Below are 112,342 nucleotides of genomic sequence, written 5' to 3'. Positions count from 1 at the left end.
CGCACGCCGGCTTCCTCGGCCGGACTCCAGAGACCGTCCATGGATTCCACCGGCGGCTTCATCCACAGGGGCTGGCCACGGAACAGCGCCAGGATCCGCTGGTAGCTGGTGGTGGTCAGGTGGTGGGCCTCATCCAGGGAATCGGCGGGGGCCGCCGGCAGGCACAGCATGGCGTGGGGGCGCTGCAGCTGTTCCGATGGTCGGAAGTGCTCCCGGTAGACCTTCAGGGCCTCCCGGTACAGGCGCGGTGCGAAATGCCCGGCGAAGGCGTAGGGCAGGCCGCGGAGGGCCGCCAGTTGGGCACTGAACAGGGATGACCCCAGCAGCCAGATAGGCACGTTGGTGCCGGCGCCGGGAATGGCTTTCACCTGCTGGCCGGGTTGGAGGGGACCCAGCAGTTCCTGCAGCCGCTCCACATCGTCGGGAAACTGCTCGGCACCAATGCCGTCCCGGCGCAAGGCCCGGCTGGTGATGGGGTCGGTGCCGGGGGCGCGGCCCAGACCCAGGTCAATTCGCCCCGGGTACAGACATTCGAGGGTGCCGAACTGCTCGGCAATCACCAGCGGCGGGTGGTTGGGCAGCATGACGCCGCCGGAACCGACGCGGATACGCTCCGTCTGGCCGGCGATATGGCCAATCAGCACGGAGGTGGCTGAACTGCTGATGCCTTCCATGTTGTGGTGTTCCGCCAGCCAGAAGCGGTTGAAAGCCAAGCTTTCGGCATGACGTGCGTAGGCTACACTGTTTGACAGTGTCTGCGATACGGAATCGCCTTCCCTGACGGATGCAAGCTCCAGTAAAGAAAACGGTTTCTTGGATGGCATGGCTGCTCCGGAGTTACGTGGTCGGTCGCTGGCAGCATACTTCATGGTGCCGTGACACAGGAAGCGGGCTCCTGCCAGGGGACATCAGGTTTTGTTGTCGGAGTTGCGGAGGTGCTCGTCGTGTCCTTACCAGACGCCAGGACATCACCACTGGGAATCGCCCTGATCTACCTGGCGCTGGGGAGCCTGTGGATTCTCTTCTCCGATGACCTGGTGGCCTGGCTGTTTGCCGATGCTGGCTATAATGTGCTGTCCAGGGCCCAGACTTTCAAGGACTGGTTCTTTGTGGCGGCCAGCGCCCTGGTGATCGGCTGGCTGTTCCATCGTTCCATTCGCCGGCTGGAGCATGCCTCCAGCTTCATGTCACTGCAGAGCTCGATGATCGAGCAGGCCCATACCGGCATCCTGGCGGCGGATGCGGACCACCGGGTCATCTATGCCAACCCGGCCGTTGAACGCATGGCCGGGAACAGACTGGACCGTATCCTGGGTCGGCAGCTCTCGGAATTTCGCTCAGGCGCCCACACCGAGGCGTTCTACGATGAACTCTGGCGTGAGGTGGACGAGATCGGCCTCTGGCAGGGTGAGGTGGTTGCCTGGCGCCGGGACGGTTCCCTCTACAACCAGTGGGTGACGGTAACACGGGTGAACGATCGTAAGAAGAACGTTGCCTACTACGTGCTGTTTGTCACCGATATTACCGAGGAAAAGGCCGACAAGGAGCGCCTGCGTTACCTGGCGTTCTATGACCCCCTGACCGACCTGCCCAACCGGGCGATGATGTCCGAACACATCCGTAATGCCCTGCGCCAGACCTCCGGGGAGGGTCGCAACCGGGTGGCGGTACTTTTCATCGACCTGGATGATTTCAAGACCATCAACGAATCCCACGGTCACCAGCTTGGTGACCGGCTGTTGCAGATGGCCGGCCAGCGCATCCTGCAGTGTCTGTCCGATGGCCATGAACTGGGCCGCTTCGGCGGCGATGAATTTGTGGTGATGGTACCCCATGTAACCGACCAGAAAGAGGTGGAACACCTGGCCACCCGGTTGCTGGATGCCCTGGGCGCCGGTTTCCGGCTGAATGACAGCACCCGGGTCATGGTCCGGGCCAGTATCGGTATCTGCCTGGCCGATGGTAACCGGGACAGTGACAGTCAGGATGTTTCCCGCCTGTTCAGCCAGGCTGACTCCGCCTTGTCGGAGGCCAAGCTGGCCGGTAAGAACACCTTCGCTTTCTATAACGCCGATATGACCCGTCTGGCCCGGCGTCGGCTGGAACTGGAGGAGGCCCTGACCACCGGTATGGCGCGCCGTGAGTTCGAACTGTTCTACCAGCCGGTCTACGCCGTCGCCTCGGGTGAACTGATCGGGTCAGAGGCCCTGCTGCGCTGGCGCCATCCCCAGTGGGGACTGGTCTCGCCCGGTGAATTCATCCCCCTGGCGGAGGAGACCGGCCTGATCGTCGACCTGGGCGGCTGGGTCGTGGAAGAGGCCGCCCGGCAGGTACGGGCATGGCTGGATGAGGGGCTGGAGCCGGGCTTCGTGGCGGTCAATGTCTCATCCCGCCAGTTGCAGCGTGGTCATTTTCCCGGCTTCCTGAAACGGGTCGTCAGCGAGGCCGGGGTGCCGCCCCACCAGCTGGAGGTGGAGCTTACCGAGAGCAGTCTTCTGACGCTGGGTGAGCGCACCGCGCAACTGCTGGGCGAGATCCGGAATACGGGGGTGCGGCTGGCGATCGACGACTTCGGCACCGGCTACTCCTCCCTCAGCTACCTCGGTCGTTTCAAGGTGGACAAACTCAAGATCGACCGCAGTTTCGTGAATGAACTCACCGCCGCCGGTGGTGGCGGGCAGGGCATCGTCAAGGCCATTGTCCGCATGGGGCAGGCCCTGGAACTGGAGGTTCAGGCCGAGGGCGTGGAGCAGGATCGCCAGCTAGGGATGTTGGCGGCGCTCGGCTGCGACAGCTTCCAGGGGTACCTGCGAGCGGCCCCCATGCCGACAGCGGATTTTCGTCAACTTCTGAAGGGCGCCGGGACATCCGCCCAGGGGTGACTATGCCGTCAGGACGCGGGGATCACCGTGACCTGTCACGGCCGCAATTTCCTCATCGGTGAGGAAGTCGCTGGCCGGCCGGCCCAACAGCTCGGCACCCCGGGCGAGGGCGTGGGCCCACGTGCAGTGGTTGGCGAACAGCATGCCCGCCTCGTTGAGGGTGCCGCCACGGTTGATATAGCCCAGTACCCGGGTGTGCCCGTTGCCACCGCAAATGCCTGTGGCATGGCCACGGAAGACTTCCGGGCGCATATGGGTCAGCACCACCCGGTGGGCGTAATCCCGGGGGAACAGCCGTTCCCGGTCCGCCTCTGGCAGGGTGCCGGTCGCCTCGAAACGGTCCCGGGGGTCACGAAAGCGGCCCGGTTCCTGGACGTATACCAGCCGGAACGGGGTATTGGCGTCCCGCAGGCGTTCACTGGCGCGGATCAGTTCGGAGAGCTGGTAGGCCCCATTGGCCACCAGCAACAGCGGGGTGCCCTGCGACAGGTCTTCGTCCACCATCTGGGCCCCGGTGCGGGCCAGTTGCCGGGCTTCCTCCCGGGTAAAGACGCAGGGCCGGTCGCGCTTGGGAATGACCATGCAGGCCAGTTGCCCACGGCTGGTGTAGATCTCCGGCAGCAGCGCCTGGGTACTGTTGTAGTCCGCCGGGAAGAGCACGCGGACCATGTCGTTCATTTCCCCCAGCAGGGCCTCGCAGAAGGTGGTGTCCTGGTGGGACTGTTCGTTCTTGCCGTTCTCCCAGCTATGGGAGGTGGCGATCACCGGGAACCCCAGCCATTGGGCGGGCCGGTCCAGCTCCTTCTGGTGACGGGCGAAGATCAGTTCCTGGCGAATGGCGCCCAGCATCTTGACGCAGAAGGCCTCGTAGCTGGCCACCAGGTTCAGGCCACCCTTGTTGGCCAGGCAGGCGGACACCACAGCTTCCTCGTTCAGGGCCGTGATGACCATGCCGTGGACCGATTCCTGGTCATTCTCCGGGTCGTCCACCCGATGTCGCAGGGCGCTGAGGACACCGGACAGCCGGTTGCTGGCCAGTTCATCCGGATTCCCGACCCGGGGGCGCAGTCGCGGGTTGCAGGCCACCAGGGCCTGGAAGAAATCGTCCACCGCCAGCATCGGCGAGCAGGTATCGTTCCGGGCTGGTAATTCCGGAACGGCCGGCGTGTCCGGGGCCCTTACCGCAAGGGGATGGTCCTTCTCCCGTGGCCTCTGCTGGCGCCGGTGATTACGCAGCAGCCCGACGGCGTCCCTCAGGTCGGTCTCAGGCACATGGAGGATACCGGTGTGGTGGTTGAACAGCTCCCGGGCCCTGTCGTCATGGCGGGGGCTGCCAGGTAGCGGCAGGTTATGGGCGGCGTTGCTGCCGGCCCCGTAAAAACCATGGCCCTTGACGGTTTCAGCGATGCCGTAGGGAACCGGCAGGGGGTAGCGGCGCAGGCCCTGGCTATACTCCCGGGCGGCGGTCCTGAGGCATCGTTCCATGGTGAACAGCGTACAGACGAAGGCGGCGGGATCCCGGCCATCGAAACGAATGGCATCGAAACCGGCACGCTTGAGGTGGGTGATGAAACCATCCAGCCCCTCGCGGGTGCCCAGTTCCGTGCGCTGCTCGATACGCCGGCCATTGGCGATCATCACCGGCAAGGGCAGGCCACAGTCCTCGCTTCGCCACCAGCGGGGCGCCCAGTCACTGCCCCGCTGCTCCTCCGCCGCACCGTCGGACAGGAAGGCCACCAGGGTTTCTCCGGGCAGGGGCATGTGCACATACTGGAGTTCCGCGAACCCGAGGTAGCCCCCTTCCAGGATGCCGCCAGCGGTATGGGGGTTCACGTGACTGCCCAGGGGCGCCTCGTTGCGGCCGTCCGCCCGCTGGCGGTAGCTGTAGAAGTCGGTGACCAGCCGGTCGAGGCCACCAACGCCGCCATAGCGGACGGCCTGCTCCGGGTTCAGGTTGTCCAGCAGCACATTGATGGACTCGATGGCCGCCACGCAATGTCCCTGGCCCATCAGCCAGCTACGGGTCTCACCGGTGAGAGCGTTGAGGGCCATGTAGGCGGCGTAGCCCGGCACCATGTTCAGGGCGCCCCCGGTATGGCCCTCCGGGTTGCTCTTGAAGTCTGCGGATTGCAGGGCCGTGCCATCGGGGCGTACCCGCAGTGCATAGGTCATGTGCACCACCAGCCAGAGGCCGGCACTGGTCAGCCGGTCCAGGGCCGCCAGGACGCGGAACACCGTGGCGGTATCCGGTTGCAGGCCGTCGGACACCAGTTGCTCCGCCAGTTTCAGGGCCTGGTGCTGGGTGTCGGGCAGGTGTCGGATAACACCATAGCCCTTGCGCCAGCGGGCAAATTCCGTGTCCTGGCCGGCCATCCGGTCCAGCATCTGCAGATCGGCAAAAGGTGTGCTCATGGTAAGCCTCCGGTGTGTCCAGTATGGCTCAGGGTAGACCGTATACCACAGGTCGGTGTTGATTTGGGTCAGTCCGGTGTGAGCGGGCGTATCGGTTATCATGGCAGTCTGGGCGTCCGGGGAGGTCCCGTATTCCGTCATTTCACAGGAGAACCGCCATGATCCATCTGTTCACCACCGGTGGCACCATCGACAAGATCTACCACGACGCCAACAGCGAGTTTGCGGTCGGTGACAGCCTGCTCCCCGAACTGCTGGAGGAGGCGAACGTCACCGTGCCCTGGTGCATGACCGGGCTGCTCCGCAAGGACAGCCTGGAGATGACCGATGCCGACCGGCGGCGGGTACGGGACGCGGTGGAGGCCTGCCCGGAGCAGCGGATCATTGTTACCCACGGTACCGACACCATGGCCAGTACGGCGGCGGTGCTGTCTGGCATGGCCGACAAGACCATTGTGCTTTTTGGCGCGATGCAGCCGGCCAGGATGCGCCGCAGCGATGCGGTGTTTAACCTCGGCTTTGCGGTGGCGGCAGTGGGCCTGTTGCCCCCGGGGGTGTATGTGGCCATGAACGGGGAGGTGTTCGAGGCCGGCAGGGTCAGGAAGAACCTGGAGGCGGGGCGTTTCGAGCGCGGCTGATAGCGTTACCCGGGGAGCGCCAACCGGCGGATCTCATCCTCGGTCATGTTCCGGAACTCGCCGGGTGCCAGGGTGTCATCCAGTGTCACGGAGCCGATCCGGTGGCGGTGCAGGGTCTCCACATGGTTGCCGATGGCGGCCATCATCCGTTTGACCTGGTGATAGCGCCCTTCCGTGATGGTCAGGTCGACCACGGTGTCGGACTGTCGCTCCACCACCGCGGGCCGGGTGGTGCGGTCTTCATGGCGCAGATAGACCCCGCTTTCCAGTTGCCGGCAGCCATCGTCCGTCAGCGGTTCCGTCAGGGTCACCCGGTAGGTCTTGGGGCACTGGTGTCGGGGGGAGGTGATCCGGTGGGACCACTGACCGTCGGAGGTCAGCAACAGCAGGCCGGTGGTGTCCAGGTCCAGTCGACCCACCGGGTGCACACGGGTCGCCAGTTCCTCCGGCAACAGGTCGGTCACCACCGGCTGGCTGGCATCGGTGGTGGCGCTCAGCAGGCCCGCCGGCTTGTGGAGCATCAGGTACCGGTGCCCGGGCAGCGACAGCGGTTCGCCGTCCAGGGTAACGGCCGCCGGGTCCGGTATCGGGGCTGATGCCTTGCTGACCGGATCACCATCCACCAGTACCCGGCCGGCCTTGATGGCGCGGCGGGCGTCCTTGCGGGACAGGCTGGTGCAGCGGGAAAGGTAGGCGTCCAGTCGCATGGTCAGGAGCAAGTCTCGCCGGCGGGCAGCGCTTCGGAAGTGGCCATGCAGAGGACATCGGCCTCACCGGTGAGTCGGGACCAGAAGGCCCGCAGGGCGTCGTCACGCATGGCGGGGCGTGGCTCCTGGGTGCTGTTGGTGGCGGTCCACTGGTCCTGGCTGTTTCGGCGGGCGATGACGAAGGTGAACGGATGGGCGCCGGGTACGCCCAGCCGGATGTCGGTGGCCAGCAACCGGTCATCGCGCTCGAACACGTCGAGGAAACTTCCGGTAAACCAGATCAGTCGCTGACCTTCCGGGAATGAGGCAACGCGGTCGATGAGGACCGGGTTTCTCGGAAAGCGTTCGATGGTTAGTGGCTGGTCACCCTCCAGTGGCCCGGTGACGATTTCCAGCCGTTCATCCTCCCCCAGTACCGTAACCCGCCACAACAGCGTGGTGAAGGGCATGGGCTGGACCATGCGTGGTGCCTCCGACAGTCCCTGGGTGGCCAGCTCATTGCCAACCCGCCCGTCCACCAGGGCCTGGGCGCCCAGGGCCCAGACCAGGTAGAGGGACGATAGCGTCAGCGCCGCTCCCTGGGCCCGGGGGGTGGAGGGCTTCCACACGCCATAAACCACAGCCGCCAGCAGCGGCAGCGTATAGAGCGGGTCGATGATGAATATGCTGGTGGTGGCCACGGGCGGGCCGAAGGGCCAAAACAGCTGGGTGCCGTAGGTGGTCAGGCAGTCCAGCAGCGGATGGGTCACCAGGATCAGCAGGGTGAAGGCCAGCCAGCGGGCCAGGGAGAGCTGGGGTTTCCAGCGATGGAAGGTCAGGGCCAGGGCTATGCCCAACGGCACCAGCACCAGCAGGGAATGGCTGAACCCCCGGTGCTGGGTGAAATTGGCGATGGCGCTGCCGTAGTCGATGATCACGTCCATGTCTGGCAGCGTGCCCAGCAGGGCACCACCGACGAACGCTACCCGGCCAAGGGTGCGTCCGGCCACGGCTCCGCCGATGGAGGCGCCCAGGACCGCCTGGGTTATGGAATCCATAGCGTCATATCCTGGTGCTGTCCGTTCATGACGATGTCGGTTGGACTCCCAGGCTTTCCAGCAGTTCCGGCCCCGGGAAACCATCGGCGATCAGACCCTCGCTGGACTGGAAGCGTCGAATGGCGGAGCGGGTGTTGGGGCCGAGGATGCCGTCCGGGTGGCCCGAGTCAAACCCCCGGGCATTGAGGGCGGACTGCAGTTTCTGCACATCGTCCCGGGACAGGGCCGGAACGTCCTCCGGTGGCGGGTTTTTCAGCCCGTCAGCGCCGGCGATGCGATCCGCCAGGTGACCCACGGCAATGGCGTAGTACTCGGACCGGTTCCAGCCCATGATGACCCGGAAGTTGTCATAGGCCAGGAAGGCGGGGCCCCGGTGGCCGGCGGGAACCACCAGCTTGGCTTTGATGGGCTCTTCCGCCAGTGGATTGCCGTGTATATCGGTGACGCCCAGCGCATTCCACTGGGCCAGGGTCCGTTTGCCGGCCCCGGTCATGGAATAGTCGAATCCTTCGGGCAGCAGTACCTCGCGTCCCCAGCGGTAGTCCGGGTCCCATCCCATGCTCTGGAGGAACCGGCCGGCGGACATCATGGCATCGGGTACGCTGTTCCAGAGGTCCCGGCGGCCATCACCGTCGGCATCGGTGGCGTAGCGGAGGAACACCGACGGCATGAATTGCACGTGGCCCATGGCGCCGGCCCAGGAACCTTCCATGCGGTCCGGTTCGATGGCGCCCTCGTCGAGGATCTTCAGGGCGGACACCAGTTCCCCGGAGAAATAGTCACCCCGTCGCTTGTCGCAGGCCAGGGTGGCGAGGGCGCTGGGAACAGGCATTTTTCCGAAATAGCTGCCATAGTTGGTTTCAAGGCCCCAGAATGACACCAGGTAGGCGGGGGGCACGCCGGTTTCTTCGCTGACCCGGTTCAGCAGCTCACGGTGTTGCTCCAGCATTTCGCGGCCACGCTCGATGCGGGTCTCGCTGACCCGCCGGCCAAGGTAGTCGGCAAAGGTGGTGGTGAACTCCGGCTGATGGCGGTCAAGCTCGATCACCCGCGGCAGGAATTCCGCCCGGGCCAGGACAACATCGGCGGTATCCCGGGAGACTCCCTCGGCTACCGCCTGTTGCCCGATACGGGTGAGGCACTGTTGGAAATCGGCGGGTTCCCGCGGCTGGTCGGCACTGTCGTCGGCGAGGGTGGCCGGGGACAGACCCGTCAGGGCCAGGCTGCCGGTTACCATCAGGGCGGTGAACAAACGTTGTTGGGTGAAGGGATATGACATCCGCTGTCGGTATTTCAGGGTCTTGACCACGTAAACCTCTCAGTCCTGTTGAACAGGCTCTATAGTAGCGTGTTTGGGATCACGGTAAACAGTCCATGCCAGCGCCATTAAGGGACGGTGTGAACGGCGGGCGAATCGAGGATGGCAGAGTTATGGCAGTACTGAAAGCGCTGGTGGTTGATGACGCCAGTTTTGTACGGGATCTGGTGAAACGCACCCTGCGCCAGCGTTTCCCGGTGATCGAGGTGACTGAGGCACAGAACGGTCGCCGGGCCCAGTCGCTGATGTCCCGTGCCCGGTTTGACCTGATCCTCTGTGACTGGGAGATGCCGGAGATGTCCGGGCTGGAGCTGTTGCAGTGGGTGCGTGCCGAAGAGCACTACCGCCAGGTGCCGTTCATCATGATCACCAGTCGGGGCGACAAGAGCCACGTGGTGGAGGCGGTGCAGGAGGGGGTCTCGGAATACCTGGGCAAGCCGTTCAGCCCCGAGGGACTGAGCCGGAAGGTCATGAAGGTGATGGGCAAGACCCTGCAACGGGCGATGGCCGAGGGCGGGCGCAAACCGCCGGCCCAGGGTGACGCCTTCCGGGATTCCGCCGATCTGCTTACCGGCGCCAAATCCATCGTTGCCGACAGCGCGCCGGAAATCGCTCCCCGGAAGTCGGCCAGCAACGGTCGCCTGGTGGTGGCGGCTATCCGCTTTGCCGACAGTACCCTCAAGTGTGTGATCAAGGACATTACCCTGTCGGAGGTCCGGGTCATTGCCCGGCGGGACCAGGCCTTTCCGGGTATTCTCGACCAGGCGGTGGTGGACCTGGAGGTGGCGGACGGCCAGATGGCCCGGCTCAATGGCTATGTGCACCAGCTACAGGCCGTGGACAAGCGTCGGGATACGGATTTTGTCAGCGTGACCGTACGCTTCGTGGACGATGACCCGAAGAAGCTGGAAGACCTGTCACACTTCATTGCTGGTTTCAGGCGCTGATTCGTCTTCCGGGTCTGGTTCCGCCAGCCGTTCCCGGGGGAAGTGGCAGATGAACTCGCTGCCGTCGCCAATCTCGCTGAGGATCTCCAGTTCACCATCGTGGTTCAGCAGTACATGCTTGACGATGGCCAGGCCCAGGCCGGTACCGCCAGTTTCCTTGTGGCGGCTGGGGTCGGCCCGGTAGAAACGCTCGGTGAGCCGGGGAATATGGATGGGGTCGATGCCGATGCCGGTGTCCTTCACTGACAGGTGGGCACCGTCGCGGTTGGTAAACCAGGTCACGTAGATGCTGCCCCTGGCGGGGGTGTACTTGACCGCATTGAAGATCAGGTTGGAAAAGGCGCTGCGCAACTGGTCCTCGTCGCCCCGCAGGTGATGGCGGTCGCCGATATCCAGGTGGAATTCGTGGCCGGAGTCGCCACTGAGGGCCCGGGCGTCCTGACAGATCTGCTCGCACATGGTGCGGATATCCACCGCCGCTTCGGCGCCGTGCTGCTCCCCGGTTTCCAGTTTCGACAGCAGCAACAGGTCAGTGATCAGTGCTTCCATGCGGGTGGACTGCTGGGCCATGGTCTCGATGGCCCGCTTCCACCGGGCCGGCAGTTCGTCGGAATAGTCCACCATGGTTTCCAGGTACCCACTGATCACCGTCAGCGGCGTACGCATCTCATGGGACACGTTGCTGACAAAATCCCGGCGCATCTGCTCAAGCTGGAACAGGCGGGTGACATCCTTGACCACAATCAGGCGGTCATCCTCTCCGAACAGGCTGATCTGGATCTGCAGGTGCAGGTGGGATCGGGCGGGGGAATTCAGTTCCAGGGGCTCGCGGTAGTCGCGCTTTTCGAAGTAGGCCTGGAAGGCGGGCGCGCGCAGCAGGTTCTGGATGGGCTGGCCACGGTCGGTCTGGCGCTGGAGACCCAGCAGGTAGGACGCGGAACCGTTCCACCACACCAGCACGCCGTTGGCATCGGTCATCACCACACCGTCACGCATGGCATTGGTGGATTCCTGCAGGCGGTTGAACTGGGCGAGCAATCGGTCCTGGGTGGCCAGGTGACCCTGGTGCAGCTTGTGTAGCCCGTCGAAGATGTCACCCCACAGACCGATGCTGGCCGGGGCTTCCTGGCCGGCGCCGGGATGGCTCAGCCACTGGTAGAGCTTGCGGGCCTGGGCGAGGGTCCAGCCCAGGTACAGCAGCAGACCGGCAAGCAGGCCTTGCATGGGGTACCCGAAGATGGCTCCAACCCCGGTGGCCAGGGCCAGGATGACCAGGATCAGTCTCAGATATCGGGACCACTTGTAATTCATGGAAACCTGACCTGCTGCTCTCGTTGTACGGGCAGACTGCGATATTGCCGACGATGCGAAACCGACCGTCAGGCAGCCCTGGTCGAGAAGCGGTAGCCGGTACCGCGCACCGTCTGGATCAGGTGATCATATTGGTCGCCCAGGGCCTTGCGCAAGCGCCGGATGTGGACATCCACCGTGCGTTCCTCCACATAGACGTTGCCACCCCAGACCTGGTCCAGCAGTTGTGAGCGGGTGTAGACCCGTTCCTGATGGGTCATGAAGAACTGCAACAGGCGGTATTCCGTGGGCCCCATGCTGATGGCGCCTTCCGGTGCGGTTACCCGGTGGCCCACCGGGTCCAGGGTCAACCCATCCACTTCGATGGGGGACTCAACGCCCGCTGGCGTGGTCCGCCGTAGCACCGCCTTCAGCCGTGCCACCAGTTCCCGGGGGGAGAAGGGTTTGGTGATGTAATCATCCGCGCCTACTTCCAGGCCCTGGATCTTGTTGTCTTCCTCCACCTTGGCGGTAAGCATGATGATGGGGATTTCCGCCGTGGTTTCGTCCTTCTTGAGACGGCGGGCCAGCTCGACGCCACTGGTGCCGGGCAGCATCCAGTCCAGCAGGACCAGATCCGGCTGTTTGTCCACGATCAGGGCGTGGGCTTCGCGGGCGTCTGCAGCCTCCAGATAGTTGTAATCTGCCATCTCCAGGGCAACGGCGATCATCTCGCGGATCGGCGCTTCATCGTCAACGATCAGAACGGTCTTGGACATTGCGCTTATACCTGTAGTCCTTTAGTTGTTGCTGCCTCATTACAACGGGGAACTGTTACAAGTTTATGACAAAGGCGGCGTCCCATCCGAAAAAATACGGATTCCGTCGACGATCTGGCCGGCACCCGCAAACCGGCTCAGAAAAGCTTGTCCAACGCCAGGCCGGCAAACACCACGAAGCCGGCCCAGTTGTTGTTCAGGAAAGCCTCGAAACAGCCCTCGCGGCTCCGGTTCCGGGCCAGGTACTGGTGCCAGCCAAACAGCGCCGCCATCAGGGCCACACCCAGGTACCAGAAGAAGCCCAGCTCCGCCTGGGTACCCACCATCACCAGGGTGAGCACCACCATGGCCTGGAGGCAGCCGACAATCACCCGGTCCGCATCCCCGAACAGGATGGCGGTGGACTTGATGCCGATCTTGAGGTCGTCGTCCCGGTCCACCATGGCGTAGAGGGTGTCGTAGGCCACGGTCCACAATACGTTGGCGGTGAACAGCAGCCAGGTCAGGCGGCTCAGTTCACCGGCCTCCGCCGCCCAGGCCATGGGGATGGCCCAGGAAAAGGCGGCGCCAAGGAACAGTTGCGGCAGGTGGGTGTACCGCTTCATAAAGGGATAGATGAAGGCCAGCACCAGCCCGCCGAAGGAGAGGTAGAACGTCAGCGTATTGGTGAACAGCACCACCAGCAGGAAGGACGCCAGCACCAGCCCCAGGAACAGGGCGATGGCTTCCTTCGGCTGGATACGGCCGGAGGTGAGCGGGCGATCTTTGGTGCGCCGGACGTGCCGGTCCACCTTGCGGTCGGCGAAATCGTTGATGGCGCAGCCCGCCGCCCGCATGAAGAATACGCCGAGGGTAAACACCACAATATTGCCGATGGCGGGATAACTGCCGTCCGCCGCCAGCCACAGGGCCCACCAGGTGGGCCAGAGCAGCAACAGCGAGCCGATGGGGCGGTTGATGCGCAGCAGTTGCGCATAGTCCATCAGACGGTTGCGAAGGCTGGGTGAGAGGGTGGCCTGGGCCATCGGGTTACTCCATCGGCTGGTGATCGGACGACGGCAGTTTAGCATTATCGGGCCGTGTCGTAAGACTGGGCGATGGGTGACAGGCGTCGGGTCGTTTACCGGGGCTGGTCGAGCAGCGCGGGCAGGAAGTACTCGCCCACCAGCAGTCGGTGGTTGTCGCTGGAGAACACCGAGCGCCGGGCGCAACGGGGGGCGTCGGGGTCAACGCCGTGGCAGAGGCCCGCCTGCAAGGGGCCACGGCTCCATTCCCGGTGGCTGAACAGCCAGGCACCCAGGGGAATCCGGCCCAGATGGCGAAGGCGGCGGCCTCGGCCATTGAGGGTATCCAGGGGAATAATGGTGCGGGCCAGCACCCAGGGCCTGCCGTCGCCACAGAGCCGGACCTCGCGGATCCAGGCCCTCTGGCGGTGGGGGATGCCCAGGGTCAGGGCCTCTTCCCGGCTGGGGAGGGAGAAGCCTTCGTTGGCCACTTCCACATGGAAGCTTTCCCGGCAACGCAGTTGCAGGTGGCGGGTGAGGGAGCCCTCAACCTGAAGCCAGAAGGCGGCATTGCCCTGCAGGTCGGGCTGATGCAGCCGGACCTGCCGGAACGAGCGACACCAGCGTACAGCGGGAACGATGGAGTGTGCGTCGGGCTCGATCACTGCCGGGTCACAGTCCCTTGACCGCATAGATGCCCGGGGCGTTGCGCCAGTAGCCTTTATAATCCATGCCGAAACCGAACAGGAAGCGGTCTTCCACCTCCAGGCCGGTGAAGTCTGCCTTCAGGTCCGGGCGGGCCTTGCGGTCATGTTGCTTGTCCACCAGTACCGCCGTCAGTACCTCGCTGGCGCCATGGGCACGGCAGTAGTCGGCGATGGCGGTCAGGGTGGTGCCTTCGTCGAGGATGTCGTCCACGATCAGCACAGTGCGGCCGTCCATGTCGGCGTCCGGGCGCAGTTTCCATTCCAGGATGCCGCCGGTGGTTTCCTGGCGGTAGCGGGTGGCGTGGAGGTACTCGGCCTGCACCGGAAACTTCAGGCGCGGCAGCAACTGCCCGGTCAGGATCAGACCACCATTCATGACACAGAACAGCAGGGGGTTACGGTCTTCCAGGGCGGCGGTGATGTCCCGGGCCATGGTGTCGATGGCCTCGTAGACCTGCTGATCGGGGACCAGGCAGTCAGCTTCCGCCATTACCTGGTTCAGCTCGTCGACGGTGTTGGTCATAGTCGTCGGATCCTGTCGTAAAACGCGCAAGTATAGCGAAAATAAAAACGGTAAGGGAGTATCGGTGCCTGGCGGCGGGTACGCAAAAACAACGATTGCCATGGCGTTGGGCATGGGGAACGGGCATGGATTACGGAATCGTCCTTTAGCGGTTTCCCGGGTATGCGTATTATGGGCCTGAATTCATGCGCCCCGGCCAGACCAGACGTCAGGGGCGCGGACCGTTTTGTTTCAGGAGGACAGGCGTGAGGAAATGGCAGTGTGTGGTATGCGGCTTTATCTACGATGAGGCCGAAGGCTGGCCGGAAGATGGTATTGAGCCCGGGACCGCCTGGGAAGACGTGCCGGAGGACTGGGAGTGCCCGGACTGCGGCGTTGGCAAGGAAGACTTCGAAATGATCGAGATCGGTTGAGGAACGGAACCATGACAGCCACCCAGGGTAACCAGGCTCCCATCGTGATTATCGGCAGCGGCCTGTCGGGCTATTCCCTGGCCCGGGAGCTGCGCAAGCGTGACCGGGACCTGCCGCTGATGATGATCACCGCCGATGATGGTGCCAGCTATTCCAAGCCCATGCTTTCCACCGGGTTCACCAAGGCCAAGACCGCCGATGAGTTGGCCCAGGCGGAAGCGGGGGCCATGGCGGAACAGCTCAATATGGAGCTGCGCACCCACACCCGGGTAACCGGCATTGATCCGGAGGCCCATGAGGTGCTGATCGGCGATGAACGTCTGGCCTATGGCAAACTGGTGCTGGCCTGGGGTGCGGATGTTATCCGTCTGCCGGAGGCTGTCAGTGGTTGCGACCGGGTCTGCTCCATCAATGACCTGGAGGACTACCGGCATTTCCGCACGCTGGTAGAGGGCCATCGCCGGGTGATCCTGCTCGGGGCGGGCCTGATCGGCTGTGAGTACGCCAACGACCTGCGCAACGGCGGTTACGAGGTGACCGTTGTGGCGCCGTCCACCCAGGTCATGCCGGGGCTGTTGCCGGAACCGGCGGCGGACGCGGTCCGGCAGGCCCTGGAGGCTGAGGGGGTGAGGTTCCATCTCGGTGTGGCCGCCGAATCGGTGTCGGAGGAAAACGGCCAGGCCCGGGTGCAACTCAGCGATGGTGCTATGCTGCAGGGAGATGTGGTGGTCTCCGCAGTGGGCCTTCGACCGCGCACGGAGCTGGCGGCAGCCGGAGGCCTGAAGGTGGGGCATGGCATCCGTACCGACCGGTGGCTGGCCACCAGCGCACCGGATATCTACGCCCTGGGCGACTGCGCGGAAGTGGAGGGGCATGTGCTGATGTACGTGATGCCGCTGATGGCCGGGGCCCGGGCCCTGGCGGCGACGCTCACCGGAGAGCCGACGCCGGTGAAATGGGGCGCCATGCCGGTCATGGTCAAGACGCCCTGCTGCCCGACGGCGGTCTGCCCACCGGCCCAGAGCAGCGATGGCCACTGGGATGTCCAGCGCGAGGGCAACAGTGTGAAGGCCCTTTACCGTGACGCCCGGGGCGGGTTGCTGGGCTTCGCGGTAACCGGTGACCATGTGATAGAAAAGCAGGCGTTGTCGAAGGAGGTACCACCGGTACTGGCCCCGGCGCCGGAAGTCGCCGGGTAGTCCCGGCATTTCCCGCCTTGCGCTGAGATCCGGTATCCGGTAGAAATTACCGCTTCGTAACCTACCGACCCTCAGGGTCGTCCCGACGAACCGGCGTGCTGCCGGGTCAGTGTTTTTCAGGAGCAGGCATGCAGGACATTACCAGAGAACTGGTTGAATTGATGGATCTCGCCCCGATCGGCGATGACCACTTCCAGGGCCAGAGCGAAGACCTTGGTTTCCCCAACCTTTTCGGGGGGCACGTGCTGGGGCAGGCACTGATGGCCTCCACCCGCACCATCGAGGGCCGCATGCCCCACTCCATGCACGCCTATTTCCTGCGCCCCGGCAACGCCCGCGCGCCCATCGACTACGAAGTCCAGCGGGTGCGGGACGGAGGCAGCTTTTCGGTGCGGAGGGTGATCGCCCGGCAGGACGGCAAGGAAATTCTCACTGGTTCGGTGTCCTTCCAGGTGGAGGAAGAGGGTTTCGAGCACCAGATGGACATGCCGGAGGCACCGGCCCCGGAATCCCTGAGCACGGAGCAGGAGCTCAACCAGGACCTGCTGGACAAGGTGCCGGAGAAGTTCCACGACCAACTGACCCGCAACCGCCCCATCGAGATACGCCCGGTGGATCCGGTCAATCCGCTGGCACCGGAAATCAAGCCGCCGCAGAAACAGAGCTGGTTCCGCGCCCAGGGCGAGCTGCCGGACGATCCCATTCTGCATCGCTGCCTGCTGGCCTATGCGTCGGATTTCGCCTTCCTGGGCACGTCCCTCAATCCCCACGGTGTGGCATTCATGACCCCGAATATGCAGGTGGCCAGCCTGGATCACGCCATCTGGTTCCACCGGGATCTGCGCATGGATGACTGGCTGCTTTATCACAAGGACAGCCCCAGTGCCTCTGAGGGCCGGGGCTTCAACCGGGGCAGTGTCTATAACCGGGAGGGGGTGCTGGTGGCCTCCACGGCCCAGGAAGCCCTGATCCGGCGTCGCAAGTCCGGCAAGTAGTCAACGGCCTGGCTTGGTCGGGGTATCGCGACCGTTAGCGATGCCCCGACCGCATTGAGCGGACATCCTCCGACCGGAGCTGTCCGATAAGGTCCGCCAGCGGTTGTGGCCTGGCCAGGACGTAGCCCTGGACCATGTCGCAGTTCATCTCCAGCAGCATTGCTGCGGTTTCCCCGTCTTCCACCCCTTCCGCCACCACCCGATAGCCCAGGTTGTGGCACATGTCGATGGTGGTCTTGACGATGATCCGGTCGTCGGTGTGGGTGAGCAGGTCGGTGATCAGTGAGCGGTCGATCTTCACTTCGCAGGCCGGTAGCTGCTTGATGTAGGACAGGGAGGAGTAGCCGGAGCCGAAATCATCGATGGCCAGGGGGATGCCGGCGTAGTCCAGGGAGCGTAGAGTGCGCATGGAGTTGTCCGGGTCCTGCATCATCGAGGTTTCGGTGACCTCCAGGATCAGCCGGCCCTGGTGCTGGTGATGGCTGGCCATCAGCCGCTGGACGAACAGCGGGAAGTCCCGTTCCCGCAGATTGTTGGGGGATATGTTGATGGAGACGGTCAGGTCCAGCCCGGCTTCCAGCAGTACCTTCCGAGCCTCCAGGGCCTGCTCCATGACCCAGCGGGTCAGCGGGCGGATCAATCCGCTCTGTTCCGCCAGGGCAATCAACTGGTCGGCATGCACCGGGGGCTGTCGCCCGGGCCAGCGGATCAGGGCCTCCACCCCCACGATTTCCTTCCGTCTCAGGCACTGCTTGGGCTGGTACCAGAGGGCCAGTTCATTGTTCTCCAGGGCGTTGCGCAATTCCGTCACCAGGGTCAGCCGTTCCGGGCTGTAGGGGTCCCGGGCCGGATCATAGTAGGCCAGGCCCTTCTCGATGGCGATGGCGGACTCCTGGGCGACATAGGCCTGTCGCACCAGGGTATTCAGGTCCTGGCCATGGGTCGGGAACAGGGCTACGCCGATACAGCTGTCCAGGGGGAGTTGCATGCCCAGGTAGTCGATGGGCTCGCGGAGTTGTTCCATGCCCTGGGCCACGCGTCGGGGGTTGCTGTTGGCGGCGCCGGCATCCAGCAGGTAGGCGAAGGTGGCCGGCTCCAGCACGGCGAGGCAGTCCTCGTCCCGGGGACCGATGACCTGGATGCCGGGCAGGTCCCGGGCAATCCGGTGCAGTCGCAGGGCCACCAGTTCCATCAGGCGATCGGAGTTACGGTGCCCCAGGGTCTTGGTGATGGCCGCGAGGTTGTTGAGCCTGAGTACACAGACAGCCCAGCGTTTGCCGGGTTTCAGGTTGAGGGCCTCGCTGGCGTTCATCTCGAAGCAGGTGCGGTTTGGCAGGTGAGTCAGGGGCTCCCTCATGGCCTGGTCCAGAGACCGCTGTTCCGCCCGGCGCTGGGCGGACAGGGCCGCAAGTTCCGCTTCCCGGGAACGGGTACGGGATTCCCGTTCCCGGTAGATCCGGTGTGCGAGGGCGGCCGTCAGCACCAGCGCCTGGAAGGTCGAACCAAGCTGGACGCCATAGGTGGTGATGAAGCTGTTGGGCAGCAGGCCGTAGAAGTTGGCACTGGTGATCAGGCTGCCAATGGTGAGGGCGCCCCAGGCGAGGGTGTAGATGCCGGCCTGGGGGTGGCCCCGCACCCAGAGGATGGGACCGATCAGCGCCAGCAACATGCAGGTGGGCAGGGCGATGGACACCGACAGCCAGATGGACAGGTTGTAGTCGAAGATCGCCACGCCCAGCAGGGCGAACAGGTTCAACACGGTGGCCGCCTGCACCGAGTGCTGGATCCAGCCCCCGATGCGGTTGAGCCCCAGAAACTTCCGGGAGAACAGGACGATGGAAATGGCCGCCAGGGGGAGGGCCAGCAGGATACTGTAGTTCTGCAGTGTCGGGCTGTCGGGCCACAGTACCGGGTAGGTGATGCCCCGAAGTGACGCCAGTAGCAACAGGAAGCTGGCAGTGGTGGCCAGGTAGTACAGGTAGATCTTCTCCCGGAGGCCGGCAAACACCATCAGGCTGAACAGGATGATGGTCATCAGGGTGCCGTAGTACAGGGAGTGGAGCTGATCCTCCTTGGATAACCGCGCGTAGAGCGCTTCTGGCTCCCATAGTTCCATTGGCACATGGTGGGCGCCCTGGGTCTGTACGCGCAGCAGGATGCCGTTGTCCGCACCGGCGTCCCGCTCCGCCGGAAACAGGAAGTTGGGATGGTCCAGCGGTCGCTGGTCGTAGGGGAGCCTGTCCCCGGTACGAACGATCTCCCCCGGCCGGCCGTTGGTGAGTGGCCAGAAGCGGATGTCATCCAGGTGGGGGTAGCGGATCAGCAGAATTAAAGGGGATGTCCCGGCGGGGAGGGACAGGCGATACCAGAAGATATCTTCCTGGTATCCGAAATTCGGTGTCTGTCCGGCCAGGGGCTGCCAGTCGTCCCTGGCCAGCGCCTGTTGGGCCGTGAGGCCGGCTTCTTCCGGGGCGAGCCGCAGGTACTCGATGTCGTCCAGCGTGTCCGCGCCAAGGGTATCCGCCAGCCCGGTCGCCGGAGTGGCCAGGGTCAGGATGCTCAGCAGGATTGTCAGAACCGCCGTTCGATGCACAGAAAGCCTGTCTTGTTATCGTTATGCCGTGGATGTTGAATGCACTTGTACTAACGAGCCTCTGATCAACATTAAAAGCATGTTACCCAAGTGTCATGCTGGCACAGCATCATTCCCGACAAACCCGACAGATAACAGTACAGGATGTGAATTTCGTCCCGGTTTGGGTGTGACCGGCTCGTCAGCCAGCCAGAAGGACATTACGAGCCCTCAGCTTACCTGGTCGATCCAGTCCTTCACCCAGGGCAGGGCTTCCTCCTCCGGCTCCATGGTTTCCATGGCATCGATTCTCAGGGTCTCCCCCACCTTGCGGGCGGCCACTTCCTGGAAGGCTTCCTCCATCAGTTCACCTGCGCCACAATAGGTGTCGCCGTAGGAGCTGTCACCCAGCACGATGATGCCGAATGGCCGGCCTTCCTGCATGGGCAGTTTGTCGCGAAGCTCGACATAAAAAGGTAGCAGGTTCTCGGGGATTTCGCCCTGGCCGGTGGTGGAGGTGCATACCAGGACCGGGCCGGAGGTCTCTGACAGATTCTCAAGTGTGGGCTTCTCATGGACGGTAATGGACACCTGATCTGACGCCAGCTCCTCCCTGATCCTGCGGGCGGTCATCAGAGCCCCGCCAAAAACGCTGCCTACGAGAATCTGGATATCGGTCATGGTGCCCTTGCCTCCGGGGAAGTGGTCGAAAGGCCGCTATGGTAGCGATGGCGCCCTGTACCCTCAACCGGTGGTTGTCCGGTCCGGGAAGCAGGCGGCGCCAACCGCGTCGTGGACTATACTCCCGGGCGTATCCCGGCAGAAATATTTCAATTCCGTGTCAGAAATTTTATAGTGCCGTCCACCAATCAATTCGCTGCATTGAGAAACCCGATATGGCGCAATCAACCGGTTTTACGGATCAGGTCCTCACCAGCCCGTCGACGGAACGATATCGCATCGGCATCAGCCTGTTTTTCCTGGTCATTGTTGGTCTGGTGGTTGGCCAGATCGGCGGTGATATCCCCAACAAGTCCCTGCTGATTGCCGCGTCGGTCATCGCCGGCTACATGGCAATCAACATTGGCGCCAACGATGTTGCCAACAACGTGGGGCCGGCGGTGGGTTCCGGGGCCATTTCGCTGTTTGCCGCAGTGATGCTGGCGGCGGTGTTCGAAGCCGCCGGGGCGCTCATCGCCGGTGGGGACGTGGTGTCCACCATCAAGGGCGGAATCATCGCGCCAGAGCGCCTGGACGATGTATCCAGCTTCGTCTGGCTGATGACGGCGGCGCTCCTGGCAGGGGCGCTGTGGTTGAACGTGGCCACCTGGATGGGGGCGCCGGTCTCCACCACCCATTCCATCGTGGGCGGCGTCCTCGGTGCTGGTATCGCCGCTGGCGGCTGGGGCATCGCCGACTGGTCGGTGATGGCCAAGATCGCCGCCAGTTGGGTGATTTCCCCGGCCCTGGGCGGTCTGATTGCGGCCCTGTTCCTCTACGCGATCAAGAAGACCATCCTCTACCAGGGGGACCTGGTGGCCAGCGCCCGCCGCTTTGTGCCTCTGCTGGTGGCCATCATGGCCTGGGCCTTTGGCACCTACCTGATGATCAAGGGCGTGAAGAAGGTTATCAGCGTGGATTTCATGGGGGCCGCGCTGGTGGGGCTGGCGGTGGCCGTTGCGGTGTTCCTGCTGGTCCGCGCCCGGGTCAGTCGCCGTGCGGCCACCATGGAGAATAATGCCGACGGTGTGAATGCGCTGTTCGTGTGGCCGCTGATCTTCGCCGCCGGCCTGCTCAGCTTTGCCCACGGCGCCAACGATGTGGCCAATGCCATCGGTCCGCTTGCTGCCATCAACGATGCCCTGGCGGCGTCCAGTATCGTCTCTGACGCCAGTATTCCCCTGTGGGTGATGATGGTAGGGGCCCTGGGCCTGTCCGTGGGTCTGTTGCTGTTCGGTCCTCGGGTGATCAAGGTGGTGGGTTCCGAAATCACCGAGCTGGACAAGACCCGGGCCTTCTGTGTGGCCCTGTCCGCGGCCCTGACGGTGATCCTGGCCTCCCAGCTCGGGCTGCCGGTCAGCTCCACCCATATCGCCATCGGCGGTGTGTTCGGGGTGGGTTTCCTGCGGGAATACCTGAAACGCAGCTACGCCAGTCAGATCCACTCCATCCTGGAGAAGCATGACGATGTGGAGCGGGAGCGGCTGCAGCCGTTCCTGGATGATTTCCGCAACGCCAGTGTGGAGGAAATGGAGGCGCTGCTGAAGGAGGCCCGCAAGCACAAGCAGGAGATTCCGCTGTCCAAGAAGGAGCGCAAGCGCCTGAAGAAGATCTACCGGGAGGAACTGGTCAAGCGCTCCCACCTGATCCGGATTGCCGCGGCCTGGGTCATTACCGTCCCGGTATCCGCGATACTGGCGGCCATTCTCTACTTCACCGTTCGCGGTGTCATGGTCTGATACGCCCGTATCGATCCTGAGCGCCCTCCCTTCCGTCGAGACCGGCAGGAAGGAGGGCCGGGTTTATGCTTTCCCATTAACGACTGGTCGCCGGTGTGGGGTATCCTGCATACTCTTGGTGATACCTTTCCCTGAACCTGTCCGGAGATGTCTATGAGTACAGCAACTGAGAGCCGTCAGGCGAAAGTGATTGATGAGATGCGGGTCTTCATCAAGAAGGTTCTGAGTGATCCCACGGTGGCCGTCAAGTGTGTGGAGGTGGCCCGCAAGCACCGGGGCAAGCCGGATGCCCATCAGCTGATGGCGGATGAGATCAGTGCCTCGACGACGGTCCGTATTCCCGAGAACTGGAGTGAGGCGGACAAGATCTTCCTCGAAATCCTGGATGATGTGCTGGATGACGAGGAAGCGCTTTACTGATTCTTTGTCAGGGTCAGCCTGAGGGTTTTGGTGCAGGGCCGGGCAGGTGAGGGGCGGTTTTTCCGCCGCAATTCACGGCCCATCCCTGGACCGGCCTTGCTCCGGGCCATCCATGGCCCTGCTCCAAAACCACCCCTCACCTACCCGACCTTACGAAGTCCGCGTTAGCGCTGGCTGATCAGCTCGCATCAAATTGGGTTTGCGCCAGCCTGCAATCAGGCCCTCTTCGCCACCGGTCCCGCCAGCACAGCTTCTGTGTGCTGGTGCAGAATATCCATCTCATCCTTCAGCCCCGGCTCGCCGGCCAGCACCTTCTGCTCGTCCAGGATGTCATTGAGGATCTCTTTGGTGGTCAGCGGGTTGGCCAGCACCACCCGGAAGACGATGCAGGGGAACTTGCTGTAGCGGGCCGGCTCCAGCCGCGTCCGTGACACAAACGCCTTGCCCCGTTCCCGCTGGGTCTTCTGGATGTACTTGGTGACCCGGTTCAGGCTCATGTTGATGCGCTCCGCCTGGATCGGATCGGCGGCGGCCAGGGCCTGCTGGACCCGGGCCGGGCAGTAGCGGTAGGTGAGGATGTTCAGCTCCGGCGCGGTCACCAGCTCGAAATCCGGATGCTCGGTGATCATCTCCGCGAAGGTGCGGGCCTTGTCGATGCCCTGGTTGATCAGGATCTCATAGCCTTCCCGGGCCAGGATTTTGAGGCCCGAGTGGATCAGCATGGACATGCCCGGTCGAGAGCCTTCCAGGGTGTTGCTGCCCAGGTCCCGGGAGCCCTTGCGGATAATGTACTGGGCATGGTGCTCCACGGCGCTGGCCATGGTGGGATCGCGGAAGACCACCAGGCCCACGCCCATGGGCACGTAGAGCTGCTTGTGGGCGTCGAAGGTCACGGAATCCGCCTTCTCGATGCCCCGCAGCAGGGGGGCATGTTGCCGCGAGAACAGGGTGGGACCTCCCCAGGCGGCGTCCACGTGGAAGTGGGCACCGAATTCCCGGGCCACGTCCGCCATGGCATCCAGCGGGTCTATGTTGCCGGTCTCGGTAGTGCCGGCAATGCCGCAGATGGCCATGATCTTCACTTTCTGGCGCTGCAACTCCAGGCACTTGTCTCGCAGGTCGTCGATCTGGATGCGGTTATCGTCGTCCGTATCGACAGGTATCAGCGCGTCCCGGCCCAGGCCCAGCACGTCGGCGGCCTTGCGCAGGGAATAGTGACCACGGCGAGAGACCAGGATGGCCGCCCCATCGTGGCCATAGTACTTCAGCGCCCGGAACAGGCCTTCCTGGTGCAGGCCGCGGAAGCTGCCCTCCGCCGGGAAGGCCCGGTTGCGGGCTACCCACAGGGCGGTCAGGTTGGCAACGGTGCCGCCGGAGCACATGGCCCCCAGGGCGTGGCGGGGGTCGTGCATCCACTTGCGGTAGTAGGCGCCGTCCTGCTGATACACCAGCCGGTGGATCATGCCCAGTACCTGACGTTCCATGGGCGTGAACGCCTTGGAGGTTTCCGTTTTCACCAGGTTCTGGTTCAGGGCAATCATGATCTTGGACAGCGGCAGCATGAAGTAGGGCAGTGCCGAGGTCATGTGCCCGATAAAGCTGGGGGAGGCCGTGTGCACGGAGTTGGCCACCAGCTTGTCCAGCAGGAACTGGGCCTGCTCGGATACGAAGATGGGCTTTTCCGGAATGGCGGAGTCGGAGAAGTTCTTCTCCACCTCGCTGAGGTCACGCTCCACCGCAACAATATGCTCCTGCAGGAAACCGGCAAGGTTACCCGAGATATTCTGGTCAATCCGGCTCAGGGTGGATTCGGGGGCCTCGGGTACGGTAAATACCCGATACATCGCCTCTACCGACGCCTGGGCTGACTTTTTCTTACCGGTCATACGCGCCACGCAGTCTGTGGTATCCCCGGGCGTATCTTCCTGTCGCCCGGAGACTCTACGGAACTTTTATCAGGGGCGTCGTATCCTCGCCCCAGCACGGGTCCGTGGTCAGGGCCGCGTAGTATACGGCGTCATGCCATTGGTTGCCAAGCGAACAGTCATATCCGCACTGGCCCTTATAGCAGCTCCCGGTGTACCTCGAGTACCGGCGCGTCGATGCGTTGCTCGATCGCCTTCTCCACCTGGTCGAGCCGGGCGGTGAGCTGCTGTGAGGTGCCGCCGATGGCAACAATGCTCCACACGGCACTGTCCAGTGTCTCATAGTCTCCGGTTTCTGCCACGGCCAGGTCCGGCTCCCGGCCCCAGATCGCCCGCATGGGCGTGAAGACCTTGCGTTTGGCCTTCAGGTCCTCGACGCCGTAAAGCTGAAAGTGCAGCGTGACGATGCCGATATGGGGTGTAATGCTGGCGGGAGCGGCTTCCCGCTCTGCCAGCAGTTTTCGAAATGCATCAGACATGGGGGGTTGCCCGGTCCACGATGGCTTTCGCGTCCACGCCGCTGGGCAGGGCGCCGATGTTGTGGATGCCCCGGCTGTCGATGCGGGACGCGCAGTAGGCATCGGACACGGCCGCCGGTGCGTTGCGGATCAGCAGTGAGGCCTGCAGCGAGACCGCCAGGCGGTCCACCAGATCCCGGGCCTGGAAGGCGATCTGTTCCGGGTTGCCCATGGCGCCGCTGAAATCCTTCGCCAGCCGGTCCACGAATCCATCGAAACGGCGGTCGCTGCCCCGGGCCTGGTTCACCTCTGCCAGGAAAGCATCCAGGCTCTCCGGCGACTTCTGCAAGGCCCGCAGGGTATCCAGGCACTGCACATTGCCGGAGCCTTCCCAGATGGCGTTCACCGGGGATTCCCGGAACAGTCGCGGCATGATGCAGTCTTCCATCACCCCGCTGCCGCCAATGCATTCCATGGCCTCGTAGGCATGGTTGGGAGTGCGCTTGCAGATCCAGTACTTGCCCACCGGGGTGGCCAGTCTCAGGAACAGTTGTTCCTGCTCGTCGTTGCCGGCGTCCAGGGCCCGGGCGACGCGCATGGTGTAGCTCATGGCCGCCTCGTTCTCCAGCGCCAGGTCCGCCAGTACGTTCTGCATCAGCGGCTGGTCGCTGAGCCGGGCACCGAAGGCGCTGCGGTGATGGCAGTGGTGCAGGGCCTGGGCGGCGGCCTGACGCATGCCCGAGGAGCTGCCGATCATGCAGTCGAAGCGGGTCATGGCCACCATTTCGATGATGGTGGGCACGCCACGGCCTTCCTCGCCGATCATCCAGCCCAGGGCGCCCCGCAGTTCCGCCTCGCTGGAGGCGTTGGCGACGTTGCCCATTTTGTTCTTCAGACGCTGGATCTGCCACGGGTTCTTGGTGCCGTCAGGACGCCAGCGGGGCATCAGGAAACACGACAGACCACCCGGGGCCTGGGCCAGCACCAGGAAGGCGTCGCCCATGGGCGCGGAGACGAACCACTTGTGCCCCACCAGTTCATAGGCCTGGCCGGAGCCTTCCCTGCCGGTGGGAATTGCCCGGGTGGTATTGGCGCGTACGTCACTGCCGCCCTGTTTCTCGGTCATGGCCATGCCGATGGTCACGGAGCGCTTCTCGGAATCCGGCACGTTACGGGGATCGTAGCTGCAGTCCAGGATCTTGGGGGCCCAGGTTTCCGCCAGTTCCGGCTGCTTCATGATGGACGGCATGGAGGCAAAGGTCATGGTAATCGGGCAGCCGTGGGATGCCTCCACCTGGGTGTGCAGATAGTACTTGGCCGCCCTCGCCACATGGGCGCCGGGACCGGGCTTCTGCCAGGGGCTGCTGTGCAGGCCGTGCTCGGTGGCCAGTCGCATCAGCTCGTGATAGGCAGGATGGAAGCGGACTTCGTCGATACGGTGACCGAAGCGGTCATGGGTCTGGAACGTGGGCTTGTTGTCATTGGCCTGGAAACCCAGTTCGATGATATCGGGGCGGCCGGCCAGGGCGCCAAAGTCCGTCAGTTCCTGCCGGGCCCAGCTTGCGCCCTCGCGCTCAATGGCTTCCTGGAGGGCCCTGTCCTGCAGGAACAGGTTGTAGTTTTCCAGTGCCGGAGGCTGGTTGAAGACCTCGTGGGTCTGGGCCAGCCACTGGTCGGGAGTGAATCCGGACTTGGCGGGGGTTGGCTGTTTGGCGTTCATGTTAATGCCTCTCGGGGGTAACCAATTGTCTTTATTATAAAAATTTAAGGGAGCAGGCTTTCGTTCCGGCTGGTTACAAAAAGTTACAAAAAGATTTTGCGACATGATAGCGCTGTCATCTTTTACTGATTATAAAGACGCCAAGACGCTCATGCACGCCGTGCTTGTGATCAGCATGGTCAAGAGGTGTCGAACAGGAAACGGCCATCGGACTGCCTGGCTTTTCGGGGCGCGTTTCATTGAGCACGGGGGGCAGTGACGGGCTCCCGATTTTCGCTGATGGAGGCTAGCCATGAGTGAATTGGATGAAAACAGCCTGGAGCCGGCGGGCGGCTGGAACGAGATGGAAGACGATCATTCCATCGCCGGTCGTGCACGGATCCGGGCCCAGCTTGAAGCGGATATCCAGGCGTTCCTGAACGGGGGAGGCCGGATCCAGCAGGTCGACACCAGTTTCCGTAACGACGCCCCCCGCAAGGTCGAGGTGGGTTTCAACAACCGCAGTTTCTGATCAGGTCCGGGCGTTGCTGGCGATTGTCGGCAACGCCCCGCCCGCTGTTTTCCACGTCCGGCCGCTCCTGTGTCGCGGGGGACGATCCGCACTCTTATGTTTCAGGTCATGCCCCAGTAACATCGTGATGTGTATGATAGTCCGTTAAACAGTCCAGTTACGGAGGCTTTCGTGTTCTCACTTCCCAATCGAGGTTATCCCGGCACCCGTCTGCGCAGGAACCGGGTGGACGACTTTTCCCGCCGGCTGGTCAGGGAGAACCAGCTCAGCGTGGATAACCTGATCTATCCGGTATTTGTGCTGGAGGGTAAAGGGCAGCGGGAGGCCGTGCCGTCGATGCCCGGCGTGGAACGCCTGAGCGTCGACCTGCTGCTGGAGCATGCCCGCGAGGTGCATGACCTGGGCATTCCCGCCATTGCCCTGTTCCCGGTGGTGCCGCCGGAAAAAAAGGACCTGGATGGTTCCGGAGCCTGGGATACCGACGGCCTGGCCCAGCGTGCCACCCGCGCGCTCAAGGAACAGTTTCCGGCACTGGGCGTGATTACCGACGTCGCGCTGGATCCGTTCACCACCCATGGCCAGGACGGCATCCTTGATGACAACGGCTACGTGCTGAACGACCGCACCGTGGAAGCCCTGGTGAAACAGGCCCTGTCCCATGCCGAGGCGGGCGCCGACGTGGTGGCACCGTCGGACATGATGGATGGCCGGATTGGCGAGATTCGCCAGGCCCTCGAGCAGGCCGACCGGGTGAACACGCGGATCCTGGCCTATTCCGCCAAGTACGCCTCTTCCTACTATGGCCCGTTCCGGGATGCGGTGGGCTCGGCCGGCAACCTGGGCAAGGGCAGCAAGGAAACCTACCAGATGGACCCGGCCAACAGCGACGAGGCCCTGCATGAGGTGGCCATGGACCTGGCCGAAGGTGCCGACATGGTGATGATCAAGCCCGGCATGCCCTACCTGGACATCGTCCATCGGGTGAAGACCGAGCTGAAAGTACCCACCTTTGTCTACCAGGTCAGCGGCGAGTACGCCATGCACATGGCCGCCGCCCAGAATGGCTGGCTGGATGGCGACAAGGTAATGATGGAAAGTCTCATGGCCATGCGCCGGGCTGGTGCCGACGGCATCCTGACCTACTTTGCGGTGCGGGCGGCACGCCTGCTCAAGGGAGGTTGATATGAGTATGGAACAGGTACCGGAGGTCGGGAAGGTGGGCGAAGTGGCTGCGGTACCTGAACCGGTGGAGGTGCCGGAGCAGGTGCTGGACCTTACCGCCCGGGAAAACTATTTCAACCGCGAACTGAGTCATCTGCAGTTCAACTACCGGGTGCTCAAGCAGGCTCTGGATGAACATCATCCGCTGCTCAACCGCCTGATCTTCTGCTGTATTTTCAGCAGCAACATGGACGAGTTCTTCGAGATCCGCGCGGCCGGCCTGCGTCAACAGATGAAATATGGCCGCGAGATGGTGGGGCCGGACGGTATGCTGCCGGAGCAGGTGCTGCAGGAAATCAGCCAGGTGGCCCACGAATACATTTCAGAACAGTACGATATCCTCAACAAGGTCCTGATTCCGGAAATGGAGCGGGAGGGTATCCACTTCGTGCGTCGCCGCGACTGGACCCCGGCCCAGGCGGAGTGGGTGCGCCAGTACTTCGAGGATGAGATCCTGCCGGTGGTCAATCCCATCGGGCTGGATCCTTCCCACCCGTTCCCGCGACTGGTCAACAAGAGCCTCAACTTCATTGTCGAGCTGGACGGCAAGGATGCGTTCGGCCGGGAGACCGGCATGGCCATCGTACCGGCGCCCCGGTCATTGCCCCGCCTGGTGCGCCTGCCCGATGACGTCTGTGATGGCGGTGATAATCTGGTGTTCCTGTCGTCCATGATCCACGCCCACGCCGATGAGCTGTTCCCGGGCATGGAGATCAAGGGCTGTTACCAGTTCCGCCTGACCCGCAACGCCGACCTGGAACTGGAGGACGACCTGGAAGACCTGGCCTCGGCGCTGCGCGGCGAACTGCTGAGCCGCCGCTTCGGCGACGGGGTGCGGCTGGAGGTGGCTGACAACTGCCCCGAGGAACTGATCCAGTTCCTGTTGCGGCAGTTTGGTCTTACCGAACGGGATCTGTACAAGGTTCATGGCCCGGTCAACCTGACCCGGCTGATGGCCGTCAGTGGGCTGGTCAACCGGCCGGATCTCACCTATCCGGGGTTCTCGCCGGCGGTGCCCAAGCCGATCCGCAACAACGAGGTGATTTTCGACGCCATCCGCAAGCAGCCGATCCTGCTGCTGCATCCCTACGAGAGCTTCACGCCGGTGGTGGATTTCCTGCGCCAGGCCGCCAAGGATCCCCAGGTGCTGGCCATTCGCCAGACCCTGTACCGCACCGGGGCCGACTCGGAGATCGTCGAGGCGCTGATGGATGCGGCCCGTCGCGGCAAGGAAGTGACCGCGGTGATCGAGTTGCGCGCCCGTTTCGACGAGGCGGAGAACCTGGAGCTGGCCAGTCGCCTGCAGGAATCCGGGGTGGTCGTGGTGTACGGCGTGGTGGGGTACAAGACCCACGCCAAGATGATCCTCATTGTGCGTCGCGAGGAAGGTCGCCTGAAGCGCTACGTCCACCTGGGGACCGGCAACTACCACGCCGGTAACGCCAGGCTCTATACCGACTACAGCTACCTGTCCGCCGATGATGCCCTGTGCGACGACGTCAACAAGCTGTTCCAGCAGCTTACCGGTATGGGCAAGGCCCTCAAGATCAAGAAACTGTTCCACGCGCCTTTCACCCTGCACCGGCGGCTGATCGAGATGATTGACCGGGAAGCCGGCTTCGGCAGCGACGGTCGCATCATCTTCAAGTTCAACGCCCTGACCGATCCGGAAGTGATGCTCGCCCTGTACCGGGCCTCACAGGCCGGTGTGAAGATCGACCTGATCATCCGTGGTATCTGCTGCCTGCGTCCGGGGGTGCCGGGGCTGTCGGAGAACATCCAGGTGCGCTCCATTATCGGGCGCTTCCTGGAGCACACCCGTGTCTACTGGTTCGGCCACAATGGCAAGCCGGAGGTGTACTGCTCCAGCGCTGACGGCATGGTCCGTAACCTGGTAAACCGGGTCGAGGTGGCCTTCCCGGTGGAGGAGCGCAGCCTGGTCAACCGCCTTGAGGAAGACCTGGATGCCTGTTTACGTGACAACTGTCAGAGTTGGGTCTTGCAGCCTGATGGACGTTACCTGCAAAATCAGCCCTCACCGGAGGAGGAGCGCTTTGCGTCCCAGTCGGTCCTGCTGGACCGGCTAAGTGCCAAGTGATCCGGCGCCGGTTTCGCAGCCCGTTCACGAGGAAACGGGCGGGACCAGTAAACAGGGAGGTTTGAACGGTGCCACCGCGCCCGGGCTGACTCCCTGAATTGGAGTACAGGACATGAAAAAAACATGGATCATCGCCGGCGGCGTGGTCGTGGCGGCAGCGGCGGCTGCCCCATGGGCCGTGGGAATGCTGACGGAACAGCAATGGCAGGCAGCGACCGGGGACTTCAACCAGGCCCAACCCCTCTTTATCATGGAAACGGCGGAGTATGACCGGGGTTACCTGGAGTCCACCATCACGGGCCAGCTCTATGTGGTGGACCCGGATACCGGAGAGCGGCATGCCATCGGCTGGACGGGCGATGTCTCCCACGGCATCACCAGCAGCACCATCCTGTTCAACTTCGACCTGCCCGAGGACGAGGAGTTCGAGAAGGTCTTCCCGGACGAGAAGCCAACCCTGACCGTCACCACCAGCGCCTGGGGTTCCTCCCTGGTGGAACTGGATGTGCCGGCCATTGATTACATGGACGAGGGAGCCGGTGAATCCCTGAATGTTTCCCGGAGCTATTCCACCCTGGAGTTCAGCGCTGGTGGCGAGCAGATGAATCTCGACATGCAGTGGCCCGGGCTGGTGCTGCGGACCCCGGATATGCGCTTGTCCATGGAAAACCTGGACATGGAACAGCAGGCCACTCTGTTGACGGGGCAGTTGTGGACCGGTGAAGGCAGCATGACCGTGGCCAAGGTGTCCGTCGCCGCCCGGGATGAGCCGGAGGTCGTGCTGGAAGGCCTGGAGGTTGTCTCCGATACTGAGGCGGTGAATGATGACCAGTCATTCGACCTCGACAGCACCATGACCCTAGACAAGGTCAGCTACGGCGATGAGGGCTATGGTCCCCACAGCTTTGATTTCCGGATGCAGGAGGTGGATGTCGCCGCCTGGAACGAACTGATGGAAGCGGCCCAGGCGATGCAGGAGCTCAGCATGGCCTCCGGTGACGATCCCCAGAAGGCTTTCCAGCAGCAGATGCAGGCCACCATGGCCATGACGGGCGGGTTGGAGAAGCTGATGGCCCGGGGTCTGACGGTGGTCACCGATATGGATATTTCATCGCCGGAGGGACCGGTGACCGGTCACCTGAAAGTCGCCCATCCGGAGCAGCCGGACAAGGACCGGGTGCCGTTCATGCTGATCGCCCAGACCATCGAGGGCGAGATGAACCTGAAGATCCCCGTGGCACTGGGAGAGCGCTATCCGGAGCTGGGAGATCAACTGATGCCCATGGTGATCCAGGGCGCCCTGGTGGAAGAGGGGGACTTCTACGTGATGGATGCCTCTTTGAAGGACATGACAGTCAACCTCAACGGTCAGGAGATGCCCATCCCCATGCCGGGAACCTCGCCGATGCTGCAGTAAGGTATCACCGGTCACAAAAAACCGGAGCCCGCGGGCTCCGGTTTTTTTATGCCTGACAGGCCGCGGTCAGGCTATTCGCCGGTAATGATCAGGGCCATGGGTGGTTACCTGATGGAAGGCTCACAGCTTACTTGGCGAACTTCGCCCTGAGAGCCTCGTGCACCACCGGTGACACGAATTCCGCCACGTCACCGTCCAGGGAGGCAATCTCCCGGATCAGCGACGAGGAAATGTACGACAGGTGGTTGGACGGTGTCAGGAACACGCTCTCCACTTCCGGGGCCAGGTGACGGTTCATGTCCGCGAGCTGGAACTCGTACTCGAAATCGGACACCGCCCGCAGGCCGCGCAGCAGCACAGTACCGTTCTGCTCGCGGACAAAATCCGCCAGCAGGTTGTTGAAACCCACCACCCGGATGTTATCCAGATGAGCGGTGGACTCTTCCGCCAGACGAACCCGTTCCTCCAGGGTGAACAGCGGGTTCTTCTTGGAGCTGTGGGCAACGGCGATCACCACCTCGTCAAACAGCCGCCTGGCCCGCTCCACCAGATCGGTGTGGCCGTTGGTGATGGGGTCAAAGGTTCCCGGGTAGATAACCGTTGTCATGGCGTACTCCTTCTGGTTTCAGAGGCCCGAGATACTAGCGAATAAAGAACCGATAGACCAGTTTGTGCAGGGGGCCGCCGTGGGGCGGATACACCAGCTTGCCGCTGTTGAGCTTCTGCTTGGCGAACACCGCGCGGCTGTGGGAGAAGGTCAGGAAGCCTTCCTTGCCGTGGTAGTGCCCCATGCCGGAGTCCCCGATGCCACCAAAGGGCAGGTCATCCTGGGCCACGTGCAGCAGCGAGTCGTTGATGCAGACGCCGCCGGAATGGGTGCCCGCCAGCAGGCGCTTCTGTTCGTCCCGCTCGTAACCGAAATAGTACAGGGCCAGTGGCCGCGGACGGCTGTTGATGTAGGCCATGGCGTCTTCCAGTCCCTTGCTGGGCACCACCGGCAGGATCGGGCCGAAGATTTCGTCCTGCATCACCTTCATGTCGTCGGTGGGGTTGAGCACCAGGGTGATCGGGATCTTGTGGCAACCGTCCTCGAAGGACTCCCCGGCCGGGTTTACCTCCACCAGTTGTGCGCCCTTGCTGCGGGCGTCCGCCAGCAGTTCCCGGAGGCGCTGGTACTGACGCTCGTTGATGATGCTGGTGAAGTCCGGGTTGTCCCGCAGGGTGGGATACATGCGGCCCAGGGCATCCTGGACGGCGTCCACGAAGGCGTTGACCCGGTCCGAGGGGCACAGCACATAGTCCGGCGCCACGCAGGTCTGGCCGGCATTGAACGCCTTGCCGAAGGCGATGCGTTCGGCGGCATCCTCCATGGGCACGTCATTGGAGATCACTGCCGGGGACTTGCCGCCCAGTTCCAGGGTGACCGGCGTCAGGTTCTCGGCCGCTGCTTTCATCACCAGTCGGCCCACGGTGGTGGAGCCGGTGAACAGCAGGTGATCGAAGGGGCGACCGGAAAAGTCGGCGGCGACGTCGGCCTCGCCATTGACTACTGCAACCAGGTCCCGGGGGAAGGTGGTCTCCACCAGGTTGGCCAGCAGGGCAGAGGTGTGGGGAGTGAATTCCGACATCTTGATCATGGCCCGGTTGCCCGCCGCCAATGCTGCCACCAGTGGCCCTATGGCCAGGTACAGGGGGTAGTTCCAGGGTACGATAATGCCCACCACGCCCTTGGGCTGGTAGAAGACCTTGTTGCTCGCCGGCTGGAACAGCACCGAGACATGCCGGCGGTCCGGCTGCATCCAGTCCTTGAGGTGCTCCATGGCGTAGTTGATGCCCTGAATGGACGGCATGATCTCCGCAATCAGGGTTTCATCCTGGGAGCGGCCATTGAAGTCCTTGTCGATCGCCTCGCAGAACTGCTCCTGATGGGCGATCAGGGCCTTCTTGAGGCGCAACAGGTTGTCCTTGCGCTCACTAAGGGTCGGTAACGGGTTGCGGCTGAAGGCCTGTTTCTGTTCGGCCAGTATCCTGGCGGTGAGCTGGATCTGTTTCTTGCTCTCGTTCATCGGGACGACGGTGGCGCTCATGATAGGATCCTCGGCGAGATGGTTCGACGCGGGCAGTCCACCTTCAGACAACCACGGTACCCTTGAAAGGTCTGAGAAAGGTCTGCGACTGATTAGAGTTTATACTCCAATTCGTACCGGAATAAATCCGGGATTGCCAGTGGTCCCCTGAAAAATCATTTGCGCCGGAAATCAGACCAGACAATGTCAGCATCCTCGCCGAAAAATACCGGGAATACCCGGGACCGGATTCTCCAGGTGGCCCTGGACAGCTTCAACTGCCAGGGTGAACGCAATGTGTCCACCAACCATATAGCGGCCGACCTGGGTATCTCCCCGGGCAATCTCTATTACCACTTTCGTAACAAGGCCGACATCGTCTACCAGCTATTCCGGCAGTATGAGTCCCTGGTGGATAGCTATCTGAAGGTACGGAGTGGCAACGCCCTGACAATCGATGACCTGGTGTTCTACCTGGAGTCGGTGGTGGATGGCCTCTGGCGGTTCCGCTTCCTGCATCGGGAGCTGGCGTTCCTGCTGGAGAACGACGACCGTCTGCGACGTGAGTACCGGGCCTTTACCGCACGCTGCCTGGTGGCCATTGAAAACATCCTGCACGGCCTGATCCGGGGTCGGGTGCTGCAGTCGCTGTCCGATGAATTGCGCCAGGCCCTGGCCCTGAACATCTGGCTGGTGATCACCAACTGGATGGAGTTCCTCAAGACCACCAATGAAAGCCGGGAACTGGTGCTGGCGGAGGTGCGCCAGGGCATCTATCAGGTGTTGACCCTGCACCTGCCCTACCTGGATCCGGCCCACCGGGACGAGGTGCTGATCCTGAGGGACCGATATCGGCCGGATATGCCCTGGGCCATGTCCGGAGAGTGATGTGACAGGAACTTTACGGCGACAGGGCGGTCATACTCCATACCGGCAACCACGGACGTGCCGGTAAGAGACTCAGGTCTCAGTACGTCGCAAACCCTGACGATTCCCGACCGGGACTTCCGGTCGGGTTTTTTATGGCGGGTTACCCCTCCAGCCAGCCGGTCAGGCCATTACGGCACTCTTCCAGGCCGGTTTTGGTGGTTGCCGAGAACATGATCAGGTGGTGCAGACACTGCACATCTTTCAGCGCCTGCCGGATACCCAGCATGGCGGTCTTTGCCTGGCCGAACTTCAGTTTGTCCGCCTTGGTGGCCAGGATCATCAGCGGCAGATTGTTATGTTCGCACCATTCCACCATCATCTGGTCAAAGTCGGTCAGTGGGTGCCGGATATCCATCACCAGGACCAGTCCCGCCAGGCTGCGCCGGTCAGTCAGGTAGTGGCTCAGGTGCTGCTGCCAGTCGTCCTTCATGTCCCGGGACACCTTGGCGTAGCCGTAGCCGGGCAGGTCCACCAGCCGGCAGTCGGCCCGGTTCAGCGAGAAGAAGTTGATCAGCCGGGTGCGGCCGGGCGTTTTGCTGGTGCGGGCCAGCTTGCCATTGGCGGTGATGCAGTTAATGGCGCTGGACTTGCCGGCGTTGGAACGACCGGCGAAGGCGACCTCGCGACCGCTGTCCGGTGGGCAGTCCGTTAATTGCGCGGCGCTGACCAGGAAGCGGGCACTGTTGTAGGAAATCGGCTTGGGTGTTTCAGTGGTCACGAATACGTCCTGAATGACACGGGTAAAGGGCGGGTGGCTGCAAACAGGGCCATGGCATTTATTCATGGGCTCCTTAATGTATAATGCTACACCAATTTCCGGACGGTGCGCAGGGTACCACGGCCAATGGCCCACCAGTCGGGGCTTTGCCCGGCTCTGCCGGCGGCACGAAGAATAATGTTTCTGATGAGAGATAGCGGAGCGAGCATGAAAAAACTGATCGCAGGTGTGGTTCTCGGCCTGGGCCTCTCCATGACAGCCCATGGCGCGGGAGATCCTGAAGCAGGTGAGGCAAATGCTGGTGTTTGTGCGGGCTGTCACGGGCAGAATGGCGCGGCTCCGGTTATGGCGGTGTATCCGAAACTGGCGGGGCTGGGGGAAACCTACCTGGTCCAGCAGTTGCGTGCCATTCGCGACGGTGATCGCGAGATCGCTGAAATGACCGGCATGCTGGACGATATGAGCGACGAGGACCTGCAGGATCTGGCGGCTTACTTCGACCAGACCGAGATGCCCGTCAGTCAGGCCAGCGAGGAAAACCTGGAGCAGGGGCGTAGCCTCTACAAGGGGGGCAACCTGGCCTCCGGTGTGGCCGCCTGTGCCGCCTGTCACAATCCCGAGGGCAAGGGCAACGGCCCTGCCGGCTACCCCCACCTGGGTGGCCAGGGTGCCGAGTACGTGATCAAATCACTGAAGGCGTACCGGAACGGTGAGCGGAACGGGGCGCCCCAGTCGCAGATCATGGTGGACATTGCCTCCCGTCTGACGGATACCGAGATCGAGGCCGTGGCCAACTACATTTCCGGTTTGCACTGATCGTTTTCCGATCAACGGTTGCCCGGAACAAAGCCCGCCTTGTGCGGGCTTTTGCGTTTCTGACATCCTGTCGGTGCTGTAAGGGTCACTGGCTGGACCTGAAGGGGCAGCATGGCATAATCCGTGGCAGATGAACCTTTTGCCGGTGAGCCTGTCTCACGCAAGTCCATGAAACAACCAAAAAACCAATCCAGAGGTGCTTGATGGGTATTTTCCGATCTCTTGCCGCCGGCGTTATCGCCGCGACCGTCGCTTTCTCCGCTTCAGCCCAGGATCAATGGGTGGAAGGCGAGCACTATGAACGCCTGTCCACGGAGGTATCCGCCTCTTCTGGAGAGGGGATCGAGGTGGTTGAGGTGTTCTGGTACGGCTGCGGTCACTGCAACGACTTTGAACCCTTCATGCAGGCCTGGAAGAAAGACATCGGCGACGACGTCAACCTGGTTCTGCTGCCCGCACCGATGAACAAGGCGGCTGTCCAGCATGCCTACGCGTATTACGCCACCGAGGCGATTGGTGCCACCGACAAGACCCACGAGGCCTTTTATACAGCGCTGGCCGAAGAGCGTCAGGATCTGACCAGTGCGTCCGCCCTCGCGGATTTTGTTGAGACCCAGGGGGTTGACCGGGAAGCCTTCCTCAAGGCCTTTAACAGTTTCGGGGTCAAGGCCCAGGTGCAGCGGGGTATGTCGGTACTGCGGGGCGCCCAGGTACGCGGTACCCCCACCATGCTGGTGGCGGGGAAGTACAAGACCGGACCCGGCATGACCGGTGGTCATGCGGAAACCCTGGAAGTCGTGGACTACCTTATTGAGAAGGAGCGTAGCGAAAGCACCGACTAACGACGACCTGGCCGAGCGTGGACGCCTGGCCCGGTGTCAGACTGTTTCCGGAGCCTGATCAATGTATCGTAGGTTGAAACATGGGTTCAGTAACATCTCTGGCCGCGCCTCGCCCTCGGGCGGGGCCTGCTCGGGTATGGATCATGTGCCGGATTTCGAGCCCCATCGCCATATCCGCCTGCTGACCTTCAATATCCAGGTGGGGATCAACACCGCCTCCTACCATCACTACGTGACCCGTAGCTGGCAGCATGTGCTGCCCCACCGGGGGCGTATCGATAACCTGGACCGTATTGCCAGCCTGCTGCGCAGCTATGACGTGGTGGCCCTGCAGGAGTGTGACGGCGGCAGCCTGCGTAGTGGCTACATCAACCAGGTCCAGTACCTGGCCGAGGCCAGTGGCATCCCCTACTGGCGCCAGCAACTGAACCGTAACCTGGGGCCGGTGGCTCAGCACAGCAATGGCCTGCTCAGCCGTTTCCGTCCGCTGGATGTGACCGAGCACCGCCTGCCCGGGCTGCTGCCTGGGCGGGGGGCCATTATCGCCCGTTTCGGCGATATCGACGATCCGCTGGTGCTGGTGATCATGCACCTGTCCCTCAGCAAGGCCGGCCAGGCCCGGCAACTGGCCTATGTCCACGAGCTGATCGCGGACTATCGGCACGTGGTGCTGATGGGAGACCTGAACAACCATGCCGAGGAGCTGCTGACCAACACCCCCCTCAAGCATGCCAACCTGATTCCCCTGCCGGATACCGCCCACAGCTTCCCAAGCTGGCGACCGGAGCGGGCGCTGGACCATATCCTGGTAAGCCCAAGCCTGGAAATCCGCAACTCCGAGGTGGTGAGCTATCCGGTGTCCGACCACCTGCCCATTGCCATGGATATCGCCCTGCCCAAGGGCTATCTGAAGACCTTCTGAGTTTACAGGGAGGGTGCTCGGGGCGATTCCTGACATCACTTCAAATGCCGGGCACAAAAAAACCCGGCCGGGGCCGGGTTTTTCCTGAAAGCAAAGACCTTACTTGATCTTGGCTTCCTTGTACTCAACGTGCTTACGTACCACCGGATCGTACTTTTTCATAGCGATCTTTTCCGGGGTGTTACGCTTGTTCTTCTTGGTCGTGTAGTAGTGACCAGTACCTGCTGATGAAACCAGCTTGATTTTCTCGCGCATGATGCGGCTCCTTATACTTTCTCGCCGCGGGCACGAAGGTCGGCCAGCACAGCGTCAATGCCTTTCTTGTCGATAACACGCATACCCTTGGTGGATACACGCAGCTTTACGAAGCGCTTCTCAGACTCGACCCAGAAGCGGTGGTTCTGCAGGTTGGGCAGAAAACGACGCTTGTTGTGGTTCATCGCGTGAGAAACGTTGTTACCGGTTACCGGTCGCTTACCGGTTACCTGACAGACTCTGGACATGTTTGCCTCCGACCTGAGCGTTGGTCCTGAATACGAAATCGTTTGTAAAGGAGCCTCTGAAAAAGGGCCTGATCTCCCTTTTCAGAGACTCCGGTATCGGGTCTCTGGTTGCGGTACGTGCCTGCATATTGCACGGTGCTCGCCAGACGCCGCCAGAAAGGGACGCTTTTATACCAGATGAGCACCCCTAACGCAAAAAATTGTTGGGAAATTGTGCAGCTTCCCGGCGGATCACATCAGCCCCCGTTCCGCCAGGGAGATCACCTCGCCATGGCCCACAACCATATGATCCAGAACCCGAATGTCCACCAGACCCAGGGCGTCCTTCAGCCGTCGGGTCAGGGAAATATCCGACTGACTGGGTTCGGCAATCCCTGACGGGTGGTTATGGGCGAAGATCACCGCCGCCGCATTGAAGTCCAGGGCGTGGCGAACCACCTCCCGGGGATAGACCGCGGCACCGTCAATGGTGCCACGGAACAGCTCCTGATAGCGGATCACCCGGTGCCGGTTATCCAGGAACAGGCCAGCGAACACTTCATGGGGCTGGGTACCCAGCCGGCTACGCAGGTAGCGGCGGGTATCCTCCGGTGACGTCAGCGGATCCCCCTGGCGCACTGGTTCGTCCATGACCCGCCGGGCCATCTCCATGGCCGCCTGTACCTGGGCGTACTTGGCGGTGCCCAGCCCCTTGACCCGACAGAAGCCTGTATGGGAGGTGGTCATCAGGCCTCGCAGGCTGCCGAATTCATCCAGCAGGTGACGAGCCATGGCCATCACCGGCATGCCGGCAGTGCCGGTGCGCAGGAAAATGGCCAGCAGTTCCGTGTCAGAGAGGGTTTCCGGGCCGTGGGCCAGCAGCCGTTCCCGGGGGCGTTCATCCCGGGGCCATTGAGTTGTTGTCATGACGTTCCCTGTGTGATGTCGATGCGTCCTGGTCGATGCGTCCTGCATGGGCAGTGAGTTTAACATGTCCGTCGCACTGTCGGGGAGATTCCGGCAATGCTATCTTAGGGACCGTTTCAGCGGACAGTGGTAGACGACGGAGATCACATGGCCAATCCAAACATCCTGCTTGGCATTACCGGCGGTATTGCGGCGTACAAGAGTGCGGAGCTGGTCCGGCTGCTGAAGAAAGCCGGCTACCAGGTCCGGGTCGTCATGACCCGGGGCGCCGAGGCCTTTATCACGCCCATGACCTTCCAGGCCCTCAGCGGCGAGCCGGTACGCACGTCACTGCTGGATCCGGAGGCGGAGGCCGGCATGGGGCACATCGAGCTCGCCAAGTGGGCGGACCGGGTCGTGGTGGCGCCGGCATCGGCGGACTTCATGGCCCGGCTGGCCCAGGGTATGGCGGACGACCTGCTGGCCACCGTCTGCAGTGCCACCGAGGCACCGATTGCCCTGGCGCCGGCAATGAACCAGGCCATGTGGGGTAATCACCGTACCCAGCGCAATGTCGGCCTGCTCCGGGACGACCCCCAGGTTACCCTGTGGGGGCCGGATCAGGGCAGCCAGGCCTGTGGTGATGTCGGCCCCGGTCGGATGCTGGAGCCGGAAACCCTGCTCGGTCTGATCGAGCAGACCGTCAGGAGCAGCGGGCAGGGTGGGCCGCTGTCGGGCCGCCGCGTGGTGATCACCGCCGGCCCCACCCGGGAACCCATAGACCCGGTGCGCTATATCACCAACCACAGCTCCGGCAAGATGGGCTATGCCATTGCCGAGGCCGCAAGGGCGGCCGGTGCGACGGTCACCCTGGTCAGCGGCCCGGTCGCCCTTGCTGCCCCCGCTGGTGTGGAAGTGGTGCCGGTGGAGACCGCCGAGGACATGTTGCAGGCAGCCTCCGCGGAAGTGGACCGGGGGGCCGACCTGTTTATCGCTACCGCCGCCGTGGCGGATTACCGTCCCGCCGACCGGGCCGGGCAGAAGGTGAAGAAATCCCATGAAACCATCGCCCTGGAACTGGTCCGCAACCCGGATACCCTGGCCACCATCGCGGCCAGACCGGACGCCCCGTTTACCGTGGGGTTCGCCGCGGAAACCAACGATGTCGAGCAATACGCCACCGACAAGATGAAGCGCAAGAAGCTGGGCATGATCGTCGCCAATGACGTGTCCGTACCGGGCATGGGGTTCAACAGCGACCAGAATGCGGTCACCGTGTTCTGGCCCGGTGGCCAGCAAAGCATCGGCCCCACCAGCAAGCACGAGATTGCCAGGACGCTGGTCGCGCTGATTGCCGACCGACTGGCCTGACCGAAAACCTGAACACCATCCGGGTGCCGGGGCGCCCGGCCATCCAGCCACCAGACCGCCCAATTGAGGAAGCAGTATGAGCCAGCAGCCGGTTCAGATGAGAATCCTGGACAAACGAATCGGGGATGAAATCCCCATGCCTGCCTATGCCACCGACGGGTCCGCCGGCCTTGACCTGCGGGCCTGCCTGAAGGCATCCCTGACGTTGGCCCCCGGGGAATCCGCACTGATCCCCACCGGCCTGTCCATCTACATCGAGGATGCCTCCCTGGCCGCGATGATCCTGCCCCGCAGCGGGCTGGGGCACAAACACGGCATCGTCCTGGGGAACCTGGTAGGGCTGATTGATTCTGATTACCAGGGAGAGCTGATGGTGTCCTGCTGGAACCGGGGGAATACCACGTTCACCGTCAACGTTGGCGAGCGTATTGCGCAACTGGTGCTGGTGCCGGTGGTTCAGGCGCGTTTCGATGTGGTGGACGAATTCCAGGCGACCGGGCGGGGTGATGGTGGCTTTGGTTCCACCGGGCGACATTGAAGAAACTTTTCCAATACGCCAAATGTGTCATTAACCAATTCATGTAAACAACTATACTAACAGCAAATTAATGTGCCTGGTGTCTGGGTAGGTAAAGAAGCAGGCGTCAATACGGAGCCGACTATGAAACTTGGCAAGAAAAAGGGGACCCCGGAGGCTGACAGTACACCAGCCGGCCAGGACGCCCCGGATAACAAGAAAGCCGCCAAACCCGCAAAGGGAAAGGCCTCCAGGGGGGGCGGCGCAAAGGTGCGCAAGCTCTCCTCGGTCGCCGTGACCCAGGCGCTGGTGGTCGTTCTGGTGGGCGTCGTGGTCGCCGCCGCCCTTTACCTTGGGTTGCTGCAGCCAGCCGAGGACCAACGCCGGCAACAGGTGGCCGAGAACCGGGCCGAGCTCATCGCTGACCGGCTGGAGGATCGAATCCGGCTGATGCAGCGGCTGACGGATGGTCTGGGGACCCAGGTCTCCGTGCGCGAGGCCCTGGACGAGGTTGGCGGTGCGCGGGAACTGGCGAACGAATTGCAGACCCTGATGCCCGGCATTGAGCGGGTGTTCCTGTTCCCGTACCGGGCTATCCCGCGTCGGTCCGACGACGAGGCGGGCCTCGGCTTCGCCACCCTGGACCTGGCCCGCCGGGCGGAATCCGGGCGTGAGGTTGCCCCCGATGCCTTTCCCCGCAATGACCAGTGGCTGATCCAGACCGCTGCGCCTGTAACCAACCCCTCCAATCAGGCGGTTATCGGGACGCTGGTCATCCAGTTTGACGCCGGCACCCTGTCGGAGGTCCTGGGCGGGCCCGGTGGCCAGGGCTCCCTGGTACAGACCGTGGATGGCCAGTCCCGTGATGTGATTGGCGCCGGGCAGGGCGATGGGCCGGAAGTGACCCGATCATTGTCGGTTCCCGGCTGGAGCCTGAACTACCGCCCACAGGTACCGCCTGCCAGCCTGAATCCCGTGGTTATAGCGGGTCTGGTGGTGGCCGGCTTCCTGGTCGCGGCGGTGATCGCCTGGCTGATGCTGTCGTCGGCCCAGAGCGCCCTGCGCAAGGAAACCACCCGCATGGTGCAGTGGGCCCACAAGGTGTTTGCCGGTGACCGGTCGGCGCCGCCGCAGATGCGGTGGGAAATCACCTCGGTGATTGCCGAGGTACTTCACCGCATCAGCAAGGCGGTGGAAAAACGGGTGGAAGACACTCCCCGCAAGGCGCCCGCCGCGAAGGCGAGCAAGGCTCGACCGGAACCGGAGCCGGATGAACCCCTGTTCCAGGACCGGGACATGCCGGACATCGATATGCTCGATGGTGACGAGGACGTGCTCGGTTTTGGCGAGAGCCCGGCGGGAGCCACACCCGAGGTGGCGGAGACCCGGGCCCCCGCGGCCGACATTTCTCCATCCATTTTCCGGGCCTACGACATTCGCGGCATTGTCGGTGACACCCTGACGCCGGAGATCGTGGGGGTCATTGGCCGGGCCATCGGTTCCGAGGCCATGGACCGCAGCCAGGATACGCTCTGTATCGGCTACGACGGTCGCCATTCCAGCCCGGAACTGGCGGAGGCCCTGGCTCGGGGCATCATGTCCACTGGCTGCAACGTCATTACCCTTGGCGCCGTGCCCACGCCAGTACTCTATTTTGCCACCCATCACATCGGCACCGGCTCCGGGGTCATGGTGACCGGCAGCCATAACCCGTCCAACTACAACGGCCTGAAAATCATGCTGGGGGGCGAGACCCTGTCGGAAGACAGCATCCAGAAGCTGTACCAGCGTATCCAGACCGGCGACCTGCACCAGGGGCAGGGCAGTTCCACCAGCCAGGACGTCCGCCGGGACTACCTGGACCGTATTGTCAGCGATATCGCGGTAGCGGCGCCGCTGAAAGTGGTGGTGGATGCCGGCAATGGCATCGCCGGTGAACTGGGTCCGCTGCTGCTGGAGGAACTGGGCTGCGAGGTGATCCCGCTGTACTGTGATATTGACGGCAGCTTCCCCAACCATCACCCGGACCCGGGCAAGCCGGAGAACCTGCAGGACCTGATTGACCGGGTTCAGCAGGAAGGGGCCGACGTGGGTATCGCCTTTGACGGCGATGGCGACCGCCTGGGTGTGGTCACCAACGACGGCAAGATCATCTGGCCGGACCGGCTGATGATGCTGTTTGCCCGGGATGTGGTGTCCCGCAACCCGGGGGCGGATGTGCTGTTCGATGTAAAATGCAGCCGGCGCCTGAGCGGTGTGATTTCCTCGGCGGGCGGCCGTCCGGTGATGTGGAAGACCGGACACTCGCTGATGAAAGCGAAGATGAAGGAAACCGGCGCGCTGCTGGCTGGTGAGATGAGCGGCCATGTCTTCTTTGGTGAGCGCTGGTATGGCTTTGACGATGGCCTGTACGCCGCCGCCCGCCTGCTGGAGATCCTCGGCATCGAGGACCGCCAGAGCAGTGACGTGTTCGCCGAGTTCCCGGAAGACATCAGCACGCCGGAACTGAACCTGGAGGTGACGGACGAAGGCAAGTTCCGCATCATCCAGCGTCTGGCAGACCTGGCGGATTTCGGGGAGGCCAATATCACCACCATCGACGGGGTGCGGGTGGACTACCCGGACGGCTGGGGCCTGTGCCGGGCGTCCAACACCACGCCGATGCTGGTGCTGCGTTTCGAGGCCGAGAGTGACGCGGCCCTGGAGCGCATCAAGCAGATATTCCGGGGGCAGCTCAAGGCGCTGGCCCCGGATGTGACCATCACTTTTTGAACCTGGCCCGGCGCTCCCGGGCGTAACACCCTGAAGGCGGATTGAATGGCACTGGATCGTGAAACAGCAATGCACGTGGCGGATGTACTGAGCAAGGGTCTGCCCTATATCCAGCGGTTTACCGGCAAGACCGTGGTCATCAAGTACGGCGGTAACGCCATGGAGAACGAGGAGCTCAAGAGCAGCTTCGCCCGGGACATGGTGCTGATGAAACTGGTGGGCATCAATCCCATCGTGGTCCATGGCGGCGGCCCCCAGATCGGCGAACTGCTCGACCGGCTGAACATCAAGTCCCACTTCGTCAATGGCATGCGGGTCACCGACTCGGAAACCATGGACGTGGTGGAAATGGTGCTCGGTGGCCAGGTAAACAAGGAGATCGTCTCCCTGATCAATGCCCAGGGCGGCACCGCCGTGGGCCTGACCGGCAAGGACGGCAACCTGATCCGCGCCCGTAAGCTGGAAGTGATGGGAAAGACCGATGAGGTCAGCCGGCCGGAAATCATCGATATCGGCCATGTGGGCGAGGTGGCGTCGGTCAACACCAAGGTCATCGACATGCTGACCCACAGCGACGTGATCCCGGTGATCGCCCCCATCGGGGTCGGGCCCGACGGCGCGTCCTACAACATCAACGCCGACCTGGTAGCGGGCAAGGTGGCCGAGGCGGTCAACGCCGAAAAACTGATCCTGCTGACCAATGTCTCCGGGCTCAAGAGCCGGGATGACAAGGTGCTCACCGGCCTGACCGCGGCCCAGGTCAATGACCTGATCGAGGATGGCACCATCCACGGCGGCATGCTGCCGAAGATCCGTTGTGCGCTGAGTGCGGTGGAGAACGGCGTCAGGACCGCCCACATCATTGACGGCAGGGTTGCCCATGCCACCCTTCTGGAGATCTTCACCGACGAAGGCGTTGGCACACTGATCTCCCGTAACTGATGGGCCTGACGGGCACCGGTGCGGGGACTGATGAGCAGGGAGAGATGGAACCTTGAAAAAACTGTTGTCGCTTATCGTGATCCTGGCCCTGGTGGCCTGGGGAAGCTACAAGGGTGCGGTCTGGTGGCTGGCCGACCAGACCCTGAACGAACTGCGCCGGTCCCTATCGGACCACGGGGCGCTGGAGCGGGGGGATATCGCGTCCGCCGTTGGTGGGGAGCTGGTGCTCACCGGCACTCGCTTCCAGTCCTTCCAGTTGACTCAGCCGCTGGAGATCCAGCGGCTGACCTATCGTGCCGGCTCTCCCCTGGCGCTGTTGGCCAGCCTGTACGGCCAGCACGACCTGCCCCGGAGCTGGCGCCTGGACGTGGCCGGCTGGCGGCTGCCGCTGGATGCGGCCATGCTGCGCAACTGGGTCACGGATACCGACGAACAGGCGCCACAGCCGCTGTTTGCCCCGGTGTGCGGGCCCGATGCCCGTCAGCAACTGGGTAGCGGTGACCTGATCCGCATGGGCGTCACTGAACTGGCCGGCGATGCCCAGCTCAGGCAGACCTCCGGCAGCGTTCGCCTGGAGCTCTTCACCCGGGAATCCGGCAGCCTGGAACTGACCTGGGATAATGCCCGCCTGCGCCTCGACAGCGACGGCGTGAACCTGAACCCGGGCGCCGACAGCGTTGAGGTCATCCTGCGTGATGGCGGTCTGATGCGCCGGGTGACCGCCTACTGTGCCCGGGAAACCGGCATGTCGGAATCGGACTGGGCCGACCGGGTGATGGATGCCTTCCGCGAGGGGCTGGCCAGCCGGGGCCTTGAGGCCTCGCCCCAGTTACTGGCCCTGTACCGGCAATGGCTGACGGAAGGCGGGGAACTGGCCCTGACCCTTGACCCATCCGCCGGCTGGCAGGGACTGCCGGTCCGGGAGGCCGGGACCGGAGAAGCAGGTGAAGGGAAAGGCACTGAAGAGGGCGATGCCACCGCTGACGGCCCCTCAATGATTGTCTCCTACAATGGTTCCTCAGTACCGGATGTGTACCTGAGTCCGGTGGCGCCGGTGACTCCGGCGGTACCGGAACAGGCCATGGAACCCGTGGTGGACCCGGACCTTACGGAAGTGGTTGCCGGCTGGCAACGGGTGGTCCTGGATGAGGCGGAAGGCTGGCTTGGCTATACTGTACGGGTCACCCTGAGCAATGGCCGCACCGTGGAAGGCCGCCTGACCCGTGTGGATGAACGCGAGGTGGAGGTAGCCCGTCCCGTGGACGGTGGTGAAGTGGCCTACCCCATGGTCAGGCGTGCCGTCGAGCGGCTGGAGGTGTGGCGCCGGGGTGGCCAGTCTGGGGAATGACCACAAACAGCCGCGCTATCGTTCACCCGTTTCCAGCAGGAGCCTGACACCATGACAGATCCACAAGGCAAGGCCGCCGGCGTCGGGCAGGGCCCGCCGGATGTTCGCACCATGCTGGAACAGCTGGTGGCCATCCCTTCCATCAGCAGTGCGTCTGCGGAATGGGACCACAGTAATGAGGCCGTCGTGAACCGGCTGGCGGAGTGGCTGGCCCCCCTGGGGTTCCGCAACGAGATCCTGCCGGTACCGGGCATGCCCGGCAAGTTCAACCTGGTGGCCACCCTCGGGGCCGGCCCCGGCGGTCTGGTCCTGTCCGGCCACACCGATACCGTACCCTATGACGACAAACGCTGGCAGAGCGATCCTTTCACCCTGACCGAACGGGACGACCGTCTCTACGGTCTTGGCACCTGCGACATGAAGGGCTTCTTTGCCCTGGCCATCGAGGCGGCCCGGCAGGCGGCGCAACAGCCCCTGAAGCAGCCTCTGATCATCCTTGCCACCGCCGATGAGGAAAGCTCCATGAACGGTGCCCGGGCGCTGGCGGAGGCGGGCTACCCGAAGGCACGGTATGCCGTGATCGGGGAGCCCACCACCCTCAGGCCCATCCGCATGCACAAGGGCATCATGATGGAGCGGCTGGTGTTCGAGGGACAGTCAGGGCACTCCTCTGATCCGTCCCTGGGGCGCAACGCCCTGGAGGGCATGAACGAGGCCATGAATGAACTGCTGGCCCTGCGGACCGGCTGGCAGGAAAAACACCGCAACCCTCATTTCCGGGTCCAGTACCCCACCATGAACCTGGGGTGCATCCATGGCGGTGATAACCCTAACCGCATCTGTGCCCGCTGCGAGCTGCATTTCGACCTGAGGCCGTTGCCCGGCATGGACATGGCGGAACTGCGCCAGACGATCCTGGACCGGCTGCAGCCGCTGGCCAGCCGCCGTGACCTGTCCCTGGCCTTTGAGCCGCTGTTCGATGGTGTGCCTCCGTTCGAAACACCAGCGGAAGCGGAGCTGGTGCGGGTCTGCGAGAAGCTGACCGGCCACCAGGCTGATGCCGTGGCCTTTGCCACCGAGGCTCCCTGGCTACAGAAGCTTGGCCTGGAAACCCTGGTGATGGGGCCGGGCTCCATTGACCAGGCCCACCAGCCGGACGAGTTCCTGGCCCTGTCCCAGCTCGACCCCACCATCTCCCTGCTGAAACAACTGATCAGGCACTTCTGTCTATGAGCGTTTCCGACTGGCTGCACAGCTTCCGTCACTCGTCACCCTACATCAACGCCCATCGGGGCAGCACCGTGGTGCTGGTGCTGGGGGGCGAGGCGCTGGCTGGCGACAACCTGCTGAATATCATCCACGACATTACCCTGCTCAGCAGCCTGGGTATCCGCCTGGTGGTCACCTTCGGTGCCCGCCCGCAGATCCAGCAACGGCTGGACCAGGCCGGCCATGATTCCCGGTTTGAGGGCGGGCTGCGTATCACCCGGGAACAGGACCTGCCGCTGATCATGGAAGCTGTGGGCGGCGTCCGTTCCTGGCTGGAGAGCCGTCTGTCCATGGGGCTGGTGAACTCCCCCATGCACGGGGCGAAAATCCGGGTCAGCAGCGGCAACTTCCTGGCCGCGCGGCCGGTGGGGGTGCTGGATGGCGTGGATTTCGGTTACACCGGCCGGGTGCGGCGGGTGGACACGGTCGGCATCGAACGCCTGCTGGAACTGGGCCATATCGTGCTGGTGCCGCCCCAGGGCTATTCGCCCACCGGCGACATCTTTAACCTGTCCTACGAGGATGTTGGCAGCCAGGTGGCCTCTGCCCTGAAGGCCGACAAACTGATCGTGTTCACCGACGACCAGGGCGTGCTGGACGAAGATGGCTCCCTGATCCGCGAGCTGACGGTGCGCCAGGCCCTGCAGAAGGTCTCGGACCATGTGGTGTCCGGCCATGACGCAGACCTGCTGCGGGCCGCCTGCGACGCCTGCACCAGGGGCGTCAGACGGGCCCATATCATCAGTTACCTGCGGGATGGAGCCATCCTGGAGGAACTGTTCACCCGCGATGGCTTTGGCACCCTGGTCAGCGACGATAACTACGAACAGATCCGCCGGGCCCGGGTGGAGGATATTGGCGGCATCCTGGAACTGATCCAGCCCATGGAGGAGCAGGGCATCCTGGTGCGCCGGTCACGGGACATGCTCGAGACCGAGATCGACCAGTTCGTGGTAGCGGAGCGGGACGGCATGATCATCGGCTGTGCCGCCCTGTATGGCTACCCGGACGAACAGGCCGGGGAGCTGTCCTGCTTTGCGGTCAATCCCGATTACCGTCGCGGTGGTCGCGGGGACAATATCCTCGCCATGGTGGAGCGTACGGCTCGTGCCCAGGGGCTTGCGCGCCTGTTTGTGCTGACCACACAAACCGAACACTGGTTCCGGGAACGGGGGTTCGAACCGTCGTCCGTGCAGTCATTGCCCGGCCCGAAGCTGGCCTCCTACAACACCCGTCGCAACTCCAAGGTATTCGTGAAAACCCTGTTGTGAGGGGTGGCCGGGGTTGCACTGGGCCGGTATGGTTACGCGAGACGCTATTTTGCGAACAACCGTTCGGATTTGTCTTGACGGACCGTCGCCAGAATAGTCATATTGAGCAACCGTCTCGTGAATGGGCCCGTCCGCTGCGCCGGTTTTTCACGTTTCTTGACATTGTTTTCGCCGCATCGTGGCTATACTGCTGGGTACATGAAATCTCCCCGGTCGTTGCCGGCTGTCTACTGATGCGTTGCGGGAGCCGCCGGTAACCCGCAGGAAAGGAAACGACCCGCCGCCCCGACCGGGCGCGGGCTTTACCATCGATCAGGTAGTCAATGGATCCGAAGGAACGACGCTCCAGTCCCCGCCGCCCCATCAAGCTGGCTGCCCAGGTCGATCTGGGTGAGTTCGGGGTGTGGCCATGCCAGATCGCCGACTTCTGTGCGGAAGGCCTGTTTGTCCGCTATTCCGGCGATACCTCCGAGAAAATCCGGGGCTACCTGCAGGATCGTCCCGGGCAGGACCTGGGCATCTACTTCCGCACCGAGGACAGCCGCGAGCGCCATGAGCTCAAGGCCCGCCCGGTGCGCCTTATCGACGGGGCCATGGGGGTCGAGTTCACCGGTGCCAGCCCCCAGGCCGTGGACGCCATGCTCAACCAGTGCGGCGCGGACAGCGGAACTCAGGAACGCTCGGCCCTGAAACCACCCAGCGAACGGGTCCAATTCATCCTTCACCAGTGCGCCAGGGCGGTGTCCCAGCATATAGAGCCGCTGATGGCTGACTGCTTCGCGGGTATGACCGAGAATCTCCGCCAGGCGGCGCTGAAGGCCCATAATGATCAGCAGGCCAACGAGTACATGGATGCTGCCGCCCAGGTGGAAAGCCGTCAGCGTTCTATCTGGCTACTCATGTCCCGTTCCCTGGAATCGCCCCTGAAGCCGGCCCGGGAAAACCAGAATGCCGCCAGCCTGTCGCTGGTGGACAAGGGCGAATTCGAGGACTGGCTGGCCATCAAGGTCATGGTCACCAAGGCGGACACCCAGTATCGGGCGGAACTGTTGCAGCTACGCATGCGCCTGGACCGGCTGGGCGTAACCAACGCCACTGGCCACCAGAATCCGCTGGGACCGTCCCTGGTCTGCGAAGCCTTCCACTCCGGCCTGGAGAGTCTGAGGGCCAGCCGGGCCGTGGAAAAGGTATGCCTGAAGACCTTCGAAACCCTGGTGCTCCAGAAGATCGGGCCGCTCTACGAGGAACTTAACCGGATCCTTATCCGCCACGGCATCCTGCCGGACCTGGACCTGGGCCGCTACCTGAGCGAGCGACAGCCCCGACCGGCGGAGAAGCCGCCAACGCCGAAACCGGACGACGCGAAAGCGGAGAAGCCCGCCAAACCCTCGCCTCCCCAGGACTCCCGGGGTGTCAGCCCGGCCACCGCGGGTCCGTTTTCGTCCCGCTCCCCGGATGCCCGCAGTCAGGGGTTCCTGGAGCAGATGACCCTGGCCCGGTCCGCGTTTGCCACTGTGCGGAACCTGATCGGCACCCTGAAATCCGCGGGCGTGGTCAGTGACCAGCCCGTACCCTTTGCTGAGGGCGCCCGGCCCCTGTCCCAGGGGGAATTCCAGAAGGAACTGCATACCCTGCAGGTAGCGCCAGTAGCCGAGGATGAGCCCGGAACCCCGCTCAGGGACCGGGTTATCGAGCAGGTAAAGACCTCCGGCAACCACGGTCTGGACGAGGAGCAGCAGGCCACCCTGGATGTGGTGGACCGTTTCTTCCGCAGCGTGGTGGAGAGCCCCAAGATTTCGGAGCGCACCCAGCGCCAGATGCGGCAGCTTGAGGTGCCGGTGCTGAAAGTGGTGCTGCGGGACCCCGCCTTCTTCGATGATATTGAAAGCCCGGTCCGGGGTGTGATGAACCGCCTGGCCCAGCTTGGTATCCGTGGCAGTCGTACCAATCCCGCGGTTCAGCGCCGGGTGGACGACCTGGTCAACCGCATTGCCTCAGAGTTTGAGCAGGATACCCGGGTCTTCGACGGCGCCATGGATGAGCTGGACACCCTGATCGATCGCCAGAACCTGATCTACCGCCGCAACGTGGAACGGGTGACCGCGGCTGCCGAAGGCGCCCAGAAGGTGGCCGAATCCAAGTCGGCGCTAACCCGGGCGCTGGACGAGCGTCTCGGGGGGCGGGAGGTGCCCCGGGCCATTGTCAGCCTGCTGAATGCCGGCTGGCGTGACCTGCTGTCCCTGACCTGGATTCGCCAGGGGCCGGACAGCCAGTTGTGGCAGGACTATCTCTCCGTGCTTGATACCCTGATGGCCTTCGCGGATGATCCGGACATCGAAGTCAATCTGTCGGAATTGCTGCGCCTTATCCAGGAGGGGCTGAGCTCCATCTCCAGCAATCATCTGCCGGCTTCCCAGGTGCGTGAGGAACTCAAGCAGTTCCTGGTGCGCAAGCCTGATCATCCGGTGGAGCGGGTACCGGTGCCCAGGGCGGAACCGGAGGAGGGCGACAGGCGCAAGCAGGAGGAACGTCTGCAGAAACGCCTGCAACGCTGGATTGCCCGGGCCCAGAAACTGCGCACGGGGGACTGGCTGCGGGACCAGACCAACCCGGACCAGCCCCAGTACGTCCGTCTGGTATGGATTGCCCGGGGCTTCAACCGGTTTGTGTTTGTCAACCACCAGGGTATGCGGGTGGTGGAACTCGACCTCGCGGAGCTGGCGGAACGCATGCAGAAGGGCATTATCGTACCGGACAGCCAGTACGAGCGCCCGCTGGTGGACGAGAGCATCGACCGGATGGTGCGCAAAGTGTACGACCAGTTGTCCTGGGCCTCCACCCACGACGAGCTCACCGGCCTGCTGGAGCGCCGGGAATTCGAGCGGGTGCTGGAACAGCAGCTCAGCCGCCATGAGGATGAGCGTACCCTGGTCCGGCTCGACCTGAGGCAGTTCCGGCTGCTCAATGACACCGCGGGCCGCCCCGCCGGCGATGAGGCCCTGCGCCGTGTGGCGGATATCCTCAGGGGACAGGTTGGGGAAGGCATGCCCCTGGCCCGCCTGGATGGTAACGAATTCGCCTTCCTGCTGCCTTCGGAAGAAGCCGGCGGTAACGTGCTTGGTATTATCCGCGCGGTGGAAGCCCTGGACCTGAACTGGAAGGGGCGTCGCTACCAGCTGTCGGCCAGTGCCGGCCTGGCCCCCCAGCTACCGGCCCTGACCACTGCCGAGCGCTGGCTTCGGGCTACCGAGGAAGCCTGCAAGGTGGCCAAGACCCGGGGGCCCGGCAAGTACGTGGTTTACAACCTGGAGCAGGCACATTACGACCAGCAGGAACAGATTGCCGCCAAGGTGGCCGCCCTGGGCGACCTGGACGAGGAGCGCATGCTGCTGCGCTGCCAGAAGATCATTCCCCTGCACAAGCATACCCGGCTGACGACCCAGTTCGAGGTGCTGATCAGCATGTACGACGACCAGGGTAATCTGATCACGGCGGCGGATTTCGTGCGCATGGCGGAACGCTACAACCGCATGCAGTCGGTGGACCGCTGGGTGGTGGGCTATATGCTGGACTGGCTGCGGGAGAATGGCCCACGCCCGGGCGCGTCGGCGAACGACAGCCAGCCGGGCTACTGCATCAACCTCTCGGGCTATTCCCTGAATGACGAAAGCCTGCTGGAATTCATCTACGGCAAGCTGAGCGAGAAGGATGCGCCCATTGAGCAACTGTGGTTCGAGATCACCGAGGCGGCGGCCATCCGCGACGTGCATTCGGTGGCGGAGTTCATCGGTGAGATGAAGGAGCTGGGCTGCCGTTTCTGTCTGGGTAATTTCGGTGCCGGCCCCACGTCCTACCAGTACATGCGTAGCCTGCCGGTGGACATGATCAAGCTGGACGGTGCCTTCGTGGGCGAGATCAGCGACAGTGAAACCGATCAGGCCCTGGTCCGCTCCATGGTGGAGATGGCCCATTACCTTAACCGTGAGGTGATCGCCACCCATATCGAGAGCCGGGAGGTCCTCGATATGCTTCGCAAGCTGGGTGTCGATTATGGCCAGGGGTACGTGATCGAGAAGCCCAGGCTGCTGGAGAGCCTGGGCATTCCCTAGGCCTGAGCGTCACTTCAGGCCGTCAGTTGGCCACTCTGATAGTCCCGCAGGGTCTGTTCGATCTCCTCGCGGGAATTCATCACGAACGGACCGTACTGAACCACGGGTTCCCCCAGCGGTTTCCCGGCAATCAGCAGCACCCGGGCGCCGTTCGCTCCGGCGCTGAGGGTCACTTCATCCCCCTCATCAAGGACCGTGGCTGCACTGGCCGGAAGGGCCTGCTCCCCGATGTTCACCTCCCCCTGGTACAGGTAGGCGAAAGCATTCAGGTGGGCGCCCACAGGCAGGGTGACCTGGCTGCCCGGTTCAAGCTGCACATCGGCGTATAACGGCTCGGTGGTACCGCCGCTCACCGCTCCCCGGTGGGTCTGTCCGTCCAGCTCGAGGGTGCCGGCGATCAGCAGGATCTCCGCCCCCGCCTGAGTGATCCGTGGGATCTCCTCCGGCTGGATGTCGCGGTAGCCCGCCGCCTTCATCTTCTCCGCCGCCGGCAGGTTGAGCCAGAGCTGGAAGCCCCGCATCATGCCCTGCTCCTGCTGGGGCATTTCCGAGTGGATGATGCCACGGCCGGCGGTCATCCACTGCACGCCGCCGTTACGCAGGTCACCCCGGTTACCCAGGTGATCCTCGTGGAGCATGTGCCCCTCGATCATGTAGGTCACCGTCTCGAAGCCCCGATGGGGATGGGATGGAAAACCCGCCAGGTAGTCCTGGGGCTGGTCGGAGCCGAATTCATCCAGCATCAGGAACGGGTCCAGGCGGACCATCTGTGTCTGGCCCAGGGAACGACGAATGCGCACGCCCGCGCCATCCGAGGTTTCCTGAGAAGGAATAACGCGCTTGATGAGTCGTTGGGTCATGATAGCCTCCGTCGTCCGGTTGGTGTTGTCCCTATTAGATGACGACGGGGCTGGAGAAGAAACCGGAAAATTCCGGCGACACCATTCAGAAAAACTGAACAATCTCCAGGTGGGGCGCCGATCCCTCCCTGGATCGGTGAGGGATTACTCCACGTTGCGGGAGTAGAATATTTCCAGCATTTCCCGCTTCAGGCGTTCCTCAATGGAGGATGCTTCCGCCTCACCCAGGTCCCGGGCATTGACGCCAAACACGTAATTATCCAGATCGAAATTCTTGAGCATCATCTTGGTGTGGAACAGATTTTCCTGGTACACATTGACGTCGATCATCTGGTAGGCGTTGCGGGTATCCTCGGTCAGGTAGTTCTGGATCGAGTTGATGTCGTGGTCGATGTAGTGTTTGGTGCCGTCCACATCACGGGTGAAGCCCCGCACCCGGTAATCCACGGTGACCACATCGGAATCGAAACTGTGGATCAGGTAGTTCAGCACCTTCAGCGGTGAGATCAGGCCACAGGTGGAGACATCTATGTCCGCCCGGAAGGTGCTGATGCCCTCGTACGGATGGCTCTCCGGATAGGTATGTACGGTGACATGGCTCTTGTCCAGGTGCGCGACAATGGAATCCGGCAGCGGGCCCGGGGATTCCTCGTTGTCCGCCTGGTCACCGGTCAGTTCGTGCTCGGCAATCAGCATGGTCACCGAGGCGCCATGGGGCTCATAGTCCTGGCGGGCGATGTTAAGCACGTTGGCGCCGATGATCTTCACCACATCCGTAAGAATCTGGGTCAGCCGCTCGGCATTGTACATCTCGTCGATGTAGTCGATGTACGCCATCCGCTGCTCTTCCGTCTGTGCGTAACAGATGTCGTAGATGTTGAAGCTCAGGGATTTGGTCAGGTTGTTGAAACCGTGCAGCTGGAGTTTCGGTTCCATGTTCAGCCCCTCCGGATGATGGAGTTGAATAGGTGCAGACACGTCAACACGTCACGGTCCGGTCTGCCGAGGCCGCCACCGAATGCAGGGCTGGTTGTACAGCGTGTGTGCAGACCGGCGGAGAAGGGTGCGTATTATGCACACCGCTCCGTCGATTGAATAGCGGTTTTGTCACCATTCTAGCAGCGGCGTGCCGACTGTCAGGCGAATGCCGTCAAAGCCAGGGGTGGCCGAACCCCGTCAGGCGTATCAGGCTTCACGGATCTCGTGGCTGTGGGTGATCTCGACGCCGGCCTGCTCAAGCATGATGGAGGCTGAGCAGTACTTCTCCGCCGACAGGCTGACCGCCCGTTTCACCAGATTTTCCTTGAGGTGGCGGCCGGTCACCACGAAATGCAGGTGGATCTTCGTGAACACGGCGGGAACAGCGTCGGCCCGTTCTGCCTCCAGCTCGGCGTGGCAGGCGGTGACGTCCTGACGGCTCTTCTGCAGAATGCTCATGACATCGAAGGAGGAGCAGCCCCCGAGGCCCATCAGCAGCATTTCCATGGGCCGTGGGCCACGATCCTCGCCGCCATGGTCGGGAGGGCCGTCCATCTGTACCTGATGGCCACTGCCGCTGGTGGCCTTGAAGCTGGCTTTGCCGGTCCAGTCAATGGTTGCTTTCATGCTGTTGTTCCGTTGTGTAAATTAGGGGAGCTACTAAATAGTTGCCAAGGGCAAGCATGCTAGCATAAAGCATCAATAAGCTGTGAAATGGGTCTCTATTGAGACTTGAGTTATAGACGATTTTACGGGCACGGCTTAAGATCGTGAGTCGTAGTATTATTTCGTCTAAAAAAACGACATACCTGAAGCCGGGTATGCGGGCGGGAAGCCCCTGCGCACCCGTCACAACAAGAAAACCCTGCCGGAAAGCAGGTCACCTATCAAAAAAATGTCCATGGATGGCGACAGTTGAGGAGGCACGACACTTACCATGGCTACTATCGTCCGGCCTGTTGAGCAGAAAACCAAGCATCTGGACTATTTCCTGTCCCAATGCCACCGCCGTCGCTATCCGGCCAAGAGCACCATTATCTATGCCGGTGACAAGAGCGACTCCCTGTTCTTTATTGTCAAGGGTTCCGTCACCGTTATCATTGAGGATGAAGACGGTCGCGAGATGATCATGGCCTACCTGAACGCCGGGGACTTCTTCGGGGAAATGGGGCTGTTTGACAACATGGACTCCCGCAGTGCCTGGGTGAAGGCGAAAACGGAATGCGAGGTGGCGGAGATCAGCTACACCAAATTCCGCGAGATCGCCCAGCAGGATCCCCGGGTGCTCTACTTTATCGGTGAGCAGATGGCCACCCGCCTGCGCCAGACCACCCGCAAGGTGGGGGACCTGGCCTTTCTGGATGTCACCGGCCGTGTTGCCCGTACCCTGCTGGACCTGTGCAAGGAACCGGACGCCATGACCCATCCCGACGGCATGCAGATCAAGATCACCCGCCAGGAAATCGGCCGCATCGTCGGCTGTTCCCGGGAAATGGTCGGCCGCGTGCTCAAGACCCTGGAGGAACAGGGCCTGGTGCAGGTGAAGGGCAAGACCATGGTGGTCTACGGTACACGCTAGCCTGCCCACTGCCGGGATGACCAGGCTGGCCGGAGTCAGAGGATGATATGAAAAAGGGCCACCTGGCCTGGCCAGTCTTGCTGCTTGCGCTGCTGCTGGCCAGCTGTTCCCGCTATGACCTGTATAACTGGATCATCCATCATGAGCGTGATCAGGCCGGCCTTGAGCCGGCGGAGCTTGAACTGGATGATCTCTCCATTGCCTACCTTCGCAACCAGTCGCCGGTGAGCGGACGCCCCCTGCTGATGGTCCACGGCTTTGGCGGCAACAAGGACAACTGGACACGGATGGCCGCCCACCTTCCAGAGGACTACCGGCTGCTGATTCCCGATTTGCCCGGCCATGGTGACAGCAGCGTCGCCTCCCCGGACGACTACACCGTGGAGGCCCAGACCGCTACCCTGGTGGCCTTCCTCGATGAGCTGGGCGTTGACAAGGTGGACATGGCCGGCAATTCCATGGGCGGGGGCATTACGGTCTACTTTGCCAGCCGCTACCCGGAACGGGTCAATTCCATTGCCCTGTTCGACCCCGCCGGCTCCGACCGGTACCCATCGCAACTGGACGAGGCCCTGGCTGATGGCGACAACCCGCTGGTGGTGAAGGAGTCCGGTGATATGGATAACCTGCTGGATTTCGTCCTGGAAAAGCGACCGTTCATACCCTGGCCGCTGACGTCGGTGATGGAGGAAAAGGCCATTGCCCGGCAGCAGACCAACGAGGCCATCTTCCAGGCCATCCTGTCATCCAGCGAGCACATTGCCCTGGACCGGATCCTGCCCGCTATCAAGGCCCCCGCGCTGATCGTCTGGGGCCAGCAGGACCGGGTGCTGGCGCCGGAGAATGCCGAGGTGTTCGCGCAGGGCATTCCCGATGCCAGGGTGGAACTGCTGGAGGGGGTCGGGCATGTGCCGATGGTGGAAGTGCCGGAACGCTCCGCCGAATTATGGCATGGCTTTCTACAGCAGATTCCTACCGATTAGCCTGGTATAGCTCTGCCATGGGCGTCAGCAGGGCTTTGTTGTGCTGGTTCCAGGCCCGCAAGTCGGGGGGCAGGCGTTGTGGCTTGGGCCAGGGCACGGGATACCGGGAGGGCATGAACAACGGGGAGAACAGGGCGCCGGCAGTCAGGTCCGCCCGGCTGAAGGTTTCCCCGGCCAGGAATCGACCGTCCCGGTAGATGGCCGTGATCTCCGCCAGCAGCGTCTCAATGACCTCCCGGGACCGGTCCGCGGTCTTTTCATTGATGGCCAGTCTCTCCCGCATGATTTCCTCCACCCGGCTGAAGCCCAGCCGCAGCAGGTACTGGTTCCAGAACGGCGTGCCGGCGGCCAGGAGGGGAGCCACCACCTTGGGGCGTTGCAGCAGGTGGTGGTAGGCAAAGGTCCGCACCGCCGGGCCGGCCTCGTCGTCCAGCCGCTTCTCCCAGGCCAGGGCTGAGGCCCGGGCATTGGGGGCCTCCGGCAGCAGCGGGTTGTCCGGAAAGGTGGCATCCAGGTGGTCCAGGATGGCTCCCGAACCCTGCACCACCCGGCCATTGTCCACCAGTACCGGCACCGAGGTTGTTTTCTGGCCGGTCAGGCCGCGGATGGTCTTGACGTGCATGCCCGGCAGCAGGAACACCGGCTGGCAGGATACGCCCTTGTAGTCCAGCGCCCAGCGCACCTTCTCGGAAAAGTGGGAAATGGCAAACTGGTAGAGCTGTACGGGCATGGTCCGGGTTACTCCTGCCGGGGGGTGTGGGCCTGGGTGGTGGCGTTTTCATCATAGCAGCCCTCCGGCGACCATCCGAATGCCTGGCAGACCTGCCGCCAGCCGTCCGGCAGCGGCGCCTGGAGGTTCAGGTATCCGCCGCTGACCGGGTGCGGCATGGTCAGGCGGCTGGCGTGGAGGTACAGCCGGCTCTCGCCAAACCGGTCGGCAAAGGCCCGGTTGTGGGGGCCCTTGCCATAGCTGCTGTCCCCGATGATGGGATGGCTGATGTGCTTCAGGTGCCGACGAAGCTGGTGGCGGCGCCCCGTGGCCGGTCGGCAGTGGACCAGGGCATAGCGGCTGGTGGGGTAGCGCTGGTCCACCGGCCAGTCCACGATCACCGTGGCCAGGCGATGGTACAGGGTCAGGGCGGACTGGGCCTCACCGTCCAGGGTGCGTCGTGAACGGCGGTCATCTTTCAGGGTCAGGGGGTGGCGGATGATGCCCCCCAATGGTGGATGGCCCCGCACGATGGCCAGGTAGTCCTTGCTCACGCGCCGCTCCTCGAAGGCCGTGGCCAGGGTGCGGGCGATGTCCGGCGACAGGGCGAACGCCAGCAGGCCGGAGGTGGGCCGGTCCAGCCGATGCACCGGATACACCCATTGTCCGAGCTGGTCCCGCAGTATCATCATGGCGGAGCGGGTTTCACGGCGGTCGATCTCACTGGGGTGTACCAGCAGGTTGGCGGGTTTATTCACCACCACAAGGTGTTCATCCTGGTAAACGATTGGCAGGGTTTCCTGGGGCATGACGCCATGATACCGGCACCCGCCCCATTCGCCTATCCAGAGGCGCGTGAATCCACTAGCTGCTGACGCAATCCGTTTGCCGGTGGGCGCCGGTTTGGGTATGGTTCAGCTTTCTTTAATGACCTCTTCCCGGAATGACGCAATCACCATGAGCAAGACACGAGTACTGACGGGTATCACCACCACGGGCATCCCCCACCTGGGCAACTACGCCGGGGCCATCCGGCCGGCTATCCGCGCCAGCCAGGACCCGGACACCGAATCCTTCCTGTTCCTGGCGGACTACCACGCCCTGATCAAGTGCCAGGAGCCGGCCCGGGTGCAGGAATCCGTGCGTGCCATTGCCGCCACCTGGCTGGCCTGTGGTCTGGATCCGGAGCGGGTCACCTTCTATCGTCAGACCGATGTGCCGGAGATCACTGAGCTGAGCTGGGTGCTCACCACCGTTACCGCCAAGGGCCTGATGAACCGGGCTCATGCCTATAAGGCGGCGGTGCAGGAGAACGAGGAGGCCGAGGGTGCCGACCCGGACCGGGGCATCACCATGGGCCTGTTCTGCTACCCCATCCTGATGGCGGCGGACATCCTCATGTTCAACGGCGAGAAGATCCCGGTGGGCCGGGACCAGACCCAGCACATCGAAATGGCCCGGGATATCGGCCAGCGCTTCAACTACCTGTTCGGCGACACCTTCACCCTGCCGGAGGCGGTGATCGAGGAATCCGGCATGGTGTTGCCGGGGCTGGACGGTCGCAAGATGTCCAAGAGCTACAACAACACCATCCCCCTGTTTGAGGGCGAGAAGAAGTTCCGCAAGCTGATCAACAAGATCAAGACCAACCTGCTGGAGCCGGGTGAGCCCAAGGACCCGGATGATTCCGCCCTGTTCGACATCTATTCCGCTTTTGCCACCCCGGCCCAGGTGGAGGCCATGCGCCAGGAGTACGCCAACGGCATCGCCTGGGGCGAGATGAAAAAGCGGCTGTTCGAATTCCTGAACGAGGAACTGGCCCCGATGCGGGAGGAATACAACACCCTGATGGACGATCCGGCCCAGCTCGACCGTATCCTCCAGCAAGGCGCCGAAAAGGCCCGGGACTATGCCACGCCGCTGATGGCGGATGTGCGTCGCAAGGTGGGCATTGGTCCCATCGCTGGTTGAGCCAGGGCTTCATCAAACTGTCGTAAACATCGGTCAGGCTGGAGCTATGCGACACCGACGGACTCCGCCATGGCCGAACTCAAGAGCATCACGCCTCACATCTCCGTAGCGGCGGAGCAAGCCAGCCGCGACAGTGGCCAGCGCCGCCAGCTACGCACCTTCATCCCCGAGATGGTCCAGCTCGAACGGCTGTTGGCAGACGCGCCGGAATCCGTCCAGAGCCGGGTGCTGACGCGAATCCCGGTCAGGGGCATGTCGGTGCCTATCTACCGTACGGACATCGGCTCACGGGCCAGCGATGCCCCGGTAGTGCTGCTGGTAGGCGGCGTCCACGGCCTGGAGCGGATCGGTGCCCAGGTGGTGATTGCCTGGCTGGCCAGCCTGATCTCCCGGTTGCGCTGGGACGACCACCTGAACGAGTTGCTGGAAAAAGTCCGCATTGTTGCGCTACCGATCATGAACCCCGGTGGTATGTTCCTGAACCAGCGGGCCAACCCCGCCGGTGTCGACCTGATGCGCAACGCCCCGATCCTGGCCCAGGGGGACAGCACCTTCATGCTCGGCGGGCAGAGGCTTTCCCCCAGGCTGCCCTGGTACACCGGCGAGCCGGAGCAGGGCATGGAGCCGGAAAACGTGGCGCTGAAATCGGTGATCGACGAGCTGCTGCCAGGCAGCCGTTTCAGCCTGGCCCTGGACTGCCACTCCGGGTTCGGCTGGCAGGACCAGATCTGGTTCCCCTACGCCTACCGCCGCCGGCCCATGCGGCGCATCGACTCGGTGATGGCCCTCAAGCTGCTCTGGGAGCAGGCCTATCCCAATCACAACTATGTATTCGAACCGCAATCCGCCCATTACCTGACCCATGGCGACCTGTGGGACTACTTCTACAAGCAGGTCAACAAGGCCGGCAAGGGCACCTTTATACCCCTGACCCTGGAGATGGGATCCTGGCGCTGGCTCAGGAAGCGTCCCCGGCAACTGTTCCGCCTGGATGGATTCTTCAACCCCCTGGCGCCCCACCGACACCAGCGGGTGTTGCGTACCCACCTGCTGCTGATGGACTTCCTGGTGCAGGCGGCGGTCAGCCACGAGAACTGGCTGCCGGCCGGTGACCAGGCCCGCATGCTGCGGGAGGCCGCCCTTATGCACTGGTACCGGGAGGTGTGATGGCCGGGACATCGTGGCTACCGTTATGAACTGGATACTGCTCCGAGGCCTGACCCGGGAGCGGTCCCATTGGGGGGACCTGGATCGCCGGTTGGCCCTGGGCTTTCCCCAACACCGTTTCCACTGCATCGACCTGCCTGGGACCGGAACCCGTTTCCGGGACGCCTCTCCGGCCTCCATCAGCGGCATACGTGAGCGGGTACAGCAGTACGCGGCTCATATCCCCGGGCCGGTGGGGCTGTTGGGTCTGTCCATGGGTGGTATGGTGGCCCTGGACTGGGCCCAGGCGGAGCCGGAGCGTGTGGCCGCCCTGCTGCTGATCAACACCAGCAGCGGCTTCAGCCCTCCCTGGCATCGCATGCGGCCAGCCGCCTTCAGCCGGGCCCTGGCGGTGGCGTTGAAACCGGATATGGAGGGCCGGGAGCGCCGGATCCTGCAACTGACCTCCAACCGTCCGGTACCGCCGGCCCTGGAAGCCCGATGGCTCCTGATCCAGCGACAGCGACCGGTTACCCGTCGCACCGCCCTGGCCCAGTGGAAGGCGGCCGCGGCGTACCGGCCACACCCCGGGGCGCCGCCGGCCCGGGCGCTGCTGCTGGCCAGTACCGGCGACCGGATCGTGCACTGGCATTGCAGCCGCACGCTGGCCCGGCGCTGGCACTGGCCGCTGCGGGTCCATCCGGACGCCGGCCATGACCTGCCCATGGACGCTACGGACTGGGTACTGGCCCAGTTCGAAGCGGTTGCTTGACGCAACCATCGTTGCGCGCCAGTCTGTTGTCCTGCGATTGACCCCAACAAGGTGTACAACAATGAAAATCTACGAAACCAGTACCGCGCCCAACCCCCGCCGTGTCCGTATGTTCCTGGCCGAGAAAGGCCTGTTGGACAAGGTGGAGTTCGTGCAGGTGGACCTCCAGAAGGGTGAGAACCTGACCCCCGAGTACCAGGCCATGAACCCTATGAAGAAGGTGCCGGTGATGCAGTTGGACGACGGCAACTGCGTGGCGGAAACCATGGCCATCTGCCTGTACTTCGAACAGATGTATCCGGAGAAACCGTTGATGGGAACCACGCCCCTGGAGAAGGCCCAGTTGGAGCAGTGGCAACGGTGGCTGGACTATTATTTCTTCATGCCCACCGGCATGTGCTTCCAGCACACCACCGGCTACTTCAAGGATCGCATGAATCCCATCAAGGAGTGGGGTGAGGAGGCCGGGCGCCAGGTGGCGGAATTTTTGGCCTTCCTGGACAAGCACCTGGAAGGCCGGGAATTCATCTATGGCGACGACGTCACCGCCGCCGACATCACCGCGTTCTGTACCGTGGATTTCGCCCGGGTGGTGAAGATCCGCATTGCCCCCGAGCAGACGAACCTGCAGGCCTGGTACGATCGTATGAAAGAACGCCCCTCGGCAAAAGCCTGAAAAGGATAGACAGCACCATGAGCAACGGGCAACAACTCGGATGTGCACTGGACGCCATCGACGCGGCCAACCGCCAGGACCCCAACGTGGAGGTGGTGGACGACCAGTCGCTGCCCCGTGAGTACGCCTACAGCCTGCATATGACCCGCTGGCTGCTGGCACTGGAGGCGGAGCCCTCCGACCGCATGCAGATCGCCTGCCGGGCCCAGCACATCGAGCGCTGGATCCGGCCACGGACTGACTACCCCGAGGGCCGCAAGGGCTACTACCAGTGGCGCCAGGATTGCGGAAAATTCCATGGTGAGCGTGCCGCTCAGATCATGGCGGACTGTGGCTTCCCGGAACAGGAATGCCAACGAGTGGCCACCATCCTAACCAAGCGGGAACTGCGCCAGGACCCGGACACCCAGTTACTGGAAGACGTGGCCTGCATGGTGTTCCTGGAGCGCTACTTCGCGGATTTCTACGAAGAGAAGACCGACTACGACAAGGACAAGTGGCTGCGCATCGTGCGACGCACCTGGGGCAAGATGACCCCCCGGGGCCACGAGGCGGCCCTGCAACTGGCTGGCAGCATGCCCGCCCATCTCCAGGCCCTGTTGCAGGAAGCCCTGTCGGAATAGGCCCGGCCCAGTCGTTCCCACTTTCTATTCCCTGATCCGACAGGAGAGTCTTACATGCCAGCCATGAACGCTTCCGTTACCACGACCGACCCCAGCCGACTGATCAATCGTCTGTGCAAGCACTTCCAGCATAAAGTGCATGCCCAGTGGACGGAGGAGGCCGGTGAGCTTCGCTTCGTTGTCGGTGACTGTCATCTGAAAGCCGCTGATGGCGCCCTGCTGATGACCTGTGAAGCAGAGAACGAGGAGAAACTGGAACAGGTGGGCGAGGTGGTTTCCTCCCACCTGGTGCGCTTTGCCGGTGGCGAGGTGGAATCCGTTCAGTGGCAGCCGTCCGCCGCCTGAGCGGGAGCCGCCATGCCCGCCTGACCTGGTGATGGAATCAGCCGATGGGGTCGGGCCTGGAGGAATAGCGCCAGGGCCAGTCCGAAGGTCAGCCATTCCGCCAGGGGAAGGGCCACCAGTAGCGGCCACTCCGGCGCCAGGGTGGCGATCAGCACCAGCAGCAGGCCCGGCAGCACCAGGCTGCGGGACAGGGCCACCATCGCCGACGGCAATGGCCGGTGCATCGCCGTCAGGTACACCGACAGCAGCACGTTCACACCGTTGATCAGGAACAGCGGCCAGAGGATACCCAGGAACCGGTCCGCCAGCAGGGCCGTGGTGGAGTCGGCCGAGGTGTCCAGGAACGCCTGCACCAGCGCACTGCCCTGGAGCCAGACCCCCAGCACCAGCACCACGCCCAGCCCGAGGATCACCGTCAGCGCGCAGCCCATGAACCGGCGGATGCGCTCCGGGTTGCCGGCCCCCAGGTTGTGGCTGAGCAGCACGTGCATGGCATCGGAAATGCCGTAGAACACCATCAGGCTCAGGAAGATCAGGTAGTTGACCACGGTAAACGCGGCCACGCCATCCACCCCCTGCTCGCGCATCAGCAGCCAGTTGATCAGCAGCATCACCAGCCCCACGGACACCTCGTTGATCCACTCGGAGACACCATTGGCCAGGGCCTTGAACACTTCGCCCCAATGGGTCTGGCGCAGGCCAAACACCAGTCGACGACCGGGCCGGGTCAGGTAGAATAACTGCACGCCAAGCTGCAACACCTGCGCCATGCCGGTGGCCAGCGCCGCCCCGCGCAGGCCCTGGTCCAGGTAGCCCACCAGCACCGCATCCAGCAAGATGTTGGTGCCCGCCCCAACAATCAGCGCGGTGGTGGCCAGTAGCGGGAAGCCGTCCACCCGGATGAAGTAGTAGAACACCATGGTCACCAGTTGCATCACCATCACCCCGGCGATCACCTGGAAATACTCCGCCATGAGCGGGAACAGCGATGGTGAGGCCCCCAGCAGCCGGTACAGGGGCTCCTGGAACAACAGGCTGGTGACCGTGATCACCAGGGAGATGACGAGGGTGGCCATCAGGCACTTGCTGTAGATGGCCGAGGCAGCGCCGATGTTGCCTTCCCCCAGGTAACGCCCCGCCCGCACGGTGCCGCCAATGGCCATGGCCAGGGCGATGCCGAACAGGAAGGTGAACCAGGGGATCAGCAGGGTAATGGCCGCCAGGGCATCGGCGCCGACGTAGTTGCCGATAAAGAAGCCGTCGACAATGACGGCGGTGGTGATCGCCAGCAAGCCCGCCACCGAGGGCAGGGCGTAGCGGAAGAAGACCGGCCACAGCGGGCCGGTCAGTATTGGATCGTCTGGGGTGTCAGCGGCGGCTTCCATACCGGTCGCCACTAACCGAAGAATTCCCGCAGTTTCTCGCCGGGCTCCTCCGCCCGCATAAAGGACTCGCCCACCAGGAAACCGTAAATGCCCCGGTCGGTCATGGCCGCCACATCATCCCGGGTCAGGATGCCGCTTTCGGTGACGGTCAGCCGGTCCGACGGAATGCGCTCGTGCAGGTCAAAGGTGGTGTCCAGCGATACCTCGAAGGTATGCAGGTTGCGGTTGTTGATGCCCACCAGCGGTGTGGTCAGGGTCAGTGCGTCGTCCATTTCCTCGCCGTCATGCACTTCCACCAGTACATCCAGGCCGATTTCGTGGGCGATGCCTTCCAGCTCCTGCATCTGATCCCGGGTCAGGCAGGCGGCGATCAGCAGGATGCAGTCGGCGCCGATGGCCCGGCTCTCATAGACCTGATAGGGCGACACCATGAAATCCTTGCGGATCACCGGCAGACCGCAGGCGCTCCTCGCCTCCTTGAGGTAATCCTCATGGCCCTGGAAGAAATCCTGGTCAGTGAGCACTGACAGGCACGCCGCACCGCCCTGCTCATAGCTGTCAGCAATGGCGCCCGGGTGGAAGGGATCCCGCAGCACGCCCTTGCTGGGGGAGGCCTTCTTGATTTCGGCAATCACCGCCGGCTGTCGTGCCCCGATGCGATCGGCCATGGCCCGGGTAAAGCCCCGGGCAGGCGGCTGGTCGCCGGCCATGGCCTTCAGGTCGGCCTCGGTGGTGCGGCGCTTGCGCTGGTCGATCTCTTCCCACTTGCGGTCCACAATCTTGCGGAGGATCGTGGGGGTGCGGTCAATGTGTCGGTCGGTCATCGTTATGCTTGCTCAGTCGAAACAGTGGGAGAAGTCGGCCAGTTCGGACATCTTGCCGGCGGCCAGGCCGCTGCCCATGGCATCCAGGGCCATTTCCACGCCCATTTGTGGTGTTGTGGCAAGCCCTGCTACGTAGATGGCAGCGCCGGCATTCAGGGCAATCATGTCCCGGGCCTTCTCGGCCATTTCGTCGTGGCCCCGGCCGAAGGCGGCGCGGATCAGGTTGAGGGAATCCTCGGAGGTATCCACGGAGAGGCCCATCAGCGACTGGCTCTTGATGCCCAGGTCTTCGGGGGTTATCTCGTATTCGGTGATCTTGCCGTCTTTCAGTTCGGCGACGTGGGTGGCGCTGGCCAGGCTGATTTCGTCCAGGCCATCCTTGGAGCACACGACCATGATGTGTTCGCTGCCGAGCTTGTGGAGCACTTCCGCCATGGGTCGGCACAGGGCCGGGGTGAACACACCCAGCAACTGGCGTTTGACTCCGGCGGGGTTGGTCATGGGGCCGAGGATGTTGAAAATGGTGCGGCAGCCCAGTTCTTTCCTGGGGCCGATGGCGTGTTTCATGGCACCGTGATGGGCCGGGGCGAACATGAAGCCGACGCCGATCTGCTCCACGCAGCGTGCGACATGCTCCGGTGTCAGGTCGAGGTTGACGCCGGCCTTTTCCAGCAGGTCGGCGCTGCCGCTCTTGGAGGACACGGCCCGGTTGCCATGTTTGGCCACGAAGCCGCCGGCTGCTGCCACTACGAAGGCGGACGCGGAAGACACGTTGAAAAGGTTGGCGCCGTCGCCGCCGGTGCCGACGATGTCCACCAGTGGGTCGGCGTTGATGGTGACGTTGGTGGCCAGTTCCCGCATGACTTCGGTGGCGCCTGTAATCTCTTCGATGGTTTCGCTCTTGATGCGCAGGCCCATCAGGAAGGCGCCGACCTGGGCATCGGTGGCCTCACCGCCCATGACGATGCGCATGACCTCTTTCATTTCTTCCCGGCTCAGGTCCAGGTTGGAGGCGATTCGGTTCAGGGCTTCTTTCATGTCCATGTTTGGTGGGCCTCTCGGTTTAGTTCTTCAACATTTGTATTCGAGTTTGGGTGCCTGGCCGGGGGGTGACGGGGCCTTTTCTCCGCCGCAATTCAGGGGCCATCCCTGGCGCCCGCCTTGCTCCGCGCCATCCATGGCGCTGCTGCGAAAAGGCCCCATCACCCCCCGTCCGATAAGCGACGGAGTTAATGCGGTCCTGATCCAAGATCGAAATGAGTGCCTTTATGACGAGGGCACACGTTGGAGGACCGCACTGAGGACGGGGTGGGGGATTGCTTTCCCAGACCGTCGGCAGCCAGGGACGGCTGCCGACGAGCCCTACAGGGACGTACTTGCGGGCGTGTCTGGGCAAGCGATACCGCTCCCCGGCCGGTCTTTCTCTCTGGCACTGACTTTAAAGGCAATCAGTACCGCAAAAAGTTACGAAGAAGCTCATGCCCCTCCTCAGTCATAATAGACTCAGGATGGAACTGCACCCCCTCGATGGGCAATGTCTTGTGCCGGACACCCATGATTTCCTCCATGGAGCCGTCATCGTTCCGGGTCCAGGCGGTCACCTCCAGGCAGTCCGGCAGACTCTCCTTCTCGATCACCAGACTGTGGTAGCGGGTGGCCTGCAACGGATTGTTCAGGCCCCGGAACACTCCGGTATCGGAGTGGTACACCGGCGACACCTTACCGTGCATCACCTGCCCGGCACGGATCACATTGCCGCCATACACCTGCCCGATGGACTGATGGCCCAGGCAGATGCCCAGGATCGGCAGCTTGCCCGCAAAGTGGCGGATCGCCGCCATGGAGATGCCCGCCTCATTGGGCGTACAGGGCCCCGGTGAAATCACCAGGCGTTCCGGCTTCAGGGCCTCAATTTCCTCCACCGTGATCTCATCGTTACGGTGAACGTGCACATCCGCACCCAACTCTGCCAGATACTGGACCACGTTGTAGGTGAAGGAGTCGTAGTTATCGATCATCAACAGCATTGTCTTATCCCCCGCCTCAGTGGTCGAAATCGTTGTAGGTCATGGCAACGGCCCGGAAGATCGCCCGGCCCTTGTTCATGGTTTCCTTCCACTCAAGGCGCGGTATCGAATCGGCGACAATGCCGCCCCCGGCCTGGATATGCAGGGTGTTGTCCTTGATCACGGCGGTGCGGATGGCAATGGCCGTGTCCATATTGCCGTTGAATGACAGGTAGCCCACGGCGCCACCGTAGACGCCACGTTTCACAGGTTCCAGCTCGTCGATGATCTCCATGGCGCGGATCTTCGGGGCGCCGCTCAGGGTGCCGGCGGGCAGGGTGGCCCGCAGGACATCCAGGCAGGAAGTCCCTTCCTTCAGGCGCCCGGTGACGTTGGAGACAATGTGCATAACGTGGGAATAGCGTTCCACGATCATCCTGTCGCTCAGTTTCACGGTGCCGGTTTCCGACACGCGCCCGGCGTCGTTGCGGCCCAGGTCGATGAGCATCAGGTGCTCGGCGATTTCCTTGGGGTCGGCCAGCAGCTCCTTCTCCAGGGCCTTGTCCTCGGCCTCGGTGGCGCCGCGCTTGCGGGTACCGGCGATGGGGCGCACGGTGACTTCCTCGTCTTCCACCCGGGCCAGAATTTCCGGGGAGGAGCCGACAATGTGGAAGTCGTCCAGGTCCAGGAAGTACATGTACGGCGACGGGTTGAGCACCCGCAGAGACCGGTACAGGTTCAGGGGCGGCGCCTCGAACGGGATCGACATGCGCTGGGAGATCACCGTCTGCATGACGTCACCATCCAGCACATAGCCCTTGATGCGTTCCACCGCCTTTTCATGGAGGGGCTGGCTGAAGCCGGAGACAAAGTCGCTCTCGTCTACGGTCTTGCCGCGCAGGTGCTCCGGCGTTCGCGGGGCGTCGGCGGTCTGCCGGTGCAGGCGGGCCTCCAGCTCATTGAGGCGGGCCATGGCCTGTTCGTAGGCACCTTCCATGGCCGGATCCGCGTGGACGATCAGGTGCAGTTTGCCCCGCAGGTTGTCGAACACCACGATTTCGTCGGACACCATCAGCAGGATGTCCGGGGTACCGATCTGGTCCGGCGGGCAGGTTTCGCGCAGGCGCTTCTCGATGTAGCGCACGGTGTCGTAGCCGAAATAGCCCACCAGGCCGCCGTTGAAGCGGGGCAGGTCGTCCAGGTCCGGGGCGTTGAAGCGGGCCTGGTATTCCTCGACGAAGGTGAGCGGGTCGTCGCGCTCGGCCTCCTCGATCACCTGGCCGTCCCGGGTGATGGTGATCTTATCGCCATACACCTTCAGCACTTCTCGACTGGGCAGGCCGATGATGGAGTAGCGGCCCCATTTCTCGCCGCCCTGGACGGATTCAAACAGGTAGGAGTAAGGCCCGCTGGCGAGCTTGAGGTAGGTGCTCAGGGGCGTATCAAGATCCGCGAGCACTTCGCGGTACACGGGAATGCGGTTGTAGCCGGCGTCGGCCAGCCCGGAAAACTGTTCGGGTGTCATGACATCATCCTGAAATCTGATCTGCTGTTGCCGCCGGAGCCTGTCGGGCAGCGTTCAATGTGGCGTGCAGGCCTTACCGCACGACCGGGGCACGTCTCAGCCGGTCCGCCATCGCCACCATCGTGTTGCGCGGGTGGTGAGGACGCCGCGCGATGCAGTCAGATTCAGTCCCTGCACGGCAGGAATCTCCCGAAATGAAGGTTTGTGTTCACGTTATCCCTGTGAGGTTACAAAAGCTCGGTCAGCGAATCAACAACCACGTCCGCCCCCAGGTCGTCCACAGACGGGCCATAGTGGTAACCATAGCGTACCAGCACCGATGGCAGGCCGGCGTTGTGGGCGGCTTCGGCATCGGCGGCGGAGTCGCCGATCATCACAGTGGTGCCGGGGCTGCCGCCCAGGGTGCGCATGGCCAGCAACAGGGGCTCGGCATCCGGCTTCTTCACGGTCAGGGTGTCGCCGCCAACAACCATCTCGAACCAGTGATCCAGCCCCATGCGCTCCAGCAGCGGCTGCACGAACCGCTCCGGCTTGTTGGTCACCACCGCCAGCCGGCAGTCGTTGTCGTGGAGGCGTTGCAGGCAGGCTTCGACGCCGTCGAACACGGTGGATCGGTCGCCGTTGAGTTCCTCGTAGGACAGGTAGAACTGGGTGATGGCGTCGTTGAACAGGGCGTCGTCCAGGGGCGCCGCAGCCTCCCAGTCCACCTGGCCGGTGAGGGCCCGGCGGACCAGTACCTGGGCGCCGTTGCCCACCCACTGGCGTACCCGTTCCTGGCCTGCCGGCGGTCGTCCCAGGCTTTCCAGCATATGATCCACGGCGGCGGCCAGGTCCGGTGCGCTGTCCACCAGGGTGCCGTCCAGGTCAAACAGGGCCACGCCGGGCCAGAGGGAGGTGAAGGTTCGCTTGTCCACGGTATCCGTTATCCTGCCTTGGCAATCTCGGCGCGCATGGCGTCGATGGTGGCCTTGTAGTCGTCGGTGTTGAAGATGGCGGAGCCGGCCACGAAGGTGTCGGCGCCGGCGGCGGCGATTTCGCGGATGTTGTCGGTCTTCACGCCACCGTCGATCTCCAGGCGGATGTCCAGGCCGCTGTCATCAATCAGTCTGCGGGCCTGCCGCAGCTTGTCGAGGGTGCCGGGGATGAACTTCTGGCCACCAAAGCCGGGATTGACTGACATCAGCAGGATCATGTCCACCTTGTCCATGACATGGTCCAGGTAGCTCAGCGGTGTGGCGGGGTTGAACACCAGCCCGGCCTTGCAACCGCCGTCGCGGATCAACTGTAGTGAGCGGTCGATGTGGTTGGAGGCTTCCGGGTGGAAGGTGATGTAACTGGCACCGGCGTCAATGAACATGCGGATCAGGTCGTCCACCGGGGACACCATCAGGTGCACATCGATGGGGGCGGTCACGCCGTGCTTGCGCAGGGCCTCGCAGACCATGGGGCCGATGGTGAGGTTGGGCACGTAGTGGTTGTCCATGACATCGAAATGGACGACATCGGCGCCTGCCGCCAGCACATTGTCGACTTCCTCGCCCAGGCGGGCAAAATCGGCGGACAGGATCGAGGGGGCGATCAGTTCAGGCTGTTTCATGATGGTCTCTTCATACGGCTGTGTTCTGCGTCAGGGAGGGGGTGGGCTCCCTGTGTTAAGATTCCTGACGCGGTCCGGGAAGCCCTCTTCGGAATCGCGCCATTCTAACAGTCTGAACGGGAATTGTCCGTGGCGATTCAGCAACATTATTCCGCCCTGCTGGTGTTACTGGCCCTACTGGTGACTACGCCGGTGACGGCCCAGGACGGTGAGCTGGCCGACAACGGTAACCAGAATCAGGAAGACGGGGCCGCCGCTGCCGAAGAGGGAGAAACCCCGCCAGCGGAACCCTTGCAACGGATCTTCATCCGGTCGTCCGGCGATGCTGGTGCCCTGGCCCAACAATACCCACATCTGGCGGTGTGGCTGGAACCCGAGGACGAACCCCGCGTGCTGGCCCTGGTGGAGCGGGAGGTCACCGCCCGACCGTCGGGGGGCGTGGTGATTCTGGCCGGGGAAGGGCAGTCCGCCAATGACAGTCTGCTCAAAGGCCTGCGTTCACGGCTGAGCGAGGCGGGCTGGGCGGCCATGACCCTGGGGCTGGAGCAGCCGTCCCCGTCCCTGGAGATGGCCCGTGAACGCCTGGCGGACAACGCGCCCTCCGGTGATGGGGATGGCGACGCGGAGGCGGATTCGGTGATGATCGACGTCAACGACGAAGCCGCCCGTGACCTGTTGGAAGCCCATCGGAAAACCATCGGGGCCCGGCTGACAGCCGCGGTGGCCTGGTTTACCGGGAAGCAGTACCAGCGCGTGATCCTGGTGGGGGTGGGGCGTGGTGCCGATGAGGTGCGTGCCTTCCTGCCGGAGGCCCCCGCCGGGGTCAGTCAGGCAGTCTGGGTGGCGGCGGATTTTGGCGGCCAGTCCCCGGCCACGATCAGTGACGCGCTCAGTGGGGAAACCACACCTATCCTGGATCTCTACCCGTCCCGCAATGGGGATGTTGCCGGGCGACAGGCAGCCTTCCGGCGCGCGGGAATCGCTTCCTATCAGGCGATGTCAGCGCCGGTTCCCATGCGGCCCGCCGGCCGCGATGCGGGGGTGATCGCCAACCGCCTGCTGGGATGGCTGGGAAAAGAGTAGTCTCCTTAGGGGGGCTAGCGAGTCACCCGTTCCCGACGCTTGATCACTTCCCAGGCCTGCTGGAGCCTCAGCAACTGGTCACGGGCCCGGGCCTGTTCCGCCGGGCTCAGGCTGTCGCCCAGCTTGTCCGGGTGATAGCGGGCCACCTCGCGGCGGTAGGTGCGCTTCATGTCGGTGAAACTGATGGACGCATCCACTCCCAGGATGCGGTAGGCATCCTGCAGGCTTTCCGGCTTGGGCGGCGGTTCCGCCATCCACACCTCCTCCCGATAGACCCGGTGAATCCGGTCGATGGCGGCCAGGGGCAGCCCGAGGCGGCAGAAGGCATCCTCGCAGCGATAACGTCTGGGCCTCTCCGGCGTGCCATGCAACTGGGCCCCGTGGCACAGGCACAGGCCAACCAGCAGGTTGGTGCGTTGTCGCCAGGGGGCGAACAGCCTGAACCAGGCCATCCTGAGGGGCGAGAGGTCGGTGCTGTCACGGCCCTGGTGGAAGCGCCGGATGGCCTTGCGGCGGGCCCTGGGCGACAGCGCCAGGCTTTCCATCAGGTTCTCCGCGTAGCGGATGTCGTGCTCGGTGACCCGGCCATCGGCCTTGGCAATGTATCCCAGGCAGTAGAACAGGGCCTGCCGGGCACCGCGACCCAGGGTATAGCGGGCCATCATGCGGGTGGGCTGGTGGTTGCCGGCAATAAAGTCGGACAGCAGTTCTTCCAGGAGGGCCCGGGTGTGGGCTGGCAGGCTTTGCTGATCACTTCCGCTCATGTTAGTGCCAGGGTCAGGGGTGCCGGGGTTGAGTCAGGAGTCGGTCCAGGGCTGCCAGGCGCTCCGGGGTGCCGATATCCATCCACTGTCCACGGTGGTGCAGGCCGGTCACCTCGCCCCGGGTCATGGCCTCGCGCAGGATCGGGGCCAGCTTGCGGGCGCCGGGCAGCAGGCCGTCAAACAGCGACCGGTGCAGCAGGCTGATGCCGGTGAAGGTCAGGCGCGGTTCGTCGTCGCTGGTGACCCGGCCATCCGCCCCCAGGGCAAAGTCGCCCTCCGTATGGTGTGCCGGGTTGTCGGTCAGCACCAGCCGGGCCTTGCCGGACGCTGGCGGCTCGAGTGTCGACAGATCGAAATCATGCCAGATGTCACCGTTGATGACTGCGAACCAGCCTGAATCCCCCTCCAGCAATGGCAGCGCCTGGATGATGCCACCGGCGGTTTCCAGTGGTTCCCCTTCCCGGGAATAGTTGATGGTGACGTCGTAGGTTCCGCCGTTGCCCAGCGCCTGTTCGATCTGCTCTCCCAGCCAGGCGTGGTTGATCACCAGGTCGTTGAACCCCGCCGCCCGCAGCTTGCGGATATGGTGGACAATCAGCGGCGCACCGCCGGCCTCCAGCAGCGGCTTGGGGGTGTTCAGGGTGAGCGGACGCATGCGCTCGCCCTTGCCGGCGGCGAGGATCATGGCCTTCACGGGTGCGGGCCTCCGGTGGTGTCGTCCGGGGGCGTGCCCAGCTTGTGGTGGATGGCGGGCACTACCTGCTCCCGCAGCCACTGGTTGAAATGGCGCAGGGCGGGCAGGGGCTGGCTGGCCTCCACCAGGTAGTTGACGGTGCGGGGGATGTCCGCCAGGTAGCCGCTCTTGCCGTCCCGCAGGTAGAGCCGGGCAAAGATGCCCGACGCCTTCAGGTGTCGCTGCATGCCCATCAACTCGAACCATTGGTGGAAGGTGTCGCTGTCGGCCTGGTGCAGGCCGGCCTCGCGGCCCATGACCCGGAAATCCTCCAGCCAGGTGTTGCGGCGGGCGGCGGGCCAGTCGATGTAGCAGTCCTTGAGCAGTGACACGATGTCATAGGTGATCGGGCCGTTCACCGCGTCCTGGAAGTCGATAACCCCGGGCACGGGGGTGTCCGGGCGCACCAGCAGGTTGCGGGAATGGTAGTCCCGGTGCACGGTCACCCGGGGCTGCGCCAGGGCGCTCTCCCGGAGGAAGGCAAAGGTGGTGTCCAGCATGCAGCGCTCGCGGTCGCCCAGTTCCATCTGCAGCAGGCCTTCCAGGAGCCAGTCGGGGAACAGGTCCATCTCCCGGTTCAGCAGGGCCTCGTCATAGGGGGGCAGCGGGTAATCGTCAGTGTCCGGTGCCTGCTGGATGCGGATCAGTTCGGCCATGGCCTCGTCGTACAGGTCATCGGCGGTGACCCCGTTCAGGCGCCCGAGCATCAGTCGGTCGCCGAAGTCCTCCAGCAGCAGGAACCCCTGTTCCAGGTCGTCAGCCAGGATCTGCGGTACCGCAATGCCATGCTGACGCCAGTGGCGGGCCAGGGCCACGAAGGGGTGGCAGTTTTCCTTCTCCGGCGGCGCGTCCATGGCGATGGCGGTAATGGACTTGCCCAGGCGGTCTTTGCCGGTGGCCCGGAAATAGCGTCGGAAACTGGCGTCGCCGCTGACCGGCGTCAGATGGGCGCGGTCGAAGCCGGAGTGTTGGTGAACCCAGTAGGTGAGTTTTTCCAGGCGCTTGTCCATGTTGTCGGTGCCCTTGTGTTCAGGTTCAGCGGAGTGAATCCCGCAGCGTGGCCGGGGCGGATCTCCAAAATTTACTGGAGGCAGAGTATACCGTTGCTGAATGGCTAGTGTCCCGTCTGGGTAATTCGTTAACCGACTGAGCTACTGAGGGCGCGACGAATTACCCAGACGGGACACTAACGCCTCCCCAGCCATGGAAGCATCGGAGAAGCGCGTTAACAAGCCCGCTTGTCCCGTGTAAACTAGCCCACCAAATCTTCACCAACCGGCCTTGCGTGCAGGGCTCTTGGGGACTCAGAACCGTAACGAATCACCCAGGCGGGAGACTCTGGGCATACTGCCCGCCACGCCGACCACCAACAGGATCCGGAACCGGTGCCACTTGAGTACTACGTGAGGCCAGCAGGCCGCCAACAGTCTGTCGTCGAGGCACAACGCTCCCGGGTTGCCGCCCTGCTGGCCGGCGTCTGCCTCTTGTCCACGGCCATAACTGCAGCAGCGGACTCGCCCACGGCGGCCAGTATGGACTGGCGCCCCCGGTCGGAACTGCCGCCGGAACAGCAGGCACGGTTGCCGCTGTTCTGCCGCGGTGGCTATGTGGCGCCGGAATCGTCAGCCGGCGACGTCGCGGTAGAGGAGGGCGCCCCGGTGAATGCCAGTGCCCTGTCGGCCCGCTACGAGATGGATACCCGGTTACACCTGGAAGGGGATGTGCGACTGTCCCAGGCGGGCATGGCCATGACCGGCGACCGGGCGGTCTATGACCAGGCCAGCGGCGAGGTGTCGGTTACCGGGCCCATGACCAGCCGCAGTCCCGGCATGCTGCTGACCGGTGACAGCGCCCGTTACGATGTCAATTCCGGTTTCTTCACCATCGATGATGCCAGATTCCTGTTCCATCAGACGGAGATGCGGGGCCAGGCCTCGCGGATCACCCGGCCGGAGGAACAGATCATCACCATCGACCAGGGGTACCTGACCACCTGTGCCCCGGACCGCAACGACTGGTCGCTGGTGGCGTCGGACATCCGTCTCAACCAGGCGGAAGGGTTCGGTACCGCCAGGCACGTCCGCCTGCAGGTGAAGGACGTGCCGGTGTTCTACTGGCCCTGGGCCAGCTTCCCCATCGATGACCGCCGCAAGACAGGCTTCCTGTATCCCACTGCGGGCACGTCCAACACCGGTAGCGGCCTGTACCTGTCCACGCCCTATTACCTGAACCTGGCGCCCCATTACGATGCCACCCTCACACCCCAGTATATCCATGGTCGCGGCCTGCTGACCGAAGTGGAGGGGCGTTACCTGAGCCGCTTAGGGGAATCCGTGCTGCAGGTGGGGTATATCGACGATGACCGATACTACCGGGATGAGTTTCCTGGCGAGTCCGGCAAGCGCTGGGGCCTGGATTTCCACAGCCGGGCGAATTTCGGCAGTGGCTGGCGGGGATACGCTGACTACTCGGTGGTGTCTGACAACGACTACCTCAGCGACCTGAACCAGACCCTGGACATCGGCAATGCCACCCACCTGCTGCGCCGGGGTGGCGTGCGCTACCAGGACCAATGGCAACTGTTCGAAGCCTATGTGGCCGGCTACCAGACCATCACCGACACCGTGGCCGACCGCAACAAGCCCTACGATCAACTCCCCGAGGTGATCTACGGCGCCAATGTACCCCTGGGGATCTTCGAGGTGGGACTGGAGAGTCAGTACACCAACTTTGACCGTGACAACGAGGGCCTGACCGGCCTTGACCGGGCGGTGGGTCAGCGGGCCCGGGCCATCCCGGAGCTGGCCCTGCCCCTGCGGACCATCTGGGGCTACACGCGGCCCTCCGTCAGCCTGGACCAGACCTGGTACGACCTGGACGACTACGACCTGGGCGACCCCACTTTCGACCGCTCGGTGCCGGTGGCGGAACTGGACAGCGGTATCTACCTGGACCGCAAGACCACTCTGTTTGGCGATGAGTACAACCAGTCCCTGGAGCCACGGGTGTACTATGTCTACGCCGATGCGGACGATGACCAGGACGACATCCCCAACTTTGATGCCGGCCTGCGTTCCTTCCGTTTCGACAACCTGTTCCAGCCCAACCGCTTCGTGGGTGGCGACCGTGTCGGTGACGCCAACCAGACCACGGTGGCACTGACCAGCCGTTTCAATGACATGGCGGCCGGGGTGGAGACCGCCCGTTTCAGCCTGGGCCAGGTGTTCTACCACGAAGACCGGGAGGTTACCCTCAATGGCCGTGGTGGTGGTACCGAGAGCGATTCCCCCTATGCCGGGGAGATGGTGCTCCGGCCCCTGGATACGCTGGATATCCGGGTATCCGGCCTCTGGGACCCGCGGGAGAAACATACCGAGGAGGGCCGCAGCGTGCTGGCCTACCACTCGCCGGACTACCGCTACCTGGTCAGCATGGGCCACAGCTACAGCCGAGGCACCAATCCCAATAACCGGTTCGAGCAGATGGACGTGGGTGGTATTGTGCCCATTACCGACAACCTCAGCCTGATTGCCCGCTGGGTCTTCGATTCACAGCTGGACGAAACGGTCGGTACACTGGCGGGGCTGGAGTACAACAACTGTTGCTGGAGTTTCCAACTGGTGCAACAACGTGTGACCGAGTACGACGCGGTTGACGATCGGGAGGTCGACCACCGGGTGGTGTTCCAGATCCAGCTCAAGGGGCTGGGTGGCTCCGGTGGCACGGAGAATACGCTCTCCGACGCTTTCTACGGTTACGAGGAACGCGAGCGCAGGCGCTTCGGCGCGCGCCCCTGACACATCGACTGAACCATGAACGAGGTAAGTATGCAGGCAAAAAGCCTGACGGGTATCAAGACATTGCTGGTGGCCCTGATGATGGCAGTGGCCTCCGTTGCCCAGGCGGACCGACAGCCGCTGGACCGGGTGGTGGCCATTGTGGATGACGGCGTCATCCTGCAGTCGGAGCTGGACGCCAGGGTCAACACCATCCGTTCGCGGTTGCAGGGCCAGGGTACCGGCCTGCCACCCCGGCAGGTGCTGGAAGAGCGGGTGCTGGATCAGTTGATCACCGAGAACATCCAGCTCCAGATGGCGGACCAGATGGGCATGCGGGTCAGTGACAACGAGCTCAACGAAACCATCGACCGCATTGCCCGTGGCAATAACATGACCCTCCAGCAGTTCGAGGAGCAACTGGCGGCGGAAGGGGTGACCTACCAGGAAGCCCGTGAACAGATCCGCCGGGAAATGCTGGTCAGCCGTGTGCAGCAGCGTCAGGTGGACAGCCGGGTACGGGTGACCGACCGGGAAGTGGAAAACTACCTGGAGCAGACCAACGGCCAGACCCAGACCACCACCGAATACCAGCTGGCCCATATCCTGGTGGCGGTGGATAACTTCTCCGACCAGGAGGCGGTTGCCCAGGCCCGGCAGAAGGCCCGGCGCCTGCAGCAGGAAATTGCCGGCGGTCGTGACTTCCAGTCGGCCGCGGTGGCGGAGTCCGATGCCAGCAATGCCCTGGAAGGGGGCGTGATGGGCTGGCGGAGCCGGGCGGACCTGCCGTCCCTGGTGACCGACATTGTGCCGGAACTGCCTCTGAATCAGCCCTCCGAGGTGCTCCAGAGCGGCAGCGGGTTCCATATCGTCCAGGTCCTCGACCGTCGTGGCGGTGAGACCCGGAACATGGTGGAACAGGCTCGAGTGCGCCATATCCTGGTTCGCCCCACCGAGGTGGTGTCCGATGCCAAGGCTGAGCTGCGGATCAACGATATCTACCAGCAGCTGGTGAATGGTGGTGACTTCGGCGAGCTGGCCCGGGAATACTCCGACGACCCGGGGTCCGGTTCCGCCGGTGGTGACTTGGGCTGGGTCAGTCCGGGCCAGATGGTGCCCGCCTTTGAAGAGGCCATGATGAACGCGCCGGTGGGCGAGTACACCCGGCCGTTCCGTTCCCGTTTCGGCTGGCATATCCTGGAGGTACAGGAACGTCGCAACCAGGACATCAGCGAGCAGGTGCGCGCCTCTGAGGCCCGTCAGGCCCTGTACCGCCGCAAGTACGAAACGGAACTGCAGAACTGGCTCCAGGAAATCCGCGACGAGGCCTACGTGGAGATCAAGAACTCATGACCGAACCGGTCACCCTGGCACTGACCGCGGGGGAGCCCGCGGGCATTGGTCCCGAACTGTGCCTGCAACTGGCCACCGAGGAACGCGCCCAGCGCGTGGTAGTCGTTGCCAGCCGGGAGTTGCTGGAGGCCCGCCAGGCCCTGCTGGGGCTGCATGTGAAGCTACAGCCCTGGCAGCCGGGGGAGGCCGTGGCCACCAGCGCCGGCGAGCTGTCGGTGCTGGATGTACCGGGGATCGCCGACACCAAAGCCGGTACCACCCACACCGGCAACAGCCAGTATGTGCTGGACGCCCTCACCATCGCCGCCCGGGATTGCCTGGACGGTACCTTTGACGGCATGGTCACCGCACCGGTGCACAAGGGGGTGATCAACGAGGCCGGCATTGCCTTCAGCGGTCATACCGAATTCCTGCAGGAGCTTTGCGGTGTCGAGCGGGTGGTGATGATGCTGGCCACCGAGGACCTGCGGGTGGCCCTGGCCACCACGCACCTGCCCCTGAAGGACGTGCCGGCCGCTATCACCCCGGAACGACTGAGGCAGGTGACGCGCATCCTCAACCAGGACCTCAAGACCTACTTCGGCATTCGTCATCCCCGTATCCTGGTGGCGGGGCTGAACCCCCATGCCGGTGAGGGCGGCCACCTGGGGCGGGAGGAGATCGAGGTCATCGAACCCACCCTGGAACAGCTCCGGCAGGAAGGCATCACCCTGACCGGCCCATTGCCGGCGGACACCCTGTTCACGCCCCACTGGCTGGACGATGCCGACGCCGTCCTGGCCATGTACCACGACCAGGGTCTGCCGGTGCTCAAGTTCCAGGGCTTTGGCCGCGCCGTGAACATCACCCTGGGGTTGCCCATCGTGCGCACCTCCGTGGACCATGGCACCGCCCTGGACCTGGCCGGCACCGGCAAGGCGGACGCGGGCAGCCTGCATACGGCGATCCGCGTGGGCGAGCAGATGGCCCGGTACCGTCGTGAACACGCCCAACAGACAGGGGCATCGTCTTGAGTAAAAGTGCCGGTCATCAGGCCCGCAAGCGGTTCGGGCAGAACTTTCTCCACGATCCGGGGGTGATCGAGCGGATCGTGCGGTCCATCCATCCGCAACCGGACGACAACCTGGTGGAGATCGGCCCGGGGCTTGGCGCCCTGACCGAGGAACTGCTGGCGGTGAACCCGCGGCTGCAGGTGGTCGAGCTGGACCGGGACCTGATCCCGATATTGCGCACCAAGTTCTTCAACTACCCGGAGTTCCGTATCCGCGAGGCGGATGCCCTGAAGTTCGATTTCAGCGAGCTGGCGGGCAACGGCCCCCTGCGCATCGTGGGCAACCTGCCCTACAATATTTCCACGCCCCTGATCTTCCATCTGCTGGAACAGGCGGGGGTGGTGAAGGACATGCACTTCATGCTGCAGAAGGAAGTGGTGCAGCGACTGGCGGCGGGCCCGGGGGACAACAATTACGGCCGGCTGGGTATCATGGCCCAGTATTTCTGCCGGGTGCAGCCATTGTTCGAGGTGGGGCCAGGGGCCTTCAAACCCGCGCCCAAAGTGGATTCCGCCATTGTCCGCCTGGTGCCCCATGAGACATTGCCTCACCCGGCGCGAGACCTGGCCATGTTGCAGCAGGTGGTGCGCACCGCCTTCAACGCCCGCCGCAAGACCCTGCGCAAGTCCCTGGGTAACCTGGTGAGTGCGGAGGAGCTGCAGAACCTGGGCATCAACGACGGCCTGCGCCCGGAGAACCTGGGGCTGCCGGAGTACGTGGCCATTGCCGACTACCTGACCGGGAACCGGCCACAGGCGGATGCCACAAACGAGGCTGACCATGACTGACTACGCCATTGGAGATATCCAGGGCTGTTACGACCGGTTGCTGGATGTGCTGGACAAGGTGGATTTCTCTCCTTCCCGGGATCGTCTGTGGGTGGCCGGCGACATCATCAACCGGGGGCCGTCCTCCCTGGAAAGCCTGCGTTATGTGAAGAACCTGGGCAGCTCCGCCGTAGTGGTGCTGGGCAACCACGACCTGCACCTGCTGGCAGTGGCGCTCGGCGGCCACAGCATCAAGAAGAAGGATACCCTGCAGGATATCCTGGACGCACCGGATCACGATGAGTTGCTGCAGTGGCTGTTGCAGCAGAACATCTGCATCCATGACCCCCGGCGCAACCTGGTGATGTCCCATGCCGGCCTGCCCCATATCTGGAGTGCGGAAAAGGCCGCAGCCCTGGCCGGGGAACTGGAAGCGGTGCTTCGCGGTCCTGATGTGGAAACGTACTTCCGCCAGATGTACGGCAACTACCCGGAATGCTGGCGGGACGACCTACAGGGAATGGATCGCTGGCGCATGATCACCAATTATTTCACCCGCATGCGATTTATTGCCGAGGACGGCACCCTGGAGCTGGCCACCAAGGAGTCCGCCGGTCATTCGCCGGAGGGCTACGCCCCCTGGTTCAGCTTCCCGAGGGCGGATGATGTGCGGGTGCTGTTCGGTCACTGGGCCGCCCTGGAAGGGGAGACCGGCAGTGACCGGTATATCGCCCTGGATACCGGCTGCGTGTGGGGTGGCCGCCTGACCCTGATGAACCTGGATACCGACGAGAAGATCCACTGTGAATGCTGAACACGCCCAGCCATCCCTGAGCCGCTACTGGCTGGCGGTGGGCGCCCTGATTGCTCTGCTGGCGGTCATGGCCGGGGCCTTTGGCGCCCACGGCCTGCGGGGCATGGTGGGCGAACGGGGCCTTGAAGTTTTCCAGACCGCCGTCACCTATCAGATGTACCATGCCATCGCGCTGGTACTGGTAGCGCTGCTGTCTGCCACCGGCCTTTCGCGCCGGTTGCTGGGTGTCGCCGGTGGCTTCTTCCTGGCCGGTATCCTGCTGTTCAGCGGCAGCCTGTACCTGCTGGTGCTGACCGATATCCGCTGGGTGGGGCCAGTCACGCCGATCGGTGGCGTCTGCTTCATGGTGGGATGGGCCTTGCTGGTGATAGCGGCCTTGCGTCGGCCCGCGTGAATAAGAGGTCAATATGAACGTAGTACTCAACGGTGATGCCCGGGAACTCCCCGATCAGGCCACGCTGCAATGGCTGATCGACGACCTCGGCCTTACCGGCAAACGGCTGGCGGTGGAGGTGAACGAAGATATCGTACCCCGTAGCCAGCATGGCGACTTTCGCCTGAACGACGGTGACCGCGTTGAGGTGGTCCACGCCATTGGCGGCGGCTGATCCGCCACCTTGTTCCCGCGCCTGTTTACTGACCAAGACCCCCAAGGAATCCCATGACTGACCAGAGCCAGATACCGTTGCCGGAAGACAAACCCCTTGAGATCGCGGGCCGGGTATATCGGTCCCGCCTGCTGGTGGGCACCGGCAAGTACCGGGACCTGACGGAGACCGGCCACGCCATCGAAACCAGCGGCGCCGAGATTGTCACCGTGGCGGTACGCCGCACCAACCTGGGCCAGAACCCGGACGAGCCCAACCTGCTGGACGTGGTGTCGCCGGAGAAGTACACCATCCTGCCCAACACCGCCGGCTGCTTCACCGCGAAGGATGCGGTACGCACCTGCAAACTGGCCCGGGAACTGCTGGATGGCCATGACCTGGTGAAACTGGAAGTGCTGGGCGAAGAGAAAACCCTCTACCCGAACATGACCGAAACCCTGGTGGCTGCCGAGGAACTGATCAACGACGGCTTCCAGGTGATGGTCTACTGCTCCGACGACCCGCTGCTGGCCAAACGCCTGGAAGAGATGGGCTGCATCGCCATCATGCCCCTGGGCGCCCCCATCGGCTCCGGTCTGGGTATCCAGAACCGTTACAACATCCGCCTGATCGTCGAGAACGCCAACGTGCCCGTGCTGGTGGATGCCGGTGTCGGCACCGCGTCGGATGCCACCATCGCCATGGAACTGGGCTGTGACGGCGTACTCATGAACACCGCCATCGCTTCCGCCCGGGACCCCATCCGCATGGCCCACGCCATGAAGCTGGCCATCGAATCCGGCCGCGAGGCGTACCTGTCCGGCCGCATGCCGAAGAAGGCCTATGCCAGCGCGTCCTCGCCCATTGATGGTACTTTCTTCTAGCTGGCTACACCCTTGGTTTACGCCTGAAATCCCCTCTCCCTTCAGTGGAGAGGGAGCTAAAACACCCCATTTTCCTGCCCGCCTTCAAACAAAATCCCCACCGATCCCTGTAGAATCCCCTCATCACCGAAACATTACCAATCAATAATCAAATCAGAGCGCTGTAGTCCTGTCATGACCAACCAGAAACCCAGTCGTCGCGACGCCATCCTCCAGGCCCTGGTGGAGATCCTGGAAACGGACCCCGGAGCCCGCATCACCACTGCCGGCCTGGCCAGGGCCGTGGGCGTTACCGAGGCCGCCCTGTACCGTCACTTTCCCAGCAAACGCAAGATGTTCGAGGCGCTGATCGAGTTTGCCGAGGACACCGTGTTTGCCCGCTGCCAGCGCATCCTGCAGGAGCAGGAAGATGCACAGGTACGCCTGCAACAGGTCACCCAACTGGTTCTGGTGTTCGCCGAGCGCAACCCGGGCCTGTGCCGCGTGCTTACCGGCGAAGCCCTCAGCGGCGAAAACGAAGCCCTGCGCAAACGCGCCAGCCAGTTCTTCGACCGCCTGGAAACCCAGGTCCGCCAGATCCTCAAGGAAGGCGACATCCGCCAGGGCCTGCGCCCCCAGCCCACTGCCAACCGGGCGGCGGACTGGGTGATGACCTTTGTGGAGGGCAAGATCCAGCGCTACATCCGCTCCGGCTTCAGCCGGTTGCCTTCGGCGGAGTTTGAGGAGCAGTGGGGGAGGGTCGCAGAGGTGGTTTGGTCAAGGTGAGGACTGGATCAAGTTATCGCCACTACGGTTTCTTTTCTAGGGGCAACTGGCTTACTCTACCTGTCTGGGCGAACGGTCGTAGCATGGGATTGCAGGGCTTGTTCGCTTGCTACATCAATAGGATTTATTGGCCAAGGAGAGGTTTGCAGGATGTCGTTAAATATTGATTACTCTTTCATTAGTGATCTTGAAGGTGGGCGTGTATTAAGGGCCTATGTTCCAAATCCCGGTGGTAGTAACAGTGGTGTTACCGTCGCGACGGGATTTGATCTTGGCCAAAGGAATGAAGCTGACCTTCAACGCCTTGGACTGTCCCAGTCTTTGATCACGAAGCTCAAACCCTACCTTTCGATAAAAAGTGTTCAAGCAGGCAGATTTCTGGCGAATAATCCTCTGACCATCACACCGATGGAGTCGGAGGTTATCGACAGAGCCGTAAAGGCTGGTCAAGTCCGTCAATTGCAGAGCTTGTACGCTGGAGCGCCAAACAACAAGAATAAAGTTGCATTTTCTACTCTTCCCGAAGAGGCTCAAACGGTAATCGCTTCGGTGGCTTTCCAATATGGGACTGGGTTGAATATTAAAACACCGGGTTTTTGGGATGCGGTGACTTCTCAGGATTGGAAGCGCACCGTAGAAGAACTCCGGGACTTCAAGGATGCCTATCCGACCAGGCGGAATAAGGAAGCAGATCTACTGGAAAGGATTTTGCCATGAGGACAAGTGTCGTTGGTTTAACAACCCTGTTATTGGTATCAGCATGCTCAGCAAGCGGAACAGATACTGGCGGAGATGACTTTGGAGCGTTTACCCGAGAGCTGCACAACTATGACGAAGTCATGACGGAGCCTCGCCCTGAGCTCCAGTTTAGCGATGGGGCAACTGCGCACAGCTGCCGGGAGTATTTGGAACTCCGGGGAAAAGCCGATGTTTTGGAAGGTGTTGAGAATCGCAGTCAGTTGGCGAACTACAGAGTCTGCGATACCTTGCAAGCCCTAAAGTCTGCTGAGCCGGTGCAGCAGAAGTACCGTCCTGATGTCCCAGCAGGAGAGGTGCTACGCAATAGGCTTGATCTGCGCAGCTTCCGATCATCACTGGGGCCAGCGTCCAATCATTATCATACGCTTGCCGAGATATCGGGCGAGTTACCTGTCCAGGTGGACGACAACACTGTCACGTTGGAATCTGATGACTGGTACATCCAGCTTGAGGTGGTGGCCAGGGCAGACGTAGACAATGATGGCCATGAGGACTGGCTCATCTGGCTGACTGACGAGGCCAGAGACGGAAACTACCGTGGCTATGACTCTCTCGTGATCCATAATGTTGCTGGCAATGGATTGCTTGAAGCGAGGCCTATCGGCCCGTGATCTCTTTTGCTTTGTGTCGGATCGATCGCGTTCCCTCACTAGCCAGTTATCACAAGAGCTGTCAGAGCAGACCCTGTTATTCTGGAGTCTGGTCCATATAGCGGAGTCCTTTCCATGCCCGAGCAACCGCCCATCTCCCGATTTCCGATCCCCGATCTTTCCACTTTGCCGGAGGATCTTCGAACACGCATCGAAACCCTGCAGGAAAAGATGGGCTTCATTCCCAATGTCTTCCTGGGCCATGCCCATCGTCCCAACCAGTTGCGGGCCTTCCTGGCCATGCACGATGACCTGATGGAGTCCGATGAGGGGTTGAGTCGCGTGGAGCGGGAGATGATTGTGGTGGCGACCAGCAGCGCCAACCAGTGCCTCTACTGCATGGTGTCCCATGGGGCTTTCCTGCGTATCCGCTCGAAGCAGCCCTGGCTGTCGGATCAGATCGGTGCCAATTACCGGGAAGCGGAGATCAGTGAGCGACAGCGGGCGATGCTGGACTACGCGGTCAAACTGGCCGAGACGCCCTGGCTGGTAGGGGAAGGGGATATCCGAACGCTGGAGCAGGCCGGCTTCAGCCAGGATGAGATCTGGGATATCGGGGCGATTACCGGGCTGTTTGCCATGTCTAACCGGCTGGCAGCCCATACGGCCATGCGCCCCAATGCCGAATTCTATGGTATGGCGCGCTAGGTAACGTCACCCCCGGGAGATATCTCCCGGGGGCACCTGCCCTCAGGAGAAGAAATCCTCCATCCCCTTGCGGATCACATGCTTCTGGATCTTGCCGGTGCCGGTGCGGGGAAACTCGTCCACGATCACGATGGCCTTGGGCACCTTGAACCCGGCCAGGTGTTCCCGGCAGTGGTCGATCAGTTCCTGTTCGGTAGCCTCGGCGTCCGGCATCAGGATCACGCTGGCGGTGATGGCCTCGCCCCAGCGTTCGTGGGGGACGCCGATCACCGCCGCTTCCGCCACTTTCGGGTGACCCATCAGGCAGCGTTCCACATCCAGTGAGGCCACGTTCTCGCCCCCGGTCTTGATCAGATCCTTCTTACGGTCGGTGAACCAGATGGCGCCGTCCTCGTCGATGGAGGCAATATCGCCACTGTGGAACCAGCCGTACTTGAAGGATTCTTCGGTCTTCTCCGGCTGGTTCAGGTACTCCGTCATCACCTGCGGACCCCGATAGACGATCTCGCCGGTTTCCCCCGGTGGCAGCAGGCGGCCATGGTCATCCATGATCGCCACCCGGGTCAGCGGGGTGGCGGTGCCCCAGGAGCCGGCCTTGCTCCACTGGTGCTCGGGGCGGATCAGACAGGTGGCCGGGGTGAATTCGGTCTGGCCGGAACCCAGGATCACGTCAGCGTTGGGGAAGGCATCGTGGATGCCCTGCAGCTTGTTTTCGGCAATGGGCGCCATGGCGTAGAGGGCGCGGCGCACCGACGAAAAGTCCCGCTGGCTGGCTTCCGGGTCCGACAGCACTTCGTTGAACATCATGGGCAGGAACACCAGCATGTAGATCCGGTGCTCCTCAATCAGCCGCGCGCATTCCCGGGCGTCGAAGCCTTTGGCCATCACCAGCTTGCCACCCATCATGAAGGTGGGCAGCGCCAGGCAGTTGACCGCCGTGCAGTGAAACAGCGGCAACTGGCAGAGCATGGCCTGCTCGGGGGGCAGGCGGTTGGCGATGATATTGGCCATGGCAGCCATGGTGACGGCCAGGTGACTGGTCACCACGCCCTTGGGATTGGCGGTGGTGCCGCTGGTGTAGAGCAACTGGACCGGGTCGCGGTCGCCCACCACCACTTCCACCGGCTGGTCGCTGGCACTGTCGATCAGGGCCTGGAACGGCTGCCAGGTCTGACCACCGGCTTCATGGGGGCTGGTTCCTGTCCAGTACAGACATTCGAGTGCCGGCAACTGCTCCGGCAATAACTGACCGGCTTCCATCAGGGCCTCCTCCACAATCAGGACTCGGGTGTTGCAGTCCTTCAGGCAGTAGGCGATCTCATGGGGTTTCAGGCCCAGGTTGACCGGTGCGAACACCAGGTTGGCCCTGGCGCAGGCGATGTAGGTCACCATCAGCTCCAGGCAGTTACGGGCCAGCACGCCCACCGGCTCGCCGGCTTGCAGACCCAGGCCAAGGAGGCTGTGGGCTACGCGGTTGGCCTGATCCTCGAACTCCCGGTAGGTCAGGGTGCGGCCGTCGTCCACCATAGCGATGTTGTCCGGGTACAGGTCGGCGGCACGGGTGAGGATGTCGCCGGCGCAGACCCGGTCGATCATGTTCATTTCAGGGGTTGGGGCAGGGTGTTGTTCTGGCATGGAAGTGCTCCGCTGGTCCTTGGCTGTTGTTCTTGTTTTGATCAATCTAGCGGACGTCCGGGATTTGAGCAAGCGTTTGGTCTACACTCTTGGTAAGGCATACCGGTGCTGACTGATTGCCGCACTCCGGTGGCCCGAAACGCGGGACATGCTATAGAATGCGACCCGATCCCCACAGTCTCAGAGAGAGCCGGACCCTTGGTATTCAGTGAAGAAATCCGCAACGAGCTGATAGAAAACGGCAGCATCACCGATCCCAAAAGCCCCCGGGGTGTCGTGCTCAATACCGCGGCCAGTCTGTTCCGGCACAAGGGTTACCTGCAGACCACGGTCCGCGACATCGGCCGCGAGACTGGCATACTGCCCGGCAGCATCTTCCATCATTACCGCAGCAAGGATGAGATCCTGCGCACGGTGATGGAGGAGAGCATCATCCTCAACCTGACTCGCATGAAACGGGCGCTGGAGCAGAGTGATAGCCTGGAAGCCAAACTGCGCACCCTGATTGCGGTGGAACTTTACGCCACCAACGGCGAAACCGGCGAGGCCTGGAGCGTGATGGTGGGGGAGTGGCGCAACCTGTCCGACGATGCCAAGGCGGATATCCTCAAACTGCGGGAAGAATACGAGGGCATCTGGCTGGGCGTGCTTCAAGAGGCCCGGGCCGAGGGCATGCTGACCATGGAGCCGGATATCCTGCGCAAGCTGCTGGCCGGTGCCATGCACTGGACGCCCACCTGGTTCCGGGCCGGCGGAGGCCTGTCGCTGGACGACCTGACGGATCGGGTTATGATCCTAGCCACCGGGGGCCGGGGCTGACCCCGGCGCTACCAGCGGCCTACTGGTCGCCCGGATGGGTGCCCATGAACTTGCTGAGGATGCCCAGCATCACCTCGTCGGCACCCCCGCCGATGGACACCAACCGCAGGTCCCGGTAGAGCCGGGTGATCAGGGTTTCATTCATGAAGCCCATGCCGCCGTAGTATTGCAGGCAGGCATCGGTGACCTCCCGGCACAGCCGTCCGGCCTTCAGCTTGGCCATGGAGGCCAGGCGGGTCATGTCCTCGCCGTTGATGTAGCCCTCCGTGGTCCGGTACACCAGTGAACGCAGCAGTTCCACCTCGGTCTGCAGCTCGGCCAGGCGGAAGTGGATGGTCTGGTTGTGCAGCAGCGGTTTGCCGAAGGCAATGCGCTGGCGGGTGTACTCGGCCACGTCCTCGATGCAGCGCTCCAGAGTCCGCAGGGTGCTGGCAGAGCCCCACAGCCGCTCCTCCTGGAACTGCTGCATCTGATAGATAAACCCGAGGCCTTCCTCGCCGATGCGATAGCGCTGGGGCACCCGCACATCCTCGAAGAAAATCTGCGCGGTATCGGAGCTGCGCATGCCCAGTTTATCCAGCTTGCGGGCGACGGTAATGCCCGGCGTGTCCATGGGCAGCACGATCAGCGACTTGTTCTTGTGCACCGGGCCATCACCGGTGTTGGCCAGCAGGCACATGAAATCCGCCTGGGTGCCGTTGGTGATCCACATCTTGCCGCCATTGATGATGTAGTCGTCGCCGTCCTTGCGGGCGATGGTCCTGATGGAGGCCACATCGGAGCCGGCGCCGGGTTCGGAAACACCGATACAGGCCACGTAGTCGCCGGCAATGGCCGGTGCCAGGAACTCCCGCCGCAGCTCATCGGAGCCAACCTTGGCCAGGGCCGGTGTGGCCATATTGGTCTGTACACCCACCGCCATGGGAATGGAGCCGCAGTTTACCTCGCCCATGGCTTCGCAGAAGGCCAGGTCGTAGCTCCAGTCGAGCCCCATGCCACCAAACGCCTCGGGCTTGGTAATGCCCAGGAAGCCCTTGGCACCCATCTTCCGGAACAGCTCACGGGCGGGGAAGATGCCTTCCTCCTCCCACTGGTCCACATAGGGGTTGATCTCGTCCGCCACGAACTTGCTGACGGAATCGTAAAGGCTCTTGTGTTCGGTGGTGTAACGCATGCTGCCCTCCATTGGGGGAAACCGGGCCCGTTTTCCCGGTTGATTGTTGTTGGTTTATTGCCTTCCGTACGCTGTCTTGAGGGGGCGTCGGGGCAGGTTTCCGGGCTTGGTCTGGGATCTATTCAGGCATGAGACCAATCATTCGGTCAAATTATTCTAGCGGTGAATCTTGAATTTGACCAAGTGTTAGGTCTAGTCTTTGGAAAACAACAGACAGGAGGGTAACGCAATGAGTTTTACCCCCGCCCGGACCACGGAATCCCGACTGGGTGACTCGCCCCGGGTGATGCTGATCAGCGATCACCGGGTGTTTTATTTCGGCCTGTTGGGCAGACCCGGGCTGCGCAACTTCGGTTGCGCGACCCTTTACGTGGCCGAGCAGACCCCGATGGAGGTGGACCTCGGGAATGGGTGGCAGCGACACCTGGTCTGCTGGGTGCCTCCCTATACGCCCCACAGGGTCCGCACCCGGGACCGACAGCTGGCCATCATCATGGTGGAGCCGGAATACACCGACATTGATGCCGTCGGCTCCCATATCCGTCAGCGCCTGAAGGAAGACGCGACGGCCTTGCGTAACCGTATCCTGCAAGGGGTCAGGCATTTTCGCCGGCTTTCACCCGATACCCGGCTGGGGGATGGGGCGTTCGATAATCTGCTGTTCGGTCGGCGCCTGCCTCCCGGTGACCTGGACCCGCGGGTCGGCCGGGTAGTGGACCACTTGTGCCACCACAGCGACGATAGCCGCAGTGCCGCGGCCCTGGCCAGGGAAGAGGGGCTGTCCCAGTCCCGCTTCCTGCACCTGTTCAAGGAACAGACCGGTATCTGCCTGCGCAAGTACCGGGCCTGGCGCCGGGCCCGCCGTCTGCTCTACCACGTACGGTCTTCCGCCACGCTGACCGATATCGCCCTGGAAACCGGCTACCCGGATTCGACCCATTTCAGCCATTCCATCCGCAGGATCTATGGGTTGCCGCCCCGGGAAATCGTCAGTGGTTCCCGCCGGCTTCAAATCCATGTCCAGGAGCCGGCCTCTGCCGCCAGCGCCTGCCGGACACTGGCAGCCAGTTCACACAAGAGGCCATGGCAGACGACTGCTATGGTCTGACGGCACACCCCGGCTGCTCACACGACGATCAGAGGTGCACCATGAGTTCACAACAAGACCAACAGAACGACCCCAGCCTCACCTCCCACTACCTGGGTGGCATTGGTGACTGGCTGCGCTACCACGCCTGGTACCGCCCCGACACCGAAGCCCTGATCTATGGCGACGACCGGGTCACCTATGCCGATCTCGATGTGCGGGTGAACCGTGCCGCCAACCTGCTGTCGGCAAAGGGCGTCACCAAGGGCAGCCGGGTGGCGCTGCTGATGATCAACAGCACGGCCTTCCTGGAAGTCTTCTTTGCCTGCGCCAAGCTGGGGGCCATTGCGGTACCGCTGAACTTCCGGCTCAGTCCGAAGGAACTGGAATTCATCATCAACGATGCCGAGGCGTCGGTGATTGTCTACCACGCCCGCCTGCTGCCGCTGCTGGAGCCGATCCGCGGCACCACCACCCTGAAGCATGCCATTGCCGTTAACGGCGAGTGCGGTGACGGCGTGACGGGTGCCGATGGTGATCCCGATTACCGAGAGAGCCTGGCGGCCGCGGACACCACCGACCCGGATGCCCTGGTGGGCCAGGACGACCCGCTGATGATGATGTACACCTCCGGCACCACCGGGAAACCCAAGGGCGCCCTGCTGACCCACGCCAATCCCACCTGGATTGCCATCAACACTCAGATGAGCCCGTTGGCCTTCAATACCGACGACAGCACCCTGACCGTGGCGCCGCTGTTCCATATCGGCGGGCTGGCCATTTACACGCTGCCAATGCTGTATTGCGGGGCCCGCATCGTGTTGCAGCCCCAGTTTGAGCCGGACACCCTGCTCAAGGCACTGGAGCGTGAGCGCATCACCACCCTGTTCGTGCTGCCGGCCATGTGGCTGATGCTCAGCCAGCACAAGGCTTTCGACGACTACGACCTTTCACACCTCAAGGTGCTGCTGTCCGGCGGTGCGCCCTGTCCCATCCCGGTGATCGAGTTCTTCCAGAAGCGGGGCTTCCAGTTCCTGGAAGGTTTTGGCATGACCGAGACCTGCGCCTCCGCCTGTGTGCTCAACAATGAAAACGCCGTACGCAAGAACGGCTCCGTGGGCAAACCGCTGATCCATGTGCAGATGCGCATCGTGGACGAGAACGACAACGACGTGGCGCCGGGGGAAACCGGCGAACTGGTGCTGCGTGGACCCAGCATGTTCCGGGAATACTGGAACCGTCCCGACGCCACCGCCGAGGACTGGCGCAACGGCTGGTTCCACAGTGGTGACCTGGCCCGCCAGGACGACGAGGGCTTCTACTACATCGTCGACCGCAAGAAGGACATGCTCATCTCCGGCGGCGAGAACGTCTATCCCACCCAGGTGGAGCAGGTGCTCTATCGCCACCCGAAAGTACGGGACGTGGCGGTGATCGGTGTGCCGGATGAGAAATGGGGCGAGGTGCCCATGGCACTGATCGTGCCGGAGGAGGGCGACGATCCCACCCTGGAGGAGATCCAGTCCTACTGCGGCGAACACCTGGCCCGCTTCAAGGTCCCGAAACACCTGGTGGTGCTGGACGAACTGCCCCGTACCGCCACCGGCAAGGTGCTCAAGCGGGAACTGCGCAAACAGTATCAGTAACCACCCGAACCGCGACAACCGAGGAAGATCCATGTCCAACAGCAGTCCGTTTTACACCGCCGAGCACGAGGCCTTCCGGGACTCGGTCCGTGCCTTTGTCCGCAACGAGATCGAGCCCTGGGTGACTGAATGGGATGAGGCCGGCACCTTTCCCAGGGAACTCTACAAAAAGGCCGCGGACATCGGCCTGATCCCCCTGGGCTATCCGGAGGAATACGGTGGTGTCGAGGCGGACCTGTTCTACATGATCATTGCCGCCCAGGAACTGGCGCGAGCCGGTTGTGGGGGGCTGTCCGCCAGCCTGATGAGCCACGGTATCGGCACGCCCCCGATCGTGAAGTACGGCTCCGAAGACCTCAAGCAGCGGGTGCTGCCGCCCATCTACGCCGGCGAGGCCATCAGCGCCTTGGCCATCACAGAGCCCGGCGGCGGTTCCGATGTGGCGGCCCTGAAGACCACGGCGAAACGGGACGGTGACCATTACGTCGTCAACGGCTCCAAGACCTTTATCACCTCCGGCATGCGGGCGGACACCTACACGGTGGCGGTGCGCACCGGCGAGGCGGGCCACAAGGGCATCTCCCTGCTGGTCATCGACCGGGACACCCCGGGCTTCACCCGTACCCCCCTGGACCGCAAGATGGGCTGGTGGTGTTCGGATACGGCCACCCTCTACTTCGACGACTGTCGGGTACCGGCAGGCAACCTGCTGGGGGAGGAGAATCAGGGCTCGAAGATGATCATGAACAACTTCAACTTCGAGCGCATCTTCATGGCCGCCGGCTGCATCGGGTTTGCCCGGGCCTGCTATGACGAGGTGGTGGAATACGCCCGCCAGCGCCAGACCTTCGGCCAGGCACTGATCGAACACCAGGTGGTGCGCCACAAGCTGGCGGATATGGTCATGAAGATCGAGGCCAGCCAGGCCTACCTGGAAAAGCTGGCCTGGCGCATCGAGCAGGGGGATAACCCGGTGGCGGATGTCTGCCTGCTCAAGAACCAGAGCACCCTTACCATGGAGTACTGTGCCCGGGAAGCGGTGCAGACCCTGGGCGGTGCCGGTTACCTGCGTGGCCCCAAATCCGAGCGCATCTACCGGGAAGTGCGGGTCAATGCCATTGGCGGCGGTGCCGAGGAAATCATGCGCGACCTGGCCACGCGGCAGCTTGGCCTGTAGCAGAATCGAATCATCCAGCGGAGTCTTTCATGACGGACAAGGTTATAAAAATCGGCGGTGCCTCGGGCTACTGGGGCGATACCGCCCTGGGGCCGAAGCAACTGATCCAGCACGGTGATATCGACTACCTGATGCTCGACTATCTTGCCGAGATCACCATGTCGATTCTCGCCAAGGCCCGTTCCAAGGACCCGGAGGGGGGCTATGCCACCGACTTCATCGACCGGGTCATGAAACCCTGGATGAAGGACATTGCCGACAAGCGCATCAAGGTCATCGCCAATGCCGGAGGGGTTAACCTGGAGGCCTGTCGCAAAGCGCTGGAAGCGGTGGCGGAAGAGGCCGGCGTCACCCTGAAGATTGGTACGGTGGAGGGGGATAACCTGCTCGACCGGGCCGAGGAACTGCGGGAGAAAGACCTACGGGAAATGGAAACCGGTGCCGCCATGCCCGACAAGGTCATGAGCGTCAATGCCTATCTGGGAGCCTTCCCCATTGCCGCGGCGCTGGATGCCGGTGCCGATATCGTGGTGACTGGTCGCTGTGTGGACAGCGCCCTGGCGGTAGGGCCGCTGATCCATGAATTCGGATGGCAGCCGGAAGACTACGATCGCCTGGCTGCTGGCGGCCTGGTGGGCCACCTGATCGAATGCGGTGCCCAGACCAGTGGCGGCAACTTCACCGACTGGCACGATACCGAGGCCGGCTGGGAGAACACCGGTTTCCCCATTGCGGAAGTGTCGGCGGATGGCAGTTTCGTGCTGACCAAGCCCCCGGAGACCGGCGGGCTGGTGTCGGTCCTCACCGCCGGCGAGCAGATGCTGTACGAGATTGGCGACGCCCACAGCTACGTGCTGCCGGATGTGATCTGTGATTTCACCCGGGTCACCATGAAACAGGCCGGCGATAACCGGGTGCTGATCCGGGGCGCCCGGGGCCGGGAGCCCACAGGCCAGTACAAGGTCAGCGCCACCAATATGGGCGGTTTCACCTGCATTGGCAGTTTCGTGATTGTCGGACGGGAGGCCGCGGCCAAGGCCCGGCGCATGGGGGAGGCCATCCGCAACCGTGCCGCCGCCATGCTGGAGGAGGAAGGACTGCCACCGTTCAGCAAGTCCGATCTGCAGGTGATCGGCGCGGAATCCATGTTCGGCGACCACGCCCGGCCCGAAGCCCGGCAGGCCCGGGAGGTGGTGTTACGCCTGGGCGTGCATCACCCGCGCAAGGAAGGCGTCGAACTCTTCTCCAAGGAATTTGTGGGCGCGGCCCTGTCCATGTCGCCGGCGGTTACCGGGGTGACGCCGGGCCGTCCACGCCCCAGCCCCGTGGTCAGCCTGTTCTCAGGCCTGATCGACAAGGATCAGGTGCCGGTAACGGTGAAAGTGGGGGGCGAACCGGTCCACCTGCCACAGGCCTGCCTGAAAGGGCAGGGGCAGCCGCAACCAGCGGACTCTCATGAAGCACCGGCGTTGCCGGAAGAAGGCACCCTATCGGTTCCGCTGATGGACCTGGCAGTGGCCCGCAGCGGTGACAAGGGCAACTACGCCAATATCGGCGTGATCGCCCGCGACGCCCGTTACTTTGACGTGATCCGGGCCGCCCTGACGCCAGAGCGGGTCAAGGCCTGCTTCAGCGGGCTCACCCAGGGAGAAGTCACCGCCTATCCGTTGCCGGGTATCCATGGCATCAATTTCCTGCTGGCGGAGTCCCTGGATGGCGGCGGCGTCAGTTCGCTCCATATGGATCCCCAGGGTAAAACCTATTCCCAGGTACTGCTTGAACTGGAGATTCCAGTGCCAGCCCAACAGGCCCGCGACTGGGGGCTGGTCTGATACCGCCGGGTACGGATCAGAAACAGATAGTTGCAAAACTAACTGGAATTTCCGGGCGCACTTGGGGCATCATCAGCACATTGATAGCAAGCGCTCGATAAGCGCGCCTATGTTGATGACCCCATGTCGGCTAACGACCGCATGGAGAGCCATACCGGAGAACCACAATGGAACGACTTTACCTGAACGGCGCCTCGGGGCTGAAGCTGGCTGCCGATGTGGCGGGCGACCCGGATGATCAGCCCGTTGTCCTGCTGCACGGTGGCGGCCAGACCCGCCATTCCTGGGGTGAACTGACCCGCATCCTGGCGGGTAACGGCTACCGGGCGATCAACGTGGACATGCGCGGCCACGGCGAGAGTGAGTGGTGCCCGGAGGGGGACTACACCATCGACCGCTTTGTAGAAGATGTCCATGGCATCCTGGCGGATCTGTCTCAGCCACCCGTACTGGTGGGCGCCTCCCTCGGCGGCATCAGCTCACTGCTGGCGGCCGGTGAGAGCCCGGACCTCGACGTCAGGGGGCTGGTGCTGGTGGATATCGTGCCCCAGGCCGAGAAGGCCGGCATCCAGCGGATACGGGATTTCATGCTGGCACACCTGGACGGTTTCGACTCGATTGAAGAGGTGGTCGCCGCCGTGAGCGCCTACAACCCTCACCGCAAGCCCAGTTCCGGCTCCGGCGAAGGTCTGCGCAAGAACCTCAGGGTGGGTGAGGACAATCGCCTGTACTGGCACTGGGATCCGGCCTTCATGGGCGGCGACCGGACGCCGGGGTCGTCAAAGAATGTTGAGCGCCTGCGCACGGCCGCCAGGCAGCTTCAGGCTCCCACGCTGCTGGTCCGTGGCAAGATGAGTGATGTGGTCAGTGATGAAGGCGTGAAGGACTTCCTGGAGCTGATGCCCAATGGCCGGGCCATGGATGTTGGCGGTGCGGGGCATATGGTGTCCGGCGACCAGAACGATGCCTTCAACGATGCCATCCTCGAATTCCTGGCGGAACTGGAACCGACCGCCGCTCCCGCCTGATACCCCGCTGACGTGAACCCGGGGCGATGCTTCGCCCCGGCATTCAGGCAATACCCTGTGCTGTTGCCGCTTCCTCCTGGCTCTCCAACGCCCTCTTGAAGGCATCCCGCTGCTGGATGCGCTGCCAGTAGGCCCGGGTGTTGGAGCCGAATTCCTCATCCATGTTCAGGTTTTCCGCCAGCATCAGGGCATAGGCCACCGAGATATCGGCGGCGGTGAAGGTATCCCCGAGAATCCAGGGCGAGGTCTTTTCCAGTGAAGCCTCCACTGCCCGCAGGCGACCCAGGAACCACTTTTTGTAGTCCTCCGCTACCTGGGGCAACCGCCGTTCCTCCGGCTCCAGTCGCGTATAGCGCAGCACCAGCGTCTGGGGAAAGGTCAGGGTGGCTTCCCCGAAATGCAGCCAGTTCAGGTAGCTGCCGTAGCGTGGATCGTCCACCGGCACCCCCAGGCGGCCATTGCCGTAACGGTCCGTCAGGTACTGGGCGATGGCGGACGACTCCGTCATGAAGGTATTGCCATCGAACATGGCGGGAATGGTGCCCAGGGGGTTGATGTCCAGGTAGTCCTTTTTGAACACCCGGGGCGGGAAGGGCAGCATGTGCAGCTCGTAGTCCAGGCCCAGTTCCTCCAGGGCCCAGAGGGCGCGGAAGGAGCGGGCACTCGCGCAGTGGTACAGCTTGATCATAGGGCGGTTTCCATCGTTGGTTTTTTTCTGATTCTAGTATTGACCAATCGCTTGATCAAATTTATGTTGAAAGAAGAAATCCACGACACTGGAACACCAATCCTATGGCCGTCATCGAGTCCAAGATATCCGCCGGCAGCGATGCCTTTCGTGAGAACCAGCAGGGCATGAGCACCCTGCTGGATCGTATCCGCGAACTGGAGAACCGTACCCGTGCCAAGTCCGAGGCCTCCAAGGAGCGCTTCGAGAAGCGGGGCCAGTTGCTGCCCCGGGAGCGCCTTGCCCTGGTGCTGGACCCGGGCGCGCCGTTCCTGGAACTGTCCACCCTGGCTGGATATGGCCTGGACAACCCGGACCCGGACAAGAGCGTGCCTGGCGGTGGTGTGGTGGCCGGCATCGGTTATGTGTCCGGCGTGCGGGTGATGATCTCCGCCAATGACTCGGGCATCGACGCCGGCGCCCTGCAGGCCATGGGCCTGGAAAAACAGCTGCGGGTGCAGGAACTGGCCCTGAAGAACAAGCTGCCCTATGTGCAACTGGTGGAAAGCGCCGGCGCCAACCTGCTCAACTACAAGGTGGACCAGTTCATCCATGGCGGCACCCTGTTCGCCAACCTGACCCGTCTGTCCGCCGCGGGCCTGCCGGTGGTGACCGTCACCCACGGCTCTTCCACCGCCGGTGGCGCCTACCAGACCGGCCTGTCGGACTACATCATCATGGTGCGGGACCGTTCCCGGGCGTTCCTGGCGGGGCCGCCGCTGCTGAAGGCCGCCACCGGCGAGATCGCCACCGAGGAGGAACTGGGCGGTGCCGAGATGCACACCAGTATCTCCGGGCTGGGGGACTACCTGGCGGAAGACGACCGCGACGCCCTGCGCATGGTGCGGGAAGTGGTGGCCCAACTGGACTGGGACGGCGACCTGCCTCCACAGGGATCCCGTAGCTTCCAGCCGCCCCGTTACAATCAGGAGGAACTGCTGGGCATCATGCCCATGGACTACAAGCGCCCGGTGGACATGAAGGAGGTGATCGCCCGCATTGTGGACGACTCCTACTTCCTGGAATTCGGTGCCAACTACGGTTCCTCCACCGTGTGTGGCCACGCGAAGATTGAGGGCCTGCCGGTGGGCATCATCACCAACAACGGCCCCATCGATCCGGCCGGTGCCACCAAGGCCACCCATTTCATCCAGGCCTGCTGCCAGTCCCAGACGCCGATCCTGTACCTGAACAACACCACCGGTTTCATGGTGGGCAAGGAGTACGAGCAGGCCGGCATCATCAAGCACGGCTCCAAGATGATCCAGGCGGTGACCAACGCCACCGTACCCCAGGTGACCATCTACTGTGGGGCGTCTTTCGGGGCGGGGAACTACGGCATGTGCGGCCGGGGGTTCGCGCCCCGGTTCTGTTTCTCCTGGCCCAACGCCAAGACCGCCGTGATGGGCGCCGAGCAGGCGGCGAAGACCATGACCAACGTCACCGAGGCGGCGATGATGCGCAAGACCGGTGAAGTGGACCACGACCGGCTGGCGGCCATGGAGAAGAAGATCATCGACACCTTCGAGAGCCAGATGGACGTGTTCACCACCAGCGCCCGACTTCTGGACGACGGCGTCATCGATCCCCGGGAAACCCGCTCGGTGCTGGCCTATGTACTGTCGGTGTGCCGGGATGCGGAACGCCGCGAACCCCACGCCATGCAGTTCGGGGTGGCCCGGCCCTAGGAGTCTGCGCGGCGCGATTTCTACCGCACAGACTCCTGGGCATGCGACTAGACGAAACGGGGCCGGCGACCACCGGCCATCCCAGGAATTGAGAACGGTGTCTGCACACTATGAGTAACACAACAGCGAACCAACCGACTCCCTTCAGCAAGGTGCTGGTGGCCAACCGGGGCGAGATCGCCCTGCGGGTGATCCGCTCTGCCCGTGAACTGGGTTATCGCACCGTGGCGGTCTATTCCTCCGCTGACCGTAACGCCCGCCACGTGCGGGCGGCGGATCAGGCTGTGGCCATTGGTGGCGACCTGCCCGCCGAATCCTACCTGCGCATTGACCGCATTATCGAGGCCGCCCGCTTGAGTGGCGCCGACGCCATCCACCCGGGTTATGGCTTCCTGGCAGAAAACCCGGAACTGCCGAGGGCCTGCAAAGAGGCGGGCATCGTTTTCGTCGGGCCGTCCGGGGAATCCATCGAGGCCATGGGCCACAAGGCTGGCGCCAAACAGCTGATGATGAACGCCGGCGTACCCTGCGTACCCGGTTATCAGGGCGAGGACCAGGATGAGGACCGGCTGATCCGTGAGGCCGATGAGGTGGGCTTTCCGATCATGATCAAGGCAACCGCCGGCGGTGGCGGCCGGGGTATGCGGCTGGTGGAAAAGGCGGAGGATTTCCCCGCCGCCCTGCGCAGTGCCCGCTCGGAGGCGGAGAGCGCCTTCGGCGACCCGGAGGTGATCCTCGAGCGCGCCATCATCAACCCCCGCCATATCGAGATCCAGGTGATGGCGGACCGCTACGGCAATGCCGTCTACATCGGCGAGCGTGACTGCTCGATCCAGCGACGTCACCAGAAGGTGGTGGAGGAGGCACCGTCGCCGGCGGTGTCACCGGAATTGCGGGCCCGTATGGGGGAGACCGCCGTGACGGCGGTAAAAGCCATCCACTACGAAGGCGCCGGCACCCTGGAATTCCTGCTGGACCAGGACGGCGAGTTCTATTTCATGGAAATGAACACCCGCCTGCAGGTGGAGCACCCGGTCACCGAATCCATCACCGGGCTGGACCTGGTGGAACTGCAACTGCGGGTGGCCGCCGGTCAGCCCCTGCCGCTGACCCAGGATGACATCGTGCTGCGAGGCCACTCCATCGAGGTACGCCTGTGTGCGGAAAGCCCCAGCGAAGGGTTCATGCCCCAGAGCGGCACCATGGCCCTGTGGCAGATGCCCGCCACGCTGCGGGTGGAGGATGCGGTGGAATCCGGCTCGGACATTCCGCCATTCTATGATTCCATGATCGCCAAGCTGATCAGCACCGGCGCCGACCGGGAGGAAGCCCGTCGCCGGCTGGTGAGCGCCCTGGAGGATGCCACCGCCCTGGGCGTGGAAACCAACCAGGCGTTCCTGCGGGCGTGCCTGGAACATCCCACCTTTGTGCAGGGGGAAGCCACCACCGCTTTTGTAGAGAACCACCAGGACGAGCTGCTGGCCCGGGACGACGGGGCTGATACGCGCGCCCGCGTGCTGGCGGCGGTACTGCTCTACGCCACCGATGCCCAGGGCAGCTATGGCGGCTCCATCAGCCGGATTACCCACCGGCTGCCTATTATCTTCCGTTTCAGTGTGGACGGCGAGGCCGCCGATGCCCGTGTCAGCAAGCAGGGCAACGGCGGCTTCCATGTGGACCTGGAAGGCGAGGGCACGGACCTGACCCTGGACGCCATCGACGGCACGGATGTGCGCTTTACCTGCCAGGGACTGTCCGAGGCGGCTGTCATGACCCGCAACGGTAACCGGCTGTACCTGCGTTATCGGGGGCAGTCCTACCGCATCGATGATCACACCCACGAAGCGGCGGTGGCTGGTGACGAGGCCGGGGATGGCGTGATCCGGGCGTCCATGAACGGCCGCGTGGTCGCCCTGCATGCGAGCGAGGGTGACGAGGTCGAGGCCGGACAGGCGGTGATTGTGCTGGAAGCCATGAAGATGGAGCACGTCCATACGGCGGCCGTGACCGGCACCTTAACCTCCCTGACCGTGAGCGAGGGCGAGCAGGTCACCGCCGGCAAGGTGATTGCCGAGATCACTCCCGCCGAAGCCGACCAATAACCTGGAGCCTGATATGTCCAATGCTGAACAAGACGCCGTCCTGCTGGAACAGAAGGGCCCGGCCCTGTGGATCACCATCAACCGGCCGGAAAAGCGCAATGCCATCAACAACGAGGTCATCGCCCGTATTCGGGAAGGCTATCTCAAGGCGGAATCAGATCCGGATATCCGCGTTATCGTGCTCACCGCCGCAGGGGAAAAGGCCTTCTGTGCCGGTGGCGACCTGCAGCCGGGCCAGGGTTTTGCCTTTGACTATTCACAACCCAATGCCGAGTACGCGGACCTGTTCCGGCTGGCAGTGAATGCCACCACACCCTGCATCGCCCGGGTGAACGGTGTCTGTATGGCCGGCGGCATGGGCCTGCTGTGCATGGCGGATATGGCGGTGGCCCATCGCGACGTGAAGTTCGGTCTGCCGGAAGTGAAGGTGGGCCTGTTCCCCATGCAGGTACTCAGCCTGATGCAGCGGCTGGTACCGCGTCGGGTACTGCGGGAATGGACCCTCACCGGCGAGCCCTTCACCGCCGATGAAGCCCTGCAGCATGGCCTGCTCAACCACGTGGTGGCGCCGGAGGAGCTGGACGACAGGGTGGACTGGCTGATCAGTCGCCTCACCGACAAGTCCCCCACCGCCATCCGCCGAGGCAAGTATGCCATCAAGGCCATCGAGGACATGACCTTCGAGCAGGCCATCGCCTATACGGAAACCCAACTGGCCACCATGACCCTGACCGAGGACGCGAAGGAAGGCATGGCGGCCTTCAATGAGAAGCGCAAACCCCAATGGCCGGGCAAGTGAGGGCGGCGGTATGGCGCTGCTGACCCAGGAACATCGTTCGGCCATAGGTAGAGAGCTGCCCCCGGTGACGGCGGAGGTCACCCGCCGGGAGATCCGGAAGTACGCCGCCGCCACGGGTCAGCGTCTGCAAAAGTTCATTGAGGGTGACGAAGCCCCGCCCATGTTCCTGTTCGGACTGTTTACGCCGATACTGCCCCGGGAAAGGCTTGGCCACGACGGCCTGCCCCCGGACAGCGGACTGGTGCCCGAGCTGCCCCTGAAACGGGTGATGGCCGGTGGATCCGAGCAGTCCTGGTTCCGGGGGATCCATGCGGGCGATGTACTGGTCTCGCAGCACACCTTGCTGGACCTGTTTGAGAAGGAAGGCACCCGGGGGCCGCTGATCTTTGTGGTGGTGGAAAACCGTGTTGAAACCGAAGCGGGAGAACCGGTCATGACTGAGAGCTCCACCTGGATAGCGAGGTGATCATGGAACTGTCAGGCATCCGCACCGGCGACACCTTGCCCGAACGGACGTTTGCCCCGGATGAGGTGCAGCTGTTCCTGTACAACGCGGCCATCTGGAACCCCCACCGCATTCACTACGACCTGCCGTATACCGCCGGGGAGGAAGGGCATCCCGCCATCGTGATTGACGGCCCCCTGCAGGGGGATTTCCTGACCCAGCTGGTGCTGGAGTGGCTGGGGGATCGCGGCACCCTGACGGAGTTCGCCTATCGCAACCTCCGGGCCAGTTATGTGGGTGACTCCCTGACAGCCACCGGCCGTGTGACAGACATTGATACGGCCACCGGCGAAGTGGCCCTGGAAGTGGCCCTGCTCAACAGCGACGGCGAGGTGGTCACACCCGGCAGCGCCAGGGTTTCATTCAAAACCCCTCTCCCTTGAGGGAGAGGGGTGGGGAGAGGGTGGAGCAGGCCGATGTCCAGGTCTGACCTCACCCGACGGGATGCTTCTTCAGCTCCATCCGCCCCAGCTGGTTGCGGTGGACCTCGTCCGGGCCGTCGGCAATGCGCAGGAAGCGGGCAACCGCGTAGGCGGCGGCAATGCCGTGATCGTTGATTACCCCGGCGCCGCCGTGGGCCTGCATCACCCAGTCGATCACCTTGCAGGCCATGTTGGGGGCGGCGATCTTGATCATGGCGATCTCCGCCTTCGCCACCTTGTTGCCCACCGTATCCATCATGTAGGCGGCCTTCAGGGTCAGCAGCCGGGCCTGCTCGATGGCGATACGGGACTCGGCGATGCGCTCCAGGGTCACGCTCTGGGTCGACACCGGCTGGCCGAAGGTCACCCGCTGCTGGGTCCGTTGGCACATCTGCTCCAGCATCCGTTCCGCCAGGCCGATCAGCCGCATGCAGTGGTGGATGCGACCGGGCCCCAGGCGGCCTTGGGCAATCTCGAAGCCCCGGCCTTCGCCCAGCAGCATGTTGGCAGCGGGAACCCGCACGTTGTTGAATTTCACCTCCGTCACCCGGTCCAGGGTGTCATAGCCGAACACCGGCAGCGGGCGCACGATCTCCACGCCCTCCGCATCCCGGGGCACGATGATCATGGACTGCTGTTTGTGGCGGTCCGGGTTGTCCGGATCGTTCTTGCCCATGAAGATAAACAGGGAGCAGCGGGGATCAGTGGCGCCGGAGCTGAACCATTTGTGCCCGTTGACCACATACTCGTCCCCGTCCCGGGTGATGGACGACTGGATATTGGTGGCATCGCTGGACGCCACCGCCGGTTCGGTCATGGCAAAGCAGGAGCGGGTCTTCCCCTCCAGCAGGGGTTCCAGCCACTGTTTCTTCTGCTGGTCGGTGCCATAGCGCACCAGCACCTCCATGTTGCCGGTGTCCGGTGCGCTGCAGTTGAACACCTCCGGCGCAAAGGCCACCCGACCCATGAGCTCGCATAGGGGCGCATACTCCAGGTTGGTCAGGCCGGCGCCGTACTCGGATTCCGGCAGGAACAGATTCCACAGCCCGGACTCCCGGGCGATGGCCTTGAGTTCCTCCAGCTTCGGGGACACCTTGAAGGGCCCCAGTGAGCGGATTTCCTCCAATACGGCGGCTTCATTGGGGTAGATGTGTTCGTCCATAAACGCCTGAACCTGCGCCTGCAGATCCCGGACCCGGTCGGTGTAGTCGAAGTTCATGGGGGCTTCTCCTGATAAGGGTGATCACCGGAGGCTGACACCGGAGCGTGGCGCTGTCTTGTGTCAGGAGGCTAGGTTTACGCGGAATGACGGATTTCCCGTTGCAGGTGCCTCAGGTTACCATGGTCTATTCCCTTATCTTGCTAACATTCGAAGACTGACCGTTGACTCCAGAAAAGCCGTCCAGCGCCGAGACCGTTGCCCCCGCCGAGGCCCGCAGAAACTTCTTTGTCATCTGCCTGGCCCTGGGCCTGTGTTTTGTCGTCTATTCCATGCTGATTGTGGCCGTGCCGGTGTACGGGCTGAGGCTGGGGGCGTCACCGCTGGTGCTGGGTGCCGTGCTGAGTACCCAGTATCTGCTGCCGTTGCTGTTTGCCATTCCCCTGGGTGGTGTCGTCACCCGCTATGGTGGTCGCGCGACCCTGTTGGCCGGGGCGTGGCTGATGGTGGCGGGCCTGTTGTCCATGCACTTCTGGTACGGCTACCCGGGGCTGGTGCTGGGGCAGTTGCTGGTGGGGCTGGCCCACCTGCAGATGGTGCTGTCGGCCCAGACGCTGATTTCCAACCTGGGCACTGGCCCGCGGCTGGAGCAGTACTTTGGCTGGTATTCCACCTGGCTGTCCGGCGGGCAGGTAGTGGGGCCGTTGCTGGCGGGGCTGCTGTTACCGGAGCAGGACGGCGTCGGTCAGGTGTTCCTGGCGATGGCGGTGATTGCGGCCCTGAGCGCCATCGCCGGCCTGTGGCTCACCGGTCAGGCCCGGGAGCGTCTGGTGGTTGAACGACGGGAAAGCGGCTTCCGGGCCCAGTGGCACCTGATGCAGACCAGCCGGGGCGTGCAGCTGTCGGTACTGGTGACGGTGTTGGGCATGTTCGCCCTGGGGGTATACGGCAGCTACCTGCCCGTCTACCTGGAAAGCCTGGCCATGAGCCCGGTCGTGATCGGCGTACTGGTTAGCCTGCGGGCCGGTGTGTCCATGGTGATCCGTCCCTTCATGGCCCGCCTGATCGCCCTGGTGGGCGGCCGGGGGCCGGCGGTACTGCTGGCGCTGGGCTCCCTGGCCATCGGTATTGCCCTGCTGGGTTTCTCGGAGCAGATCGTGCTGATCGGCCTGCTGGCCGTGCTGGTGGGCCTGGGTTCGGGCCTGACCCAGCCCCTGTCCATGGTGATCCTGGCCGAATCCGTCGATAAGGAAAAACGCTCCGGCGCCCTGGGCATGCGTCTGATGGCCAACCGGGCGATCCACTTCCTGGCGCCCCTGCTGTTCGGCGGGCTGCTGTCCCTGGGCGGGTTCCCGCTGGCCTTCGGAGCCTCCGGCGTGGCCATTGCCCTGGCTCTGGTGATGACACAGCGGCTGTTCGGCACCCTGCCAGCCCAGGGCCGGGGCTGACAGGTAAATCTCTGCCGGGCTATCAGATCTCCAGGCAGATTTTGCCGAAGTGCCTGCCGGCCTCCTCATAGCGGAATGCCTCGGCGATCTCCTCCAGCGCAAACGACCGGTCGATCACCGGGTGCAGGTCATTCACCTCAAGGGCGCGGACCATGTCCTGCTGCTGGGCCCGGCTGCCTACAATCAGTCCCTGCAGCCGTGCCTGCTTGGCCATCAGTTTTGCCGTGGGAACCTCCCCCGCCCGGCCGGTGAGCACGCCAATCAGCGAGATATGGCCGCCAATGGATACCGCGTCGATGGATTCCGGCAGGGTACCGGGGCCGCCCACCTCAATCACATGGTCCACACCCCGGCCACCGGTCAGTTCAAGTACCCGCTGGCCCCAGGCAGGGATAGTCCTGTAGTTGATGGTCTCGTCGGCCCCCAGGGTCTTCAGTTTTTCGAGTTTGGCATCGGAGGATGAGGTCGATATCACCCGGGCGCCCATCATCCGGGCGAACTGCAGGGCAAAGATGGACACGCCACCGGTGCCCAGGGTAAGCACCGTATCCCCGGCCTTGAGCCCGCCATTCACTACCAGCGCCCGCCAGGCGGTCAGGCCCGCGGTGGTCAGGGTGGCGGCTTCGGCGTGAGAGTATCCGGCCGGCGCCAGGGTGAAGGCCCGGGTGGGCGCGACCACCAGTTCCCGGGCGTAACCATCGACGCCGTCGCCGGGTGTGGTGCTGAAGTCGGCGAGGGGCGCCGGCCCGTTCAGCCACTCCGGGAAAAACGTGGACACCACATGATCGCCCACCCGGAAGTCGCTGACGCCGGCACCCACGGCCTCCACCACACCGGCGCCGTCGGACATGGGAATCCGGCCATCGTCGGTGGGAATGCGACCGGCAACCACGGAATAATCATGGAAGTTCAGGGAACTGGCACGAATCCGGACCCGCACCTCGCCGGGGCCGGGTTCGCCGGGTTCCGGGCCTTCGGTGACCGCGAGTTGATCCAGTCCGCCGGGTTTGGCAAGGGACGCGTATTTCATGGCAGCACCTCCGTTTCAGTGTCGAGTGCCGAGGGGTCGTCGGGATTGGTAAGGCGAGTGGGTCAGCATAGGATATGGGCCGGGGGTGTCAACGCCGCGCGCCATCCAATGGCCACCACCACGCCCGTGCTGTCATTGGCCAGGTAACGCCCGGCGCCAGGCGCCGAGCCGCAGGGCACTGGCCGTAATGGCGCCGAACAGCAGCATACCGGCGGCGATACAGGCGTAGACCGCATCCAGCCCGAAACCGAACCCGTATGCCACCAGCGAGGCACCACCAATGGCCACCACAAACCGGACCAGTGCGGCGAATACCGGCCACTGGATAAAACCCGCCCCCTGGGAACCGAAGTAGAGGGCTAGGCCCAGGCCCTGGAACAGGAACACCGGGCCGACAATCTGCAGGAACCGGGCACCGGCGGCAAACGTTTCCGGATCATCGGTAAACAGGCCAACCCAAAGTCCCGGTGCTATCGCCAGTAACAGGCCGACACTGCCGGTCAGTGCTGCCGCGAGCGCGCCACCAGTCCAGCCCACCTGCTCGGCCCTTGCCACCTGACCGGCGCCCATATTAGTACCGACGATGGCCGTCATGGCGGCACCGATGCCAAACACCATCGGAATCAACAGAAACTCCAGCCGGGCGGCAATACCATAGCCCGCCAGGGCCGCGGCGCCGAAACCACTGACAATCACGTTCACCGCGGCAATGGCCAGCACCGTGAGTACCGGAGACAGCGACGCCAGTGCCCCGACCCGGAAGATATCTGCAAACAGCCCGCGTTGCAGGGTCAGGCTGGACAGCCGCAGTTGCAGTACCTGTCCATTGCCGGCCAGCCTGACCAGGAGCACGGCGGCCATCAGGCCCATGGTCAACACCACAGAAATGGCGGCGCCCGCCACCCCAAGTTGCGGCAGGCCCGCCCAGCCCAGGATCAGTGCGCCGGATAGCGGAATCTGGACAAATGCACCCAGCACTATCACCACGGCAGGAAAGCGCATTTCCCCCATGCCCCGGTAGATGGCCGCGATAATACCCATCAGCCACAGGGCCACACTGCCCCCAAACAGGATATGGCCATAGATCAGGGCGTCGTTGATGACAGCCGGGGTGACGTCGAGTTGATTGAGCAGGGCCGCCCCGACAAGCCACCACAGCAGCCAGAACAGACCGCCCGCAGCCACCGCAATAGTCACGCCATGCCAGATCAACGCCTCTGCCTGGTCCCTGCGGCCCCGGCCCAGCGCCCTGGCCACAGAACTGCTCAATGCCCCACCAATCGCGCCGTTGGCCAGCATCTGCATCAGCATCAACCCCGGGAACATCAGGGCAATGGCGGCCAGTGCCGCGGTGCCAAGATGCCCGATGAACCAGACCTCAGCCATGCTCACACTGCCCTGCACCAGGAAGGCGATGGCGTTGGGCGCGGCCATGGCGAGGATCAGTGGTAGCGCCGGACGACTGAGCATCTGTTCGGTGCGTGTCATGGCCGCTGGCGGGGCTGTCCCCGGCGCGGAGGCGGTCATGAGTCTGCCCCGGTTGGCTCGTGGGGCGCGAGCAGGTCCAGTGATTCATCAATCAGGCTGTGCAGCGCCATGACCCGCTCTTCGCCCAGCATGCGGTTGATGCGCTGCTGGGCCCGCTTCCAGTGCTCCCTGGCCTGGTGCCACTTCTGCCGGCCGTCGTCGGTGATGACAATGGTCCGGCTGCGGCGATCCGGGCCGGGGGACTGGGCGAGCCAGCCGGCATCCAGCAGGGGCTTCAGGTTGCGGGTGAGGGTGGAGGCGTCCATTTTCATGGCCCTTGCAAGATCCCCCGGGCGCACCGGGCCCAGCTGGATGACGTGGGCCATCAGTGCGTATTGGGTGCCCTTGAGCCCGGCCTGCCCCAGTTCGGCATCGTAGAACTGCGACACCTGCCGCATCAGTTGCCTGATGCGGTAGTTGGTGCAACCCTGGGGTTTGGCCTTGTCGGATACCGGGGATTTGACGGTCATGGGAGGCTCCGGATAGTATTTGTAGCTGCAAGTATTGTATATGCAACTATCACCGTCAAGATCCGGCAGCCGGGTCCACCTCTAATCCGTGTGCGAGGCCACCATGACTGACAACAACACCCCCGTTCATCCCCTCGACCAGGCCGTTGCCCTGACCCCCGTCGACACCGGGCGCTGGCAGGGCGCCACCAGCCCGGCCTACGCCAACATGGTCGGGCCGTTTGGTGGCACCACCGGCGCCACGTTGCTCAACGGCGTGCTCTCCCACGAGGAACTGCTGGGCGAACCGGTGTCGCTGACCGTCAATTTCGCCGCCCCCGTGGCGGATGGCGACTTTGAGGTCATCGCCCGGCCAGTGCGCACCAATCGCAACAGTCAGCACTGGTGGGTGGAGATGCTGCAGGGTGGTGAGACCGTGGCCTTCGCTACCGCCGTAACGGCGCGAAGGCGCGAGACCTGGGCCAGCACCGAGAGCGCCTTCCCGGAGGTGCCGCCCGCGTCCGACCTCTCCGATGCGTCCAAGGAAGGTCGTCCGAAGTGGACCCGGAACTACGACATGCGTTTCGTCGATGGTGAACTGATGAAGGAACCGCACCCGGAGTACCCGTCCCGGAGCCGGGTATGGCTGCAGGACCAGCCGGCGCGATCGCTGGACTTCGTCTCCCTGTCGGCCCTGTGCGACGCCTTCTTTCCCCGCATCTACATCCGGCGGCCAAAGCTGGTACCTATCGGCACCGTCTCCCTGACCACCTATTTCCATGTCAGCGGCGAGCAACTGGCGTCCATCGGCAGTGCCCCGGTACTGGGGGTGGCCAGCGCGAACCACTTCGGCCAGGGGTTCTTCGACCAGAGCGCCGAAGTCTGGAGCCCGGGCGGAGAGTTGCTTGCCACTACGCATCAGGTGGTTTATTTCAAGGAGTAACGACCGGGCCCGGGGTATCGCTGCATCTGGTTAACTGGACACCTGAATGTACCATCTGGGCCTGATGTGCCCGAAATCCCGGCGGACGTTTGATGTCAGGGCCTTCTTGGAATCCAGCACCGTTGCCTCGCCGTCTTCCCGGACAAACACCACCCAATGCCAGAACGGCCTGCCCCGTTCCATACGCCACTTGATGGCCATGAGCGCCCTGTCCGGCAGGTGCTCCCAGGACTCGAACGGCGTTTCCCGGGGCGACACGGAGATACCGAATTCCCGCAGAAGTTTCCGGACGTGCCCGGTTTCCGACCAAAGCGCGGTATCTGCCGCGTAGATGCCCAGGGCATTCGCCTTCCGTTTGGCCTCCGCATAACTGACGCCCGCAAGAGCCGCGCATGCGGCGATACCACAGCCGGTTGTTTCTTCCTGGATGACTGGTTTCATGTCTGTATCAATCTATATTTTGTGGTAGGGGGCGACGTCAGAAGTTTTCCGTGGACGGTCGCTACACCCAGACATCGTTCTCCGCCTGAAGCTCGCCACCGGAATCACCGGTGTTAACGACGCCCTGGGGTTCAATCAGCAGAACATGGCACTCATTTTCAGCAAAGGGCCTATGTTCCACCCCTTTGGGGACCACATACATTTCGCCCTCGGACAGATGGACAACACCATCTCGAAGCTCAATGCCCATTGCACCTTTGACCACCAGGAACACCTCATCGGTATCCTTATGGTCATGCCATACGAAATCGCCGAGGAACTTAGCCAGCTTGAACTGGTAGTCGTTCATTTCCGCGACGATGCGTGGCGACCAGTGTTCTGAAAACTTGCTGAACTTCTCGGCCAGATTGACGACGTCTGATTGCATTGGTGTATACCTCTATCTGTTCCCGTTCTGTTACTCGACGTGGTCGACGGTGGCAAAGGCGAGGGCTTTACCGCTCCCAAAGGACAGCATGTAAGATTCCGGCCAGGACGTGACCGATGTCCCGGCGGTATCCACCAGATCCCAGGTTACAGAGGCTATCGCGCATTCAGATCCCAGCCAGTTTATGGAAAGACTCGAATAGTGACATTCACGGCACCCTTGCGAGTGATAGTCATCCAGGTAGGACTGAAAATACGCCGCCAGAGCCGAACCTGAATTGAAAACTTTACATGCATCACCGGGCCCTTTGGCCAGATAGGGAAGGCTGAATTTTTCAGCTACCCGATCACCATCGAAGCTCGAAAATGCGGCGACGAAATCACCGAAAAACGCCCTGATGGCGGGATCCTGTTCTTCATCCATGTGGTTTAATATCCTTAGTGCGTCCGCGTAGTGCAACCTATCAGGGCGGACTAACGTTCATCGTCCTCCCGCCACGTCCAGCAACGATCCTGTCGAATAGGACGCCTCATCTGAGAGCAGCCATAGTATGGCCCTGGCGACCTCTTCAGGTTGGCCGCCACGCTGCATCGGGACCGAGCCCTTGACCCGGTCTACACGTTCCGGCTCACCGCCACTGGCGTGGATGTCCGTATAGATGACGCCGGGCCGAACCGCGTTCACCCTGATGCCCTCTGCCGCCACCTCCTTGGCAAGCCCGATGGTAAAGCTATCAATAGCGCCTTTGGCTGCCGCATAGTCGACGTACTCGTTCGGCGATCCCAGGCGAGACGCCGCGGAGGACACGTTGACGATGGCGCCGCCCTGTCCGCCATGGGTCCGCGACATCCGGCGTATCGCTTCCCTCGCACACAGAAAGCTTCCCAACACGTTCACCGCCAGTGTGTGCTCAATCCTCGCTGCTGACATCTGTTCAACCCGGGTTTGCACATCCAGCACACCCGCATTATTGACCAAAGCGTGGATGGTTCCGAATTCTTCATCCACTGCTTCGAAGAGACCAATCACATCCGCTTCTTTGGAGACATCAGCCGCAAAAGAGGATGCCTTGCCACCGGCTTTCTGAATATCTCTGACGATCTTGAGGGCCGCATCAGCGTCAGTCAGGTAACTGATGGCCACCGCGTATCCGGAGGTCGCCGCCAGTTTCGCGGTTGACGCCCCAATTCCCCGGCTGCCTCCCGTTATCAGTATCACCTTTTCCATATCCTACTCCTCGCCAAACAACCGCAGTCGTTGGTCCTCTACCGGGCCAGGAACGAACTCGGATGGGTACTACACATTGACTGAGTACTTGAGGTCACGAGCCTCGTCGCCCGTCATGCCCCGGAACCCCCAACAGTGGGCAGGCTGCTCTTTTATCGTGATTTCGACATCCACGGGTGAGATGCCAATCTCTGACTCGATCTTCTGGAATAGCTCCTTGATCAGGGCTTTCTGGGTTTCCGGCTTGCGCCCCTGCATCATATTGATCTCAATGGCCGTGTAAGCGGGCGTTCTGCCGCCTGGGTAATAGAAATTTTCGGCGTCCATTGGGATGAACCGATGAGCCCGCTTGTCCTCCGGCATACCCAGAACTGCTTTCATGCAACCGTGAATGACCTCCGAAAGCCGGGCCTTCACCGGGTTAAGGTGTTCCTTGATTCCATAGATGACGATCATCCTGCCTCCTGCAATGTGTGACGTAGGCGTTGGGTACTGTCTCCGGATGGGGGAGCTATTTCGCGCCATATTCTGGTGGTGGGCGTTCTTAACCTGCCTGATCATCTGCGGGAATCGCAGCTGGATCCATCCACATGGCCTCCCAGACGTGCCCATCTGGATCCGCCAGATTCCTGTTATACATGAAACCAAGTTCCTGGACAGGGTTGATGTCTGCCGTGCCACCATTCTTGGCAGCCGCCTCGTTCATGGCATCGACGGCTTCGCGGCTGTCGCACGACACGGCAAGCATCACTTCGCTGGACGTTGCCGGTGGGATCGGGCGGTCGGTAAAGGTACGCCACTTGGCATGGGTGAGCAGCATGACGTGGATCACCTCGCTCCATACCATGCAGGCTGCGGTATCGTCGGTAAAGTGTGGGTTGTTCTCGAAGCCGAGGGCCTTGTAGAAGTTCATCGATGCCTTGAGGTCCGTCACGGGCAGGTTCACGAAGATCATTCGGGACATGGTTCGCTTTCTCCAGGTTGTTGATCAATTGACAGCGTCATGTGCTGCCTCCTTACAGTCGAACAACCAATCGAGATTTCGACAGCGACGAGAAATTCTTCTGCGTTCCATCGAGACCGCGATCTGTACCGCACCAAAGGCCGTCGGCTGCCATATCTTCCAAAAATGACTATTGCCTATTGATACCGGGAAGGTTCATGAGTGTTATCACCGCCTCAGTCATACTCTGCATGCTGAGGCAGGTCATCCGTAATCTCGAACCAGGGAGCCTTGCTGCCCACAAAGACGTGACGTTCTGCCCTTACTCCCGGATCCGTGTCGAGCGTTCCGAGCGGAAAACCATAGACTTCGGGGTTCGCATCGAATTTGGTGTAGAGGCTGGAGCCGCAGTTTGAGCAAAAGCCTTTATGCTCTCCGGGAGAGGACTCGTAGAACGTCATCAACTCCTGACCTTTGACGGTGCGCCAGTCCGACGACCGTACTTTTGCACGGGTTCTGAACGCCGAGGCATGTAGCTTCCGGCACATTGTGCAATGACA

Annotated in this window: 107 protein-coding genes and 1 pseudogene (2 of these 108 only partly in view); 58 read left to right on the top strand and 50 right to left on the bottom strand. The window is 63.0% G+C overall.

The features are described from left to right. On the bottom strand, positions 1-824 hold the 5' portion of the coding sequence (locus tag ACJO3T_RS04080) for an LLM class flavin-dependent oxidoreductase (RefSeq protein ID WP_406965947.1). 172 nt of this gene lie to the left of the window's left edge; only the first 824 of its 996 coding nucleotides appear in the window; its start codon is at positions 822-824; its stop codon lies off the left edge, out of view. A gap of 120 nt (positions 825-944) precedes the next feature. On the opposite strand from ACJO3T_RS04080, the gene ACJO3T_RS04075 reads away from it, so the two are divergent. Beyond that, positions 945-2,882 (top strand): putative bifunctional diguanylate cyclase/phosphodiesterase, encoded by a 1,938-nt coding sequence (locus tag ACJO3T_RS04075; protein WP_406977856.1) that lies wholly within the window; start codon positions 945-947, stop codon positions 2,880-2,882. On the opposite strand, the gene ACJO3T_RS04070 is transcribed toward ACJO3T_RS04075, so the two are convergent. Continuing rightward, positions 2,883-5,294, bottom strand: coding sequence for a phosphoketolase family protein (locus ACJO3T_RS04070; RefSeq protein ID WP_406965949.1), 2,412 nt, complete (start codon positions 5,292-5,294; stop codon positions 2,883-2,885). 158 nt (positions 5,295-5,452) lie between these two features. On the opposite strand from ACJO3T_RS04070, the gene ACJO3T_RS04065 reads away from it, so the two are divergent. Continuing rightward, positions 5,453-5,932 (top strand): asparaginase domain-containing protein, encoded by a 480-nt coding sequence (locus ACJO3T_RS04065; RefSeq protein ID WP_406965950.1) that lies wholly within the window; start codon positions 5,453-5,455, stop codon positions 5,930-5,932. Between the two features lie 5 nt (positions 5,933-5,937). Here the strand turns inward: ACJO3T_RS04065 and ACJO3T_RS04060 are convergent, their stop codons facing one another. Genes ACJO3T_RS04060 through ACJO3T_RS04050 form a run of 3 tightly spaced genes read right to left on the bottom strand, consistent with a single transcriptional unit; the run spans position 5,938 to position 8,913 of the window. Continuing rightward, positions 5,938-6,651, bottom strand: coding sequence for a pseudouridine synthase (locus ACJO3T_RS04060; RefSeq protein ID WP_406965951.1), 714 nt, complete (start codon positions 6,649-6,651; stop codon positions 5,938-5,940). Continuing rightward, a complete protein-coding gene (locus ACJO3T_RS04055) occupies positions 6,642-7,676 on the bottom strand; it encodes a metal-dependent hydrolase (protein ID WP_406965952.1) in 1,035 nt (344 codons plus the stop codon). Before ACJO3T_RS04055 ends, ACJO3T_RS04060 begins: the two co-directional genes overlap by 10 nt. A 25-nt stretch (positions 7,677-7,701) precedes the next feature. After that, a complete protein-coding gene (locus tag ACJO3T_RS04050; protein ID WP_406966190.1) occupies positions 7,702-8,913 on the bottom strand; it encodes a lytic murein transglycosylase in 1,212 nt (403 codons plus the stop codon). A 194-nt stretch (positions 8,914-9,107) separates the two neighbouring features. Here ACJO3T_RS04050 and ACJO3T_RS04045 point away from each other — a divergent pair, with 194 nt between their 5' ends. Next, entirely contained in the window at positions 9,108-9,941 is an 834-nt protein-coding gene (locus tag ACJO3T_RS04045; protein WP_406965953.1) for a response regulator, read from the top strand. On the opposite strand, the gene phoR is transcribed toward ACJO3T_RS04045, so the two are convergent. The 5 genes from phoR to ACJO3T_RS04020 all read right to left on the bottom strand — a co-directional run bounded on the left by phoR (position 9,912) and on the right by ACJO3T_RS04020 (position 14,244). Beyond that, positions 9,912-11,252 carry a phosphate regulon sensor histidine kinase PhoR gene (phoR, locus tag ACJO3T_RS04040; protein WP_406977855.1) on the bottom strand — a complete coding sequence of 447 codons (1,341 nt, stop codon included), beginning with the start codon at positions 11,250-11,252 and terminating at the stop codon, positions 9,912-9,914. The two genes, ACJO3T_RS04045 and phoR, sit on opposite strands and share 30 nt — an antisense overlap. Before the next feature lie 68 nt (positions 11,253-11,320). Beyond that, a complete protein-coding gene (gene phoB / locus ACJO3T_RS04035) occupies positions 11,321-12,010 on the bottom strand; it encodes a phosphate regulon transcriptional regulator PhoB (RefSeq protein ID WP_406965956.1) in 690 nt (229 codons plus the stop codon). 137 nt (positions 12,011-12,147) lie between these two features. Next, the gene (gene ubiA, locus ACJO3T_RS04030) at positions 12,148-13,035 is read right to left on the bottom strand and encodes a 4-hydroxybenzoate octaprenyltransferase (protein WP_406965958.1); all 888 of its coding nucleotides are present in this window, start codon (positions 13,033-13,035) and stop codon (positions 12,148-12,150) included. Between the two features lie 95 nt (positions 13,036-13,130). Then, positions 13,131-13,706, bottom strand: coding sequence for a chorismate--pyruvate lyase family protein (locus ACJO3T_RS04025; RefSeq protein WP_406977854.1), 576 nt, complete (start codon positions 13,704-13,706; stop codon positions 13,131-13,133). Next, positions 13,687-14,244, bottom strand: coding sequence for a hypoxanthine-guanine phosphoribosyltransferase (locus ACJO3T_RS04020; RefSeq protein WP_406977853.1), 558 nt, complete (start codon positions 14,242-14,244; stop codon positions 13,687-13,689). The genes ACJO3T_RS04025 and ACJO3T_RS04020 overlap by 20 nt, the downstream gene beginning before the upstream one ends. A 245-nt stretch (positions 14,245-14,489) precedes the next feature. Here ACJO3T_RS04020 and ACJO3T_RS04015 point away from each other — a divergent pair, with 245 nt between their 5' ends. From ACJO3T_RS04015 to tesB, 3 genes are all read left to right on the top strand, one after another. After that, positions 14,490-14,657, top strand: a complete 168-nt coding sequence (locus ACJO3T_RS04015) for a rubredoxin (protein WP_406965961.1) — start codon at positions 14,490-14,492, stop codon at positions 14,655-14,657. A gap of 11 nt (positions 14,658-14,668) precedes the next feature. Further along, positions 14,669-15,856: an FAD-dependent oxidoreductase gene (locus ACJO3T_RS04010; RefSeq protein WP_406977851.1), complete on the top strand. Its 1,188-nt coding sequence runs from the start codon at positions 14,669-14,671 to the stop codon at positions 15,854-15,856. Between the two features lie 128 nt (positions 15,857-15,984). Further along, positions 15,985-16,851, top strand: coding sequence for an acyl-CoA thioesterase II (tesB, locus tag ACJO3T_RS04005; RefSeq protein ID WP_406965964.1), 867 nt, complete (start codon positions 15,985-15,987; stop codon positions 16,849-16,851). 34 nt (positions 16,852-16,885) lie between these two features. Here tesB and ACJO3T_RS04000 read toward each other — a convergent pair whose 3' ends face one another. Beyond that, positions 16,886-19,444, bottom strand: a complete 2,559-nt coding sequence (locus ACJO3T_RS04000) for an EAL domain-containing protein (RefSeq protein ID WP_406965965.1) — start codon at positions 19,442-19,444, stop codon at positions 16,886-16,888. A gap of 210 nt (positions 19,445-19,654) precedes the next feature. After that, entirely contained in the window at positions 19,655-20,104 is a 450-nt protein-coding gene (locus ACJO3T_RS03995; protein ID WP_406965967.1) for a flavodoxin, read from the bottom strand. Positions 20,105-20,319: 215 nt separating this feature from the next. Here ACJO3T_RS03995 and ACJO3T_RS03990 point away from each other — a divergent pair, with 215 nt between their 5' ends. Beyond that, the gene (locus ACJO3T_RS03990; RefSeq protein ID WP_406965968.1) at positions 20,320-21,882 is read left to right on the top strand and encodes an inorganic phosphate transporter; all 1,563 of its coding nucleotides are present in this window, start codon (positions 20,320-20,322) and stop codon (positions 21,880-21,882) included. A 153-nt stretch (positions 21,883-22,035) separates the two neighbouring features. Then, a complete protein-coding gene (locus ACJO3T_RS03985) occupies positions 22,036-22,302 on the top strand; it encodes a hypothetical protein (RefSeq protein WP_328190112.1) in 267 nt (88 codons plus the stop codon). Positions 22,303-22,517: 215 nt separating this feature from the next. Here ACJO3T_RS03985 and panP read toward each other — a convergent pair whose 3' ends face one another. The 3 genes from panP to ACJO3T_RS03970 all read right to left on the bottom strand — a co-directional run bounded on the left by panP (position 22,518) and on the right by ACJO3T_RS03970 (position 26,405). Continuing rightward, positions 22,518-24,188 (bottom strand): pyridoxal-dependent aspartate 1-decarboxylase PanP, encoded by a 1,671-nt coding sequence (panP, locus tag ACJO3T_RS03980; protein WP_406965970.1) that lies wholly within the window; start codon positions 24,186-24,188, stop codon positions 22,518-22,520. A 176-nt stretch (positions 24,189-24,364) separates the two neighbouring features. Beyond that, on the bottom strand, positions 24,365-24,706 hold the full coding sequence (locus ACJO3T_RS03975; RefSeq protein ID WP_406965971.1) for a DUF503 domain-containing protein: 342 nt from the start codon (positions 24,704-24,706) through the stop codon (positions 24,365-24,367). After that, positions 24,699-26,405 (bottom strand): isovaleryl-CoA dehydrogenase, encoded by a 1,707-nt coding sequence (locus tag ACJO3T_RS03970; protein WP_406965972.1) that lies wholly within the window; start codon positions 26,403-26,405, stop codon positions 24,699-24,701. The genes ACJO3T_RS03975 and ACJO3T_RS03970 overlap by 8 nt, the downstream gene beginning before the upstream one ends. A 292-nt stretch (positions 26,406-26,697) precedes the next feature. Between ACJO3T_RS03970 and ACJO3T_RS03965 the strand changes: the two genes are divergently transcribed. From ACJO3T_RS03965 to ACJO3T_RS03950, 4 genes are all read left to right on the top strand, one after another. Beyond that, complete coding sequence (locus tag ACJO3T_RS03965; RefSeq protein ID WP_406965974.1) at positions 26,698-26,916, top strand: hypothetical protein; 219 nt, start codon at positions 26,698-26,700, stop codon at positions 26,914-26,916. A gap of 171 nt (positions 26,917-27,087) precedes the next feature. Continuing rightward, positions 27,088-28,098: a porphobilinogen synthase gene (gene hemB / locus ACJO3T_RS03960; protein ID WP_406965976.1), complete on the top strand. Its 1,011-nt coding sequence runs from the start codon at positions 27,088-27,090 to the stop codon at positions 28,096-28,098. Between the two features lies 1 nt (position 28,099). Further along, positions 28,100-30,235: a polyphosphate kinase 1 gene (gene ppk1, locus ACJO3T_RS03955; protein WP_406965978.1), complete on the top strand. Its 2,136-nt coding sequence runs from the start codon at positions 28,100-28,102 to the stop codon at positions 30,233-30,235. Positions 30,236-30,347: 112 nt separating this feature from the next. Beyond that, positions 30,348-31,652 (top strand): DUF945 family protein, encoded by a 1,305-nt coding sequence (locus tag ACJO3T_RS03950; RefSeq protein WP_406977850.1) that lies wholly within the window; start codon positions 30,348-30,350, stop codon positions 31,650-31,652. 127 nt (positions 31,653-31,779) lie between these two features. On the opposite strand, the gene coaD is transcribed toward ACJO3T_RS03950, so the two are convergent. Together coaD and ACJO3T_RS03940 are read right to left on the bottom strand one after the other, a co-directional pair. After that, positions 31,780-32,259 (bottom strand): pantetheine-phosphate adenylyltransferase, encoded by a 480-nt coding sequence (gene coaD, locus ACJO3T_RS03945; RefSeq protein ID WP_406965981.1) that lies wholly within the window; start codon positions 32,257-32,259, stop codon positions 31,780-31,782. A 34-nt stretch (positions 32,260-32,293) separates the two neighbouring features. Continuing rightward, positions 32,294-33,739 carry a coniferyl aldehyde dehydrogenase gene (locus ACJO3T_RS03940; RefSeq protein WP_406977849.1) on the bottom strand — a complete coding sequence of 482 codons (1,446 nt, stop codon included), beginning with the start codon at positions 33,737-33,739 and terminating at the stop codon, positions 32,294-32,296. A gap of 183 nt (positions 33,740-33,922) precedes the next feature. Between ACJO3T_RS03940 and ACJO3T_RS03935 the strand changes: the two genes are divergently transcribed. Beyond that, on the top strand, positions 33,923-34,606 hold the full coding sequence (locus ACJO3T_RS03935) for a TetR/AcrR family transcriptional regulator (protein WP_406977848.1): 684 nt from the start codon (positions 33,923-33,925) through the stop codon (positions 34,604-34,606). 142 nt (positions 34,607-34,748) lie between these two features. Here the strand turns inward: ACJO3T_RS03935 and yihA are convergent, their stop codons facing one another. Next, positions 34,749-35,366 (bottom strand): ribosome biogenesis GTP-binding protein YihA/YsxC, encoded by a 618-nt coding sequence (gene yihA / locus ACJO3T_RS03930; protein WP_406965984.1) that lies wholly within the window; start codon positions 35,364-35,366, stop codon positions 34,749-34,751. 207 nt (positions 35,367-35,573) lie between these two features. Here yihA and ACJO3T_RS03925 point away from each other — a divergent pair, with 207 nt between their 5' ends. The 3 genes from ACJO3T_RS03925 (at position 35,574) to ACJO3T_RS03915 (ending at position 37,946) form a co-directional block, all read left to right on the top strand. Beyond that, entirely contained in the window at positions 35,574-36,182 is a 609-nt protein-coding gene (locus tag ACJO3T_RS03925; protein ID WP_406977847.1) for a c-type cytochrome, read from the top strand. 203 nt (positions 36,183-36,385) lie between these two features. Next, complete coding sequence (locus ACJO3T_RS03920; protein WP_406977846.1) at positions 36,386-37,024, top strand: thiol:disulfide interchange protein DsbA/DsbL; 639 nt, start codon at positions 36,386-36,388, stop codon at positions 37,022-37,024. 61 nt (positions 37,025-37,085) lie between these two features. Beyond that, the gene (locus tag ACJO3T_RS03915; RefSeq protein WP_406965987.1) at positions 37,086-37,946 is read left to right on the top strand and encodes an endonuclease/exonuclease/phosphatase family protein; all 861 of its coding nucleotides are present in this window, start codon (positions 37,086-37,088) and stop codon (positions 37,944-37,946) included. Between the two features lie 99 nt (positions 37,947-38,045). Here the strand turns inward: ACJO3T_RS03915 and rpmG are convergent, their stop codons facing one another. The 3 genes from rpmG to radC form a co-directional block, all read right to left on the bottom strand. Further along, positions 38,046-38,201 (bottom strand): 50S ribosomal protein L33, encoded by a 156-nt coding sequence (rpmG, locus tag ACJO3T_RS03910; RefSeq protein ID WP_328189573.1) that lies wholly within the window; start codon positions 38,199-38,201, stop codon positions 38,046-38,048. A gap of 11 nt (positions 38,202-38,212) precedes the next feature. After that, positions 38,213-38,449 (bottom strand): 50S ribosomal protein L28, encoded by a 237-nt coding sequence (rpmB, locus tag ACJO3T_RS03905; RefSeq protein ID WP_328189572.1) that lies wholly within the window; start codon positions 38,447-38,449, stop codon positions 38,213-38,215. Between the two features lie 231 nt (positions 38,450-38,680). After that, positions 38,681-39,355, bottom strand: coding sequence for a RadC family protein (gene radC, locus ACJO3T_RS03900; protein WP_406965988.1), 675 nt, complete (start codon positions 39,353-39,355; stop codon positions 38,681-38,683). Positions 39,356-39,502: 147 nt separating this feature from the next. Here radC and coaBC point away from each other — a divergent pair, with 147 nt between their 5' ends. The 8 genes from coaBC to ACJO3T_RS03860 all read left to right on the top strand — a co-directional run bounded on the left by coaBC (position 39,503) and on the right by ACJO3T_RS03860 (position 52,933). Then, entirely contained in the window at positions 39,503-40,705 is a 1,203-nt protein-coding gene (gene coaBC / locus ACJO3T_RS03895; RefSeq protein ID WP_406965989.1) for a bifunctional phosphopantothenoylcysteine decarboxylase/phosphopantothenate--cysteine ligase CoaBC, read from the top strand. A gap of 76 nt (positions 40,706-40,781) precedes the next feature. Next, complete coding sequence (dut, locus tag ACJO3T_RS03890; RefSeq protein ID WP_406965990.1) at positions 40,782-41,243, top strand: dUTP diphosphatase; 462 nt, start codon at positions 40,782-40,784, stop codon at positions 41,241-41,243. Between the two features lie 123 nt (positions 41,244-41,366). Further along, positions 41,367-43,994 carry a phosphomannomutase/phosphoglucomutase gene (locus ACJO3T_RS03885; RefSeq protein ID WP_406965991.1) on the top strand — a complete coding sequence of 876 codons (2,628 nt, stop codon included), beginning with the start codon at positions 41,367-41,369 and terminating at the stop codon, positions 43,992-43,994. A 45-nt stretch (positions 43,995-44,039) separates the two neighbouring features. Beyond that, positions 44,040-44,936, top strand: coding sequence for an acetylglutamate kinase (gene argB, locus ACJO3T_RS03880; RefSeq protein ID WP_406965993.1), 897 nt, complete (start codon positions 44,040-44,042; stop codon positions 44,934-44,936). A gap of 52 nt (positions 44,937-44,988) precedes the next feature. After that, positions 44,989-46,284 carry an LSm family protein gene (locus ACJO3T_RS03875; protein ID WP_406977845.1) on the top strand — a complete coding sequence of 432 codons (1,296 nt, stop codon included), beginning with the start codon at positions 44,989-44,991 and terminating at the stop codon, positions 46,282-46,284. A 51-nt stretch (positions 46,285-46,335) separates the two neighbouring features. After that, on the top strand, positions 46,336-47,517 hold the full coding sequence (gene argE / locus ACJO3T_RS03870; protein ID WP_406965995.1) for an acetylornithine deacetylase: 1,182 nt from the start codon (positions 46,336-46,338) through the stop codon (positions 47,515-47,517). Then, complete coding sequence (gene argA, locus ACJO3T_RS03865; protein WP_406965996.1) at positions 47,514-48,824, top strand: amino-acid N-acetyltransferase; 1,311 nt, start codon at positions 47,514-47,516, stop codon at positions 48,822-48,824. Before argE ends, argA begins: the two co-directional genes overlap by 4 nt. A 323-nt stretch (positions 48,825-49,147) precedes the next feature. Then, entirely contained in the window at positions 49,148-52,933 is a 3,786-nt protein-coding gene (locus ACJO3T_RS03860) for a DUF1631 family protein (protein WP_406977844.1), read from the top strand. A 14-nt stretch (positions 52,934-52,947) separates the two neighbouring features. Here ACJO3T_RS03860 and ACJO3T_RS03855 read toward each other — a convergent pair whose 3' ends face one another. The 3 genes from ACJO3T_RS03855 to ACJO3T_RS03845 form a co-directional block, all read right to left on the bottom strand. Next, positions 52,948-53,793 carry a pirin family protein gene (locus tag ACJO3T_RS03855; protein ID WP_406965998.1) on the bottom strand — a complete coding sequence of 282 codons (846 nt, stop codon included), beginning with the start codon at positions 53,791-53,793 and terminating at the stop codon, positions 52,948-52,950. 144 nt (positions 53,794-53,937) lie between these two features. Next, positions 53,938-54,729, bottom strand: a complete 792-nt coding sequence (gene speD, locus ACJO3T_RS03850) for an adenosylmethionine decarboxylase (protein ID WP_406965999.1) — start codon at positions 54,727-54,729, stop codon at positions 53,938-53,940. Between the two features lie 249 nt (positions 54,730-54,978). Then, positions 54,979-55,398 (bottom strand): OsmC family protein, encoded by a 420-nt coding sequence (locus tag ACJO3T_RS03845; protein ID WP_406966000.1) that lies wholly within the window; start codon positions 55,396-55,398, stop codon positions 54,979-54,981. 310 nt (positions 55,399-55,708) lie between these two features. Between ACJO3T_RS03845 and crp the strand changes: the two genes are divergently transcribed. Both crp and ACJO3T_RS03835 read left to right on the top strand, forming a co-directional pair. Continuing rightward, positions 55,709-56,350, top strand: a complete 642-nt coding sequence (crp, locus tag ACJO3T_RS03840; protein WP_092015555.1) for a cAMP-activated global transcriptional regulator CRP — start codon at positions 55,709-55,711, stop codon at positions 56,348-56,350. A gap of 47 nt (positions 56,351-56,397) precedes the next feature. Continuing rightward, positions 56,398-57,333 (top strand): alpha/beta fold hydrolase, encoded by a 936-nt coding sequence (locus tag ACJO3T_RS03835; protein ID WP_406966001.1) that lies wholly within the window; start codon positions 56,398-56,400, stop codon positions 57,331-57,333. Here ACJO3T_RS03835 and ACJO3T_RS03830 read toward each other — a convergent pair. Together ACJO3T_RS03830 and ACJO3T_RS03825 are read right to left on the bottom strand one after the other, a co-directional pair. Further along, positions 57,323-58,063, bottom strand: a complete 741-nt coding sequence (locus ACJO3T_RS03830) for a glutathione S-transferase family protein (protein WP_406977843.1) — start codon at positions 58,061-58,063, stop codon at positions 57,323-57,325. The two genes, ACJO3T_RS03835 and ACJO3T_RS03830, sit on opposite strands and share 11 nt — an antisense overlap. An 8-nt stretch (positions 58,064-58,071) precedes the next feature. Next, positions 58,072-58,851 (bottom strand): pseudouridine synthase, encoded by a 780-nt coding sequence (locus tag ACJO3T_RS03825; RefSeq protein ID WP_406977842.1) that lies wholly within the window; start codon positions 58,849-58,851, stop codon positions 58,072-58,074. A 148-nt stretch (positions 58,852-58,999) separates the two neighbouring features. Here ACJO3T_RS03825 and ACJO3T_RS03820 point away from each other — a divergent pair. The 6 genes and pseudogenes from ACJO3T_RS03820 to ACJO3T_RS03795 all read left to right on the top strand — a co-directional run. Continuing rightward, positions 59,000-59,995: pseudogene (locus ACJO3T_RS03820) on the top strand (tryptophan--tRNA ligase); the annotation flags it as partial. An 87-nt stretch (positions 59,996-60,082) separates the two neighbouring features. Beyond that, a complete protein-coding gene (locus ACJO3T_RS03815) occupies positions 60,083-61,180 on the top strand; it encodes a M14 family zinc carboxypeptidase (protein WP_406966005.1) in 1,098 nt (365 codons plus the stop codon). A gap of 25 nt (positions 61,181-61,205) precedes the next feature. Next, a complete protein-coding gene (locus ACJO3T_RS03810) occupies positions 61,206-61,931 on the top strand; it encodes an alpha/beta fold hydrolase (RefSeq protein WP_406977841.1) in 726 nt (241 codons plus the stop codon). 61 nt (positions 61,932-61,992) lie between these two features. Further along, complete coding sequence (locus ACJO3T_RS03805; RefSeq protein ID WP_406966007.1) at positions 61,993-62,607, top strand: glutathione S-transferase family protein; 615 nt, start codon at positions 61,993-61,995, stop codon at positions 62,605-62,607. A gap of 17 nt (positions 62,608-62,624) precedes the next feature. Further along, complete coding sequence (locus tag ACJO3T_RS03800; RefSeq protein WP_406977839.1) at positions 62,625-63,230, top strand: DUF4202 domain-containing protein; 606 nt, start codon at positions 62,625-62,627, stop codon at positions 63,228-63,230. A gap of 54 nt (positions 63,231-63,284) precedes the next feature. Then, a complete protein-coding gene (locus ACJO3T_RS03795; RefSeq protein WP_406966010.1) occupies positions 63,285-63,575 on the top strand; it encodes a DUF2218 domain-containing protein in 291 nt (96 codons plus the stop codon). On the opposite strand, the gene ACJO3T_RS03790 is transcribed toward ACJO3T_RS03795, so the two are convergent. The 7 genes from ACJO3T_RS03790 to rpe form a co-directional block, all read right to left on the bottom strand. Beyond that, positions 63,551-64,960 (bottom strand): MATE family efflux transporter, encoded by a 1,410-nt coding sequence (locus ACJO3T_RS03790; protein ID WP_406977837.1) that lies wholly within the window; start codon positions 64,958-64,960, stop codon positions 63,551-63,553. The two genes, ACJO3T_RS03795 and ACJO3T_RS03790, sit on opposite strands and share 25 nt — an antisense overlap. An 11-nt stretch (positions 64,961-64,971) precedes the next feature. Then, positions 64,972-65,784 carry an indole-3-glycerol phosphate synthase TrpC gene (trpC, locus tag ACJO3T_RS03785; RefSeq protein WP_406977835.1) on the bottom strand — a complete coding sequence of 271 codons (813 nt, stop codon included), beginning with the start codon at positions 65,782-65,784 and terminating at the stop codon, positions 64,972-64,974. 12 nt (positions 65,785-65,796) lie between these two features. Beyond that, positions 65,797-66,828, bottom strand: a complete 1,032-nt coding sequence (gene trpD / locus ACJO3T_RS03780) for an anthranilate phosphoribosyltransferase (protein WP_406966013.1) — start codon at positions 66,826-66,828, stop codon at positions 65,797-65,799. 404 nt (positions 66,829-67,232) lie between these two features. Continuing rightward, positions 67,233-67,811: an aminodeoxychorismate/anthranilate synthase component II gene (locus tag ACJO3T_RS03775; protein ID WP_406977833.1), complete on the bottom strand. Its 579-nt coding sequence runs from the start codon at positions 67,809-67,811 to the stop codon at positions 67,233-67,235. 16 nt (positions 67,812-67,827) lie between these two features. Beyond that, entirely contained in the window at positions 67,828-69,315 is a 1,488-nt protein-coding gene (trpE, locus tag ACJO3T_RS03770; RefSeq protein ID WP_406966016.1) for an anthranilate synthase component I, read from the bottom strand. 227 nt (positions 69,316-69,542) lie between these two features. Beyond that, a complete protein-coding gene (locus ACJO3T_RS03765; RefSeq protein ID WP_406966018.1) occupies positions 69,543-70,229 on the bottom strand; it encodes a phosphoglycolate phosphatase in 687 nt (228 codons plus the stop codon). 8 nt (positions 70,230-70,237) lie between these two features. Beyond that, the gene (gene rpe / locus ACJO3T_RS03760; RefSeq protein WP_406966019.1) at positions 70,238-70,912 is read right to left on the bottom strand and encodes a ribulose-phosphate 3-epimerase; all 675 of its coding nucleotides are present in this window, start codon (positions 70,910-70,912) and stop codon (positions 70,238-70,240) included. A gap of 129 nt (positions 70,913-71,041) precedes the next feature. Between rpe and ACJO3T_RS03755 the strand changes: the two genes are divergently transcribed. Further along, positions 71,042-71,995, top strand: a complete 954-nt coding sequence (locus ACJO3T_RS03755) for a DUF3530 family protein (protein ID WP_406977831.1) — start codon at positions 71,042-71,044, stop codon at positions 71,993-71,995. Positions 71,996-72,009: 14 nt separating this feature from the next. On the opposite strand, the gene ACJO3T_RS03750 is transcribed toward ACJO3T_RS03755, so the two are convergent. Genes ACJO3T_RS03750 through ACJO3T_RS03740 form a run of 3 tightly spaced genes read right to left on the bottom strand, consistent with a single transcriptional unit; the run spans position 72,010 to position 74,502 of the window. After that, entirely contained in the window at positions 72,010-72,759 is a 750-nt protein-coding gene (locus tag ACJO3T_RS03750; protein WP_406966021.1) for a DnaJ domain-containing protein, read from the bottom strand. Positions 72,760-72,772: 13 nt separating this feature from the next. Next, complete coding sequence (murU, locus tag ACJO3T_RS03745; protein ID WP_406966022.1) at positions 72,773-73,453, bottom strand: N-acetylmuramate alpha-1-phosphate uridylyltransferase MurU; 681 nt, start codon at positions 73,451-73,453, stop codon at positions 72,773-72,775. Next, entirely contained in the window at positions 73,450-74,502 is a 1,053-nt protein-coding gene (locus ACJO3T_RS03740) for an aminoglycoside phosphotransferase family protein (RefSeq protein WP_406966023.1), read from the bottom strand. Before ACJO3T_RS03740 ends, murU begins: the two co-directional genes overlap by 4 nt. 375 nt (positions 74,503-74,877) lie before the next feature. Between ACJO3T_RS03740 and ACJO3T_RS03735 the strand changes: the two genes are divergently transcribed. The 12 genes from ACJO3T_RS03735 to ACJO3T_RS03680 all read left to right on the top strand — a co-directional run bounded on the left by ACJO3T_RS03735 (position 74,878) and on the right by ACJO3T_RS03680 (position 85,547). Then, entirely contained in the window at positions 74,878-77,289 is a 2,412-nt protein-coding gene (locus tag ACJO3T_RS03735; protein ID WP_504925122.1) for an LPS-assembly protein LptD, read from the top strand. Positions 77,290-77,319: 30 nt separating this feature from the next. After that, positions 77,320-78,621, top strand: coding sequence for a peptidylprolyl isomerase (locus ACJO3T_RS03730; RefSeq protein ID WP_406977829.1), 1,302 nt, complete (start codon positions 77,320-77,322; stop codon positions 78,619-78,621). Then, entirely contained in the window at positions 78,618-79,634 is a 1,017-nt protein-coding gene (gene pdxA, locus ACJO3T_RS03725; RefSeq protein WP_406966025.1) for a 4-hydroxythreonine-4-phosphate dehydrogenase PdxA, read from the top strand. The genes ACJO3T_RS03730 and pdxA overlap by 4 nt, the downstream gene beginning before the upstream one ends. Then, positions 79,631-80,461, top strand: coding sequence for a 16S rRNA (adenine(1518)-N(6)/adenine(1519)-N(6))-dimethyltransferase RsmA (gene rsmA / locus ACJO3T_RS03720; RefSeq protein ID WP_406977827.1), 831 nt, complete (start codon positions 79,631-79,633; stop codon positions 80,459-80,461). The genes pdxA and rsmA overlap by 4 nt, the downstream gene beginning before the upstream one ends. Continuing rightward, positions 80,454-81,254 (top strand): symmetrical bis(5'-nucleosyl)-tetraphosphatase, encoded by an 801-nt coding sequence (locus ACJO3T_RS03715; protein WP_406966028.1) that lies wholly within the window; start codon positions 80,454-80,456, stop codon positions 81,252-81,254. The genes rsmA and ACJO3T_RS03715 overlap by 8 nt, the downstream gene beginning before the upstream one ends. A gap of 67 nt (positions 81,255-81,321) precedes the next feature. Continuing rightward, positions 81,322-81,648, top strand: a complete 327-nt coding sequence (locus ACJO3T_RS03710) for a DUF423 domain-containing protein (protein ID WP_406966192.1) — start codon at positions 81,322-81,324, stop codon at positions 81,646-81,648. A gap of 13 nt (positions 81,649-81,661) precedes the next feature. Next, complete coding sequence (gene thiS, locus ACJO3T_RS03705) at positions 81,662-81,862, top strand: sulfur carrier protein ThiS (protein WP_406966029.1); 201 nt, start codon at positions 81,662-81,664, stop codon at positions 81,860-81,862. Between the two features lie 53 nt (positions 81,863-81,915). Continuing rightward, entirely contained in the window at positions 81,916-82,725 is an 810-nt protein-coding gene (locus ACJO3T_RS03700) for a thiazole synthase (RefSeq protein WP_406966030.1), read from the top strand. A 174-nt stretch (positions 82,726-82,899) separates the two neighbouring features. Then, positions 82,900-83,490, top strand: a complete 591-nt coding sequence (gene slmA, locus ACJO3T_RS03695; RefSeq protein WP_406966031.1) for a nucleoid occlusion factor SlmA — start codon at positions 82,900-82,902, stop codon at positions 83,488-83,490. Positions 83,491-83,640: 150 nt separating this feature from the next. Next, a complete protein-coding gene (locus ACJO3T_RS03690) occupies positions 83,641-84,207 on the top strand; it encodes a pesticin C-terminus-like muramidase (protein ID WP_406977826.1) in 567 nt (188 codons plus the stop codon). Beyond that, complete coding sequence (locus ACJO3T_RS03685) at positions 84,204-84,860, top strand: hypothetical protein (RefSeq protein ID WP_406966034.1); 657 nt, start codon at positions 84,204-84,206, stop codon at positions 84,858-84,860. The genes ACJO3T_RS03690 and ACJO3T_RS03685 overlap by 4 nt, the downstream gene beginning before the upstream one ends. 114 nt (positions 84,861-84,974) lie before the next feature. Next, the gene (locus ACJO3T_RS03680; RefSeq protein WP_406977824.1) at positions 84,975-85,547 is read left to right on the top strand and encodes a peroxidase-related enzyme; all 573 of its coding nucleotides are present in this window, start codon (positions 84,975-84,977) and stop codon (positions 85,545-85,547) included. Positions 85,548-85,589: 42 nt separating this feature from the next. Here the strand turns inward: ACJO3T_RS03680 and ACJO3T_RS03675 are convergent, their stop codons facing one another. Then, positions 85,590-87,182, bottom strand: a complete 1,593-nt coding sequence (locus ACJO3T_RS03675) for a class I adenylate-forming enzyme family protein (protein ID WP_406977823.1) — start codon at positions 87,180-87,182, stop codon at positions 85,590-85,592. Positions 87,183-87,380: 198 nt separating this feature from the next. On the opposite strand from ACJO3T_RS03675, the gene ACJO3T_RS03670 reads away from it, so the two are divergent. Continuing rightward, the gene (locus ACJO3T_RS03670) at positions 87,381-88,001 is read left to right on the top strand and encodes a TetR/AcrR family transcriptional regulator (RefSeq protein WP_406977822.1); all 621 of its coding nucleotides are present in this window, start codon (positions 87,381-87,383) and stop codon (positions 87,999-88,001) included. A gap of 19 nt (positions 88,002-88,020) precedes the next feature. Here ACJO3T_RS03670 and ACJO3T_RS03665 read toward each other — a convergent pair whose 3' ends face one another. Next, positions 88,021-89,175 carry an acyl-CoA dehydrogenase family protein gene (locus tag ACJO3T_RS03665; protein WP_406966039.1) on the bottom strand — a complete coding sequence of 385 codons (1,155 nt, stop codon included), beginning with the start codon at positions 89,173-89,175 and terminating at the stop codon, positions 88,021-88,023. A gap of 229 nt (positions 89,176-89,404) precedes the next feature. Here ACJO3T_RS03665 and ACJO3T_RS03660 point away from each other — a divergent pair, with 229 nt between their 5' ends. The 5 genes from ACJO3T_RS03660 to ACJO3T_RS03640 all read left to right on the top strand — a co-directional run bounded on the left by ACJO3T_RS03660 (position 89,405) and on the right by ACJO3T_RS03640 (position 95,945). Continuing rightward, a complete protein-coding gene (locus ACJO3T_RS03660) occupies positions 89,405-90,283 on the top strand; it encodes an AraC family transcriptional regulator (protein WP_406977821.1) in 879 nt (292 codons plus the stop codon). A 41-nt stretch (positions 90,284-90,324) separates the two neighbouring features. Next, positions 90,325-91,908 (top strand): o-succinylbenzoate--CoA ligase, encoded by a 1,584-nt coding sequence (gene menE, locus ACJO3T_RS03655; protein ID WP_406977820.1) that lies wholly within the window; start codon positions 90,325-90,327, stop codon positions 91,906-91,908. 31 nt (positions 91,909-91,939) lie between these two features. Further along, positions 91,940-93,085, top strand: coding sequence for an acyl-CoA dehydrogenase family protein (locus ACJO3T_RS03650; RefSeq protein WP_406977819.1), 1,146 nt, complete (start codon positions 91,940-91,942; stop codon positions 93,083-93,085). A 29-nt stretch (positions 93,086-93,114) separates the two neighbouring features. Then, positions 93,115-94,917 (top strand): acyclic terpene utilization AtuA family protein, encoded by a 1,803-nt coding sequence (locus ACJO3T_RS03645; protein WP_406977818.1) that lies wholly within the window; start codon positions 93,115-93,117, stop codon positions 94,915-94,917. A 167-nt stretch (positions 94,918-95,084) separates the two neighbouring features. Further along, positions 95,085-95,945, top strand: coding sequence for an alpha/beta fold hydrolase (locus ACJO3T_RS03640; RefSeq protein ID WP_406977816.1), 861 nt, complete (start codon positions 95,085-95,087; stop codon positions 95,943-95,945). Positions 95,946-95,988: 43 nt separating this feature from the next. Here the strand turns inward: ACJO3T_RS03640 and ACJO3T_RS03635 are convergent, their stop codons facing one another. Beyond that, positions 95,989-96,633: a glutathione S-transferase family protein gene (locus ACJO3T_RS03635; RefSeq protein WP_406977814.1), complete on the bottom strand. Its 645-nt coding sequence runs from the start codon at positions 96,631-96,633 to the stop codon at positions 95,989-95,991. 104 nt (positions 96,634-96,737) lie between these two features. Here ACJO3T_RS03635 and ACJO3T_RS03630 point away from each other — a divergent pair, with 104 nt between their 5' ends. From ACJO3T_RS03630 to ACJO3T_RS03610, 5 genes are all read left to right on the top strand, one after another. Then, positions 96,738-98,360: an acyl-CoA carboxylase subunit beta gene (locus ACJO3T_RS03630; protein ID WP_406977813.1), complete on the top strand. Its 1,623-nt coding sequence runs from the start codon at positions 96,738-96,740 to the stop codon at positions 98,358-98,360. Between the two features lie 110 nt (positions 98,361-98,470). Continuing rightward, a complete protein-coding gene (locus ACJO3T_RS03625) occupies positions 98,471-100,462 on the top strand; it encodes an acetyl/propionyl/methylcrotonyl-CoA carboxylase subunit alpha (protein WP_406977812.1) in 1,992 nt (663 codons plus the stop codon). Between the two features lie 13 nt (positions 100,463-100,475). Continuing rightward, the gene (locus tag ACJO3T_RS03620) at positions 100,476-101,261 is read left to right on the top strand and encodes an enoyl-CoA hydratase/isomerase family protein (RefSeq protein ID WP_406966050.1); all 786 of its coding nucleotides are present in this window, start codon (positions 100,476-100,478) and stop codon (positions 101,259-101,261) included. Next, a complete protein-coding gene (locus ACJO3T_RS03615; RefSeq protein WP_406977811.1) occupies positions 101,227-101,727 on the top strand; it encodes an FAS1-like dehydratase domain-containing protein in 501 nt (166 codons plus the stop codon). The genes ACJO3T_RS03620 and ACJO3T_RS03615 overlap by 35 nt, the downstream gene beginning before the upstream one ends. Before the next feature lie 2 nt (positions 101,728-101,729). After that, positions 101,730-102,149, top strand: a complete 420-nt coding sequence (locus ACJO3T_RS03610) for a hotdog family protein (RefSeq protein ID WP_406977810.1) — start codon at positions 101,730-101,732, stop codon at positions 102,147-102,149. A 49-nt stretch (positions 102,150-102,198) separates the two neighbouring features. Here ACJO3T_RS03610 and ACJO3T_RS03605 read toward each other — a convergent pair whose 3' ends face one another. Next, on the bottom strand, positions 102,199-103,407 hold the full coding sequence (locus ACJO3T_RS03605; RefSeq protein ID WP_406977809.1) for an acyl-CoA dehydrogenase family protein: 1,209 nt from the start codon (positions 103,405-103,407) through the stop codon (positions 102,199-102,201). Between the two features lie 164 nt (positions 103,408-103,571). Between ACJO3T_RS03605 and ACJO3T_RS03600 the strand changes: the two genes are divergently transcribed. Continuing rightward, positions 103,572-104,795, top strand: coding sequence for an MFS transporter (locus ACJO3T_RS03600; RefSeq protein WP_406977808.1), 1,224 nt, complete (start codon positions 103,572-103,574; stop codon positions 104,793-104,795). Between the two features lie 22 nt (positions 104,796-104,817). Here the strand turns inward: ACJO3T_RS03600 and ACJO3T_RS03595 are convergent, their stop codons facing one another. The 3 genes from ACJO3T_RS03595 to ACJO3T_RS03585 all read right to left on the bottom strand — a co-directional run bounded on the left by ACJO3T_RS03595 (position 104,818) and on the right by ACJO3T_RS03585 (position 107,822). Then, on the bottom strand, positions 104,818-105,825 hold the full coding sequence (locus ACJO3T_RS03595; RefSeq protein WP_406977806.1) for a zinc-dependent alcohol dehydrogenase family protein: 1,008 nt from the start codon (positions 105,823-105,825) through the stop codon (positions 104,818-104,820). A 132-nt stretch (positions 105,826-105,957) separates the two neighbouring features. Further along, positions 105,958-107,352, bottom strand: a complete 1,395-nt coding sequence (locus tag ACJO3T_RS03590; RefSeq protein WP_406977804.1) for an MATE family efflux transporter — start codon at positions 107,350-107,352, stop codon at positions 105,958-105,960. Further along, positions 107,349-107,822: a MarR family winged helix-turn-helix transcriptional regulator gene (locus ACJO3T_RS03585; RefSeq protein ID WP_406977802.1), complete on the bottom strand. Its 474-nt coding sequence runs from the start codon at positions 107,820-107,822 to the stop codon at positions 107,349-107,351. The genes ACJO3T_RS03590 and ACJO3T_RS03585 overlap by 4 nt, the downstream gene beginning before the upstream one ends. A 103-nt stretch (positions 107,823-107,925) precedes the next feature. Between ACJO3T_RS03585 and ACJO3T_RS03580 the strand changes: the two genes are divergently transcribed. After that, positions 107,926-108,744, top strand: coding sequence for an acyl-CoA thioesterase (locus tag ACJO3T_RS03580; RefSeq protein ID WP_406977800.1), 819 nt, complete (start codon positions 107,926-107,928; stop codon positions 108,742-108,744). Positions 108,745-108,774: 30 nt separating this feature from the next. Here the strand turns inward: ACJO3T_RS03580 and ACJO3T_RS03575 are convergent, their stop codons facing one another. The 7 genes from ACJO3T_RS03575 to ACJO3T_RS03545 all read right to left on the bottom strand — a co-directional run. After that, on the bottom strand, positions 108,775-109,185 hold the full coding sequence (locus ACJO3T_RS03575; RefSeq protein ID WP_406977798.1) for a hypothetical protein: 411 nt from the start codon (positions 109,183-109,185) through the stop codon (positions 108,775-108,777). A 61-nt stretch (positions 109,186-109,246) separates the two neighbouring features. After that, the gene (locus ACJO3T_RS03570; protein ID WP_406966062.1) at positions 109,247-109,612 is read right to left on the bottom strand and encodes a cupin domain-containing protein; all 366 of its coding nucleotides are present in this window, start codon (positions 109,610-109,612) and stop codon (positions 109,247-109,249) included. A 30-nt stretch (positions 109,613-109,642) separates the two neighbouring features. Continuing rightward, positions 109,643-110,035 (bottom strand): DUF6841 family protein, encoded by a 393-nt coding sequence (locus tag ACJO3T_RS03565; RefSeq protein ID WP_406977796.1) that lies wholly within the window; start codon positions 110,033-110,035, stop codon positions 109,643-109,645. Positions 110,036-110,092: 57 nt separating this feature from the next. Then, complete coding sequence (locus ACJO3T_RS03560) at positions 110,093-110,839, bottom strand: SDR family oxidoreductase (RefSeq protein WP_406977794.1); 747 nt, start codon at positions 110,837-110,839, stop codon at positions 110,093-110,095. Between the two features lie 69 nt (positions 110,840-110,908). Next, positions 110,909-111,295 (bottom strand): tautomerase family protein, encoded by a 387-nt coding sequence (locus ACJO3T_RS03555; protein ID WP_406977792.1) that lies wholly within the window; start codon positions 111,293-111,295, stop codon positions 110,909-110,911. Between the two features lie 88 nt (positions 111,296-111,383). Further along, positions 111,384-111,803, bottom strand: coding sequence for a VOC family protein (locus tag ACJO3T_RS03550; RefSeq protein ID WP_406966066.1), 420 nt, complete (start codon positions 111,801-111,803; stop codon positions 111,384-111,386). Between the two features lie 215 nt (positions 111,804-112,018). Continuing rightward, on the bottom strand, positions 112,019-112,342 hold the 3' portion of the coding sequence (locus tag ACJO3T_RS03545; protein ID WP_406966067.1) for a GFA family protein. Its footprint extends 75 nt past the window's final position; only the last 324 of its 399 coding nucleotides appear in the window; its start codon lies beyond the right edge, outside the window — the gene reads right to left on this strand; the stop codon is at positions 112,019-112,021.

The sequence above is a fragment of the Marinobacter shunpengi genome (genome assembly GCF_045449715.1).
In the GTDB taxonomy this organism is placed as follows: domain Bacteria; phylum Pseudomonadota; class Gammaproteobacteria; order Pseudomonadales; family Oleiphilaceae; genus Marinobacter.
This window is presented reverse-complemented; position numbering and strand designations above follow the sequence as displayed.

What these genes read in the sequence shown, in the direction of transcription:
- ACJO3T_RS04070 (WP_406965949.1), bottom strand. Translation starts at nt 5,294, where the DNA reads ATGAGCACACCTTTTGCCGATCTGCAGATGCTGGACCGGATGGCCGGC.
- ACJO3T_RS04065 (WP_406965950.1), top strand. Translation starts at nt 5,453, where the DNA reads ATGATCCATCTGTTCACCACCGGTGGCACCATCGACAAGATCTACCAC.
- ACJO3T_RS04055 (WP_406965952.1), bottom strand. Translation starts at nt 7,676, where the DNA reads ATGGATTCCATAACCCAGGCGGTCCTGGGCGCCTCCATCGGCGGAGCC.
- ACJO3T_RS04050 (WP_406966190.1), bottom strand. Translation starts at nt 8,913, where the DNA reads ATGGTAACCGGCAGCCTGGCCCTGACGGGTCTGTCCCCGGCCACCCTC.
- ACJO3T_RS04045 (WP_406965953.1), top strand. Translation starts at nt 9,108, where the DNA reads ATGGCAGTACTGAAAGCGCTGGTGGTTGATGACGCCAGTTTTGTACGG.
- phoR (WP_406977855.1), bottom strand. Translation starts at nt 11,252, where the DNA reads ATGAATTACAAGTGGTCCCGATATCTGAGACTGATCCTGGTCATCCTG.
- phoB (WP_406965956.1), bottom strand. Translation starts at nt 12,010, where the DNA reads ATGTCCAAGACCGTTCTGATCGTTGACGATGAAGCGCCGATCCGCGAG.
- ubiA (WP_406965958.1), bottom strand. Translation starts at nt 13,035, where the DNA reads ATGGCCCAGGCCACCCTCTCACCCAGCCTTCGCAACCGTCTGATGGAC.
- ACJO3T_RS04025 (WP_406977854.1), bottom strand. Translation starts at nt 13,706, where the DNA reads ATGCGGTCAAGGGACTGTGACCCGGCAGTGATCGAGCCCGACGCACAC.
- ACJO3T_RS04020 (WP_406977853.1), bottom strand. Translation starts at nt 14,244, where the DNA reads ATGACCAACACCGTCGACGAGCTGAACCAGGTAATGGCGGAAGCTGAC.
- ACJO3T_RS04010 (WP_406977851.1), top strand. Translation starts at nt 14,669, where the DNA reads ATGACAGCCACCCAGGGTAACCAGGCTCCCATCGTGATTATCGGCAGC.
- tesB (WP_406965964.1), top strand. Translation starts at nt 15,985, where the DNA reads ATGCAGGACATTACCAGAGAACTGGTTGAATTGATGGATCTCGCCCCG.
- ACJO3T_RS03995 (WP_406965967.1), bottom strand. Translation starts at nt 20,104, where the DNA reads ATGACCGATATCCAGATTCTCGTAGGCAGCGTTTTTGGCGGGGCTCTG.
- ACJO3T_RS03990 (WP_406965968.1), top strand. Translation starts at nt 20,320, where the DNA reads ATGGCGCAATCAACCGGTTTTACGGATCAGGTCCTCACCAGCCCGTCG.
- ACJO3T_RS03985 (WP_328190112.1), top strand. Translation starts at nt 22,036, where the DNA reads ATGAGTACAGCAACTGAGAGCCGTCAGGCGAAAGTGATTGATGAGATG.
- panP (WP_406965970.1), bottom strand. Translation starts at nt 24,188, where the DNA reads ATGACCGGTAAGAAAAAGTCAGCCCAGGCGTCGGTAGAGGCGATGTAT.
- ACJO3T_RS03975 (WP_406965971.1), bottom strand. Translation starts at nt 24,706, where the DNA reads ATGTCTGATGCATTTCGAAAACTGCTGGCAGAGCGGGAAGCCGCTCCC.
- ACJO3T_RS03970 (WP_406965972.1), bottom strand. Translation starts at nt 26,405, where the DNA reads ATGAACGCCAAACAGCCAACCCCCGCCAAGTCCGGATTCACTCCCGAC.
- ACJO3T_RS03965 (WP_406965974.1), top strand. Translation starts at nt 26,698, where the DNA reads ATGAGTGAATTGGATGAAAACAGCCTGGAGCCGGCGGGCGGCTGGAAC.
- ppk1 (WP_406965978.1), top strand. Translation starts at nt 28,100, where the DNA reads ATGAGTATGGAACAGGTACCGGAGGTCGGGAAGGTGGGCGAAGTGGCT.
- ACJO3T_RS03950 (WP_406977850.1), top strand. Translation starts at nt 30,348, where the DNA reads ATGAAAAAAACATGGATCATCGCCGGCGGCGTGGTCGTGGCGGCAGCG.
- coaD (WP_406965981.1), bottom strand. Translation starts at nt 32,259, where the DNA reads ATGACAACGGTTATCTACCCGGGAACCTTTGACCCCATCACCAACGGC.
- ACJO3T_RS03940 (WP_406977849.1), bottom strand. Translation starts at nt 33,739, where the DNA reads ATGAGCGCCACCGTCGTCCCGATGAACGAGAGCAAGAAACAGATCCAG.
- ACJO3T_RS03935 (WP_406977848.1), top strand. Translation starts at nt 33,923, where the DNA reads ATGTCAGCATCCTCGCCGAAAAATACCGGGAATACCCGGGACCGGATT.
- ACJO3T_RS03925 (WP_406977847.1), top strand. Translation starts at nt 35,574, where the DNA reads ATGAAAAAACTGATCGCAGGTGTGGTTCTCGGCCTGGGCCTCTCCATG.
- ACJO3T_RS03920 (WP_406977846.1), top strand. Translation starts at nt 36,386, where the DNA reads ATGGGTATTTTCCGATCTCTTGCCGCCGGCGTTATCGCCGCGACCGTC.
- ACJO3T_RS03915 (WP_406965987.1), top strand. Translation starts at nt 37,086, where the DNA reads ATGTATCGTAGGTTGAAACATGGGTTCAGTAACATCTCTGGCCGCGCC.
- rpmG (WP_328189573.1), bottom strand. Translation starts at nt 38,201, where the DNA reads ATGCGCGAGAAAATCAAGCTGGTTTCATCAGCAGGTACTGGTCACTAC.
- rpmB (WP_328189572.1), bottom strand. Translation starts at nt 38,449, where the DNA reads ATGTCCAGAGTCTGTCAGGTAACCGGTAAGCGACCGGTAACCGGTAAC.
- radC (WP_406965988.1), bottom strand. Translation starts at nt 39,355, where the DNA reads ATGACAACAACTCAATGGCCCCGGGATGAACGCCCCCGGGAACGGCTG.
- coaBC (WP_406965989.1), top strand. Translation starts at nt 39,503, where the DNA reads ATGGCCAATCCAAACATCCTGCTTGGCATTACCGGCGGTATTGCGGCG.
- dut (WP_406965990.1), top strand. Translation starts at nt 40,782, where the DNA reads ATGAGCCAGCAGCCGGTTCAGATGAGAATCCTGGACAAACGAATCGGG.
- ACJO3T_RS03885 (WP_406965991.1), top strand. Translation starts at nt 41,367, where the DNA reads ATGAAACTTGGCAAGAAAAAGGGGACCCCGGAGGCTGACAGTACACCA.
- argB (WP_406965993.1), top strand. Translation starts at nt 44,040, where the DNA reads ATGGCACTGGATCGTGAAACAGCAATGCACGTGGCGGATGTACTGAGC.
- argE (WP_406965995.1), top strand. Translation starts at nt 46,336, where the DNA reads ATGACAGATCCACAAGGCAAGGCCGCCGGCGTCGGGCAGGGCCCGCCG.
- argA (WP_406965996.1), top strand. Translation starts at nt 47,514, where the DNA reads ATGAGCGTTTCCGACTGGCTGCACAGCTTCCGTCACTCGTCACCCTAC.
- ACJO3T_RS03860 (WP_406977844.1), top strand. Translation starts at nt 49,148, where the DNA reads ATGGATCCGAAGGAACGACGCTCCAGTCCCCGCCGCCCCATCAAGCTG.
- ACJO3T_RS03855 (WP_406965998.1), bottom strand. Translation starts at nt 53,793, where the DNA reads ATGACCCAACGACTCATCAAGCGCGTTATTCCTTCTCAGGAAACCTCG.
- speD (WP_406965999.1), bottom strand. Translation starts at nt 54,729, where the DNA reads ATGGAACCGAAACTCCAGCTGCACGGTTTCAACAACCTGACCAAATCC.
- ACJO3T_RS03845 (WP_406966000.1), bottom strand. Translation starts at nt 55,398, where the DNA reads ATGAAAGCAACCATTGACTGGACCGGCAAAGCCAGCTTCAAGGCCACC.
- crp (WP_092015555.1), top strand. Translation starts at nt 55,709, where the DNA reads ATGGCTACTATCGTCCGGCCTGTTGAGCAGAAAACCAAGCATCTGGAC.
- ACJO3T_RS03835 (WP_406966001.1), top strand. Translation starts at nt 56,398, where the DNA reads ATGAAAAAGGGCCACCTGGCCTGGCCAGTCTTGCTGCTTGCGCTGCTG.
- ACJO3T_RS03830 (WP_406977843.1), bottom strand. Translation starts at nt 58,063, where the DNA reads ATGCCCGTACAGCTCTACCAGTTTGCCATTTCCCACTTTTCCGAGAAG.
- ACJO3T_RS03825 (WP_406977842.1), bottom strand. Translation starts at nt 58,851, where the DNA reads ATGCCCCAGGAAACCCTGCCAATCGTTTACCAGGATGAACACCTTGTG.
- ACJO3T_RS03815 (WP_406966005.1), top strand. Translation starts at nt 60,083, where the DNA reads ATGGCCGAACTCAAGAGCATCACGCCTCACATCTCCGTAGCGGCGGAG.
- ACJO3T_RS03810 (WP_406977841.1), top strand. Translation starts at nt 61,206, where the DNA reads ATGAACTGGATACTGCTCCGAGGCCTGACCCGGGAGCGGTCCCATTGG.
- ACJO3T_RS03805 (WP_406966007.1), top strand. Translation starts at nt 61,993, where the DNA reads ATGAAAATCTACGAAACCAGTACCGCGCCCAACCCCCGCCGTGTCCGT.
- ACJO3T_RS03800 (WP_406977839.1), top strand. Translation starts at nt 62,625, where the DNA reads ATGAGCAACGGGCAACAACTCGGATGTGCACTGGACGCCATCGACGCG.
- ACJO3T_RS03795 (WP_406966010.1), top strand. Translation starts at nt 63,285, where the DNA reads ATGCCAGCCATGAACGCTTCCGTTACCACGACCGACCCCAGCCGACTG.
- ACJO3T_RS03790 (WP_406977837.1), bottom strand. Translation starts at nt 64,960, where the DNA reads ATGGAAGCCGCCGCTGACACCCCAGACGATCCAATACTGACCGGCCCG.
- trpC (WP_406977835.1), bottom strand. Translation starts at nt 65,784, where the DNA reads ATGACCGACCGACACATTGACCGCACCCCCACGATCCTCCGCAAGATT.
- trpD (WP_406966013.1), bottom strand. Translation starts at nt 66,828, where the DNA reads ATGGACATGAAAGAAGCCCTGAACCGAATCGCCTCCAACCTGGACCTG.
- ACJO3T_RS03775 (WP_406977833.1), bottom strand. Translation starts at nt 67,811, where the DNA reads ATGCTGTTGATGATCGATAACTACGACTCCTTCACCTACAACGTGGTC.
- trpE (WP_406966016.1), bottom strand. Translation starts at nt 69,315, where the DNA reads ATGACACCCGAACAGTTTTCCGGGCTGGCCGACGCCGGCTACAACCGC.
- rpe (WP_406966019.1), bottom strand. Translation starts at nt 70,912, where the DNA reads ATGAAACAGCCTGAACTGATCGCCCCCTCGATCCTGTCCGCCGATTTT.
- ACJO3T_RS03750 (WP_406966021.1), bottom strand. Translation starts at nt 72,759, where the DNA reads ATGAGCGGAAGTGATCAGCAAAGCCTGCCAGCCCACACCCGGGCCCTC.
- ACJO3T_RS03740 (WP_406966023.1), bottom strand. Translation starts at nt 74,502, where the DNA reads ATGGACAAGCGCCTGGAAAAACTCACCTACTGGGTTCACCAACACTCC.
- ACJO3T_RS03730 (WP_406977829.1), top strand. Translation starts at nt 77,320, where the DNA reads ATGCAGGCAAAAAGCCTGACGGGTATCAAGACATTGCTGGTGGCCCTG.
- pdxA (WP_406966025.1), top strand. Translation starts at nt 78,618, where the DNA reads ATGACCGAACCGGTCACCCTGGCACTGACCGCGGGGGAGCCCGCGGGC.
- ACJO3T_RS03715 (WP_406966028.1), top strand. Translation starts at nt 80,454, where the DNA reads ATGACTGACTACGCCATTGGAGATATCCAGGGCTGTTACGACCGGTTG.
- ACJO3T_RS03710 (WP_406966192.1), top strand. Translation starts at nt 81,322, where the DNA reads ATGGCCGGGGCCTTTGGCGCCCACGGCCTGCGGGGCATGGTGGGCGAA.
- thiS (WP_406966029.1), top strand. Translation starts at nt 81,662, where the DNA reads ATGAACGTAGTACTCAACGGTGATGCCCGGGAACTCCCCGATCAGGCC.
- ACJO3T_RS03700 (WP_406966030.1), top strand. Translation starts at nt 81,916, where the DNA reads ATGACTGACCAGAGCCAGATACCGTTGCCGGAAGACAAACCCCTTGAG.
- slmA (WP_406966031.1), top strand. Translation starts at nt 82,900, where the DNA reads ATGACCAACCAGAAACCCAGTCGTCGCGACGCCATCCTCCAGGCCCTG.
- ACJO3T_RS03690 (WP_406977826.1), top strand. Translation starts at nt 83,641, where the DNA reads ATGTCGTTAAATATTGATTACTCTTTCATTAGTGATCTTGAAGGTGGG.
- ACJO3T_RS03685 (WP_406966034.1), top strand. Translation starts at nt 84,204, where the DNA reads ATGAGGACAAGTGTCGTTGGTTTAACAACCCTGTTATTGGTATCAGCA.
- ACJO3T_RS03680 (WP_406977824.1), top strand. Translation starts at nt 84,975, where the DNA reads ATGCCCGAGCAACCGCCCATCTCCCGATTTCCGATCCCCGATCTTTCC.
- ACJO3T_RS03675 (WP_406977823.1), bottom strand. Translation starts at nt 87,182, where the DNA reads ATGCCAGAACAACACCCTGCCCCAACCCCTGAAATGAACATGATCGAC.
- ACJO3T_RS03665 (WP_406966039.1), bottom strand. Translation starts at nt 89,175, where the DNA reads ATGCGTTACACCACCGAACACAAGAGCCTTTACGATTCCGTCAGCAAG.
- ACJO3T_RS03660 (WP_406977821.1), top strand. Translation starts at nt 89,405, where the DNA reads ATGAGTTTTACCCCCGCCCGGACCACGGAATCCCGACTGGGTGACTCG.
- menE (WP_406977820.1), top strand. Translation starts at nt 90,325, where the DNA reads ATGAGTTCACAACAAGACCAACAGAACGACCCCAGCCTCACCTCCCAC.
- ACJO3T_RS03650 (WP_406977819.1), top strand. Translation starts at nt 91,940, where the DNA reads ATGTCCAACAGCAGTCCGTTTTACACCGCCGAGCACGAGGCCTTCCGG.
- ACJO3T_RS03645 (WP_406977818.1), top strand. Translation starts at nt 93,115, where the DNA reads ATGACGGACAAGGTTATAAAAATCGGCGGTGCCTCGGGCTACTGGGGC.
- ACJO3T_RS03640 (WP_406977816.1), top strand. Translation starts at nt 95,085, where the DNA reads ATGGAACGACTTTACCTGAACGGCGCCTCGGGGCTGAAGCTGGCTGCC.
- ACJO3T_RS03635 (WP_406977814.1), bottom strand. Translation starts at nt 96,633, where the DNA reads ATGATCAAGCTGTACCACTGCGCGAGTGCCCGCTCCTTCCGCGCCCTC.
- ACJO3T_RS03630 (WP_406977813.1), top strand. Translation starts at nt 96,738, where the DNA reads ATGGCCGTCATCGAGTCCAAGATATCCGCCGGCAGCGATGCCTTTCGT.
- ACJO3T_RS03625 (WP_406977812.1), top strand. Translation starts at nt 98,471, where the DNA reads ATGAGTAACACAACAGCGAACCAACCGACTCCCTTCAGCAAGGTGCTG.
- ACJO3T_RS03620 (WP_406966050.1), top strand. Translation starts at nt 100,476, where the DNA reads ATGTCCAATGCTGAACAAGACGCCGTCCTGCTGGAACAGAAGGGCCCG.
- ACJO3T_RS03615 (WP_406977811.1), top strand. Translation starts at nt 101,227, where the DNA reads ATGAGAAGCGCAAACCCCAATGGCCGGGCAAGTGAGGGCGGCGGTATG.
- ACJO3T_RS03610 (WP_406977810.1), top strand. Translation starts at nt 101,730, where the DNA reads ATGGAACTGTCAGGCATCCGCACCGGCGACACCTTGCCCGAACGGACG.
- ACJO3T_RS03605 (WP_406977809.1), bottom strand. Translation starts at nt 103,407, where the DNA reads ATGAACTTCGACTACACCGACCGGGTCCGGGATCTGCAGGCGCAGGTT.
- ACJO3T_RS03595 (WP_406977806.1), bottom strand. Translation starts at nt 105,825, where the DNA reads ATGAAATACGCGTCCCTTGCCAAACCCGGCGGACTGGATCAACTCGCG.
- ACJO3T_RS03590 (WP_406977804.1), bottom strand. Translation starts at nt 107,352, where the DNA reads ATGACCGCCTCCGCGCCGGGGACAGCCCCGCCAGCGGCCATGACACGC.
- ACJO3T_RS03585 (WP_406977802.1), bottom strand. Translation starts at nt 107,822, where the DNA reads ATGACCGTCAAATCCCCGGTATCCGACAAGGCCAAACCCCAGGGTTGC.
- ACJO3T_RS03580 (WP_406977800.1), top strand. Translation starts at nt 107,926, where the DNA reads ATGACTGACAACAACACCCCCGTTCATCCCCTCGACCAGGCCGTTGCC.
- ACJO3T_RS03575 (WP_406977798.1), bottom strand. Translation starts at nt 109,185, where the DNA reads ATGAAACCAGTCATCCAGGAAGAAACAACCGGCTGTGGTATCGCCGCA.
- ACJO3T_RS03570 (WP_406966062.1), bottom strand. Translation starts at nt 109,612, where the DNA reads ATGCAATCAGACGTCGTCAATCTGGCCGAGAAGTTCAGCAAGTTTTCA.
- ACJO3T_RS03565 (WP_406977796.1), bottom strand. Translation starts at nt 110,035, where the DNA reads ATGGATGAAGAACAGGATCCCGCCATCAGGGCGTTTTTCGGTGATTTC.
- ACJO3T_RS03560 (WP_406977794.1), bottom strand. Translation starts at nt 110,839, where the DNA reads ATGGAAAAGGTGATACTGATAACGGGAGGCAGCCGGGGAATTGGGGCG.
- ACJO3T_RS03555 (WP_406977792.1), bottom strand. Translation starts at nt 111,295, where the DNA reads ATGATCGTCATCTATGGAATCAAGGAACACCTTAACCCGGTGAAGGCC.
- ACJO3T_RS03550 (WP_406966066.1), bottom strand. Translation starts at nt 111,803, where the DNA reads ATGTCCCGAATGATCTTCGTGAACCTGCCCGTGACGGACCTCAAGGCA.